Below are 110,248 nucleotides of genomic sequence, written 5' to 3' on the forward strand. Positions count from 1 at the left end.
ACGGCAACGGCCGCGGACCACCACGCCGGGAAAGTCCTGCGGCAGCACTTCCTGCGCTTCTATTGAACCGTCGGCCAGCAGCTTGACGACCACCGAACCCTCATATGCCGTCCGGTGCCATACCGAGCGGCTGCCCGTGTTCTCGGGGTCGTTGGACGGCCCCGGCTTGTAGCGCGCCCAGGAGCAGTGGACCCGCAGCTCCTCCACGGCCCCGTGCACCCGCACGGTGAGGCCCAGGGAGGAGGGCTGGAGGCTGGGGACATTGGGTGACTCCGGGTCGGGATCCCCCTCCTCCGCATCGGGGATCGCGGCGAGGCCCGCCCCGTCGAAGTCGGAGGGCTCCACCGGGAGTCCGGTGAGCTTGGGTCGCCCGTCCACCACGCCGCCACCCGGTGCGAGACGGCCGATGATGTAGTGCTCGGCCGGATTGCCCCGCAGCTCCTCCTCCGGGCCTCCGATCGGGCCGAGGAGGTCCGTCACGACGAGCTGCGCCAGCTCGTCCCGGAGCTTCTGAGGAGTGGGCGCGTCGAGCACGCTCCCGGTGCTGTCGGCGCCGGACTGCGGCGAGAGGTCATGTGGCTGGCTCACGTTGCTCACGATAGGCCCGACCACGGACAACGGGCAGGCGGGTCGGGCCGAAACCTGATCTGCCGCTTCCTCCGCTGTCCGGGGGCATGGGTACTGTGTGCAACCGGTCGGAGCCGAGCGCGTTACGGGGTGTGCATGAATGAACGTCCGGCGAAACACGGTTTCTACGGAGTGCCGCTTCGGAGTGGCGACGGCGGGCAACCGACCCCACTGGGTCTCGGTGTCCCGCCGGGACCGGGTGCGGGCGCTATTCTGCCGCCGACGGTGCCGCCGAGCTCCGCGGGTCTTCCCACCACCCCCACGCTGGAGCCTCTGGAGCTTGGGGACAACAACCACAAAGGCGACTTCGGGGAGCAGTTCGTGCGGGCTCTCGCGACGGCGGCGAACCTCAACGTGTCGAACTCCCGCGACCGCCTGGGCATCGACTGGGAGCTGACCTATCCCGGCCGCGGCGGGACGAGGAAGTTCCCGCAGATCCAGGCCCAGGTGAAGTGCTGGAACCGGCCGGAGTAGGCTGGCGAGGAGTGGCGTTACCAACTGTCGGTTCGCAACTACAATCTGCTGTCCGGCCGGGACTACCCCCCGGTTCTTGTTCCTCGTTGTCGTCCCGCGGAACGCCGACGAGTGGATCGAGGCCTCCCACGAGGGCCTGCTCCTGCGTTACGCCGCGTACTGGACGTGCTTCCACGAACACGATCCGGTCGACCGGCCCGACAGCGACCGGTTGACCGTGTCCGTGCCGAAGGCCAATCTGCTCACCACGCAGACCTTGCACGATCTCTTCGGTGCCGAGTTCCGAGCGATGCTGGGGGTGTCATGATCGCTGTCTCCGACCCGGAGTTCAGCCGGGTCAACGATCTGAGCACTGCGTCCTTGCTGCGCTATCTGCGCGGCCGGGGCTGGTCCCCGTCGCGTGACTACGGCCGGGGTCAGCTGTGGGTGCTCACCTCCTCGGACGAACCCGGTGACCCCTACGAGGTGATGGTGCCGCTGGACCGTGGCCCCCTGGACTACGCGGACCGCGTCGCCGATCTGCTGGAGACACTGTCCGCGGTGGAGGCTCGCCGACCTGCCGACGTGCTCCGGGAGATGTCCCTGCCGTCCGCCGACTGGCAGTTCCTCCGCCTCACCCCGCCGGGACCGTCCGGAACCGCGCCGTTGGTCGAGCTGGTGCCCGCGCTGGCCGGGCTGCGCGACCTGATGACCGCTGCGGCGGCCGCCGAGGCCGCCCCCGAGCCCCAGCCCGTCCAGCCCGCGAACAAGCCTCAGGTGGTCAAGGACCACGTGTCCTCCGTACGGCTGGATCAGACACGGGTGGGCAGCTACGTCGTCGCCGTGCACACTCCGCTGCCCGGAGAGCCGGCCCAGGGCTCCCTGTTCGAACACGACTCCCGTGAGGAGCCGTTCGCGAGGCGAGTCACCCGGAAGCTGTACGCGGCTCTCATCTGTGCCCGTGAGGCGGCCGACCTCAGCATCAGGGACGACGAGTTGGCCGATTTCACCCGCTTCGCTCTGGGCGGGCTTTCGGCCAATCTCTGCGAGGCGCTCGTCAAGATCGGAGGGGAGGACGGGCCGGGGTTCTCCTTCGACTTCACCTGGTCCCCCGACCTGCCGGTGGAGCAGCCGACCCGCCGCATCGAGCTGGCCCCGCCCCAGCTCGCAGCCCTGGACGCGGGAGCCAAGGACCTGCGGGCGCGCCTGGGCCGCATGGACATGACGCTGCTGGGATCCGTGGTGCGCCTGCATCGCGAGCTTCCCTACGGGGCGGGTGCGGTAACTGTCGCGGGGTACTTCGAGGACCGGGACGACAGTCGGCCGCGCCGCGTCAGGATGACCTTGAACCAGCACGACTACGGGAAGGCCGCCGAGGCCCACCGTCGGGGTGACGAGGTGCTGGTGCGGGGCGACCTCGTCGCTCTGGGCAATGCACCACGTTTGGACAATGTTCGGTCGTTCATCGTGCGACACATGTCCGAGTGAGGAGACTCGGAGGCGGCGTATGAGTGTGCCGTGCCCTTGAGGAATTCGGGGCCGCGATGGGTTCAGGGGGTACGGGGATGGCATGGGACGAGTGGGAACAGCTCAAGGCCGAGGCGGCTGAGCGGCAGGCGGTCCAGGTGCGGCTCAACCAGGTGGGTGAGGACCCTGGTGGCGGTCTCGGGGGAATCCGGTCGAGCAAGGCTTCCTGGACACACGCGGGCGAGAGTGTCGGCAAACTGGCAGGGGACGCCCGAAAGGCCCTGTCGGCGTTGAAGCAGGAACAGTCCGGTGCCGCGATCAGCGCTGATGTACTGAGCGGGGCAGCGCAGAAGGACGTCTATCAGTCCTGGAGCAAGTACATCGCCCGGGTGCGTGACAGGTGCGTCGCTCTGCAGGGCCTGCTGGAGAAGACGGGAAACGACCAGTTCAAGAACGACGACGCGATTCGTGCTGCGTTCGATGGGTTGGCCAAAAAGTACGAGGATACAGACGGCGGCGGTCACGACACTCGGGCGCGGTGATCCGGACTGTGGACTACGCAACGCTCAAGTCTCTCAGGATCTCTGATTTCGAGAACGCGGCAGATGGTTACCGCAAGGCCGGCAGCATGGCCAGTCAGGCCAAGGATGATCTCTACAACCAGGTGATTCCTGGGATGCAGAAATCCCTCCGTGGTGAAGCGCTGAATGCGGCAGTGACGCAACTTCGCGAGCTGTCCAAGAACTTCCAGTACACCCAGGTCGAGTGCGGCTTGATCAGTGCCGCGCTCAACGCGTTCGCTCTGGAGTTACGACTGGCGAAAGTCAAGCTCGACCTCGCCGTCGGCGATGCGACAGGCGCCCGCCTCCGGGTCCGGGAGGACGGTTCGGTCAGCTACGGGGCCTGGAGCGGGGCGGGCAGCGAGAACATCCCTGGCGGCACCGTGTCGGGCGGGGCCGCGTTGGTGCAGGGGCCGGGTATCAACCCGAACCACAACGCAGCTCAAACCTACGCCAACCGCATCGCCGAGGCCATAAAAGAGGCCACCGAGGTGGATGTGAAATGGTCGGCGAAGCTCAAGAATCTCGAAGCGGATGACGATCTCACGGTTTCCGGCCGCGACTGGATTAATACCCGCCACGACGTAAGAGGCACTCTCAAGGGTGCCGAGGATTATCTGAACCTCATTCTTGAGCCACCCAAGAACGGAACGCCTGAAGAGAACGCGGCGTGGTGGGACGGACTTACTGAGGAGCAGAGGAGCGACTATGTCTCTCTCAATATTGCCACGGTCGGAACCCTGGACGGGCTGCCCTCGGAGATTCGCGACGAAGGGAACAGGTATACCTTGCGAGCCACCTCTGCCAGATGGGAGATGGAGCGTGAGAGATTGATTTTGATGCGGGACCTTCTCTCACAGGACGGGCGGTATGTGAACCGTTCCATCGAGAACAGAGTGAAAGATATAGATAAGAAATTGGCTGGTCTGAATCAGGTGCAGCACCACCTCGACTCCACGGGTGAGAAGGATATTCCGGAGCTATATCTCCTCGGTATCGATACCGAAAAAAATGGGCACGCCATAGTTTCGGTCGGAAACCCCGACGAGGCAGACAACGTGATGACGTACGTGCCTGGGATGAACACCAAGCTCGAAACAGTCGGAGGTGATATCGAAAGAGCGGAAAGCCTTTACAGTCAGGCGGTTGCGCTGGGTGATCCGGAAAAGAAATACGCCTCATTGATGTGGCTGGGATATGATGCCCCTCAGAACCCTGTGGCGGTAGCCAAGGAGGGTTTGGCCAGTGATGGAGCGCCGGTCCTCAACGATTTTCTGGACGGATTGCAGGCTTCACATCAGGGTGAACCTGCCAACGACACTCTGTTGGGGCACAGTTACGGGTCGCTGGTTTCTGGAAAGATGCTCTCCGGGGACGATACCCCGCCCGTTGATGCCGCTATTTTCGTCGGTAGCCCGGGAGTCGGCGTGGATCATGCGGCTGACTTGAATATTCCACCGGAGAACGTGTGGGCCGGGAAATCGCGAAACGATGTTGTGGCGAGCCTGCCGACGCGATCCATCTACAATCCCTGGAGTTGGGGCGAGCGACCCTTCGGGGTCGACCCCACGGACCCGGGCTTTGGTGGGCAGCAGTTCGGAGTGCAAGACGGAAGCAAGTGGCCTCCGTTCGCTGCACACAGCCTCTACTGGGACGAGAACTCTGAATCCCTGAAAAATATGGCGCTGATCGTGAACGGTGAGTATCCGATGAGTGGGGCGGAACCGCAGTGAAATCTGGGCGTCTGCTCTGCCTGATCGTAAGTATTTCTTTCCTCGCGGCCGGGTGTGGCGCAGGCGGCGACGAATCGGCAGGGCGCAGTGAATCGAGTGGTTCCGCTGCTCGGAATGGAGGTACGGGAATGGACATGAATCAGGCGGAGCGAACTGCTGAGTCGCTGATTCGCGAAGCCATTCACGGGGTGACTCCCGAGCCGACCCTTGAATCGTTCGGGGGAGGTGTGAAGTCCTGCAAGGAACCCAGCGATGGCGGATCCGAGGAGCGTGTCACCCTGACGCGGAACTTCTGGCTGAAAGGCATTCCGCGGGATTCAGCAGAAGATGTCGTCCGCAAGGTCTTCGGGAACTGGAAGGAAGCTGGTCACGTCGTTGACGCCGAGCCGGATTACGGGCGCCGTGTGGTAGCAGCCAACCTGAGGAGCAAGCCCGACGACTTCCTCATGCAGGTAGCGATGGGTATGGGTGGCCAGCTCAGTGTCGGCGTCACCTCTCCCTGCTTCTGGGACAGGGAACCGGTGCCATCATCCCTTGGCCACCCGGCTCCCCGGACCGATGCCGAGCTGCAGGAACGCCAGGAAGCGATGAACGGAGTGCGAGCCGTCTCCAGCCAGATTCTGGACAGCCTTGTCGACGGACGTCCTTCCGACGAGGAACCGGCCGTTCTCGTGCGTCCGCAGGACGGTTCGTGCTACGCCGATCACCAGTGGACGTACACCTGCGAGGACGCTCCGTCCGCGGAGCGCGCCTTCCACCACATGGTGCGTTCGCTGCGGGAGCACGGTTGGCAGACACGGGAGCCGAGCGCGGAGGAGGCGGCACAGGCCGGAAACGCAGTGGTTGCTCTGACACCGGACGATCACGAGGCGGGAGCCGGCGTGACCCGGACCCACGGAGACTCCGTCATCCGCGTCTCCGCCGCCTGGGAACGCGAGTGGCCGCCTCCCTATATGCGCCGGGACGAGGACCGCTCGGTGTAGGACCGCTTGATCACCGAGAGGACGAGCCCACGAACCAGGCATGAGGCGCTGATGCAGTACGTCGATGTCCTCGCGGGCCGGGCCGCACTTGAGGGCCGGGCCCGGTGAGTGGTCGATTGCCCGAGCCCGTGCTCACGGACAGGTCAGGCGGCGGCCTGCTCGTGGTCGGTTCGGCAGTCGCGGCAACGTCCGGGCGTGGAGGAGCGGAAGGCTCGTTCGCAGCCGTCGCAAGTCTGGAAGGGCGTGATGGTGACGCGGCGGACGTGCACGGTGAGGTCATGGGCGCCGGGGAGCGGTGGGGGCAGCAGGGCCGTGAGCCGGTGCCTCAGAAGCTTCGCGGGGTGTCGGAGCGGATGAGGTGGGTCGTTGGTGAGGGCGTGGCGGATGGCGTCGGGACGGGCCTCGCGTTCGAGCCAGGCCGCGACTGCCGGGGCGAGTTGCTGGAGGTCGTACTCGGAGAGCGTGAACTCCGGTGTGTGGCGTCGGAGGTCGGCCAGAAGCGCGGTGGCGGCACGGTGCAGCTCCGGGGTGAGTTCGCGTGGCTGCGGGAGGGGCCGGGGCGGCGGCTTGGGCGCGGTCGGGGTCGGGACCAGCGGGACGAAGAGCGGGGCGGCCGACTGCTGGGGCGGTGGTGCGGGAGCGCACGGGGGCGGGGTCGCGAGGGGCGCTTCGGGCTCGGGAGCGGCTGCTGGGACGTGTACGGGCTGAGGCGCAGCGGCCAGAACCTGTACCGGCTGAAGCGTGGGTTCCGGCTCCGGTACGGGCTGGGGCTGGGGCGGCAGGGCCGGTCCGGGCTGGGGCGTGGGTGCGGGGGCTGGGGCCTGCGGGGTGGCGGGCTGATGCGGGGCCGTCTTCCGGGGCCATAACAGCGCTGCGGGCTGGTTGCAGAAGACCGTGCGGGTGACGATCCGGCCGTCCGGCAGGCGGGTACGGGCTCGTTGCAGGTAGCCGATGGCTTCCAGTTCACGCAGGGCGGCGGCGATGAGCTTCTCGCCCTCGGGGAAGCGGGCGGCGAGGGCCTTTACGCCGATCTCGGTGCCTTGGGGCAGCGACTGGATGCGGACGGCGAAGCCCACGGCTGCGGTGCTGAGGCCGGGGTGCTGGGCGAGGTGGTTGCCGACGACGGTGAAGCGGTCGGTGTGCGGGATGACGATGTGGATCACGCCACGGGCCGGGAGAGGTCCGGGAACTTCTGCCAGGGCGCGGGTGAGCGCAGTATTCTGCTGGGTATCCATCGGGAAGGTTGCTGCTTCCTTGGTGGTCAGGCCCTCGGTTGGGATGTGGAGTCCCGGTCGGGGGCCGACGTATGTCGGGTGGGGTGTTGCTGGCGTGAGCATATGCCGGACAACCGGCACCAAATCCAGTTCAGTTGGCAAACCTCACCCATGTGGGTGACGAGCCCCTGGGACGCGTCAGGTGGTCGCCGGGGTGGGTCGGGTGGGGTTATTTCTCTTGGTTCTTTGAGTAGTTGATGTCGCGGGTCACCGCGTCGCGGTCGGGCGCGATCCGGTGGCGGCGTTTTGCGGGGCACCGGGTCGTGCTGTGGCGCGATCCGGTGGGGGCCGTGTCGTGCGGGGGGCGAGTGCGGTCCATCCGGACCTGGGCGGGGCGCTGTCCGGTGTGGTGAAGGCCCGGCACGCAGTGGCGTGTTGAGGGTGGGGGATCTCTCGGGCATGGCGTGTCGCCGGCATCCCTGCTGCCTACCGTGCGCGGTCGGAATCCAGGCGTACGGAGACTGTCCGGGGCTTGTCCGGCGTTGTCCCGGCTGTCCCGAGTGACTTCCCGGGAACGGACGCGGTTGTGAAGTGAACGGCACGCACGTCGGAAGTGGGGCTCGCATGAGCGTGGTTGGCGACGGTACGGAGCACGGGGACGGCGGGGCCGACGAGCCCGGCTGGGAGGTCGACCCGGACGACGAGTCGGGGGTGGCGGTGGTTACCGCCGTGGGCCGCCAGATCAAGGCCTGGCGCGAGGCTGCGGGCATGCGGGCGGGAGAGTTCGGGGCGGCGATGGGGTACGGGGAGGACCTCGTCTACAAGGTGGAGGGCGGGCGGCGCATCCCTCGCCCGGAGTTCATGGACGGCGCGGACGCGGTGCTGGGGGCGGAAGGCAAGCTCGCGGCGATGAAGGCGGACATCGCGGAGGTGCGGTACCCGAAGAAGATCCGGGAGCTGGCGAAGCTGGAGGCCGCGGCGGTGGAGCTCTCGGCGTACGGAAGTCACAACATCCACGGGCTCTTGCAGACCGAAGAGTATGCGCGGGCGTTGTTCGGGATGCGCAGGCCCGCGTACTCGCAGGACGAGGTGGAGAGGCTGGTGGCCGCTCGCGTGGCCCGGCAGTCCATCTTCAGCCGCTCGCCGGCTCCGGAGCTCAGTTTTGTCCAGGAAGAGGTGAGCCTGCGGCGCCACCTCGGGGGCAGAATGGTGTGGCGTCGGCAGCTTGAACGTCTGCTGGAAGTGGGCGAGTTGCGCAATGTCGAGATTCAGGTGATGCCGACCAGTCGGGACGAGCATGCCGGAATGGGCGGCGAGATCCAGGTGCTGAAGTTCAAGGACGGCTCGGCGGTGGGACGTTCTCAAGGGGACTTCGGCAGCCGGCCGGTCTCCGACCCGAAGCAACTCCGGATCATCGAGCTACAGTGTGGCCTCATCCGGGCGCAGGCTCTCAACCCTAGGGAGTCGCGGACCTTCATCGAGCAAGTGCTGGGAGAGACATGATGAGCGAGACCTCTGCCGGGGACGCTTCTGAGCTGGCCTGGTTCAAGAGCAGCTACAGCGACAGCAGCAACAGCAACGAATGCGTCGAGGTCGCGACGGCCCGGTACGCCGTCCACGTCAGAGACTCCAAGAACCTCCAGGGCCCCCGTCTCGCCCTTGCCCCCGCCGCGTGGGCGGGCTTCGTCTCGTACGCGGCCGGGCGCTGACCTCGCACGACTCACGCCCCCACCCTTGGCCGAAGCCGGGAGGGGGCGCGCTGCTGTCTTCCTCAGAAGAACCCGTCCTGGACGCCGTCCTCCGGCTTGGGCTCCACCTTTGGCTTCGCTTTCCGCTTCGGGGCGGCCTTCTTCGTGGCCCCGGGGGCGTGCAGTCCGGCCGCTAGTTCTTCCTTGTAGCGGGCGTGGTTGAGCTCCAGGAGACGGTCCAAGATCTCGGTCTGGACGATGGGATCGATGGTGAAGCGCGGGCCTTGCCGCATTTCGTGGAACCCGTGTTTCGGATCGAGGTCCGTCCAGCCGTATGCCTCGACGACGGCGTTGTCCACCGCAGTGTGGGCTTTTCGGAGGGCTTCGATGTCGGTAGACTGCTCGGTCTCAGCGTGGACAAGTTTGTAGAGCTTAGTTAGTCCGATATTGCGACTGATCATCGCAGCCTGGCGGGCAAAATGCAGTTTGCATCCAGCTTTGGTCATCGTAGGGGAATCGGTTGGGCGGGGGAAGGTCTCGTAGCAGTCTGACGGGGTGTATTGCAGGTCTGTTTTGAGTGTGGCTGAGTATTTCCACGCCCAGCTGATATGGACGTTAGAGTTCAGCAAGGCGAGTAGTGCGGGTGAGTCGGATGGGAAGACGATCAACTTCTCGTGCAGAACTTGTCCGGTAGGAACGAAGGTTGCAGCTGCTGTGCTGCTCACGCGGGCGATCGCGATCACCTGATCAAAGCCAGCGATCGCCTCGTGCAATTCTGGGCGGCGACGCCAGTGGTGCCAGAATTTGATTGCCGATCCTGGCGCCACTTTATCCCGGACTGGCTTGACCTGGGATTCTATAATATTCCAGACATCTGGATAGGAGCGAGCTTTTTCTTCCGGCCAGTCACGAAAGTCGATTGCCCAGCGGCTGGCTGAACAGTCAGGTTGCGAGTTAAGGTCTTCGCCGCTTAGGTACGGGAGCAGAACCTCCTTGTTTCGGCGATTCCCGGTGATTAGCGCTTGCGCCTCGCTAGGTTGGAGTACGAACCCCATTCCTCGGAGAAGGACGCCCTGAAATGACTCGTCGGAGTTTGCGGCCAGCCTGAGTGCCCGTCCGCTCACGCGCGACTCCGAGTCCAGACTTGGAGTAATTCCCCGAACCCGGTGCTCGTCAAGCGTTCTTGGCTCGCCCTCACTGGGGCACCCCAACCAGATCAACGACACTTCCAGCGCTGCAGTCCCCGGCCAAGGCTGCGACTTGATGGCCCGATAAACCGTCCACCCCGCGTCAGTAGCCTGATCCAGCCCAACCTCCCGGGTGTCCCCTTGCGCGATCGTATTCGTCGCGATGATCCCGGCCCGGCGCCCCGGCGCTAGCGCCAGGTTCCGCAGCAGGAAGTACGCGCACAGGTCCGCGTGCCCCCGCGTGCCCCCCGCCAGCCGGTTGACCAGGTACTCCCGGTAGTCCGTCCCCAACGCCCCAGTGAGCTTCTTCCCCCCGATGAACGGCGGGTTCCCGATCACCGCGTCGAACCCCGACGCACCCCCCACCCCCATGATCTCCGGGAACTCCAGCGGCCAGTGCAACGGCCGTACAGCGGCTGCCCGCTCGCCCGTCAGCCACCGGTCCACCACTCCCCGCGCCTGCTCACCCGCGTACGACCAACCACCCTCCGGGCCCGCCTCCGTGCCGCTGTCCTCCAGCGCCGAGGCGACCAGCCCCACCACCGACTCCAGCCGGTCGCTGTAGGCCCGCTCCTTCGCGGTCTCCTTCGCGTCCCGGAACTGGGCGGCACCCCGCTTGCCGCCCTGCTTCTCCTCGCCCGTACGGTCGGATGCCTCCTCGTCGGAGATGCCCTCCGCCGCCAGGGCCGCCCCCACCACCGCGTCGGCGGCCAGCCGCAGCCGGTCCGTCAGGGACTCTGCCTCGCGCAGCTTCGCCGTCTTCGCGTCGATGCTCCGGATGTCGTGGACGGGGGTCGCCTCGATCTCGCGGCGCAGCTCCGCCGCCTTCGAGAGCAGCGTCTCCGTCACGTCCAGCGCACGCGACGCCTCAGGGCTCAACTGCCTTGCGCCCGAGTCCAGATGGAACGACTTGATCTGTTCCACGTCGATGACGCCGACCAGCGAGTCCCCGAACCGCAAAGCGTGGTCCAGGAACGAGAACGGCCGTCCCTTCGCCAGCGTCACCAGCCACAGCGATAGCTTCGCCAGCTCCACCGCCATCGGGTCCCGGTCCACGCCGAACAGGCAACGGTCGGCGACCAGCCGGCGTGCCACCCGCAGCAGCTCGTCGCGGTCTTCCTCGCCCACGTCCTTGCGGATCTCGTCCGGCAGGCCGTCCCGGAGCCAGGCGTCGACCACCCGGTCCGAGAGGTAGCGGCAGGCGGAGACCAGGAACGCACCCGAGCCCATCGCCGGGTCCAGCACCCGCAGCTTCAGCAGTTCCTCGGCCGGCTTGGCCTTCCACGCGCCGGCCGCCGCGCCGTCCGCCGGGCCGGGGGAGTAGCAGAGGGGAGCCAGGGTGTGCTCGACGACCTCCTCTGCCAGCTTCTTCGGGGTGTAGTGCGTGCCCGTGTTGCGGCGGTTGCCTGACCGGACCATCACCATCGAGCCGGCCGGGAACACCCGTGGTTCACCCCGCAGGTCGTCGTCGACCAGGCCCGCGAAGGGGGCGATCCGGGCCGCCAGCTCGTCGTCGTTGCCCGCCGAAGCGTGCAGCTCGGCGGTGACCGCGCCCGCCCCGTCCAGGGCCTTCCGGATCTGGGCGACCGAGGTGACCCCGGTCGCGTCCTTCAGCTCGCGCTCGATCGAACCGGCCGCCTGCCACGCCTCCAGTTCCGCCAGCGGCAGCACCGCCTCGTACTGGCCGTCTCGGCCGAGGGCGATTCCCAGGTACGGCTCCTCGGCGCGCTCGCAGCCGTACTCCAGCAGGCCCTCGTAGACATGGCCGATCTGCTCGACGTCCAGGCCCTTGTACGACATGGCCTCGCGCCCCTTGCCCTTGCGGCGCAGGACGAGGAGGGCGTCGAGGATCTCGAACACCACCCGGTCGGTGACCTTGGCCCCCACGAGCCACGGGTAGCGGGCCGGGTCGAAGAGAGAGCCGCCGTACGCGGGAATCCACAGCTCGTCGTGGGTCGACCCGCCGTGGATCGCGGCGAACACGGCGAGGAGCCGCGGCCAGGCGGCGGCGCGGCGGTCGCCCAGTTCGCCGCCGTGCAGGGAGCGTTCGGCGTCCAGCGCGTCGTGCAGCGGGGCGACGGCGTAGGACTCGGCGTACAGGCGGTCGTCCGAGGGGAGGAGCCGCTGCTCCTCGGCGTACAGGAGGAAGACGAGCCGCATCATGACGGTCAGGGCACTGTCGTACAGCGGCTTGCCGTCGACACGGGCGAGCAGCTCGCCGTCCGACTCGCGGTCGAGGCGTGACAGCTCGGCGACGAGCAGGGCGACCGCCGCGCGTACCTGCTTGCCGAGGGTGTCGGTGACCTCCGCCTGCTGGTCGGCAGTACGGGCGAACAGCGCGGTGAGCGAGGAGGTGTGCGCCCCCGCGGGGTCCAGGGCGGGGAGGACGGCGCGGCGGGCGTGCAGCAGGCTTGCGAAGGCGCGCAGCAGCAGCGGCTCCTCCAGCCACAGATCCGCGTCGAAGACGGCGACGGTGGTGGCCTCCTTCGGGCGGGCGTGGACCAGGGCCCACTCCCGGCCGTTGGTCAGCAGGGCCAGCGGCACCTCGCGCCAGCGGGTCAGGTCGGCGGCCCGGTCCACCGGCGACGGGGTGTCGCCCGTCGCCCGGGTCAGGGAGTCCCCCCACCCGGGCGTACGGAAGAAGAGGACACGCGAGGAAGGGCCGTGCGGGCCGGGGCCCAGCAGCACCGCGTCCGGAGTGTTCGCCCCGGCCCGTACCGACTCCGGGACAGCGGCCCCTTCGCGCAGCCCGGGGGTCCAGCCCAGCAGCTCGTCGAGGATCAGCCGTTCCCAGCCGTGGCGCAGGAGCGCCGGATCCTCCTGGACCTCCTCCCAGGCCTGGCGCAGCCGCTGCCAGGTCTCCGTGGGGACGGTGTCCAGCCCTTGAGGGAAGACTTCGGTGAGGACGGGCAGGGCGATGAACGGGCCGTCGGGGCGGAGCAGCCGCAGCCACTCCGCGTGCTGCTCGGCGGGGGTCGGGATGTGCCCCAGGACGGGTGCGCGGCGGGCGGCGGGGGGCATCAGCGACGGTCTCCACGGGCGAGGGCGGACGGGACGAGGAAAGTGACGGCGACGGGGAACCAGCGGGGCGTCGGGTCGGCCCAGCGAGCGCGCAGCGCGTCGGACTCGGACTCGATCAGGGCGGGAATCGTGTCCAGGCGCTCGCGCAGGGCCTCACGGTCCGCGCGCAGCTGGCGCCGCTCGTCGTCGACGTCGAAGAGGGAGCCCTGCTCCCAGTATCCGTGGTCGTCGAGACGGTCCCGGATGCTGCGCTCCAGCTCGGCGAGGACCTTGCGTACGCCTTGTACCTCCTCCTCGCAGCGGGTTGCCAGAAGTTTCTCAACCGACCGGAAGCGGGTGTGCGCCCGGTTGCGCAGCGCGCGGGAGAGCCGGTCCTCCAGCTGGGGCCAGAGGGCGGTGAGGCGGTCCGTGACCTCCGCGGCCGGCAGCTCCTCGCCCGCCGCCGCGAGCCAGGCGTCCAGCTCCTCCTGGCGGGCGGTGTCCAGCTTCCCGCCGGCCAGCGCGCCTCCGGCGGTGATGATCTCCTCGTGGAGCCTGGCGCCCCCGCGGCCCGAGATCACGACACGGCCGTGGGCGATGACCGCGGGCGTACGCAGCAGGTCGCCGGGGACCACCCGCGCGGTGACCCGGGACAGCTTCGCCTCCCTGCCGCCCGACCACAGTTCGGCGCGCAGCAGCCGCAGGCACATCTGGACGAGCCGGTGCCCCAGGTGCATCAGGACCACGTCGGTGCGCCGCCGGGCGTCGCGCTCGTCGAACACCACCGGCCGCTCCCGGCCGGTGAGCGGGTGGCGCAGGCCGTCGTTGCGGGCATGCGCCCAGGCGCCGGGAAGCTCGGGGAGGCGGAAGCAGCGGGCCGGGGAGTCGCCGCCCGCCGGGTCGGCGGTCTCGGCCAGGTCCTTGCGGTGGGCGAGCTGGAGCCCGGTCCGGACGACCCGCTCGACGGTCTCGGGCGTGAGGTGAAGGGTGTCGCGGCTGCCCGCGAGCTCGGCGACCAGCTTCTCCAGCTCCCTGGCGAGATCCCGGTCGACCTTGAGGACGGCCTGCCCCGACCGCTTGCTGATCTCGGCGTCGGCGGCGGTCCAGTCGGAACGGCGGCCGAGCATCTTCTGTTCGACCTGTGCCGCGATGACCTCACCGGCGCTGCCCAGGTCCTCACGGATGCGCTCCGTCTTGCGGGCGGCCACGGCGAGGAAGTGGAGCTCGTCCTCCAGCGTGCCGTCCTCGTGCTGGGAGTCCGGGTCGTCGTCGGCCGCCGTGAATCCCTGCCAGCCCTCGGGAACGAAGTGGAAGACATCCACCTGATCCGCTCGCTGGCCGTGCCGGTCGATGCGGCCGTTGCGCTGCTCCAGCCGGTTCGGGTTCCACGGGATCTCCCAGTGCAGGAGACGGTGGCAGTGGGCCTGGAGGTTGATGCCCTCGCTCGCGGCGTCGGTGGCGAGCAGGATGCGGACGGGGGCCAGGGACGGGTCCTCCTGGAAGACCGTCTTGATGTGCTCGCGCTCCTCCGGCTGCTGGCCCCCGTACAGCTGGGCGATGCGGTCCTGCGGATAGCCGGCGGCGATGAGCCGGTCGTGGAGCCAGCGCTGGGTGTCGCGGTACTCGGTGAAGACGATCACGCGGTCGGGCTCCCAGTCCCCGGCCGGACCGTTCTTGCACACGATGCCGTCGAGCCAGTCGCGCAGGGCGGCGAACTTCGCGTCGGGCCGCTTGGTGGCCGTGCGTGCCCAGACGGAGAGCTCCTTGAGCTGGGTGTGCTCGTCCGCGGTGAGCGAGCGCGACGCGTTGCGCACCGCGTTCAGCGCCCGCTCCGCGGCCTCCGCATGCTTCTCATCGCTCTCCGCGGTGTCTTCCACCCGCTCGATCAGAGGTCGCAGTACTTTCTCGCTGGGTGCCTGCTCCGTGGCGGGCCCCTTCGTCATCGTCGCGATATGGACGTCGATCGTTTCCGCGAAGGCCTTGGGAGAGGACAGGAACCGCTTCTTGAGCAGGGTGGTGACGAAGTCCGACGCGGAGCGGGCGGCACGGGTGCCGCCGCCCGCCTCACGGCGGGAGCGGGCGTACGCGGACAGCTTCCGGTACGCGGCACGGGCGTCGTCCGCGTAGCGCACCTCCAGGGCGTGCGGTACCCGCTCGGGGAAGCGCGCCTTGCCGTCCCACGTCTTCGGCAGCTCGGACTTCAGGCGTCGCACCATCACACGGCGCAGCTGTTCGTCCGAGGGTTTCACTCCCCGGGCGAACCGATGGTCGTCCAACAGCTCCAGAAGGGCGGTGAAGGAGTTCAGGAAACCGTTGTGCGGGGTGGCGGAGAGGAAGAGGCGGTGCTCGCAGTGCGGTGCGAGAGTGCGGATCGCCTTCGTCCGCTGGGAGTCGACGCCGTACTCGCCCGTCCCGGACGGTGCACAGGTGTGGACCTCGTCGACCACCAGCAGGTCGAAGGCGCGGGGGTACTCGGGGATCTGCGGCAGGACCTCGCGCAGCATGCGCATCGGCCGCTCCCGCTTCAGCCAGTCGACCGAGACGATCAGCCGCGGGTAGTGCGTCCACGGATTGGTGTGCAGCCCCCGCGAGCGGCGCAGCTCCTTGAGCGTCGCCGTGTTCAGGATCCTGAAGTCCAGGCCGAACTTGTCCCGCATCTCGTCCTGCCACTGGAGCGTGAGCCCGGCCGGGCAGACGATCAGCATCGTCCGGGCCCGGTGGCGGAGCATGAGCTCCTGCATGACCAGGCCCGCCTCGATGGTCTTGCCGAGACCGACGTCGTCGGCGATGAGCAGATTCGTCCGGGGCATGGACAGAGCGCGGACCACCGGGGCGAGCTGGTAGTCCTGGATCTCCGCGCCGGAACGGAAAGGCGCCTGGAGAGACGTCTTGTCGGCGGACGCGATGGCACCCCACCGGACCGCGTCCAGAAAGGCGTCCAGCCGCTCGGGGGCGTCGATGCCGTCGGAGGGTGAGGGCAGCGCGTACTGCTGGTGGACGAGCGTGCCCTGCTCCAGCTCCCACACCACCCGCAGCTCCTCGTCGCGGGCGTCGTCCTCGACCGATACCAGGGTCACCAGATGAGGGGCGGACGCCGCGGCCGCGCGCGCCGGGTCCTCGGCGGAGACCGCGGATCGAGTGACCTCCGTGACCACCCACGGGCGGTTGCGCACGGTGACCAGCTGGCCGTGCGCCGGAACTCCGGTGACCTCGTCCGTCTCGCTCTCGGTCCGGTCGGTTCTTACCGCCATGTCCGTCATCGATCCAGCTCCCCGCTCTTGTCCCCTATACCCCTGCGAGAAGCTTAGGCGGGTGACAGGTGGCCCAGAGGCCGCCCGTGGGGACCGCGGCCGCGGTCAGCGGCGAGCAGCACGCAGGAGGGGGGCCTGGGCACGCGGTCGATTCTCGGCCTCCTCAAAAACTGCCGGTGTCAGGCGCGGGTCCGCGCACCAGGAAAACGTCGACGGGGTCCTCCCGCTCCAGAGCGAATCCGTGCGCCTCATACAGTCGCCGGGCGGGGCTTCCCTGGAGCACGTTCAGACGTACGGGCGCCCGCTCCGCGTCCGCGCGGTCCAGCAGTGTGCGCAGGACGGCCGAGCCGATGCCCTGTCTTTGGAGGGTGGGGGAGAGGTAGAAGTGCTCCAGCCACCAGCAGTCCGCCGCCGGCCGCAGTGCCACGCATCCCGCGAATGCGTCGGCGGCCTCGACGATCGAGGTGTGCTCGGGGGAGTAGGAGTCCCGCAGCCGTCGGCGAACCCGGTCTGCGTCGTAGCGGCCGAGGCGCTCCAGGTCCGGGCGCATGACCACGGCCCGCAGCTCGGCGATGGCTGCGACGTCCTCGGGTGCGGCCGGGCGCAGGGCCCAGTCGGGCAGGCTGGTGGTCGGCATGGCGGGATTCTGCCAGGGGGCCGTACGGGGAGTTCCGGCAGGTCCGTGAGGGTCCCGACGCCGCCGGATGCGCGCCCGCGTTTGAGTACTCGCTCGCTCGGGGTAGGATTCCCGACTCGATTGGCCAGGCCCGCGCCCCGTATGGCACACTGACCAGGTTGCTCGGTTGAGTGTCAATGCTGCGCGCCTCCCGCCGGGAGGACCGGAAGCGAGTCCCACAGTACTCGTCGGCCCCCAGGGCCGGACGTACGGGAATCTTTCGGGAAGCAACGCAGGGCGCCGGCCAGGCACCCGGTGGGTGTTCCGCCCCCGGTTCCGCGGTCTCAGGGTCCGCACCCCCTTGGTTGGGATCTCCTTCGGGAGATTTTCGTAGAGGGGATGCGACACGCCCGACCGCGTGGGTCGGAGGAGGAGTCCAGAGAACCCCCGGGTTCCAGAGCGTTACGAGAGACAGGACTACTAGTAGCCATGGCGGGACAGAAGATCCGCATCCGGCTCAAGGCCTACGACCACGAGGTCATCGACTCCTCGGCGAAGAAGATCGTCGAGACGGTGACCCGCACTGGTGCGTCGGTCGCGGGCCCGGTGCCGCTGCCCACTGAGAAGAACGTGTACTGCGTCATCAAGTCGCCGCACAAGTACAAGGACTCTCGCGAGCACTTCGAGATGCGCACCCACAAGCGCCTCATCGACATCCTCGACCCCACGCCGAAGACGGTTGACTCGCTGATGCGCCTCGACCTGCCGGCGGGCGTCGACATCGAGATCAAGCTCTGAGGGGACGGGCCGAGATGAGCAAGAACATCAAGGGCGTCCTGGGCGAGAAGCTCGGCATGACCCAGGTCTGGGACGAGAACAACCGGGTTGTCCCGGTGACCGTCGTCAAGGCCGGGCCGTGCGTCGTGACGCAGGTTCGCACCAACGACAGCGACGGCTACGAAGCGGTCCAGATCGCCTTCGGCGAGATCGACCCGCGCAAGGTGAACAAGCCCCTCAAGGGTCACTTCGCCAAGGCCGACGTCACCCCGCGCCGCCACCTGGTGGAGCTCCGCACCCCTGACGCCAGCGAGTACACGCTGGGCCAGGAGGTCACTGCCGAGGTGTTCGAGTCCGGCGTCAAGGTCGACGTCACGGGCAAGAGCAAGGGCAAGGGCTTCGCCGGTGTCATGAAGCGTCACAACTTCAAGGGCCTCGGCGCCGGGCACGGCACCCAGCGCAAGCACCGTTCCCCCGGTTCCATCGGTGGCTGCGCCACCCCTGGGCGTGTCTTCAAGGGCATGCGCATGGCGGGCCGTATGGGTAACGAGCGCGTCACCACCCAGAACCTGACCATCCACGCGGTTGACGCGGAGAAGGGTCTGCTCCTCATCAAGGGCGCGGTCCCCGGTCCGAACGGCGGCCTCGTCCTGGTCCGTACCGCGGCCAAGGGGGCTTGAGGTAATGAGCACCATTGACATCCTTTCGCCGGCAGGCGACAAGGCCGGTACCGTCGACCTCCCCGCGGAGATCTTCGACGCCAAGACCAGCGTTCCGCTGATCCACCAGGTCGTTGTCGCTCAGCTGGCGGCTGCCCGTCAGGGCACGCACAAGACCAAGCGCCGCGGCGAAGTCCGCGGTGGTGGCAAGAAGCCTTACCGCCAGAAGGGCACCGGCCGCGCCCGTCAGGGTTCGACCCGCGCCCCGCAGTTCGCCGGTGGTGGCGTCGTCCACGGCCCGCAGCCGCGTGACTACTCGCAGCGGACCCCGAAGAAGATGAAGGCCGCCGCCCTGCGCGGTGCCCTCTCGGACCGGGCCCGTCACTCCCGTATCCACGTCGTCACCGGCGTGGTCGAGGGTGCCGCCTCCACGAAGGCCGCCAAGACGCTGCTCGGCAAGATCTCGGAGCGCCAGAACCTGCTCCTGGTCGTCGACCGCGCCGACGAGGCCGCGTGGCTGTCCGCGCGCAACCTGCCCCAGGTGCACATCCTGGAGCCGGGCCAGCTCAACACGTACGACGTGATCGTCTCTGACGACGTGGTCTTCACCCAGGCCGCTTTCGAGTCCTTCGTGTCTGGCCCCCAGACCGCTGAGACCGAAGGGAGCGACGCCTGATGAGCGAGGCGACCGTAACCAGCAAGACGTACTCGGACCCGCGTGACGTTCTCGTCAAGCCCGTGGTCTCCGAGAAGAGCTATGCGCTGCTCGACGAGAACAAGTACACGTTCATCGTCGCGCCCGGCTCCAACAAGACCCAGATCAAGCAGGCCGTGGAAGCGGTCTTCTCGGTCAAGGTCACCGGGGTCAACACGATCAACCGGCAGGGTAAGCGCAAGCGCACCAAGACCGGCTTCGGCAAGCGCTCCGACACGAAGCGCGCCATCGTGACCCTCGCCGAGGGCGACCGTATCGACATCTTCGGCGGCCCGACCTCCTGACGGAGGTCGAGTCGTCCGGAATCGGACGAGGACTGAGAAATGGGTATCCGCAAGTACAAGCCGACGACCCCGGGCCGTCGTGGCTCCAGCGTCGCCGACTTTGTCGAGATCACGCGGTCCACGCCGGAGAAGTCGCTGGTCCGCCCTCTGCACAGCAAGGGCGGCCGTAACAACGCCGGTCGTGTGACCGTTCGCCACCAGGGTGGTGGCCACAAGCGCGCCTACCGCGTGATCGACTTCCGTCGTCACGACAAGGACGGCGTGCCGGCCAAGGTCGCGCACATCGAGTACGACCCGAACCGCACCGCGCGCATCGCGCTGCTGCACTACGCGGACGGCGAGAAGCGTTACATCGTCGCTCCCCGTGGCCTGTCGCAGGGTGACCGTGTCGAGAACGGTCCGGGCGCCGACATCAAGCCCGGCAACAACCTGGCGCTGCGCAACATCCCGGTCGGTACGACCATCCACGCCATCGAGCTGCGGCCCGGCGGCGGCGCGAAGTTCGCCCGTTCCGCGGGTGCCTCCGTGCAGCTGCTGGCGAAGGAGGGCACCATGGCCCACCTTCGTATGCCGTCGGGTGAGATCCGCCTGGTCGACGCGCGCTGCCGCGCGACGATCGGTGAGGTCGGCAACGCCGAGCAGTCGAACATCAACTGGGGCAAGGCCGGCCGCATGCGCTGGAAGGGCGTTCGCCCGACCGTCCGCGGTGTCGCGATGAACCCGGTTGACCACCCGCACGGTGGTGGTGAAGGCAAGACCTCCGGTGGTCGTCACCCGGTCTCGCCGTGGGGTCAGAAGGAGGGTCGTACTCGTTCTCCCAAGAAGGCGAGCAACAAGTACATCGTCCGCCGCCGCAAGACGAACAAGAAGCGCTAGGAGCGGGTTTAGATGCCGCGCAGTCTCAAGAAGGGGCCCTTCGTCGACGGCCACCTCATCAAGAAGGTGGACGTACAGAACGACGCGGGGACCAAGAACGTCATCAAGACCTGGTCCCGTCGCTCGATGATCGTCCCGGCCATGCTGGGTCACACCATCGCGGTGCACAACGGCAAGATCCACGTCCCGGTGTTCGTCACCGAGTCGATGGTCGGCCACAAGCTCGGCGAGTTCTCGCCGACTCGCACCTTCCGCGGCCACGTCAAGGACGACCGGAAGTCGAAGCGCCGCTAGCGCGGGGTGGAAACGACTATGACTCACACCGAAGGGACAACCATGGAAGCCAGGGCCCAGGCGCGGTACATCCGCGTCACGCCCATGAAGGCCCGCCGAGTGGTGGACCTCATCCGTGGCATGGATGCCACGGAGGCTCAGGCGGTCCTGCGTTTCGCCCCGCAGGCCGCGAGCGTGCCGGTTGGCAAGGTGCTGGACAGCGCCATCGCCAACGCTGCACACAACTACGACCACCCTGACGCCTCTTCGCTGGTCATCAGCGAGGCGTACGTGGACGAGGGCCCGACCCTGAAGCGGTTCCGTCCGCGTGCTCAGGGCCGTGCCTACCGGATCCGTAAGCGGACCAGCCACATCACCGTGGTCGTCAGCAGCAAGGAAGGAACCCGGTAATGGGCCAGAAGGTAAACCCGCACGGGTTCCGGCTCGGCATCACCACGGACTTCAAGTCCCGCTGGTACGCCGACAAGCTGTACAAGGACTACGTCAAGGAAGACGTCGCCATTCGTCGCATGATGACGAAGGGCATGGAGCGGGCCGGCATCTCGAAGGTCGAGATCGAGCGCACCCGCGACCGCGTCCGCGTTGACATCCACACCGCCCGTCCGGGCATCGTCATCGGTCGCCGCGGCGCCGAGGCCGATCGCATCCGCGGCGAGCTGGAGAAGCTGACCGGCAAGCAGGTCCAGCTGAACATCCTCGAGGTCAAGAACCCCGAGGTGGACGCTCAGCTGGTGGCCCAGGCCGTCGCCGAGCAGCTCTCCTCCCGCGTCTCCTTCCGTCGTGCCATGCGTAAGAGCATGCAGAGCTCGATGAAGGCCGGCGCCAAGGGCATCAAGATCCAGTGCGGCGGTCGCCTCGGCGGCGCCGAGATGTCCCGCTCGGAGTTCTACCGCGAGGGCCGTGTGCCCCTGCACACGCTTCGCGCGAACGTGGACTACGGCTTCTTCGAGGCCAAGACGACCTTCGGCCGCATCGGCGTGAAGGTCTGGATCTACAAGGGCGACGTCAAGAACATCGCCGAGGTTCGCGCCGAGAACGCCGCGGCCCGCGCCGGCAACCGTCCGGCTCGTGGCGGCACCGACCGCCCGGCCGGCCGTGGTGGCGGCCGTGGTGGCGAGCGTGGCGGTCGCGGCCGTAAGCCGCAGCAGTCGCCGGCAGCCGAGGCCCCCAAGGCCGACGCCCCCGCCGCCGCTGCTCCGGCTGCTGAGAGCACCGGAACGGAGGCCTGACCGAAATGCTGATCCCCCGTAGGGTCAAGCACCGCAAGCAGCACCACCCGAAGCGCAGCGGTATGTCCAAGGGTGGCACGCAGGTTGCGTTCGGCGAGTACGGCATCCAGGCGCTGACCCCGGCGTACGTGACGAACCGTCAGATCGAGTCCGCTCGTATCGCGATGACCCGTCACATCAAGCGTGGCGGCAAGGTCTGGATCAACATCTACCCGGACCGTCCCCTGACGAAGAAGCCTGCCGAGACCCGCATGGGTTCCGGTAAGGGTTCTCCCGAGTGGTGGATCGCGAACGTCAAGCCGGGTCGGGTGATGTTCGAGCTGTCCTACCCGAACGAGAAGATTGCTCGTGAGGCGCTCACCCGCGCTGCTCACAAGCTTCCGATGAAGTGCCGGATCGTTCGGCGCGAGGCAGGTGAGTCGTGATGTCGGCCGGTACCAAGGCGTCCGAGCTGCGCGAGCTGGGCGACGAGGAGCTCCTCAACAAGCTCCGCGAAGCCAAGGAAGAGCTGTTCAACCTCCGCTTCCAGGCGGCGACGGGCCAGCTCGAGAACCACGGCCGGCTCAAGTCCGTCCGTAAGGACATCGCCCGGATCTACACCCTGATGCGTGAGCGCGAGCTGGGCATCGAGACGGTGGAGAGCGCCTGATGAGCGAGAAGACTGTGACTGAGACCAACACCGACCGCGGTTTCCGCAAGACCCGTGAGGGTCTGGTCGTCAGCGACAAGATGGACAAGACCGTCGTCGTCGCTGTCGAGGACCGCGTCAAGCACGCGCTGTACGGCAAGGTCATCCGCCGTACGAACAAGCTCAAGGCCCACGACGAGCAGAACAGTGCCGGCGTCGGCGACCGCGTCATCATCATGGAGACGCGTCCGCTGTCCGCCTCGAAGCGCTGGCGCATCGTCGAGATCCTCGAGAAGGCCAAGTAATTCCTGAGGGATTCTCCCCTCAGGTCAGTTCCGCCAGGCTCGGTGGGGTGCCTCCCCGGTAACGGAGAGGCACCCGCCGGGAACCGGCAGACGATCAGGAGATAGACGTGATCCAGCAGGAGTCGCGACTGCGCGTCGCCGACAACACGGGTGCGAAGGAAATTCTCACCATTCGTGTTCTCGGTGGCTCGGGTCGCCGCTACGCGGGTATCGGTGACGTCATCGTCGCCACCGTCAAGGACGCGATCCCCGGTGGCAACGTGAAGAAGGGTGACGTCGTCAAGGCCGTCATCGTTCGCACCGTCAAGGAGCGTCGTCGTCAGGATGGCTCGTACATCCGCTTCGACGAGAACGCCGCCGTCATTCTGAAGAACGACGGCGACCCCCGCGGCACCCGCATCTTCGGCCCGGTGGGCCGGGAGCTGCGCGAGAAGAAGTTCATGAAGATCATCTCGCTCGCGCCGGAGGTGCTGTAAGCATGAAGATCAAGAAGGGCGACCTGGTTCAGGTCATCACCGGTAAGGACAAGGGCAAGCAGGGCAAGGTCATCGTGGCCTATCCCACGCAGGACCGCGTCCTCGTCGAGGGTGTCAACCGGGTCAAGAAGCACACCAAGGCCGGTCAGACGGCTCGCGGTTCGCAGACGGGTGGCATTGTCACCACCGAGGCCCCGATCCACATCAGCAACGTGCAGCTGGTCGTGGAGAAGGACGGCAACAAGGTTGTCACCCGCGTCGGCTACCGCTTTGACGACGAGGGCAACAAGATCCGCGTTGCCAAGCGGACCGGTGAGGACATCTGATGACTGCCACCACTGCGCCGCGTCTCAAGACGCGCTACCGCGAGGAAATCGCCGGCAAGCTGCGTGAGGAGTTCTCCTACGAGAACGTCATGCAGGTTCCCGGTCTGGTCAAGATCGTGGTCAACATGGGTGTGGGCGACGCCGCCCGCGACTCCAAGCTGATCGACGGTGCCGTCAAGGACCTCACCACGATCACCGGCCAGAAGCCGGCCGTCACGAAGGCCCGCAAGTCCATCGCGCAGTTCAAGCTGCGCGAGGGCCAGCCGATCGGCTGCCACGTCACCCTCCGTGGTGACCGGATGTGGGAGTTCCTGGACCGTACGCTGTCGCTCGCGCTTCCGCGTATCCGTGACTTCCGTGGCCTGTCGCCGAAGCAGTTCGACGGCCGTGGCAACTACACCTTCGGTCTCACGGAGCAGGTCATGTTCCACGAGATCGACCAGGACAAGATCGACCGGGTCCGGGGCATGGACATCACCGTGGTCACCACGGCGACCAACGACGACGAGGGTCGTGCCCTCCTTCGTCACCTCGGCTTCCCGTTCAAGGAGAACTGACCGTGGCGAAGAAGGCTCTGATCGCTAAGGCCGCCCGTAAGCCGAAGTTCGGCGTGCGCGGGTACACCCGCTGCCAGCGCTGCGGCCGGCCCCACTCCGTCTACCGCAAGTTCGGCCTGTGCCGCGTGTGCCTTCGTGAGATGGCTCACCGTGGCGAGCTGCCGGGCGTGACCAAGAGCTCCTGGTAACTCCCCTCTGCCCTCGGGCACAGGGAAGTTCCGGAGACTCTCGGTAAGCATCTGGGTCGGCAGGAGCCCGTCCTTTCATGCCGTAGGCTTGAAGGGTTGGGCGCCTGCCGCCCAAGACCGACTTACTACGCCGTAGGTCCCCGCACCGCACCCGTCCCGCCACTGAGTGGGGAGAGGGATGGCGCATACAGGAAACCCCGGCGAGAGAGGCCGAAGGCCAACTCATGACCATGACTGATCCCATCGCAGACATGCTCACGCGTCTGCGTAACGCGAACTCGGCATATCACGACGATGTCTCGATGCCGCACAGCAAGATCAAGTCGCACATCGCGGAGATCCTCCAGCAGGAGGGCTTCATCACCGGCTGGAAGGTCGAGGACGCCGAGGTCGGCAAGAACCTCGTCCTCGAGCTGAAGTTCGGCCCGAACCGCGAGCGCTCGATCGCCGGCATCAAGCGGATTTCGAAGCCGGGTCTGCGTGTATACGCAAAGTCCACCAACCTGCCGAAGGTTCTCGGCGGCCTGGGCGTGGCGATCATCTCCACGTCCCACGGCCTCCTGACCGGCCAGCAGGCAGGCAAGAAGGGCGTAGGTGGGGAAGTCCTCGCCTACGTCTGGTAGTCGGGAAAGGAAGGAAAGCTCATGTCGCGAATCGGCAAGCTCCCCATCCAGGTTCCCGCCGGTGTGGACGTCACCATCGATGGCCGTACGGTCGCCGTGAAGGGCCCCAAGGGTTCCCTCACGCACACCGTTGCCGCGCCGATCGAGGTCTCCAAGGGCGAGGACGGCGTGCTCAACGTCTCCCGCCCGAACGACGAGCGTCAGAACAAGGCCCTCCACGGCCTGTCCCGCACGCTGGTGGCGAACATGATCACCGGCGTGACCACGGGTTACACCAAGGCGCTCGAGATCAGCGGTGTCGGTTACCGCGTCCAGGCGAAGGGCTCCAACCTGGAGTTCGCCCTGGGCTACAGCCACCCGATCCTCATCGAGGCTCCGGATGGCATCACCTTCAAGGTCGAGTCGCCCACGAAGCTCAGCGTCGAGGGCATCGACAAGCAGAAGGTCGGCGAGGTAGCCGCCAACATCCGCAAGCTGCGGAAGCCCGACCCGTACAAGGCCAAGGGCGTCAAGTACGCGGGCGAGGTCATCCGCCGCAAGGTCGGAAAGGCTGGTAAGTAGCCATGGCATACGGTGTGAAGATCGCCAAGGGCGACGCGTACAAGCGTGCCGCTCTCAAGCGCCGCCACATCCGCGTCCGCAAGCACATCTCCGGTTCGCCGGAGCGTCCTCGCTTGGTCGTGACGCGTTCCAACCGCCACATCGTGGCCCAGGTCATCGACGACATCGCGGGCCACACGCTCGCGTCGGCGTCGACCCTGGACACCTCGATCCGTGGTGGCGAGGGTGACAAGAGCGCCCAGGCCCAGCAGGTCGGCGCCCTGGTCGCCGAGCGTGCCAAGGCCGCAGGCGTCGAGGCCGTCGTGTTCGACCGCGGTGGTAACCAGTACGCCGGGCGGATTGCCGCTCTGGCTGACGCCGCCCGTGAAGCCGGGCTGAAGTTCTAAGCCCCGGTTCCTACGCACAGCGTCCGTAACAGAGAGAGGTAATTCCAATGGCTGGACCCCAGCGCCGCGGAAGCGGTGCCGGTGGCGGCGAGCGGCGGGACCGGAAGGGCCGTGACGGTGGCGCCAGCGCCGCCGAGAAGACCGCGTACGTCGAGCGCGTCGTCGCGATCAACCGCGTCGCCAAGGTTGTGAAGGGTGGTCGTCGCTTCAGCTTCACCGCGCTGGTCGTGGTGGGCGATGGTGACGGCACCGTCGGTGTCGGATACGGCAAGGCCAAGGAAGTTCCCGCGGCCATCGCCAAGGGTGTCGAAGAGGCCAAGAAGAACTTCTTCAAGGTCCCGCGCATCCAGGGCACCATCCCTCACCCGATCACGGGCGAGAAGGCCGCGGGCGTCGTCCTGCTCAAGCCGGCGTCCCCCGGTACCGGCGTTATCGCCGGTGGCCCGGTGCGTGCCGTGCTCGAGTGCGCCGGCGTTCACGACATCCTGTCGAAGTCGCTTGGTTCGTCCAACGCGATCAACATCGTGCACGCGACCGTGGCGGCCCTCCAGGGCCTGCAGCGTCCCGAGGAGATCGCGGCCCGCCGCGGTCTGCCCCTCGAGGACGTCGCCCCCGCGGCTCTGCTTCGTGCACGTGCGGGAGCGGGTGCGTAATGGCTCGCCTCAAGATCACGCAGACGAAGTCGTACATCGGCAGCAAGCAGAACCACCGCGACACCCTGCGTTCGCTCGGGCTCAAGCGCCTGAACGACTCGGTTGTCAAGGAGGACCGCCCCGAGTTCCGCGGAATGGTTCACACCGTCCGCCACCTCGTGACGGTTGAGGAGGTTGACTGACATGGCGGAGAACAGCCCGCTGAAGGCCCACAACCTCCGGCCTGCCCCGGGCGCCAAGACCGCCAAGACCCGTGTGGGTCGTGGTGAGGCGTCCAAGGGTAAGACCGCAGGCCGTGGTACCAAGGGTACGAAGGCTCGTTACCAGGTTCCGGAGCGCTTCGAGGGTGGCCAGATGCCCCTCCACATGCGTCTCCCGAAGCTCAAGGGCTTCAAGAACCCGTTCCGCACGGAGTACCAGGTCGTGAACCTGGACAAGCTCGCGACGCTCTACCCCGAGGGTGGAGAGGTCACGGTGGCCGACCTGGTCGCCAAGGGCGCTGTGCGCAACAACCACCTCGTCAAGGTCCTCGGACAGGGCGAGATCTCCGTGGCACTGCAGGTTTCGGTTGACGCCGTCTCCGGCTCCGCCAAGGAGAAGATCACCGCCGCCGGCGGTACGGTCACCGAGCTCGTCTGAGCCGCGGGACAGAACTGAGCCTGGCCGGCTGCCTCTTCGGAGGTGGCCGGCCAGGCTTTTCTGTGTTTGTGCCGCTGTACGGGAACCGTAAAGGCTCGGGAAAGGTTGAACGGGTGTCCACCGCACCGGCGGTGGGGGAGCGGAGGGGCGTTCACGTCCCAAATGGTGCGGCTTGGCCGGTCTTTCGCGGCGCGGGCCGGGAAGCGGACCGTGCACCGGTGTGCGGCGCGTGTTTCCTGCTCAGTCCCGGGCCGGGTAGGGTGGCGCCGTTAATCTTTTGTGGCCTCCTTACGATGTAGGGCTGCCTTGTATCCGATCCCATCCAGTCCCATCCAGACCCGTCGCCTCTGACGCATAGCGCGGGGGTCGCAGGAGGCACCGTGTTCACCGCGTTCGCCCGAGCGTTCAAGACGCCCGACCTGCGCAAGAAGCTGCTCTTCACGCTCGGCATCATCGTGATCTATCGGCTCGGGGCGCATGTCCCGGCCCCTGGCGTCGACTACGCGAAGGTGCAGCAGTGCATCGACCAGGCCGACTCGGGTGGCCTCCTCGGTCTGATGCAGATGTTCAGCGGTGGCGCCCTGCTGCAGATCACCATCTTCGCGCTCGGCATCATGCCGTACATCACGGCGAGCATCATTCTCCAGCTGCTGACCGTCGTGATCCCGCGCCTGGAGGCCCTGAAGAAGGAGGGGCAGTCCGGTACCGCGAAGATCACGCAGTACACGCGTTATCTGACGGTCGCGCTGGCCATCCTCCAGGGCACCGGCCTGGTCGCCACTGCCCGTAGCGGGGCGCTGTTCCAGAACTGCTCCGTGGGCAGCCAGATCGTCCCGGACAAGTCGATCTTCACCACGATCATCATGGTCCTCACGATGACCGCCGGTACGGCCGCCGTCATGTGGCTCGGTGAGCTGATCACCGACCGCGGCATCGGCAACGGCATGTCGATCCTCATGTTCATCTCGATCGCGGCCACGTTCCCCGGCGCCCTGTGGGCCATCAAGGAGAGCGGCAAGCTGGCCGACGGCTGGATCGAGTTCGGCACCGTCATCCTCATCGGCTTCGTGATGGTCGGCCTCGTCGTCTTCGTCGAGCAGGCCCAGCGGCGCATCCCGGTGCAGTACGCGAAGCGCATGATCGGGCGCCGGTCCTACGGCGGTACGTCCACGTACATCCCGCTGAAGGTGAACCAGGCGGGTGTGATTCCGGTCATCTTCGCCTCGTCGCTGCTCTACATCCCGGCGCTGATCGTCCAGTTCTCCGGCTCGAACGCGGGCTGGGCAACGTGGATCCAGGACTACTTCGTGGACGGTACGCACCCGTACTACATCGCCACGTACTTTGTCCTCATCGTCTTCTTCGCCTTCTTCTATGTGGCCATTTCGTTCAACCCCGACGAAGTCGCGGACAACATGAAGAAGTATGGTGGCTTCATCCCGGGTATCCGGGCAGGTCGACCTACTGCCGAGTATCTGAGCTACGTGCTCAACAGGATCACTTGGCCGGGCTCGCTGTATCTGGGCCTGATCGCTCTGGTGCCGACGATGGCGTTGGCAGGCTTCGGCGGCGCTAACCAGAACTTCCCCTTCGGCGGGACGAGCATCCTCATCATCGTGGGTGTGGGTCTGGAGACCGTGAAGCAGATCGAGAGTCAGCTCCAGCAGCGCAATTACGAAGGGTTCCTCCGCTGATGCGAATCGTCCTCGTCGGGCCTCCGGGTGCCGGCAAGGGAACGCAGGCTGCGTACCTTGCTCAGAACCTCTCGATTCCGCACATCGCCACGGGCGACCTCTTCCGCGCCAACATCAGCCAGGGAACCGACCTTGGCAAGCAGGCCCGCGCCTACATGGACGCGGGACAGTTGGTGCCGGACGAGGTCACCATCGGGATGGCCAAGGACCGCATGGCCCAGTCGGACGCCGCCGGCGGCTTCCTGCTGGACGGCTTCCCGCGGAACGTCGGACAGGCCGAAGCCCTTGACGTGATGCTCAAGGACGAGGGCGTAAAGCTGGACGCGGTCCTCGACCTCGAGGTCCCCGAGGACGAGGTCGTGAAGCGGATCGCGGGTCGCCGCGTCTGCCGCAACAACAGCGCGCACGTCTTCCACCTGACGTACAACCCGCCGAAGACCGAGGGCGTCTGCGACGCCTGCGGCGGCGAGCTGTACCAGCGGGACGACGACAGCGAGGAGACGGTCCGTACCCGGCTGGAGGTCTACCACACGCAGACCGAGCCGATCATCGACTACTACCGGGCCCAGGGCCTCGTGGTGACCATCTCCGCGCTGGGCAAGGTCGCGGACGTGACCGCCCGCGCCATGGAGGCGCTGAAGGCCTCCGACGAGGGCTGAGCGTCCACCACCGCACCACCCCGTAGTGCAAGCCGGCCGCGGCGCCCCAGGGCGCCGCGGCCGACTGCTTGCGCCCGTATCGTTGAACACGCCGAGCCCAACCCGTCACCGTCGATGCAGAGAGGCGCCGAGCAATGGTGCAGATCAAGACCCCCGAGCAGATCGCGAAGATGCGCGAGGCGGGCCTGGTGGTCGCTGCCATTCACGCCGCCACCCGTGAGGCGGCCGTGCCCGGGGCCACCACGCACGACCTGGACCAGGTCGCCCGCAAGGTGATCGCCGACCACGGCGCCAAGTCGAACTTCCTCGGGTACGGCGGCTTCCCCGCGACCATCTGCACCTCGGTCAACGAGGTCGTCGTCCACGGCATCCCGGACGAGAAGACGGTCCTGAAGGACGGCGACATCATCTCGATCGACGCCGGCGCGATCATCGACGGCTGGCACGGCGACGCGGCCTACACCGCCTTCGTGGGCACCGGTCACGCTCCGGAGCTGATCGAGCTCTCCCGGGTGACCGAGGAGTCCATGTGGGCCGGGATCGCCGCGATGAAGGTGAACAACCGCCTCGTCGACATCTCCCGGGCGATCGAGTCCTACATCCGCCGCCAGCCCCGCCCGTCGACCGGCAAGTACGGGATCATCGAGGACTTCGGCGGCCACGGCATCGGCACCGAGATGCACATGGACCCGCACCTGCTGAACTACGTCTCCCGTAAGCGCGGCAAGGGCATCAAGCTGGTCCCGGGCGTCTGCCTGGCGATCGAGCCCATGGTCTCGCTCGGCACGGCGCGGACGGAGACCCTGAGCGACGACTGGACGGTCATCACGACGGACGGCACCTGGTCCTCGCACTGGGAGCACTCCATCGCGCTGACCGAGCAGGGCCCGCTGGTCCTGACCGCCCCGGACTGCGGCAGGGCGAAGCTCGCGGAGTACGGCGTGGAAGCGGCGCCCGACCCTCTGGGCTGACGGCGCCCGACCCCCCTCGGGTGATGTGTCCCTTCCGGGAGGTCTAAGGATCACCCCGGCTGGGCAAACTTGACGGATTCGTCTTTTGGAGTCCGCTGACGTAGACTGACTCGTCGGCTCTCGTGCATCAGTGTGCCCGCATATCAGCACACCGATGAGCAAGAGCCGATCAAGGTAGCCGATTCGAAAGGCGAAGCGTGGCCAAGAAGCAAGGTGCCATCGAGATTGAGGGCACCGTGATCGAGTCCCTCCCGAACGCAATGTTCAAGGTGGAGCTCCAGAACGGTCACAAGGTCCTGGCGCACATCAGCGGCAAGATGCGGATGCACTACATCCGCATCCTCCCGGATGACCGGGTCGTGGTGGAGCTCTCTCCGTACGACCTGACGCGTGGCCGGATCGTCTACCGCTACAAGTAGATCTTGCCCGCATCCCGTTTCGGCGGGTGATGGCACTGACCCGGAGAACCTGACATCCCATGAAGGTCAAGCCGAGCGTCAAGAAGATCTGCGACAAGTGCAAGGTGATCCGCCGTCACGGTCGGGTCATGGTCATCTGCGACAACCTGCGCCACAAGCAGCGCCAGGGCTGACGCACGACCGCCTGCATCTCGCAGTTCTTCGCGCGACGCACGTAATACGTACATACGCAGAGCCCGTCCAAGCCACGGCTGACGACACCTCCGGCGGGGGCCGGGGACCCGGACGTACCACTGCTCCTCGGGAGCGGTCGGCGGCCGGGAGTGGCACTGCGGAAGACCCCCGATCTAACAACTGGAGCCATTGAATGGCACGCGTTTCAGGTGTTGACATCCCGCGCGAAAAGCGCGTGGAGGTTGCCCTCACCTACGTCTTCGGTATCGGGCGCACCCGGTCCAAGGAGATCCTCGCCTCCACCGGCGTGAACCCGGACGCCCGCGTCCGCGACCTTGCTGAGGAAGACCTCGTCAAGATCCGCGAGTACGTGGACGCCAACCTCCGCACCGAGGGTGACCTCCGCCGTGAGGTCCAGGGCGACATTCGCCGCAAGATCGAGATCGGCTGCTACCAGGGCATTCGTCACCGCCGTGGTCTGCCGGTCCACGGTCAGCGCACCAGCACGAACGCGCGTACCCGCAAGGGCCCGCGTCGCGCCATCGCCGGTAAGAAGAAGCCGGGCAAGAAGTAGTCCTCAGCGGACGCACTGCGGACCTCCGGTTCTCCGGAACCCGCAGCAACCAGCGGTCTTCGCTGTAGGACCGATCACCTCCCCTCTCCATCTGGAGTCAAGACATGCCCCCCAAGGGTCGTCAGGGCGCAGCCAAGAAGGTGCGTCGCAAGGAAAAGAAGAACGTCGCTCACGGCCACGCGCACATCAAGAGCACGTTCAACAACACCATCGTCTCGATCACGGACCCCTCGGGCAACGTGATCTCCTGGGCCTCCGCCGGCCACGTCGGCTTCAAGGGCTCGCGCAAGTCCACCCCCTTCGCCGCGCAGATGGCCGCCGAGTCGGCCGCCCGCCGCGCGCAGGAGCACGGCATGCGCAAGGTCGACGTCTTCGTCAAGGGTCCCGGCTCCGGCCGTGAGACCGCGATCCGCTCCCTCCAGGCCACGGGCCTCGAGGTCGGTTCGATCCAGGACGTCACCCCGACGCCGCACAACGGCTGCCGTCCGCCGAAGCGTCGCCGCGTCTGATGCGTCGCGGCCGGTGACGGCCGTGCGTCAGTAGCGTCAGGTCCGGGCGGTACACCTCTTACGGGGCGTACCGCCCGTACCCTTGTCACATCTGTCGGGCATCAAATAGTGGGTGCCCACGACTGAAGGATCACCGCATGCTTATCGCTCAGCGTCCGTCGCTGACCGAAGAGGTCGTCGACGAGTTCCGCTCCCGGTTCGTGATCGAGCCGCTGGAGCCGGGCTTCGGCTACACCCTCGGCAACTCCCTCCGCCGCACCCTCCTCTCCTCGATCCCCGGTGCCGCTGTCACCAGCATCCGGATCGACGGGGTCCTGCACGAGTTCACCACCGTGCCGGGCGTCAAGGAGGACGTGACCGACCTCATCCTCAACATCAAGCAGCTGGTCGTCTCCTCGGAGCACGACGAGCCCGTCGTGATGTACCTGCGCAAGCAGGGCCCGGGTCTGGTCACCGCCGCCGACATCGCGCCCCCGGCCGGTGTCGAGGTGCACAACCCCGACCTCGTTCTCGCCACGCTCAACGGCAAGGGCAAGCTGGAGATGGAGCTGACCGTCGAGCGCGGTCGCGGCTACGTCTCCGCCGTCCAGAACAAGCAGGTCGGCCAGGAGATCGGCCGGATCCCGGTCGACTCCATCTACTCGCCGGTGCTCAAGGTCACGTACAAGGTCGAGGCGACCCGTGTCGAGCAGCGCACCGACTTCGACAAGCTGATCGTCGACGTCGAGACCAAGCAGGCCATGCGTCCCCGTGACGCCATGGCGTCGGCCGGTAAGACCCTGGTCGAGCTGTTCGGTCTGGCGCGCGAGCTCAACATCGACGCCGAGGGCATCGACATGGGCCCGTCCCCGACGGACGCCGCGCTCGCCGCCGATCTCGCCCTGCCGATCGAGGAGCTGGAGCTCACCGTTCGGTCGTACAACTGCCTCAAGCGTGAGGGCATCCACTCCGTGGGTGAGCTCGTGGCCCGTTCCGAGGCGGACCTGCTCGACATCCGCAACTTCGGCGCCAAGTCGATCGACGAGGTCAAGGCGAAGCTGGCCGGTATGGGCCTCGCGCTCAAGGACTCGCCTCCCGGCTTCGACCCGACCGCCGCCGCCGACGCCTTCGGCGCCGACGACGACGCGGACGCCGGTTTCGTGGAGACCGAGCAGTACTGATCGCCTTCCGGCGGGGGTGCCCGGTTTCGAGGGTGCCCCCCGGCCGGGGCTGAGGCTTTGTCCCCAATCGCCGGGCGGGCTTGATTTTGGCTGATGTCCGGAACGTCGGACGGGCCTGATCTTGGCCGATGTCCGGCGAACGTCGGGCGGGCTTGGGTGTGGCTGATGCCGGACTCCGAGCCCGAACGGCAGATATGACTTCCGGGAGGCGTCCGCCTCGCGGGAACTGACACCGGTACCTGATACGGCCGGTGCAGCACACAAGGAGAATCACCATGCCGCGTCCCGCAAAGGGTGCCCGTCTGGGCGGCAGCGCCGCGCACGAGCGTCTGCTTCTCGCCAACCTGGCGAAGTCGCTGTTCGAGCACGGCCGCATCACGACGACCGAGGCGAAGGCCCGTCGCCTGCGTCCGGTCGCCGAGCGCCTCGTCACCAAGGCGAAGAAGGGCGACATCCACAACCGTCGCCTGGTGCTCCAGACGATCACGGACAAGAGCATCGTCCACACGCTCTTCACCGAGATCGCTCCCCGGTACGAGAACCGCCCCGGTGGTTACACCCGTATCACCAAGATCGGCAACCGTCGTGGCGACAACGCCCCGATGGCGGTCATCGAGCTGGTCGAGGCGCTGACCGTGGCCCAGCAGGCCACCGGTGAGGCCGAGGCCGCGACAAAGCGTGCGGTCAAGGAAGACGCCCTCAAGAAGGACGAGGCCCCCGCGGCCGAGTCCGTCGAGGACGCCAAGCCGGCCGACGACGCGGAGTCCAAGGACGCCTGAGCGTTCTGAGACGGACCACGGGACGGGCCCGCATCACCCTTCGGGGCGGTGCGGGCCCGTTCTGCTGACCAGGGGAGTGGAGAGGATGACGCGGTGAGTGACGAGGCGGAGCCCGGTTTCGTACGGGTGCGGCTGGACCTGGCCTACGACGGCAAGGACTTCTCCGGCTGGGCGAAGCAGACCAGCCGGCGCACGGTGCAGGGTGAGATCGAGGACGCGCTGCGGACCGTGACCCGCTCCGCCGTGACGTACGACCTGACGGTGGCGGGCCGGACGGACGCCGGGGTGCACGCGCGCGGCCAAGTGGCCCACGTGGACCTGCCGGAGGCGGTCTGGGCCGAGCACGCGGAGAAGCTGCTGCGGCGGCTGGCGGGCCGGCTGCCGCTGGACGTACGGATCTGGCGCGCGGCCCCCGCCCCCGCCGGGTTCAACGCCCGGTTCTCCGCCCTGTGGCGGCGGTACGCGTACCGGGTGGGGGACCGTCCCGGCGGCGTCGACCCGCTGACCCGGGGTCATGTGCTGTGGCATGACCGGCCGTTGGACGTAGACGCGATGAACGAGGCGGCCGCGCCGATGGTGGGGGAGCACGACTTCGCCGCGTACTGCAAGAAGCGCGAGGGCGCGACGACCATCCGTACGCTCCAGAAGCTGAGTTGGGTACGGGACCCGGCGTCCGGGGTGCTGACCGCGACCGTGCAGGCGGACGCGTTCTGCCACAACATGGTGCGGGCGCTGATCGGGGCGGCGCTGTTCGTCGGCGACGGGCGGCGGCCGGCCGGCTGGCCCGCCGAGGTGCTCGCCGCGAAGGTGCGCGACCCGGGGGTGCACGTGGTGCGCCCGCACGGGTTGACGCTGGAGGAAGTGGCCTACCCGGCCGATGAGTTGCTGGCGGCCCGCGCCGTGGAGGCGCGGAACGTCAGGACGTTGCCGGGGGCGGGGTGCTGCTGAGGGCGTACGCGCTCAGCAACTGCGGCTGCGGTGGGTCTCGTTCCGGAAGTGGCGTACGAGAGCGATGACGCCCCACACGATCAGGACGTTGACCAGCGCCCCGGCCCCCTGGAACAAGGGCGTGAGGAAGCTGAACCCGGCCTCCTCCGTGCCGGAGCCGTCACCGAGCAGCAGCACCAGCGGATAGACCACGACGACCAGCAGCAGGATGGCGCCCGGGAAGGACATCAGGGCCGTCGTCGCGTCGAGGGCCGACGGACGACCGGCGATCTCGTTGGCCAGGGCGACGGCCAGGACCAGGCCGATGTAGCCGACGGCGAAGCGGCGGGCCTTCCTCCGGGGCCCGGGTGTGCTCCAGGCGTCGGCTTCGGTCGGGGCTGCCGGCCTGCTCATGGGAGTCGTCCTTCGCACGTGTCTCGGCGTGCGGAGGGCCCGCGCCCTCCGGCGGGGCGCGGGCCCTCGCGTGTCCATTATTGAACACGTTCAGCTTTCTGTGGGGCGTGCCGCCCTGGAACGTGGAGTTCTGGCCGTCCGCCCCGCGTGCGTGATCCTGCTCGGGCGGCACGTTCCGTGGGGAAGGGCTGACTCCCCTGTCGTACGAGACCGCTCGGCTACGAACCGGCCTGTGCCGCCTGGGAGGCCTGGAGCCGGCCCCTGCTGTGGATCTGGCGGAAGGTGAAGTTCGTCAGGTCCTTGTTGACCGCGTAGACGTCCTTGTCGGCGGTGGTGACACGCTTGCCGTTCAGGAAGCCGCCGACGGTGAAGTAGGCGTAGCGGCCGTAGGAGTTGGCGGTGCGCAGGCAGACCGTGCCGCCCCGGCAGAAGGTGTCGACGCCGCCGCCGTTGAGGGAGGCGAGGCCGCCCGAGCTCTGGTCGACGGCCTTCTTGGCGCGGGCCTCCGTCGCGAAGACGGCGATGCCGACGGTGACCGCCACACCGTCCTTGCGGTAGGTGGCCCGGATGAGCTGACCACAGCCGTTGTTCGCGAGGACCGAACCGAGGGCGCCCTGGGTGCCCGACGTGCACTGTGCGGAGTTGCTCGTCGCGCCCTTGAGGTGGACACGGTCGCCCATGGTGAGCTTCTTGCCGGGGAAGAACCCCTCCACGGTGATCGGCGCCTTGTCCTTGTCGGCGCTGGAGATGTAGTCCTTGGGGTCCGGCGGGGGCGGCGGTGCGACCGAGGAGAACGAGGGCGCGGGCGCCGAGGTGTCCTCGGGGAGTTCGGCGGGTGCGGGCAACTGGCTCGCGTTCTTGTCCGCCTTGCCCGTGCCGCCGCCGTTCGACGTGACCACGGCGGTGGTCACGATCGCGCCTGTCGCCACGGTGGCCAGTGCGCCACCGCCGATCATCATCAGCCTCTTCCGGCGGGCGCGCGCCGCGGATTCCTCCGCCAGCGCCGCCCAGTCCGGAGTCCCGTCGCCCCCGGGCCCCCAGGAGGCCCCCCCTTGCCCAAAGCTCATGCGCGCAGTTTAGACCGACCGGCAATTGGGGGGCGGGAGAAGGAGCGGGGCTGGGTGCGGGCAGGTGGGTGGAGGATCGAGGCAGATGGGGTCTCCCCTGCGCGAGCGGAGCCGGGGACGTGGGGAAGGAGCCATGACCAAGGTCGCTATGGCAGCAGCCGCGCTGTCCCCGCGGTGACCATTCCCCGCATCCCTCCTTGCCCCCACGGACGATCCCGCCTGTGACCGCAGGCCCTACGGGCCCGCGATCACCTGGCCCGAGCTACTTCGTGGTCCGATTCATCAAACAGACCCACCAGGACGGAACGCCCTGTGAAGGGGGGTGGCGTAAACCGGTTGGGCCAGGAGTTCGCGGACCGTGACAATGCTCTGTATGGGACATCTCGAAGCAGGCCACCTGGAGTACTACCTACCGGACGGGCGGGTGCTGCTCGGCGACGCCTCGTTCCGGGTGGCCGACGGAGCCGTCGTCGCGCTCGTCGGGGCGAACGGGGCGGGCAAGACGACCTTGCTGCGGCTGCTCGCCGGTGAGCTCCAGCCGCACGGCGGCACCGTGTCGGTGAGCGGTGGGCTGGGCGTGATGCCGCAGTTCGTGGGCTCGGTGCGGGACGAGCGGACGGTGCGGGACCTGTTGGTCTCCGTGGCCCAGCCTCGGATCAGGGAGGCAGCCAAGGCCGTCGACGCGGCCGAGGAACGCATTCTCACCGTCGACGACGAGGCCGCGCAGATGGCGTACGCGCAGGCGCTGAGCGACTGGGCGGAGGCGCGGGGTTACGAGGCCGAGACGGTCTGGGACATGTGCACCATGGCCGCGCTGGGCGTCCCGTACGAGAAGGCGCAGTGGCGCGAGGTCCGCACGCTCAGCGGTGGTGAGCAGAAGCGGCTGGTGCTGGAGGCGCTGCTGCGCGGGCCCGACGAGGTCCTGCTGCTCGACGAGCCGGACAACTATCTGGACGTGCCGGGCAAGCGGTGGCTGGAGGGGAAGCTGAAGGAGACCCGTAAGACGGTTCTCTTCGTCTCCCACGACCGGGAACTGCTGTCCCGTGCCGCCGAGAAGATCGTCAGCGTCGAGCCGAGTCCTGCGGGCAGCGACGTATGGGTGCACGGAGGCGGCTTCGCCACGTACCACGACGCGCGCAAGGAGCGCTTCGCCCGGTTCGAGGAGCTGCTGCGGCGCTGGCAGGAGGAGCACGCCCGGCTGAAGGCGCTCGTCCTGCGGATGCGGCAGCAGGCGGCGAACAGCCCCGACATGGCGAACCGCTACCACGCGATGCAGACGCGCTTCAAGAAGTTCGAGGAGGCCGGTCCACCGCCGGAGCCGCCGCGCGAGCAGGACATCAGGATGCGGCTGCGCGGCGGGCGGACCGGGGTGCGGGCGGTGACCTGCGAGGGCCTGGAGCTGACCGGACTGATGAAGCCGTTCGACCTGGAGATCTATTACGGGGAGCGGGTCGCGGTCCTCGGCTCCAACGGGTCGGGCAAGTCGCACTTCCTTCGGCTGCTGGCGGGTGAGCCGGTGGCGCACACGGGGCAGTGGAAGCTCGGGGCGCGGGTCGTGCCCGGGCACTTCGCCCAGACGCACGCGCATCCGGAGCTGCTCGGCAAGACGCTGGTGGAGATCCTCTGGTCCGAGCACGCCAAGGACCGGGGCGGGGCGATGTCGGTGCTGCGGCGCTATGAGCTGGAGCGGCAGGGGGACCAGCCGTTCGAGAAGCTGTCCGGCGGGCAGCAGGCGCGGTTCCAGATCCTGCTCCTGGAGCTGGCCGGCACGACGGCGTTGCTGCTGGACGAGCCCACGGACAACCTGGACCTGGAGTCGGCGGAGGCGTTGCAGGACGGGTTGGAGGTGTACGACGGCACGGTGATGGCCGTCACGCACGACCGGTGGTTCGCGAAGTCCTTCGACCGGTTCCTGGTCTTCGGGTCGGACGGGGTCGTGCGGGAGACGGCGGAGCCGGTGTGGGACGAGCGGAGGGTTCAGCGAGTGCGGTGACCTTGGGCGGTCGGCGGCGGGGTGGGGTGAGCCGGGGGTGTCGCGGGGTGCGGGGTGCGGGGTGCGGTGCGTGGGCCGTGCGGCGCCGTTGCGGGGGCGCTGCCCCCGGGCCCCCGCGCCTCGAACGTCGGCGGGGCTGGGAAGGGGCGCCTCGAACGTCGGCGGGGCTGGGAAGGGGCGCCTCGAACGTCGGCGGGGCTGGGAAGGGGCGCCTCGAACGTCGGCGGGGCTGGGGTGGTGCGGCGGGGCTGGGAAGTCGCTTCGCGCGGCGGTGAGTGCGTGAAGGCGGGAGGGGGCGTTTTGACCCGTGCGGGGGGTCCCCGGTAGGCTCTCGGTTTGTTATACGTATTGGCTTCGTCGTTCTCACGCGAAGGGCCTTACGTAGGTTCCCTGGAGCAGTTACCAGTGGCTCGCATACGGGCAGCGTCCCCGGCGATTGTGAGCCCCAGCTGCATGATCGCTTCAGAGGTGCCGTGTGTCTGGATCCCATCCACTGAAGAAGCGAAGGCTGCGAAGTGCGTACGTACAGCCCCAAGCCCGGCGATGTCACGCGCCAGTGGCACATCATTGACGCTCAGGACATCGTCCTGGGCCGTCTGGCCACCACGGCTGCGAACCTCCTCCGAGGCAAGCACAAGGCGATCTACGCCCCCCACATGGACATGGGCGACTTCGTCATCATCATCAACGCCGACAAGGTTCACCTGTCCGGCAACAAGAAGACCCAGAAGATGGCGTACCGCCACTCCGGCTTCCCGGGCGGTCTCCGTTCGGTGCGCTACGACGAGCTTCTCGCGAAGAACCCCGAGAAGGCCGTCGAGAAGGCCATCAAGGGCATGATCCCCAAGAACACCCTGGGCCGCCAGATGCTCTCGAAGCTCAAGGTCTACGCGGGCGACCAGCACCCGCACGCTGCTCAGCAGCCGGTCCCGTTCGAGATCACCCAGGTCGCGCAGTAGTACCGGCCACCCCCTAAGACATACAGAAAGATCTGAGGAGAATCGTGGCCGAGACCACTGTTGAGACGACCGCCGACGACACGGCGGGCACCGAGGGCGAGGAGACCTTCGCCGAGGTGACCACCTTCGAGTCGGAGGTCCCCGTCGAGGGTGAGTACACCTCCGAGTCGCTCGCGGGCCGCTTCGGCGACCCGCAGCCCGCGGCCGGCCTTGGCCGTCGCAAGAACGCCATCGCCCGCGTCCGGATCATCCCGGGCACCGGCAAGTGGAAGATCAACGGTCGCACCCTTGAGGACTACTTCCCCAACAAGGTGCACCAGCAGGAAGTCAACGAGCCCTTCAAGGTTCTCGAGCTCGACGGTCGCTACGACGTCGTGGCCCGCATCTCGGGTGGCGGTGTCTCCGGTCAGGCCGGCGCCCTGCGCCTCGGTGTGGCCCGCTCGCTGAACGAGGCGGACGTGGACAACAACCGCGCCATCCTGAAGAAGAACGGCTTCCTCTCCCGCGACGACCGTGCGGTCGAGCGCAAGAAGGCCGGTCTCAAGAAGGCCCGTAAGGCCCCGCAGTACAGCAAGCGCTAAATATCGCCTGCTCGACTGTCACGTTCGCCCCGGCGGCACACTCTGTGCTGCTGGGGCGTTCGTTTATCGACGCTCGCGGGCGTATAACGGCATAAGACGTTCATCGGACCGGGCGGGAGTGCGGCCCGGTGAGCGCCGCGTCGCGCATCCGGCAGGTCGGTCGCGCCATGCCGCCCGGCGTGCTTTTTTCGCGCTTCTTCTTGCTTTCGTTGTTTGGTTGCTCAGTTCGTTTCGTTTGCTGTGCAGTGGTTGTTTGTGGTTTCGGAGCACTTCGGAGGACACCAGTGGGACGACTCTTCGGTACGGACGGAGTACGCGGTGTCGCCAACGCCGATCTGACGGCCGAGCTCGCGCTCGGCCTCTCGGTCGCGGCGGCGCACGTACTCGCCGAGGCCGGCACCTTCGCGGGCCATCGCCCGACCGCCGTGGTCGGACGTGATCCGCGAGCCTCCGGAGAGTTCCTGGAGGCCGCCGTCGTGGCGGGCCTGGCCAGCGCCGGTGTCGACGTGCTGCGCGTCGGTGTCCTTCCGACGCCCGCCGTGGCGTATCTGACCGGCTCGCTCGGCGCGGACATCGGCGTGATGCTCTCCGCCAGTCACAACGCGATGCCCGACAACGGCGTCAAGTTCTTCGCGCGCGGTGGCCACAAGCTCGCCGACGAGCTGGAGGACCGGATCGAGACGGTCTACGAGCAGCACCGCACCGGTGAGCCGTGGAGCCGCCCGACCGGTGCCGGCGTCGGCCGGGTCACCGACTACACGGAGGGCTTCGACCGGTACGTCGCCCACCTCATCGGTGTCCTGCCCAACCGGCTCGACGGTCTCAAGGTCGTCCTGGACGAGGCGCACGGCGCCGCCGCCCGGGTCTCGCCCGAGGCGTTCGCGCGGGCCGGGGCCGAGGTCGTCACCATCGGGGCGGACCCGGACGGCCTGAACATCAACGACGGCTGCGGCTCCACCCATCTGGAGCTGCTGCGCGCCGCCGTCGTCGAGCACGGGGCCGACCTCGGCATCGCGCACGACGGCGACGCCGACCGCTGCCTCGCCGTGGACGCGGCGGGCGAGGAGGTCGACGGCGACCAGATCCTCGCCGTGCTGGCCCTCGCGATGCGGGACGCCGGTCAGCTGCGCAAGGACACCGTCGTCGGCACCGTGATGTCGAACCTCGGCTTCAAGCTGGCCATGGAGCGCGAGGGCATCCGGCTCGTCCAGACGGCGGTCGGTGACCGGTACGTCCTGGAGTCGATGAAGGCCGAGGGGTTCGCGCTCGGCGGTGAGCAGTCCGGGCACGTCATCGTCCTGGACCACGCCACGACCGGCGACGGCACGCTGACCGGCCTGATGCTGGCGGCCCGCGTCGCCGCCACGGGCCGGGGCCTCGCGGAGCTGGCCGGGGTCATGCAGCGCCTGCCGCAGGTCCTGATCAACGTCCCCGACGTCGACAAGACCCGGGTCAACACCTCGTCCGAGCTGGCCACCGCGGTCGTCGAGGCGGAGCGCGAGCTGGGCGAGACCGGACGCGTACTGCTGCGCCAGTCGGGCACGGAGCCGCTGGTGCGGGTCATGGTCGAGGCCGCCGACATCGAGCAGGCCCGGGCCGTCGCGGGCCGGCTGGCCGATGTGGTGAAGTCCGCGCTGGGCTGAGCCGCCGCTCCACGACCCGGCGCGCGGGCCGTCCGCGTAATCCGCGTAATCCGCGACATGCGTGTCGTCCGCGTCATGCGTGTCATCCGCGTACGGAGGCCTCCGGCGAGCGCGCCGGGGGCCTCCGTACGCGCCGGGCCTTCCGCGCCGCTCCGTAGCTCGACTGCCGGTCGGCCGGGACCCGCTTGCGGAGCGGCCGGCCACCGGTGTCGTCCCGTGGTCTCCCCCGGAGTCCGCCGCACGGGCGAGCGTCGGTCAACCCGGCGCCCGATGCCGAGCACCCACTCCGCGCGCGAGGATCGACGACGTCGGATCTCGTCAGGGAGGGCGCACATGACCACGCGGGCCAGGGTCGCAGCAGCAGCAACGGCAGCCGAGGTACCAGCCGGCGGGCCTGACCGTCGCGTACTGCCGACGCCGCCGGGCGAACGACGCACCGCCGGCCGCTTGACCCGAAGCCGGACAGCCGGTCCGGAGCGGTCAGAGCTTGCGCAGGGACAGCCTCTGGACCTTGTGGTCCGGCCCCTTGCGGAGCACCAGGGTGGCACGGCCGCGCGTCGGAGCCACGTTCTCCAGCAGATTCGGCTTGTTGATGGTCCGCCACATGGTGCGCGCGTAGTCCAGCGCCTCCTCCTCGGAGACCTGGGTGTACTTGCGGAAGTACGAGGACGGGTCCTGGAACGCGGTGGCGCGCAGCTTGCGGAAACGGTTCAGGTACCAGGTCTCGATGTCCTCGGCGCGTGCGTCCACGTAGACGCTGAAGTCGAAGTAGTCGGCGAGCCCGACCCGGGTGCGGCCGTCGCTGCCGGGCAGCGCGGGCTGGAGGACGTTGAGGCCCTCGACGATGAGGATGTCGGGGCGGCGCACGGTGAGCCGTTCGCCGGGGACGATGTCGTAGATCAGGTGCGAGTAGACGGGCGCGGTCACCTCGTCCTTGCCCGCCTTGATGTCGGCGACGAAGCGGGTCAGGGCGCGCCGGTCGTAGGACTCCGGGAATCCTTTGCGGGAGGTCAGCCCGCGCGCCTTGAGCTCCTTCATCGGCAGCAGGAACCCGTCCGTGGTCACCAGCTCGACGCGCGGGTGCTCGGGCCAGCGGGCCAGCAGCGCCTGGAGGATACGGGCGCTGGTGGACTTCCCGACGGCGACGCTGCCCGCGACCCCTATGACGAACGGGGTGCCGCGCTGCGCCCCGTGCCCGTTCCCGGCGTCCCCGAGGAAAGTGTTCAGCGCGCCGCGCAGCCCGGAGGTGGCCTGGACGTACAGGTTGAGCAGCCGGGAGAGCGGCAGATACACGTCCCGCACCTCGTCCAGGTCGATGACGTCCCCGAGCCCCCGCAGCCGCTCCACCTCGTCGGCCGTCAGTGGCAGCGGCGTCTTGTCCCGCAGCGCGCTCCACTCGTCGCGCGAGAGGTCGACGTAGGGGGTCGGCGCGTGCTCGGTGCGACGGTGGGGGCTCCGTGCGGGTGAGGTGATCACCTGTTCATTGTTGCGGGAGTTCGAACGGAGTGGGGGGTGGGGTCGGTCACGTGGGTGGCGACAGTGGGGCGGCGGCCGCTTCCCGCCGGGCGTGGTGGATGCCGGGGACCTCGGTGTCCGTGGGGCGGGCGCTCCAGGCCGCCAGGGCGACCGGGTCCATGGTCTGTCCGAGTTCGGCCGTGAGGGCCGTGTGCATCGCCCGGATGAGTTCGGGCGGTGGGAGAGGGCGCGGGCCGCGGCGACGTCGGGGGGCGTCTCGCGGCCCGCCCGGCGCAGGGCCAGACCGAGGCCGACCCACGCCTCGGGGTCCTGCGGGTCATCGGCGATCCGGTCCGTGCAGAGACGGCGTGCCAGGGGTCAGTCAGGGCTTCTGGCCCCGGGCGTCGACCACCGCCGCGGCGGTGCGTGCGCGATCGAGGGTGATATCGCCCGCCGTCATACGGGTGACGAAGCCGAGCTCGTTCAGGTCGTGGTCCTCGGTCACCACGTGACGGGTGCCGGCGTAGGAGTAGTCGGACGGGGACAGCAGGAGCTCCTGGCGTTCGTGGCTGCCCGGTTCCTCATAGGTGACGGCTATGGCCTTGCGGTCCGCGGCGTCCCGTACGAGGTGATCGGTGACGCCCACCCCCGGTACCGTGCCGAGGGCCCGGTAGATGCGGGCGCGGGCGGCGGGGGACAGCGGGTAGGACTCGATGAGGGTGCTCAGTCCGCGAAAGGTGCGGGCGGTGCCGCTCTCCTCACGACCCCGCTCGGTGTCGAAGGCCGGGTAGAGGGCGCGGACCTCTGCCAGCAGGGCCGCGGGGTCGTCCGGAAGGCTCTCGGCCGCTCGGTAGGTCTCGCGGGACGACCAGGAGTCGTCCGCCGGGTCCTTCTCCATCTCCGGGTCCGCGTACGGGGTCCAGGACGTATCGGGGCCGTTGTCGGGCTCGGCGATGTTCTCCGTCGACGCCAGTTCCGGCCTCCCGGTCACGTTCACGGTGTAGATCCACTGGCCGGTCCGTGGCTCCGGCGGGGCCTTCTTCTCCTCCAGGAAGTCGGCTGCCCGGTTCAGTGTCACCGTGGGGCCGGACAGGTCCAGATTGTGGGCCACCGTGTCCGGGTTCGACGAGGTGTCGACGACCTGGGTGATGATCAGGGCCGCCGCGGTGATCGCGGCCGCCGCGCCGAGCGAGGCGACCCGCCAGTCGGCCCACAGCCTGCGGGCCCGGCGGTTCCGGCCGGCGATGGCGTCGGTGAGGCGTTGGCGGCCGGGGGCGAGGGCGGCGCGGTCGGGGACGGGGGCGTCGGCGCGCAGTTCCCGCAGCTGGGTCATTTCGTCCATGACGGATTCAGCTCCTGCTCTGCGAGGGCGACGGGCCGGGCGGGGGTGGGGATGACGTGTCGAGTGCCGAGGTGAACGCGGGATCGGTGTTCAGGGACTCGCGGACCTTGCGGCGGGCCCGGTTCAGGCGGGATCTGACCGTGCCCAGCGGTATCCGCAGTGCGTCGGCCACCTCCTGGTAGCCGAGGTCCGCCCAGGCGACGAGCAGCAGGACGTGCCGGTCGCCGGGGGAGAGCGAGGCCAGCGCCCCCGCCAGCGGGGCCTGGACGGTGAGCCGGTCGTCCGAGCGGTCGCTCCAGGACGCGGCCACCGGGTCGTGGCCGGTCCGGGCCAGCGCCTTCAGCGCGCGGACTTCGGTACGGCGGTGCTTGCCGATCAGGTTGGCGGCGATGCCGTACAGCCAGGGCCGGGCCAGCCGGTGGGCGGTGTCGTAGCGGCCCCGCGTGCGGAACGCGATGAGGAACGTCTCCGCCGTGATGTCGTCCGCCGCGCCCTCCCCGAGGCGGCGGGCGGCGTAGCGGTGGATGTCGGGGGCGTGCCGGTCGTACAGCCCGGCGAACAGCTCGGGTTCGTCGAGGGACTGCGTGATGACGTCCGCGTCGTCTCCCGCCCGGCCCTCGTCCTCGCCCGCGCCTTCGTCCTCGCCCGCGCCTTCGGGCTCGGCGCCGCCCTCGTGCTCGGTGTCGGGGCGGACCGGAGGTGGTCCAGTCACTGCGCCTCCAGGGGTGCGTCGGTCGGTGTGGCTGTCACCCCTGTTGCCCGCAGCGGCCGGAAAGGTTCACGGGCCGGAAGGGCGGTGCGGAAGCGCGGTGCGGAAGGGCGGTGCGGAAGGGCGGTGCGTCGGGTCGGGGCGGACCGCCGACCGGGCCGCCCACCGCTCCGTCCGGCCGGTCAGCCGCGACCCGGTCGCAGGGAGCGCAGCATCCCCAGCGCCCGGCCCTTCAGCCCGCCGCGTCGCGGAGCGGCGGGCTGCGGGATCTCGTCCGGGTCGCGCTCCGGCATGGGGACGACGGCCCCGGCCGGGATCCCCGCGTCGATGACCGCGATCCGGTCCGGGGTGAGCTTGGCGTACAACGTCGGCTCCACCTCCACGACGAACGCGTCGAAGCCGATGAGGTGCCTGGCCCCGTCCGGGAAGAGGCGCATCGCGGCGCACCCGTCGTACCGCACGGTGATCTGCCCGTCGGGCGTGACCAGGGTGACGGCCTCCGGCCCGACGGCCAGGCTCACGGCGTCATGGGACCGGGACCGGTGCACGGTGCCCGCCGGGGCGGGGGCCGGGGCCGGGGCCGACCACTGGGGGGCCTTCGTGAAGCCCGCCCAGTCCACGCCCCGCCCCGGCACCTGGATCAGGGCGGAGGCGTGCAGTTCGCGGGCCACGTCGCGCAGGTCCGCCACGGTGACGGCGGCCAGTTCGGCGCGGTGTTCGTCGGGGGTGAGGTTGGCGTGACCCGTCAGCACGTTCAGCGCGTGCGAGGGCAGTGCGGCCGCGCCGAGGTCCGGGGTCTCGTACTGCTTGAGCCGTTTGGCTCGGGCCGAGTCGAGCTCGGCCTGCCCGATGGTTCCGGCACACAGCCGTGCCAGTACGTCGACGAAGCCGCCCACCACCGCGTCCTGCTTCTGCGGGAGCGCGTCCGCGAAGGCGGTGACGGTGGCGTGGTCGTTGTCGCGCGGGTGGTAGCCGCAGTCGGCGGTGTAGGAGTAGCCGCCCTTCTGCCGCAGGTCCGTGAAGAGCGCCCGGCCCAGTACGTCCGCGAAGAGGGACGCCGCCGAGCTGCGCCGCACGATGCCGTCGAGGACCACTCCGCCACTGCTGCCCGTGATGTAGGCGGGGGTGACGGGCAGTGCCGAGGACGGTGCGGGCAGCGGCTGCCTCCGGCCTGCCGGCAGTGTCAGGTCCAGCCCCTCGGGCACGGCGTCGCTGGTGATCCACAGGACCGCGTTGTCCCGGGTGAACCAGGTCCTGACCCAGTCGCGCACCGCGTCGGCCGTCAGATGCAGCGTGCCGTACTCCGGGTAGCTGACCAGTCCGTAGCCCTGGGCTCCGTAACGCCACAGCGGCAGCTGGTGGTTGGGGCCGCTGCTGCGGCCCGCCTGCTCGGTCCGCAGGATCTCCCGTTCGACGGCGAGGCGTTCGACCGGCAGGTCCCGCAGGGAGGCGCAGACACCGTTGAGGTAGGTGACGACCTCCTCGGTGGTGCCGGAGACCACGAAGTGGGTGTGGGTGGCGGCGGTGGAGCCGTTGTAGTGGAGGTCCGAGACGCCGTGCCGGTGCAGCGCCAGGTGCTCCACGAGGTGGGTGAGACCGGCCGTGGCCAGCGTCTCGTCCGCGGCCCCGACCCGGAAGTACAGCCCGGCGGTGACCGGGCCGCCGGACGTGGGAGCCAGCAGGGTCGGTACGTGGTCGACCTCGGTGGCGGTGATGAGCCCGGGTTCCGCGGGAGCGGGGACGCTCGCGGGATGCGCGGTGGCGGTGGGCCCGTCGGTCTGCTGTGTCATCGTGGGTCAGCCCTTCGCCATGGCGCGTCTGCGGTGCTTGAGGAACTGCACTTCCCGGTCGCCCCAGTAACCCCACGGGGTTTCGGTCGCCTTGTCCCCGAGCGTGCGGAAGTACGGGGCCGCCTCCCGGTAGTGACCGCCCAGGCTCAGGGCCCCGGCGAAGTCGTTGTGGTCGCCCACCCAGTGGAAGCCCGGCCGGTAGTCCGGGTGCCGTACGGACCGGTCGGCGGCCGCCAGGATGTCGTCGCGCACCTCGGCCGGGCGCAGGTAGTCGCCGGGCCCGTCGTCACTGGAGTCCAGCCAGCGTTCCAGGTGCGCCTGCGCCACCAGCCGTCCCGCGTGGCTGCCGGCGGGAGCGGCGTCCATGCACGCCCGCGCGAATCCGAACGCGTCCTCCCAGCGGCCGCCCCACTTGGGGCACAGCTGCTGGAGCAGCAGAATCTGACCCTGGATGTGGTGCGGGTGGTGCTCCGCCAGCCGGTCGTACCGCCGTCGGGCCTCGCTCGCTCCGAGCTCCAGTCCCCGTGCGGTCGTCAGCCGGGACATCCAGGCGAGGGCGTACGCGGGCTCTTCGGCGCACACGCCGATCAGCAGCTGCTCGGCACGCCGCAGCCACGCGTGGAAACTCTGGAACTGATCCCGCGACACGTGCTCCGCCGTGGACGAGCTGCGGATGTCCCAGCCGACGACGATGTAACGCGCGGCGAGCAGCGTCCGGGCCAGCGGCGACCCGTGGTCGGCGACGGCGCGTTCGAGGAAGCGCTCGGAGGAGCTGAGGTCGGCGACGAGGTTCGCGGCGACGGCACGCTCGTCCTCGTCGCCGTCCAGGAAGTCGAAGTACGCCTCCACGGTGTCCCAGTCGTTGCCGCGTACGGCGGTGCGGAGGTCCACGAGGGAGGGGATCTGGCGGCAGAGGTCGAACTCCGCGCGTATGAGGTCGGGGGCGGGGGTCGGAGACACGTCGGTCCTCGGGATCTGGCAGCGGACGCGACCGGTGGGGGGCCGGGCGCACGAAGCGCGCGGCGTGTCGGCGAGCGGGCGGGTGACGGCGGTCGGGGCGGTGGGTGCGATCGAGGGGGGAGGTGATCGAGGCGGCGGGGGAGGGGGATCGGAACGGGAGGCTAGCACCCGGCGCGCTGGGCGCGCCGGGGAGTTTCCAGCGTCCTGATCACGCGTCCTGCGGGTACCAGCGCAGCTCGACCGTGTTGCCGTCCGGGTCGAGTACGTAGACCGAGGTGGCCGAGCCCCGGGCCCCGAAGCGGGGGACCGGGCCCTCCTTCACCGTGAACACCCCGGAGTCGATGACCTCCTGCCAGTCGAGCGGGTCGACGACGAGGCAGATGTGGTCCACGTTCGACTCGCCGCGCGGACGGTCCAGCAGGTCGATGATCGTGGTCGGGCTGACCCGGACCGAGGGGAACGGCACCTCGCCCGCCCGCCACTCCTCGACCCGTACGGGTTCCAGGCCCAGCGGCCCGCAGTAGAACGCGATGGCCCGCTCGACGTCCCCGACGTTGAGGACGAGGTGGTCGAAGTCCTTGACCCGCACGGTCGGCGGTACGGGCATGGCTCAGACCTCCGACGCGTACGTGACGAAGTCGGCCCAGGCGGCCGGTGTGAAGCCGAGGTGCGGGCCGCCGGTGGGGAGCTGCTTGGAGTCGCGTACGTGGATGGTGGCGGGTGCGGCGGCGACCTCGACGCAGGACGGGCCGTCGTTGGTGCTGTAGCTGCTCTTGAACCAGATCAGCTCCGTGGTGCTCATGTCTCTCCCAGTAGTTTCTCGATGAATTCCCGTGACAGACGGGGCGTGAGGGCTTGCGATCGGATCAGGTTGTACCGCATCTCCAGGATCTGCACCTCGCGCGGGTTGGTGATCAGCCCGCTGATGAGCTGGACCTCGTTGTGCCCGACCGTCTTTCCGTCCTTGAGCTTAAGGATCCGGTGTGAACCGCCGAGACCCGCGTGCTCCTCCGCCTCCATCGGCATGACCTGGATCTCGACATGCCGCAACTGACTCAGCTCAAGCAGGTGTTCGAGCTGGCGGCGTAGGACCATTCTGCCTCCGGTCCGCCTGCGCAGGGTCGACTCCTCCTGGACAAAGGTGAGCAGTGGCGCGGGCCGTCGGTCGAAGACCACCTGTCGGGCCATCCGGGCTGCCACCAAGCGCTCGATGTTGTCCTCCGTGTACGCGGGCCGTCGCTCGCGGTACAGAGCGCGCGCGTACTCCTCGGTCTGGAGCAGCCCGTCGATCACTCCGTTCGCGTACGAGCCGATCTCGACGGACTCCGCCTCCAGTTTCGTCAGGTCGCGGACCTTCTTCGGATACCGCGCCTCCTCCACGTCCTTCTTCATCGCCGCGATCTTGCCGCCCGCGCCCACGGCGTCATCGGTCCGGTCCAGGAACTCCGGCTTCGGGATGCGCCGGCCGCCCTCCACCTTGAAGACCAGGTTCTCGCTGTACCCGATGGCCGTGCCCAGCTCGGCGGCGCGCAGTCCGGCCGACTCGCGCCAGAGCTTGATCTGCCGGCCGACCGCCGCGATGACCGCGCCGGAGTCGTCCTCCAGGCCGAAATCCTGGTCCTCGTCGTCCCCGTCGAGCGCCGTGCGGTCCTCGCGGTCCTGGTTGTTCACGTCAGTCATGCGGCAGAAGCCTCCACCCGTGTCCGTGTGCCGGACGTGTACGGCGGGGACGGGGCCCGGTACACCGGGGACAGTCACTGTCCGTACGCGCGTCAGTGCTTCTCAGAGTAGATACGTCCGGACACTCTGAGTGACATGAACCAGAGAATCACCCAACCGAGGGCTCGTACCGGACAGTTCGCCGTCCAGCTCTCCGCCACCCGCCGGGGTGCCCGGCTCGCCCGGCTGCTGGCCACCGAGCAACTGCGCTCCTGGGGGCTGCCGCTGGAGGACGCGGGGCTCGTCATCGGCGAGCTGGCGACCAACGCGGCGCTGCACGGGTACGTCCCGGGGCGGGACTTCCGGATCCTGCTCAGCGTGTACGACGACGTTCTGCGGATCGAGGTCGTCGACACCCGGGGTGACCGGGACCCGGTGAAGCGGGACCCCGCTGCCGATTCCGAAGGCGGGCGCGGGCTGTTGCTCGTCGAGGCGTTGTCGGTGCGGTGGGGCACGGAACACGGGCCGTTCCCGCGCAAGACGGTGTGGGCGGAGGTGGCTCTCACCGGATCGTGACTACCGCGACCCGGTGTACCGCGACCCGGTGGACCGCGACCCGGTGAGCCGGGAGGTGGGTGGCCGCGACGTGGTGGACCGGGTCGCGGCCACCCGCGACGTAAAAGCTCTTAAGTACGTGTCTTTGAGTACCGGGGAAATTACCCAACCCAACCCTGACCGGGCCAGTGGCTCCCCTGGGCGCGCGGGCGTGTGAGCGCGCGTACGCGCCGTCACTCACATGGGTGAAGTGTGCCAACCGGGCTGGATCTATGACCTGTTGGCGGGCATATGCTCACGCTGACCACCACCCCAGACATGAGACGGCCCCCGGCCGGGACTGGCATCCCGATCGAGGACCTGACCACCGAGGAAGTAGGAGCTTCCCGATGGATACCCAGCAGGTTAGCGCGCCCTCGCGCGCCCCGTCCTCCGGTGTCGTACACATCAACATCCGGCTCACCGACGGCTACTCGATCATCTCCAACCGGCTCTCCCAGCACCGGGGCATGTCCCTGCTGGCCATCGGCCTCGGCACCCACATCCAGTCGCTGCCCGCCGGGAGGCGCATCGGCGTCAAGACCCTCGCCGCGATCTTCCCGGAGAGTGAGGCGCGCATCGCCGCCGCGCTGCGGGAGTTGGAGCACCACGGGTTCCTGCGCCGCATCCGGGAACGCGTCCAGGGCGGACGCATGACCACGCGTACGGAGTCGTACAACCACCCGGAGGCCGCAGCCCGGCTGGCGGGAGCCGAGGCTGGGGCGACTTCAGCCTCGGCTCCTGCTGCCCCCGCTCCCGCTCCCGCTCCTGCCCCTGCCCCGGCTGCCCCCGCTCCCGCGCCTGCCCCGGCTGCCCCCGCTTCCCTGCCGGAGCCGCCTGCACGGGAGGCAGTGCCCGCGCCCGCACCGACACCGGAGCGTGAACCCGCACCCGCGCCCGCGCCCCGGCTCGTGCCGGTGCCCGCCGCGCCCAAGCCGCCGCCCCCGCCGTTGCCCTTCCCCGACAGGCCCACCGCCGCGTTGTTCGCCGAGGCCGCCCGCCTGCTCGCCGGGCTCCAGGACGCCGCGCCCCGGTTCGTCCTCACCGAGGCGGACGTGGAGGCGCTCGCCCCCGGGGCCGCCGCCTGGCTGGAGCGGGGCATGCGGCCGGACGCCGTGCGGGTCGCGCTCACCGATGACCCGCCCGTACCCCTCCGGCACCCGGCGAAGCTGGTACGGCACCGGCTCATCGCGCTCCTTCCACCGCGCCTGCCCGCCGCCGCGCCCGTCGTCCCCCTCCAGAACTGCGACGACTGCGACCGGGCCTTCCGGTCGCCCGTGCCCGGACCCTGCGGGGAATGCCGCGATGTCCGGGCGTACGCGGACGACGAGCCGTGCCTGCTCGGCGCGTGATCAGTCGATGTGCGCGCAGATGCTGTCCGTGGCGACCACCGGGCCCGTAACGGTCTTGCTGCCCGTCGGGCTGATGCCGATCGTGTAGACGCCGTCGACGACGTACATCCCCCGCGCGAGGTTGCCGTCCCCGACGCCCACCAGCACCGGGCCCGCCATCCGCCAGAACTGGGCCCCGGAGGCGTACACGTCGACCACGGCGGAGCCGCTCACGTCGGCGTCGTAGTGGGCTCCGGTCTCCTTGTTCGTCACCCGGACCACGAGGTCGCCCTTGTACGCGCTCCGCGTGACGCCCTCGGCGGGCGGGGGCAGTTCGTGCCGGACGACCTCGTCCACGATCGGCTCGCCGTGGATGGCGAACGCGCACCGCTCGCCCGCCGCGACGTCCCACGGGGCCGAGGGGGCCGGCTTCCAGCCGGAGCCCTGCGGAGGGATGGTGGCCGGGGCCGCCGCCGCAGGGGCCGTGCCGAGTGTCACCACGGCCACGCAGGCCGTGCCGAGAGCGCCGAGAGTGCCGAGAGTGCCGAGAGTGCCGAGAGCGGTGCTGCGCATGAGAACTCCCCATGAGTCGGAGGGCGGGATCGCCTGAAGCCGAAGTGTGGGCCGCGTGGCTCACCAAAGGCTGTGCGTTCAGCCGTGGTCGCCGCGGTGATGATCCACGAGGCGGGTGAGCAGGTCGATCAGGTTCCGACGGTCGGCCGCGGGCAGCGGCGCGAGGAACTCGTCCTGGGCGGCGGCGAGCAGCCCGTCGAGATGGGTGAGTTCCCTCCGGCCCGCCGGAGTGAGGGTGATGACGTTGCGCCGGCGGTCCTCCGGGTCGGTCGCCCGCTCCAGGAGCCGCCTGTCGGCGAGGTCGTTGACCGTCGCCACCATGTCGCTGCGGTCGATGCCGGTGCGGCGGCCGAGGTCGGCCTGACTGGACGGGCCGTACTCCTCCGCCGCCGCCAGCAGGGCGTAGTGGTAGCGCCGGGCGCCGGCCCGGCTCAGTTCCTGGTCCACGATCCGGTTGGCGGCCAGTGCGGCCTGGTTGACCAGCCTGCTCGACAGCGCGCGCAGCCGCTGCGGCGTCCCCTGTTCCGTGTCCACGGAAGCAATGTAACAAGTCGTTGGCCGAACCCACGGTCAGGCGTACGGTGGGTCGGGCCAACGTTGGTTCTGCCAACGATAGTTTGGAGGCGTCATGATGATCAAGCCGTTCCGCATCGACATTCCCCAGGGCGACCTCGACGACCTGAACGACCGGCTCTCCCGCACCCGCTGGCCCAACGAGATCGCCGACGCCGGGTGGGACTACGGATTCCCGCTGGCACGGCTCAAGGAGCTGGCCGACCTCTGGCGCACCGGGTACGACTGGCGGGAACACGAGGCCGCGCTCAACGAACTCCCGCACTTCACCACCGAGATCGACGACCAGAACATCCATTTCGTCCACGTCCGGTCCCCGAGGCCGGACGCGCTCGCACTGCTGCTCACCCATGGCTGGCCAGGGTCCTTCCTGGAGTTCCGCGACGTGATCGAGCCGCTGACGCGCGACTTCCACCTGGTGATCCCGTCCATCCCGGGCTACGGCTTCTCCGGGCCGACCCACGAGCGCGGCTGGGACATGGTCCGGATCGCACGGGCCTGGGCGGAGCTCATGCGCCGGCTCGGGTACGAGCGCTACGGCGCACAGGGGGGCGACTTCGGCTCGGGCATCTCCATGGCGCTCGGCGCGGTGGCGCCCGAACAGGTGGTCGGCGTGCACGTCAACTACCTGCCGACCCGGCCGGACCCGGACGCCGGCGTCGACCTGTCCGAGGCGGACGAGGCCCGGCTGGACACGGTGCGGCGGATGATGGCGAACCGTCCGCCGTACCAGGCCCTCCAGGCCGCCACCCCGCAGACCGTCGGCTATGCGCTGACCGACTCGCCGGTCGGCCAACTCGCCTGGATCGCCGAGCGCTTCGCCCAGTGGACCGACCCCCGTACGCCGATCAGCGACGAGCGGATGCTCACCGACGTGTCGCTGTACTGGCTGACCGCCACCGCGGCTTCCTCGGCGCGGCTGCACCGCGAGGCGGCGCGGCGGGCCGAGCCGTGCCCGGTGCCGGTCGGCGTGGCGGTGTTCGCTTACGACATCACGCAGTCGGTGCGGCCGCTGGCCGAGCGGCTGTACGACATCAGGCACTGGTCGGAATTCGACCGCGGCGGTCACTTCGCGGCGATGGAGGTGCCGGAACCGTTCGCCGAGGATGTCCGGGACTTCTTCCTCAACCGTCTCGCGTAGCGACAGGACTTCTTCCTCGTTCGCCCCGCGCAGGGATCGTCGGGGTGTCGGAGTGCCGGAGGGGTGACCCGTGGTCGCGGATGACGGGCTGGCGCGCTCCAGGGTCACAGCAACGCTTGACCTCAAGCGAAGTTGAGCTTCTAGGTTCCTCTCCGGGGGCCTCAGGAACCGGCCTGCGGTGCCTATCCAAGGAGGTTCGCCATGACCGAGCGCACAGCCCACAGCGAGATCGAGATCCCCGACCGCTACCGCTATGCCGTGATTCCGCACGTCATGGTCGACGACGCCGCTGCGGCGATTGATTTCTACCAACGGGCGTTCGGCGCACGTGTGGACTTCGTCATCGACGCTCCGGGCGGCGGGGTCCACCACGCCGAGATCACCATCGGACGGTCGGCGCTGATGTTGGGCGACTCCGGCGCGGACGAGGCGGAGACCGCCTCCTTCGCCGCGCCGACCTCGCTCGGCGGAGGCACGTCCGTCATGCTGCATGTGTTCGTGTCGGACGTCGACGCCCTGGCGGAGCGGGCCCGGGCCGCCGGCGCCGAGGTCCTCCAGCCGCCGACGGACATGTTCCATGGTGACCGGACGGTCATTCTCAAGGACCCATCGGGTCACCTGTGGGTGTTTCTGACTCATAAGGAAGACGTCTCGGAAGAGGAACTTCGCCGCCGCCTGGCCGCCGCCGGGTGACCCGGTGGCCTTGAGTCGCCGGAGGTCGCCGGAGGTCGCCGGAGGTCGCCGGAGGGAGCGGGAGAAGTCGCGCGAGAATGCGTGAAAAAAGATCAGGGAGGCGTGTCGATCCGGCCCGGTCCCGTTCGTCGTCATCGTGCAGGGCGACCCGCACGGCGGGCGCGACACGCAGGCGAGAAGGAGCCGACCATGAAGTACATGCTGCTGATCCACAGCGGGGCCGTCGACGAGCAGGGCGGCGCGCCCCAGTGCACCGTCGAGGACTGGATGGCCTACGACAAGGACGTACGCGACGCGGGGATCCACGTGTCCGGGGAGTCGCTGGCCGATCTGGTGACCGCGACCACCGTGCGGGTCTCGCCGACCGGTGAGCGGACCGTGACGGACGGGCCGTTCGCCGAGACGCGGGAGCTGCTGGGCGGGTTCCTCGTGATCGACGTACCCGACCTCGACGCCGCCCTCGACTGGGCCGCACGCTGTCCCGGCTCGCGGGACGGCGGCTCGGTCGTCGTCCGGCCGGTCGCGGACTTCGGGGCCTGAGAGCCGTGCCGGGCGAGGGCGTGTCCCCGGGGGAGGAGACCCAGGGAAAGGGCGTGTCCCCGGGGGAGGAGACCCAGGGAAAGGGCGTGTCCCCGGGGGAGGGCGTGCTCCTGGAAGAGGGCCGTGTGGCCGCCGAGGCCGTCGAGGCGGTGTTCCGGGAGGAGCGCGGACTGCTGCTCGCCTCCCTCGTCCGGCGGTTCGGGGACCTCGACCTGGCCGAGGAGGTGACGTCCGAGGCGATCGAGGCCGCGCTGCGGCACTGGCCCGCCGAGGGCGTCCCCGCCCGGCCCGGGGCCTGGCTGCTGACGACCGCCCGGCGCCGGGCCGTGGACCGGCTGCGGCGCGACCAGGCGTACGCCGCCCGGCTCGCCGTCCTCGCCGCCGACGCGGAGCGCGCCGAGCCCGCCCCCGCCCCGGACGTCTCCGGGGCAGGGTCGGGGTCCGGCTCCGGGGCGGGATTCGCATTCGGTGAACTTCCGGACGAGCGACTCCAGTTGTTCTTCACCTGCACCCACCCCGCCCTCGCCGCCGAGGACCGCACCGCACTGACCCTGCGGTGCCTCGCCGGGCTCACCACACCGGAGGTGGCGCGGGCGTTCCTCCTGCCGACGGTGACCATGGCCCAGCGCATCGTGCGGGCCAAGAAGAAGATCCGCGAGGCCCGGATCCCGTTCCGGGTACCCGGCCCCGACGAACTGCCGGAGCGGCTGCCCGGGGTGCTCCAGGTCGTCTACTCGGTCTTCACGGAGGGGTACGCGGCCAGCTCGGGCCCCCGTCTCCAGCGGCTCGACCTGGCCGAGGAGGCGATCCGGCTGGCCCGGATACTGCACCGCCTGCTGCCCGCCGAGCGGGAGAGCGCCGGGCTCCTCGCGCTGCTGCTCCTCGTCCACGCCCGGCGCGACGCGCGGACCGGGCCGCAGGGCGAGCCGGTGCTCCTGGAGGACCAGGACCGGGGGCGCTGGGACCGGCCGATGATCGAGGAGGGCCGCGCCCTGGTCGTCCGGGCCCTGACCGGCGGGCCGGCCGGGCCGTACGGGGTGCAGGCCGCCATCGCCGCCCTGCACGACGAGGCGGCGGACGTGGCGGCCACGGACTGGCCGCAGATCGTGGCCCTGTACGACGTGCTCCTCCCGCTCACCCCGTCCCCCGTGGTGGCGTTGAACCGCGCCGTGGCGGTGGCGATGCGGGACGGGCCCGGGGCCGGTCTCGCGCTGCTCGACGCGTTGGCGGGGGAGCCCCGGCTGCGGGCGTACCCGCCGTACGTCGTGGCGCGGGGGGATCTGCTCGGCCGGCTGGGGCGCGACGGGGAGGCGGCTGCCGCGTACCGGGAGGCGCTGGAGCTCGCGGGCACCGAGCCGGAGCGGGCCGCGCTGCGGCGGAAGCTGGGGGAGTAGGGGCTTCCGCTTCTCCGACGGAGCCTCCCGCTCTTCCACGGCAGCAGCAAGGCCTCCCGCTCTTCCACGGCAGCAGCAGGGCCTCCCGCTCTTCCACGGCAGCAGCAGGGCCTCCTGCCTCTACAGCAGCAGGAACACGACGACCACGGCGAACGCCACTACCACCACCCCGTAGAGGTTGATCTTCCACTTCGGGACCTCGTACGTCTCGCCGATCAGGGCCTTCGCCCTGATCTTCTCCATGTCCGGCCTCATGGCCACGATCAGGAGAGCCAAGGAGAGCAGGGAGACCGAGAAGATGACCAGCGCCTCCACCTCCGAGTGGTCGTGTGCGCCGCGGAACCCCAGGACGGCGACAGCCCCGAGGGCGGGCGCGATCAGTGAGTAGGCCGTCGCCCTGCGATTCCTGAAGCAGAAGTGGACCGCTGCCAGGAGCGACGCGGACGCGACCACCGCCACGATCCACCACTGACCCGTCGTCAGGCTCTCCGCCGACACTCTCTGTCCTCCCCGCTGTTCGTGATCCGCCTCGCGTCGAAGCGGATGCGGACCCATTCTCCTGCCGATCTCGGGTCGCCCGAACAGGAGGGGATGGCCGGAACCATTGCCTTGACCTGCTCATGACATAAGTCCATTCTGTGTCCGTCGCACAGCTCCACCCCCCCCACCCGACGGACCCAGGAGATGCCAGCATGCGACTCGTCACCGCACGGAGACCCCGTCCGACGAAGGCCCGGCGCAACGCCGCCCTGACCATCCTGCTCGCCCTCGCCCTCGCGGCCCCCGCCACCGCCATGGCGACCGCCGAGACCTCGGCCCCGAACGCGGCCGTCGCCGCGGACGAGCGGACACTCCAGTACGAGATCACCGGACGCACCACCCCCGCCTCCCGCACGGACATCGCCCGCGCGGGCGTCTCGATCGACGAGGTCCACGACCACGGCGTCGTGATCACCGCGGACGCCGCCCAGGCCCGGAAGCTCCGGGCGCGCGGCCACGTACTGGAGGCCCTGCCCGCCCCGGTCGCCGAGCCGCGCGCGGCGGACGGCGTGAGCGCCCTCGACTTCCCGCCCGCCGACTCCCGCTACCACAACTACGCCGAGATGAACGCGGCGATCGACGCGCGCATCGCCGCGAACCCCTCGATCATGAGCAAGCGCGTCATCGGCAAGACCTACCAGGGCCGCGACGTCATCGCGGTCAAGGTCAGCGACAACGTCGCCGCCGACGAGGCCGAACCCGAGGTCCTGTTCACCGCCCACCAGCACGCGCGCGAGCACCTGACCGTCGAGATGGCGCTCTACCTGCTCCGCGAACTGGGCCAGGGCTACGGCTCCGACTCCCGGATCAAGCAGGCGGTCGACGGCCGGGAGCTGTGGATCGTGCCCGACATGAACCCGGACGGCGGCGAGTACGACATCGCCTCCGGCTCGTACCGCAGCTGGCGCAAGAACCGGCAGCCCAACTCCGGCTCCAGCGCGGTCGGCACCGACCTCAACCGCAACTGGGCCTACAAGTGGGGCTGCTGCGGCGGCTCCTCCTCCAGCCCGTCGTCGGACACCTACCGCGGGGCCGCGGCCGAGTCCGCTCCCGAGACGAGGGTCGTCGCGGACTTCGTGCGCAGCCGGGTGATCGGCGGGAAGCAGCAGATCACGGCGGCCATCGACTTCCACACGTACAGCGAACTGGTGCTGTGGCCCTTCGGCTACACCTACAACGACACCGCCCCCGGCATGACCGCCGACGACCGCAACGCGTTCGCCGCGGTGGGCCGGAAGATGGCGGCGAGCAACGGATACACCGCCGAGCAGTCCAGCGACCTGTACATCACCGACGGGTCCATCGACGACTGGCTGTGGGGCTCGCAGAGGATCTTCGGCTACACCTTCGAGATGTACCCGCGTTCGTCCTCCGGCGGCGGCTTCTACCCGCCCGACGAGGTCATCGAGCGCGAGACGTCCCGCAACCGGGACGCGGTGCTCCAGCTGATCGAGAACGCGGACTGCATGTACCGGTCGATCGGCAAGGAGGCGCAGTACTGCTCCTGACGGGGCGCCGGCACGAAGCTCCGCGCCGGCCGCGAACGGTGGTGGTCAGTCCGTGAATGGTGAACACCCCGGCCCGGGCGGCTCGTACATGGACGAAAGGGGAGGACCACCCGGCCACCGGCCTCGGTGCCAGCCCCGGCGCCCGTCTTGCGGTAGGACGCCGACTCGTATGTCGGCTTCGACCTCCGCGGGCTCCCGACGGGGGCGCACTGCGGCCCGCCGGGGCACGAGCTCACGACGGTGATCAGCCGGTCAGATCCTTCGGGAGTGGCGGCGGGTGTTCACGACGGGTCGCCGGTCACGCGGTTCGGCAGCGTGGCCGGCGAGCTGAGGCGCCGGTCCTTCCACCGGGCCTATTCGGCGTCGTGACGTAGGCGTGTGCGTTCGAACTCGGCCGCGTCCGATATCCAGGGGCCGTGCTCTTCGAGTGCGGCGCAGCCGCCCCGGACGAAGGCGCTCACCAGCTTCCGGTACCCGCTGATCCCGTCGGCCCGGCCGTACTCGACCCGGTACTCCGGGTCGGATCCGTCCTCGGCCTCGCGCGCGGTCGTTATCCGGGCGATGGAGTCCGTGCGGAACTGGAGCTGGATCCCCTCGCCCATCTCCTCGTCCTCGATGGTGAACACCTGGTTGTTCCCGGTGGAGCGGTCGCCGACGAACTCCCAGAACTCCGCGGTGGCAGTGCGGGGATGGTCGCGGAGCCACTTCTTCTCGGCCCCCTCGTCGTCGGTGAACGACAGGGCTGTCTTCCTCGCACTCCCATCGAAACCGGCGTGGCTGCCGACAGTCTCCTCGTCGTCCTGCACGGGGCTGTTCCTGGCGCGGTCCGCGGCCTCCGAGCACATCAGAAAGCTCACGGTACGCACCGCGTCGTCGACGAGCTCGGGGTGTGCACGGCGCACGGCCGTCTCCACCGCCGCCGCCATCCTCTTCCAGTCGCGCTTGTCCGTGGCGCGCTTTCCCCCTCGCGGGTCACGGCTGATCCGCATCCCGGCGCACGCCCGCTCCGCGGTGGCGACCACACCCATGACCTTCCCCAGCAGTGCGGGATCGACGGCTTCGGGTATCCGCTGGGGAACCGTCGCGCCGTACAGGTACTGGCCCGTGTAGGTGAGTATCGCGGCGTCGAGTGGAGCCAGCACTGTTCCGCGCTCGGCGCGACGGCGGTCCGCGTGGTACTTCTCGGCCCGCTTCCCGTCGGACGTCTCCGTCGCCGCGCGCACCGCCGCACAGACCTCACCGCGTTCGAGCAGGGCGATGTCGGCCCCATGGGAGATGAGCCGGCCTCTGTCCCACGGGATGCGCTGGAAGAGCGCCTCCACATCCGTCGGCGCGCCGAGGAGGACCGGGTCCAGGAGCGCGACCGCGGCGTCCTCGTCGAGCCGGCCCCCGGTCCCCGCGGCGTCGCACAGCGGTAGGACCGCACTCCACAACAGCAGGTGTCTGCCCAGGTCCTCCCGGATCACGGCGAGATGGGCCTCACCGACCGGGAACGTGAACGTACGTGGGCCATGGTTGGCATCGGCCCCGGCGCCGAGCATGAGTTTCAGCTCGCCGCCCTCGCGGATCACCTTCGGGATCCAGCCGCTCCCGCGCGTGAAAACGGTGTCTGTCATGGGCTCAGTCTTCCCCACCGGCCAGCCCCGGTGCGGCGGCCGGCCTCCGGCGTTCGGCACGGACGACGACGAACAACGCAGTCATCGGAGCGGGACGGCCTCCCGGACTCGGTGCACATGGATGAGGATGTCGTAGGCCTTGGCGATGGCCAGGGTAGGGAGCGGGTCGTCCTTGAAAGACGAGCCGGCGTCGTAGACAGGACGCGCGGTGGAGAGCCAGTCGCGGGCTGGGGTGGGGAGTGTACGCAGGTCGAGGTAGTAGTCGCGGTGGCTTACTCGATCAAGGACGTACTCCTGCATGTCCGAGGTGGCCGGGGGCACAGTGACTTTGCTCCACGCGCTGCCCAGCGTGGTGGCCGTGAGAAAGGAACCTCGGTTGAAGGTGAACCCGATGGCGGTGTAACGCCGCCCCATGGCCTCGCGGAGGTGGACGCCCTGTGTCTTGGGGTACATCACGGGATCGGTGGACAGATAGCCCACATGCCCGTTGTGCGCCGACAGCAACATCTTGTGACCCGTACGGCGATACCACCAAGTAATGTTCGCGGCCATCGCTTCGTCGCGGAGGCGCTCCGCATCGGAGACAGAGCGGGGATCGGACAGGTCGAGGGAAGTGAACGCGAAGGTCTGGGCGATGTTTCGGGCGTGCTGCGCCGCCCACGCGTACGCGTCACCACCGGCGCCCTTGGTCGCAACGACCAGGTCGAGTGCCTCCTGCGCGGCGGTGGCGTCGCGGAGTCGTTCAGTGCGGGGCCTGGCGAGGTAGGCGAAGACGTTGTCCATGGGGCGCAGGTTCGCGTACAGCGCTTCGAGTCGCGAGGAGTCCTGGGGGCGGGTCGTGCGGATGTAGGAGATGACCCGCGCGAAGATCGCGTCGCCCAGCCCGGGTGCTCCGATGTCGTTGCCCATGAAGTGAACGCGTCGGCCAGGCTGCCGTTCATTGTGTCTGCGCATCCAGGTGAGAAGGCTGACGAACTCCTCGCGTTCCCAGGGCGATCCGGCCAATGCCTCTTCGGCGACGGACCGGGCGTCGCCAGGACCGCCCTGAAGGTACTCGTTGATTTGCAGGCCCGCTGTCCAGCTCATTTCCAGCGAGAAGGCGAGGAACCCCTTCTTCTCGACGAGGTAACGGAAAACGCGTTCCTTCATGGCGAAGAACTCGTGCGAGCCGTGGGTGGCCTCTCCAAGGCCGACCACCTCGGCGTCGCCGATCATCCTCCCCAGCTTTCGGAGGTCATGGCAACCCCCGTGGGGCTCCGTGGACCTCAGTGAGTGCGAGGCCCTTTCCAGGGCCGTCCGGACAGCCGCCGGCGAGCTGCCCGGCCACCTGACGGCGGACGCGGACGGTGCGGGTGGTACCGCGGAGTGGGCGAATGCCGCAGGAACGACTACCGCCGAAGCGGCGAGTGCGCCCGTGGCGGTGAGCAGCCTGCGGCGGCTGATCATCTGCTCATTCGTGGTCATCCTGATCACTCCTCGGTGCGTGTGGCCCGCCTGGGCACTGGAATGATCATGTCGCGGGTCACCAAGGTTCTCGCTGGGGCTGACCCCCAGCTTTTCGCGGGGGATACCCCGACAACCCGCTCGACGAGCCGGTGCCCTGACGCCTGCGCCTTCAGGGCGCGTCAGACCTTGGGAGCGCCGGTGGTTCGCCCGATCCCGGGGCGGGGTGTCATTGCCGTGGCAGCGAGGGGATGGCACCGACTGATTGCAGTGCCTAGGGTTCCCGCATGAACGACGAGATCATGATCAGGGTCGGAGGCACCAGGTTCTACTCGTTCGACGGCCGGATTCTGGAGATCTTCGGCGGTGACCCAATCCGCTTCCACGTACGGAACATGTACGTACACGTCACCGGCCCCGACCGGAAGGGAAAGCGGGTCGTGGAGATCGGGCACGGCCGGCCGGAGCTCCGGGGCGGGTGCCACATCTGGAAGTACACGGCCGCAGAATGGGAGGAGGCGGAGGCCCATGGGCTGGCCGCGCTACTGGAAGCGGTGCAGACAGCCATCGACTCCACCTCGGGACACAGGCCCGTGTAATCCGAGCTGCCTGCCGGAACGCCCCCCGGACATCTCCGGCCGGGCCGCCCACCGCGCCTCCGAGAGCTACCGCGGCGAAGGCAGGACGGACGCCGGACCTGGCCGCGCCCACGAGGCGCCGGCCGTCACCACAGCCTGCACCGCCCGCCGCGACCTCGACCCCGGAAGCTCGCCGAGCGCGTGGCGCCGCCGGCCCGGCACGAGACGGCCCACCCGCGGCGAGCCAGGTCGGCGTACCCACCGCCTCGTGACCGGGCGTCTGCCGGAACGGCGAAGACCGCGCTACTGAGCGGAACTGTTCTCGAAGCCCAGCCTCGTCCGCTTCAAGACGGGTGAAGGTCTCCGCCGGCGCGCGGCCGGCCGTATCGTTCGACGAGGGCGCTGCCGATCGAGGCCAGGCGGTCTCGGACACTCGGAGGGCCGGTCACCTCGACCCATTCGACCAGCCCGGAGAGCTCGCCGGCGAGGATGTACTCATTGGGTCCGCGGATCACGACCTCGATGCGGCCGTCGGTAGTGGAACCTCCCACGTCGAGCCGGTCGCCGAGCGCCATCCGGAGGATGTCTGTCCCGTCGGGTGCGCATACCGCCCGGACCTCCAGCGGCGTTCGTCTGCGATCGACCTCTTCGGCGATCTCGTTCCAGCTCTCGGCAAGGTCGAAGTCCCCGGGCCGGTGCACAGGGTCGCCGGTGGCGTCGGCGGACGACACGCGGTCGATCCGGAAGACCCGTCGGCCGGTCCCGGTGTTGGAGACGAGGTACCACACAGGACCTTTGGCGACGATGCCCAGCGGATGGACAGTTCTCCGGGTTTCGACGCCTCTGCTGTCGACGTAGCCGAGCGACACCTGGACGCCGCGGATCACCGCGTCCTGGAGTTCGTCGAGGAAGCGAGGCGGCCGGTGCTCGATCCGGCTCGCCCCCCATCGCTGCGGGTCGACGACCAGCGACGACGCCGCTGCCTCGGCCTGCATCTGGAAGGGCTTCGGTAGAGCATGGACGAGCTTGCGCAGAGCTGCCCTCATCGCCGGCGTCGCATCCGAGGCCGGACCGAGAGCCAGGAACAGGGCGCGTGCCTCACTGGCGGTCAACCCGGACAGATCGGTACGAGCACCGCCCACGAGGCGCCAGCCGCCGCCTCGGCCCTGCACGGAGTAAACGGGCACTCCGGCCATGGCCAGGGCGTCGAGGTCACGGCGGGCGGTGCGCTCCGAGACGTCCAGCTCCCGGGAGACCTCCGCGGCTGTCACCTGCTCGCGCCGTTGCAGCAAGAGGAGTAGGGCCACCAGCCGATCGGATCGCATACAGACAAAACTCTCATAAAAACCGGTCACAAGGTGACCGGTTTGGCCAGCAAGCTGGCCACGCGGCCTCATCGAGGAGGTCGACCACCGGCGAGCGCCCTCAGAGAGGAAACGCAGTGTCCAACCCAGCGGAATTTCCCGAGCCCACCCTCATCCAGGTCAACGGTGTGGAGCTGGAAGTCTTCGAAGCAGGCCGGGAGAACAAGGGCAAGCCCGTCCTGCTCTGCCACGGCTGGCCGGAGCACGCCATCACCTGGCGTCGCCAGATGCCCGTCCTCGCCGCGGCCGGCTACCACGTCATCGCGCCGAACCAGCGGGGATACGGCAACTCCTCCCGCCCGACCGAGGTGACCGCATACGACATCGAACACCTGACGGGCGACCTCGTCGCGCTCCTGGACCACTATGGCTACGAGGACGCCACCTTCGTCGGCCACGACTGGGGTGCGTTCGTCGTCTGGAGCCTGGCCCAGTTGCACCCCGACCGGGTGAACAAGCTGATCAACCTGAGCCTGCCGTACATGGAACGCGGAGAGGCACCGTGGATCGAGGTCATGGAAACCTTCCTCGGCGGCGACTTCTACTTCGTCCACTTCAACCGGCAGCCGGGCGTCGCGGACGCCGTGCTCGATGCCAACACCTCCCGGTTCATCCGCAACCTCTACCGCAAGAACGTGCCCCCCGCGCCCCCTGAGCCGGGCATGGCATTCATCAATCTCGCCAAGGCGGAAGCACCGCTCGGTGAGCCCGCCATGGCCGAGAGTGACCTGGCCGTCATCATCTCCGCGTTCGAGACGTCGGGATTCACCGGCGGCATCAACTGGTACAGGAACCTCGACCGTAACTGGCACCGGCTGGCGGACGCCGACCCGATCATCAAGCAGCCCACCCTCATGATCTACGGCGACCAGGACGTGGCGGTCCCGAGGTTCGACAGGCTGGCGGAGTTCGTGCCCAACGTGGAAGTGGTCGGCCTGGACTGCGGTCACTGGATCCAGGGGGAAATGCCCGACGAGACCAACCGCGTGATCTCGGAGTGGCTGGACCGGCAGGGCTAGTGTCCCGTGGTCCGGTGCGTATCACCTGAAGGCCCCGAGCACTGCACACCGGAGAACGAGCCAGGCCGCGATGGGGTTCGGGGGCGCACTGTTCATGCTCCCGGTAGGGACTTTGATGGTCTCCTCCTTCGTCCGGGCCCTGGACCGGGTGACGGTCCTGTCCAGGGCCGCGTCGTCAACGTCGATCCGGGTCATGGGCATGCTCGGCCGCCCTTCCTGTGGGTCATGTACGGGAAATGGCATGTGACCGACATTCCTCTCAGGAGGCGCTTCCGGCCTTAGGCTGCCGCTATGTGCGGAATCGTGGGTTATGTCGGGATGCAGTCGGCGCAGGACGTCGTCGTAGCAGGACTCAAGCGCCTCGAATACCGGGGCTACGACTCGGCGGGCGTCGCCGTTCTCGCGGACGGCGGGCTCGCCGCCGCGAAGAAGGCGGGCAAGCTCGTCAATCTGGAGAAGGAGCTCGCCGCCCGGCCGCTGCCGGCCGGGCGGACCGGTATCGGGCACACCCGCTGGGCGACGCACGGAGCGCCCACCGACACCAACGCCCACCCGCATCTGGACAACGCGGGCCGGGTCGCCGTCGTGCACAACGGGATCATCGAGAACTTCGCGGCCCTCCGCCGCGAGCTGACCGGCCGCGGCCACGCCCTGGAGTCGGAGACGGACACCGAGGTCGTCTCGCATCTGCTGGCCGAGGCGTTCTCGGCCGGGGGAGACCTCGCGGAGGCGATGCGCCAGGTGTGCCGGCGACTGGAGGGCGCGTTCACCCTGGTCGCCGTGCACGCGGACCAGCCGGACGTGGTGGTGGGCGCCCGGCGCAACTCACCGCTCGTCGTGGGCGTGGGGCAGGACGAGTGGTTCCTCGCCTCGGACGTCGCCGCCTTCATCGCGCACACCCGGTCCGCCGTCGAGCTGGGCCAGGACCAGGTCGTCGAGCTGAGCCGCGAGGGCGTCGTCGTCACCGGGTTCGACGGGGAGCTCGCCGAGGTGCGCGCGTACCACGTCGACTGGGACGCGTCCGCCGCCGAGAAGGGCGGCTACGCCTCCTTCATGCTCAAGGAGATCGCCGACCAGCCCCGGGCCGTCGCCGACACCCTCCTCGGCCGGGTCGACGGGGAGGGCGCGCTCCACCTCGACGAGGTGCGCATCCCGGCCGCCGATCTGCGCGAGGTCGACAAGGTCGTCATCGTCGCCTGCGGAACCGCCTTCCACGCCGGGATGATCGCCAAGTACGCCATCGAGCACTGGACCCGGCTGCCCTGCGAGACCGAACTCGCCAGCGAGTTCCGCTACCGGGACCCGATCCTGGACCAGCGCACCCTCGTCGTCGCCATCTCCCAGTCCGGCGAGACCATGGACACCCTGATGGCGCTGCGGCACGCCCGCGAACAGGGCGCGAAAGTGCTCGCCATCTGCAACACCAACGGCTCGACGATCCCGCGCGAGTCCGACGCCGTCCTCTACACGCACGCCGGGCCCGAGGTCGCCGTCGCCTCCACCAAGGCCTTCCTCACCCAGCTCGTCGCCTGCTACCTCGTGGCGCTCTACCTCGGCCAGGTGCGCGGCACCAAATGGGGCGACGAGATCCGTACGGTGGTGCGCCAGCTCTCCGCGATCTCCGGCGAGGTCGACCGGGTCCTGGGGACGATGGAGCCCGTGCGCGAGCTGGCCCGGTCCCTGGCCCACCACGACACCGTGCTGTTCGTCGGCCGGCACGTGGGTTACCCGGTCGCCCTCGAAGGGGCGCTCAAGCTCAAGGAACTCGCCTACATGCACGCCGAGGGCTTCGCGGCCGGCGAGCTGAAGCACGGGCCGATCGCCCTCATCGAGGAGGGCCTCCCGGTCGTCGTCATCGTGCCGTCACCGCGCGGCCGTTCGGTCCTCCACGACAAGATCGTGTCCAACATCCAGGAGATCCGGGCCCGGGGCGCGCGCACCATCGTCGTCGCCGAGGAGGGCGACGAGGCCGTCGTCCCGTACGCCGACCACCTCATCACGGTCCCCGCAACGCCTACGCTGCTTCAGCCGCTGGTCGCCACCGTGCCGCTCCAGGTCTTCGCCTGCGAGCTCGCGACGGCCCGCGGCAACGAAGTGGACCAGCCGCGCAACCTGGCGAAGTCCGTGACCGTGGAGTGACCCGGGGCGCGCCCGGGCGACGAGGTGACAGGGGTGGGTTCGTGATCATCGGGGTCGGCATCGACGTGGCCGAGATCGAGCGCTTCGGCGCGGCGCTGGAGCGTACGCCCCAGCTGGCCGACCGGCTCTTCGTCGGAAACGAGTTGACGCTGCCCAGCGGCGAGCGGCGCGGAATCGCCTCGCTCGCCGCCCGGTTCGCCGCGAAGGAGGCCCTGGCCAAGGCGCTCGGCGCACCCGGCGGGCTGCTCTGGAGCGACGCGGAGATCTGGGTCGAGGAGAGCGGACAGCCCCGGCTGCGGGTACGCGGCACGGTCGCCGCCCGCGCCGCCGAACTGGGCGTACGGGGCTGGCACGTCTCGCTCAGCCACGACGCGGGGGTGGCGTCGGCGGTGGTCATCGCCGAGGGGTGAGCCCCGTGGTGCCACGCGGTGGCGGTCGCGCACGAGCAGCTCCCGCGCGGTGGGCGTACGGCGTGCGGGGGTGGCGTCGGCCTCCGTGATCGCGGAGGGTGGGACCCATGCGACGTGCCTACAGCGTGGAGACCGTACGGGCCGCCGAGGCCGCCCTCATGCAGCGGCTGCCGGAGGGCGCCCTCATGCGGCGCGCCGCCGCCGGGCTCGCCGTGGCCTGCGGCGACCTGCTGCGGCGCAACGGCCGCGTGTACGGGTCCCGGGTCCTGCTCCTGGTCGGCAGCGGCGACAACGGCGGCGACGCGCTGTACGCGGGCGCCCGCCTGGCCCGCCGGGGCGCGGGCGTCCGGGCCCTGCTGCTCGCCCCCGACCGGGCCCACCCCGGCGGCCTCGCCGCGCTGCTGGCGGCCGGGGGACAGGTCGTCGACGGGCCGGACGGGCTGGGCGTGCTCGACCTCGTCGTGGACGGCATCACCGGCATCGGCGGGCGGGGCGGGCTGCGCGAGGACGCCACCGGGCTGCTGCACACGGTGACCCGGGACCGTACCCCGGTCCTGGCCGTCGACCTGCCGAGCGGGGTGGAGGCCGACACCGGGGAGGTGCACGGGGACGCGGTCCGCGCGGACGCGACGGTCACCTTCGGCACCTACAAGCCCGGCCTCCTGATCGACCCGGCCGCCGAACACGCCGGGGCCCTGCGGCTGGTGGACATCGGGCTCGGCCCGGAACTGCCCGAGCCGCCGGACCTGGAGGCCCTCCAGTACGCGGACGTCGCCGCGCTGCTGCCGGCGCCGGGTCCGGAGAGCGACAAGTACCGGCGCGGGGTCGTCGGCGTCGTCGCCGGCTCCGAGCGCTACCCAGGCGCAGCGGTCCTCGCGGTCGCGGGCGCGCTGCGCGGCGGGGCCGGGGCCGTGCGGTACGTCGGACCGGGCGCGGACGCGGTGATCGCCCGCTATCCCGAGGCGCTGGTGCACGCCGGGCCGCCGTCGGAGGCCGGACGCGTGCAGGCCTGGGTGGTCGGGCCCGGGCTCGGCGACGGGCGGAGCGCGGAGGCGGCCGTCGCCGAGGTGCTGGCCGCCGACGTCCCCGTGCTCGTCGACGCGGACGGGCTGCGGCTGCTGGACGCGGAGACCGTGCGGACCCGGACCGCCCCGACCGTCCTCACCCCGCACGCGGGGGAGGCCGCGGCCCTGCTCTCCACGGCCCGCGAGGAGGTCGAGGCAGGGCGGCTCGCCGCGGTGCGCGAACTGGCCGCCCGCTACCGCGCCACCGTGCTCCTCAAGGGCTCCACGACCCTGATCGCGGAGGCTCGCGACACCCCCGTACGGGTCAACCCGACCGGCACGTCCTGGCTCGCCACGGCGGGCAGCGGCGACGTGCTCTCCGGGCTGACGGGGTCCCTGCTCGCGGCCGGACTCGCCCCGCGTGACGCCGCGTCCGTGGGCGCGTATCTGCACGGGCTCGCCGCCCGCCACGGCTCCGACGGGGCCCCGGTCTCCGCGCAGGACGTCGCGGACGGCATCCAGGCCGCCTGGCGCGACGTGCGGGCGGGGTGAGGAGGGGGCCATGCTGGAACCCCGACGGAAGGGCGGTCCAGGCGGTGAGCGAACCCGTACCCGTACGCAGGGTCTACGACCCGCCGGAGGACGGCGACGGCACCCGCGTCCTCGTCGACCGGCTCTGGCCCCGGGGCGTCTCCAAGGAGCGGGCCGCGATCGACGTGTGGCTGAAGGACGTCACCCCCTCGGACGAACTGCGCTCCTGGTACCACCAGGACCGCTCCGGCGCGCGCCACGACGCCTTCGTCGAGCGCTACCGCGCCGAACTGGACGACCCGGCGCACACGGAGGCCGTCGAGCGGCTCGTCGGCCTGGTGCGCGAGGGCGGTCCCGTCACGCTGATCACCGCCGTCAAGGACGTGGCCGACAGCCATGTCCCGGTCCTGGTCGACCACGTCAAGCATGTGATGAAACGTACATAGGGTCATATATCGGCGTGCACCGCCGGGGAGGCGGCCGACGCCTCTGAGAGACTGGGCGCGATGAACGAGACAGCGTCCCTGAGAGCCCGTGCCGAGATCGACCTCGCCGCGCTGCGCGCCAACGTGCGCGTCCTGCGCGAGCGTGCGGCCGGGGCGCAGCTCATGGCCGTGGTGAAGTCCGACGGTTACGGGCACGGGGCCGTGCCCTGCGCGCGGGCCGCCCGCGAGGCCGGGGCGACCTGGCTGGGAACCGCGACCCCGCAGGAGGCCCTCGCCCTGCGCGCGGCCGGACTCGACGGCCGGATCATGTGCTGGCTGTGGACGCCCGGGGGCCCCTGGCGCGAGGCGATCGAGGCCGACATCGACGTGTCGGTCAGCGGCATGTGGGCGCTGCGCGAGGTCGTCGCGGCCGCCGACGGGGCCGGCCGCCCGGCCAGGATCCAGCTCAAGGCCGACACCGGCCTCGGCCGGAGCGGCTGTCAGCCCGCCGACTGGCCCGAGCTGGTCACCGAGGCGCTGGCCGCCGAGCGGGCCGGGCGGGTGAGGGTCACCGGCCTCTGGTCGCACTTCGCCTGCGCCGACGAGCCCGGCCACCCCTCGATCGCCGCCCAGCTCGGCGTCTACCGCGACATGGTGGCGTACGCCGAGAAGGAGGGCGTGGAGCCCGAGGTGCGGCACCTGGCCAACTCCCCGGCCACGCTCACGATCCCCGAGGCGCACTTCGACCTCGTGCGGACCGGCATCGCGATGTACGGCATCTCGCCCGCCCCCGAGCTGGGCACGCCCGCCGACTGCGGGCTGCGGCCCGTGATGACGCTCGCCGCCTCCGTCGCCCTGGTCAAGGACGCCCCGGCCGGACACGGCGTCAGCTACGGCCACCACTACACGACGACCGCCGGGACGACCCTCGGCCTGATCCCCGTCGGCTACGCGGACGGCGTCCCGCGCCACGCGTCGGGCACCGGCCCCGTCCTGGTCGGCGGGAAGGTGCGTACGGTCGCGGGCCGGGTCGCCATGGACCAGTTCGTCGTCGACCTCGGCGGCGACCGGCCGGAGGCGGGCGCGGAGGCGGTGCTGTTCGGGCCGGGCGACCGGGGTGAGCCGACCGCGCAGGACTGGGCGGAGGCCGCCGGCACCATCGCGTACGAGATCGTCACCCGCATCGGCTCCCGGGTGCCCCGGGTGTACGTGAACGGGACGGCCGATGAACCGACCGGGGGCGTGCCGCGGTGAGCGAGAGCGACGCGGGGGCCGTGGTGGCCGCGACCGCCGCCGGCGCGGCCGGCTGGCGCCGGGCCGGGATCGCCGGAGCCGCCATAGGGGTGCTCGCCGCCGGTGCGGCCGCCGGGGTCGCCGTCGAGCGGCTCACCGTCGGGCGCGGCATGCGCAAGAAGGCCCGCCTCGCGCTGGACGCCACCGGGCCCTACGGCTCGCTGCGCGGCACGCCGGGCCGGGCCGTCGCCGACGACGGCACCGAGCTGTACTTCGAGATCGACGAGGTGGAGGACGCCACGGCGGCGGACGACGAGGGCCCCGGCGCGTCCGGTACCCGCCGTCGTCGGCTCTTCGGGCGCAAGGCCCCCGCCCCGGTCACCGTCGTCTTCAGCCACGGCTACTGCCTCGGCCAGGACTCCTGGCACTTCCAGCGGGCCGCCCTGCGCGGCCTCGTACGCGCCGTCTACTGGGACCAGCGCAGCCACGGCCGCTCCGGGCGCGGCCGGGCCCAGGCGGACGGGGTGCCGGTCGGCATCGACCAGCTCGGCCGCGATCTGAGGGCGGTCATCGACGCGGCGGCCCCCGAGGGCCCGCTGGTGCTGGTCGGGCACTCCATGGGCGGCATGACGATGATGGCGCTGGCCGACCAGTACCCGGCCCTGGTCCGCGACCGGGTCGCCGCCGTCGCCCTGGTCGGCACCTCCAGCGGCAAGCTCGGCGAGGTCAACTTCGGGCTGCCGGTGGCGGGCGTGAACGCGGTGCGCCGGGTGCTGCCCGGGGTGCTGAAGGCGCTCGGCTCGCAGACGGAGCTGGTGGAGAAGGGGCGGCGGGCCACCGCGGACCTCTTCGCCGGGCTGATCAAGCGGTACTCGTTCGGCTCGCGGGACGTGGACCCGGCGGTCGCCCGGTTCGCGGAACGGCTGATCGAGTCCACCCCGATCGACGTGGTCGCCGAGTTCTACCCGGCCTTCACCGAGCACGACAAGAGCGGTGCGCTGCCCGCGTTCGGGGACGTGCCCGTGCTGATCCTGGCCGGGGAGAAGGACCTCGTCACCCCCAGCTCGCACAGCGAGGCCATCGCCGACGTCCTGCCCGACGCCGAGCTGGTGATCGTGCCGGACGCCGGGCACCTGGTGATGCTGGAGCACCCGGAGACGGTCACCGACCGGCTGGCCGACCTGCTCGTACGCAGCGGCACCGTGCCGGGCGCTAACGTTGGCGGACATGGAAGCACCGCACAGCGGCCCGGCCGCTGAGACCGTTCCGGAGACAGCGGGGACGACCGTTCCCGAGCCCGCCGGGGCCGTACCCGAGGCCGTGACGGTGACGCTCACCGTCACCTCGCCCGAACAGATGCAGGACCTGGGGCGCAGGCTCGCCCGGGTGCTGGCCCCCGGCGACCTGGTCATGCTCACCGGGGAGCTGGGCGCCGGCAAGACGACGCTGACCCGGGGCCTCGGCGAGGGCCTGGGCGTGCGTGGCGCGGTCACCTCGCCCACGTTCGTCATCGCCCGTGTCCACCCCTCGCTGACCGGGGGCCCCGCCCTGGTCCACGTCGACGCGTACCGCCTGGGCGGCGGGCTCGACGAGATGGAGGACCTGGACCTCGACGTGTCGCTGCCGGAGTCCGTGGTGGTCGTGGAGTGGGGCGACGGCAAGGTCGAGGAGCTGGCCGACGACCGGCTGCGGGTCCTCATCGACCGTGCGACGGGCGACACCGACGACGAGCGGCGCGAGGTGACCCTGGTCGGCATCGGGGCGCGCTGGGCGGGGCTGCGGGCGGATCTGCCGTAACGCGGCCGGCCCTCCGCAGCGGCCCGTCCTCCGGCGCCGCCCGCCCCCTCCGACACCACCCGCTCCGCCGCCGTCCTTCACGAGACCTTCCCGACAGTGCGTCGGTAAACTGTTGCGCGGGGGGCCGTGGCCGTGGTCACATGGGTACGAGACGTGGTTAGGTCAGCCTAACCACGCCCTCCATCGGAGCACCAAGGAGGCAATCCATGCCGACGCCCGACCGCGCGGCGCAGCCGCGACCGACTCCGTCCGCCCTGTCGATGAAGGACCTGCTGGCCTCGTGCGCCGCGGCCACCGCGGTCTCCACCCCGCCGAGCGACGTGCCGGATCCATCCGAGGCGGCGGACCGGGAACGGGACGAGGAGAGCGCCCACGGGAAAGCCGTCCGGGAGCGGGCGGCGTAAGCCTCCTGAGCCGCCCTACGGGACGACGACGACCTTCGCGCCGACCGTCGCGAACGTCCACATGGCGTTGCCGTCCGCGCGCTTCATCCGGACGCCGCCGGTCTTCGACGTCGGGTCCGGGCTGGCCATCGAGCCGTCCTGCGCCGCGCTGAAGCCGACCACCACCCCGTCCACGTCCGCGAAGCGGACCACGTGCTCGATCGGGACGCCGTCCGAACCCTGGACCTCGCCCGAACGCGAGGTGACCTTGTGGACCCCGGGGGGCGGGCTGACGGGGCTCGGCATCACGGTGAAGGTGCGGATCGCCTCGTCTGACTCGTCGACCAGCCACACCCGGCGGTCCTTCAGCGCGTACACGACGCGCTCGCCCTCGCCGGACGCGGCCGGTACCGCCAGCGGGTCGGCCTCGGGTTTCGGCTTGGCGGAGGGCTGGGCCGAGGCCGAGGCGGCGGGCTTCTTCCCAGGCGTGGACGCCACCGAGGCGGGGGCGTTCGCCGAGGCCTGGTAGGCGAGGAAGGCGACCGCGGCGACCGCCGCCGCAGTGAGCCCGGCCACGATTCCCGAGCTTCCCCTAGCCACCGTGAAATCCCCTTTCGACTGCCGTTGCCGCATGTCGTACAAGCGTTTACGTCGTACCCGCGGATACCCGGTGACGGTAGCAGCAGGGACGGGGCGGGCCGGGACGCCGTACGGACGCCGTAACGCCGTCGGCGGAGCCGTAGGCTGTTTGCGTGCTCTTGCTCGCCATGGATACCGCCACGCCCGCCGTCACCGTCGCCCTGCACGACGGCACGTCCGTCATCGCCTCCTCCGGACAGGTCGACGCCCGCCGGCACGGGGAGCTGCTGCTCCCCGCCGTCGACCGGGTCCTCGCCGAGGCCGGGACGGGGCTCGACGCCGTGACGGCCGTGGTCGTGGGCGTCGGCCCAGGCCCGTACACCGGCCTGCGGGTCGGCCTGGTCACCGCCGCCACCTTCGGATCCGCCCTCTCCGTGCCGGTCCACGGACTGTGCACCCTGGACGGCCTCGCGTACGCCGCCGGCCTGGAGGGCCTGGAAGGGCCGTTCGCCGTGGCGACCGACGCGCGCCGCAAGGAGGTCTACTGGGCGCGGTACGAGGACGCGCGCACCCGTACGGGCGAACCCGCCGTCGACCGGCCCGCCGACATCGCCGGGGCGCTGGCCGGGCTCCCCGTGGTCGGCGCGGGCGCGGTGCTCTACCCGGACGCCTTCCCGGACGCGCGCGGCCCCGAGCACGTCGCCGCCGGGGCGCTCGCCGGACTCGCCGCCGAACGCCTCGCCGCCGGACAGGAGCTCCTGGAGCCCCGGCCCCTCTATCTGCGCAGGCCCGACGCGCAGGTCCCGAAGAACTACAAGGTGGTCACCCCCACGTGAGCACCGCCACCGCCGCCGTACTGCGCGAGATGCGCTGGTGGGACATCGCGCCGGTGCTCGACCTCGAACACGCGCTGTTCCCGGACGACGCCTGGTCACCCGGGATGTTCTGGTCCGAGCTGGCCCACGCCCGCGGCCCCGGCGCCACCCGCCACTACGTCGTCGCCGAGGACCCCGCCACCGGGCGGATCGTCGGCTACGCCGGGCTCGCCGCCCTCGGCGACCTGGCCGACGTCCAGACGATCGCGGTCAGCCGCGAGGCGTGGGGCACCGGCCTCGGCTCCGAACTCCTCGCCGACCTGCTGAAGGGCGCCACCGACTTCGAGTGCGCCACGGTCCTCCTGGAGGTCCGGGTCGACAACACCCGGGCGCAGAAGCTGTACGAGCGCTTCGGCTTCGAACCGATCGGCTTCCGGCGCGGCTACTACCAGCCGGGGAACATCGACGCCCTGGTCATGCGCCTGACCATGCAAGAGCAAGCAGTGCACGAGCACGCACCAGAGACCGGGACTGAATGATGGCTGTCGACGAACCCCTCGTACTCGGCATCGAGACCTCCTGCGACGAGACCGGCGTGGGCATCGTGCGCGGTACGACCCTGCTCGCGGACGCCGTCGCCTCCAGCGTCGACACCCACGCCCGCTTCGGCGGCGTCGTCCCGGAGATCGCCTCCCGCGCCCACCTGGAGGCGATGGTCCCCACCATCGAGCGGGCCCTGAAGGAGGCCGGGGTCAGCGCCCGGGACCTCGACGGGATCGCCGTCACCTCGGGCCCCGGGCTCGCCGGAGCGCTGCTCGTCGGCGTCTCGGCCGCGAAGGCGTACGCGTACGCGCTCGGCAAGCCGCTCTACGGGGTCAACCACCTCGCCTCGCACATCTGCGTCGACCAGCTGGAGCACGGCCCGCTGCCCGAACCGACGATGGCCCTGCTGGTCAGCGGAGGACACTCCTCGCTGCTCCTGGCCCCCGACATCACCAGCGACGTCCGGCCGCTCGGCGCGACGATCGACGACGCGGCGGGCGAGGCGTTCGACAAGATCGCCCGGGTGCTGAACCTCGGCTTCCCCGGCGGCCCGGTCATCGACCGGCTCGCGAAGGAGGGCGACCCGGCCTCGATCGCGTTCCCGCGCGGCCTGACCGGCCCGCGCGACGCCCCGTACGACTTCTCCTTCTCCGGGCTCAAGACCTCCGTCGCCCGCTGGATCGAGGCGAAGCGCGCGGCGGGCGAGGAGGTGCCGGTGCGGGACGTGGCGGCGTCCTTCCAGGAGGCCGTGGTGGACGTGCTCACCCGCAAGGCGGTCCGGGCCTGCAAGGACGAGGGCGTCGACCACCTGATGATCGGCGGCGGCGTCGCGGCCAACTCCCGGCTGCGCGCCCTGGCCCAGGAACGCTGCGAGCGGGCCGGTATCCGGCTGCGGGTGCCGCGCCCCGGGCTCTGCACCGACAACGGGGCGATGGTCGCGGCGCTCGGCGCGGAGATGGTCGCCCGCAACCGCCGTCCCTCCGACCTGGAGCTGTCGGCCGACTCCTCGCTGCCGGTCACGGAGCCGCATGTGCCGGGGGCCCACCATGAGCACACGCACGAGCACACGCATGACCACGTGCACGAGATCAGCAAGGACAACCTGTACTCATGAGCGCCGCGACCATCGTCCTGATGTGGGAGGCCCGAGCCGCCGAGGGACGCGGCGGCGAACTCCTGGAATGGGCGCGGGCACGGGCCGCCGAGCTGGCCCGCGAACCCCACCGCAGCGAACTGCTGCGCGCCCCGCAGGACCGGGTGCTGGTGATGACGTGGTGGCAGGGCGCCTCGTACGGCGACGACCTCCCCGAACTTCCCGAGCCCGACGCCGCCCTGATCACCCGCCCGGTGCACCGCTGGCGCTTCGAGGCGGTGGGCTGAGCCGCACCTCCGCCGGAGTCCTCAGGCCTTCGCGCCCCGCGTCCCGCGCCCGAGCAGGCCGTCCACGATCGCGTCGAGCTCCTCGACGGTCCCGTAGTCGGCGGCGTACTCCCGCCAACGGTCCTTGACCTCGGTGAGCCGGGGCAGCTCCGCCGCGTCCTGCTCGGTGACCATCTCCGGGAAGAACTCGCGGCGCGACGGGTTCTCCGCCCGGCGGGCCGCCGCCCTGCGGAAGACCAGGTCCCCGTAGACGTAACTCCAGATCGTCCGGTACGCCCGCACCGAGCGGGCCGGGGAGAGGCCGCAGGCGAGCGCGCAGTCGATGATCTCCTCCACCATCCACAGCGCGTCGCGGTCGGTCAGCTCGCCCAGCGCCAGGATGTCCAGCACCCAGGGGATCCGGCCGATGACCTCGTGCATGTGCGCGGCCACCGCCACCAGCCGCTCGCGCGGGTCCTCGGGCAGCTCCGGGCGCGGGAACGCCGCCGCCGTGCCGGACAGGGTGAGCATGAGCAGCTCGTCCTTGTCCTGCACGTAGTGGTAGAGCGCCATGGGCGTGCTGCCCAGCTCTTTCGCCACCCGCCGCATGGACAGCGCGGCCAGGCCCTCCTCCTCGACGATGCGACGCGCGGTGGCGACCATCACCTCCGGGTCCAGCCGGCGGGGCCGCCCCACGGGCCGTCCCTTGGGCTGCCCGGACGCGCCCGGTCTGCCGCCCGCCGCCGGATTTTTCATCTTCTTCGTCTTCTCGGTCTTCCCGGTGCCTGACACCTGGGCATTCTCTCCTTCCGGGGCCGTGCTCCGGTCCGCCGCGGGACCCTCCCGATGCTGCGGCGCCTATTTTTTATACGTGTATGGTAATTCCTGGTCGAGGGAAGCGCGAAGGATGAGGGGGCGTCATGGGCGGCGCGGGGAAGAGCGGGACGGGAAGAGGTCCCGGGGGCGGGGCGGCGGGCGCGCCGGGCGTGGAGGCCGCCGGGGGCACGGGGGAGCGGCACGCGCGGTGGCTGCTGGTGGTGGCGCTCACGGTGCAGTTCCTGGTGTCGCTGGACATGTCCGTGGTGAACGTCGCGCTGCCCGACATCCGCGGCGACCTCGGATTCGGCGGGGAGGGGCTGCTGTGGGTCGTCAACGCGTACGCCCTCGCCTTCGGCGGGCTCCTCATGCTCGGCGGGCGGCTCGCCGATCTGGCCGGTCCGCGCCGGGTCCTGACGGCGGGCCTGGTGCTCTTCGGCCTCGCCGGCCTGGCCGGCGGGCTCGCCTGGTCGCCCGGGTCGCTGGTGGCGGCGCGCGCCGTCCAGGGCGTCGGCGCGGCGGCCCTCGCTCCGGTGGCGTTCGCCCTGATCACCCTCGCCTTCCCGGCCGGGCCCGCCCGGTCCCGGGCGCTCGGTCTGTGGGGCATGGCGGGTGCGGCGGGCGGCGCGGTCGGGGTGCTGGCGGGCGGGGTGCTCACCGACGCGACCGGCTGGCGGTCCGTGATGCTGGTCAACGTGCCGATCGTCGCCTTCGCGCTGGCCGCCGCCGCGCGCACCGGACCCGTCGGCGGGGGGCGTCGGGCCGGGGCGCGGCTGGACGTGGCCGGGGCGCTGCTGGTCACGGCCGGGACGACGCTGCTGGTCCTCGGCCTGGTGCGGACCTCGGACCACGGCTGGGGCTCGGCGACCACGCTCGCCTCCCTCGGCGCGGCGGTGATCCTGCTGGCCGCCTTCGTCGCCGTCGAACTGCGGACCGCCTCCCCGCTGCTCCGGCCCGGCCTGCTGAAGGGGCGGCCGGTGCTGACCGCGAACCTGTTCTGCCTGCTGCTGGCCTCGGCCCAGTTCGGCGCTTTCTACTTCGTCTCGCTCTCCATGCAGCTGGTCCTCGGGTTCGGGCCGACCGCCGCCGGGTTCGCGTTCCTGCCGTTCTGCGTGGGCATCGTCGCGGGCTCGATCCTCGCCACCCGCGCGGTCGCCGCGCTCGGCCTCCGGCGGCTGATGGCGGTGGGCGCGACGCTGGCGGCGCTCGGCATGGCCTGGTTCGCGACGACCGCCACGGTCGACGGCGGCTTCCTCGTCTCCATCCTCGGCCCGTCGCTGCTCTGCTCCTTCGGCATAGGGCTCTGCTTCGTCCCGCTCGGCACGGCCGCGACGACCGACGTGGCCCCCGGCGAGACCGGCATGGCCTCGGGGCTCCTCAACAGCTCGCGGCAGGTCGGCGGCTCGCTCGGCCTCGCGGTCCTGGTCACCGTCGCCGCGCACGTCACCGGCGGCTCCACCGAGCTCACCGAGCTGTCCTCGGGGTACGCGGCCGCGTTCTGGGCCGCGGCGGGTCTCCTGGCGGCGGCCGCGCTGGCCGCGTACGTCCTGCTGCCGGCGGAGCGGAAGGCCCCCGGCGGGCCGGCGGCCGCGGAGCGGGGCCGGGGCGCCGAGCGGGAGGACGACGCCGCCTCCCGCTGAGGCCGTGCGGACGCAGCCTCCCGCTGAGCCCGCGTGGGTGGGGGGCGGCGGGTCCGGGCGTGTCCGATGAGTCCGGGCGGCGGGCCGGGTCTACCTTCCACGACGTCCGGACCGGCCGGCCCGGACGCGTGGACGGCCCGACGAGGAGAAGACCATGCAGAAGATCACCCCCTGTCTCTGGTACGACGGCAAGGCCAAGGAGGCGGCCGAGCACTACGTCGCGATCTTCGGCGGGGACTCCCGCATCCTGGACGTCACCCACTACGGAGAGTCCGCCCCGGGCGGGACGGGCTCCGTGCTCACCGTGGGATTCCGGCTCGCGGGCCAGGAGTACATCGGTCTCAACGGAGGCCCGCAGTTCTCCTTCACCGAGGCGATCTCGCTCTCCGTGGACTGCGCCGACCAAGCCGAGGTGGACCGGTTCTGGGACGCGCTCTCCGAGGGCGGCGAGGAGGGGCAGTGCGGCTGGCTCAAGGACAGGTTCGGGGTCTCCTGGCAGATCGTGCCGAACGAGCTGCCGCGCCTGCTGGCCGACCCGGACCCGGCGAAGGCGGACCGGACCATGAAGGCGATGCTCGCCATGGGCAAGCTGGACATCCAGGCGCTGCGCGACGCCTGAGCCGCCGGGCTCGCTCCGGACGACGGGACCGTTCCCGATAGTGTCTGGTCCATGTCAGAGCGCCCCTCCCTGCCCCCGCCCCCGCCTCCCGTGGAGATCCGGAGCTGGCCGGACCGCGAGGCGATGCTCGCCGACCGGGCGCTGATCCTGCGCGCGCTGGTGGGGATGCACCTGGGGCCGGGACGGCTCGGTGTGCTGGTGATGTGGGCCGGGATCGCCGCGTTCGGCTGGCTGCTCGTGGGGTCCGGACTCGTCATGTTCGAGCAGGCGTCGGCGGACTTCTTCAGCGGGATCGCCGGAATCCTGTCCCTGCTCCTCGGGGCCGGGGCGCTGATACCGGCGGTCGTCCTCGCCTCCCTCTACGTCGCCCGGGACCGGGAGATCCGCGCGCTGCTCGTGGAGTGGGGCGCGCTGGACCGGGACCCGGAGCGCGACCGGGAGCTGCGGCTGCCCGGGATGAGTCTGGTCTGGCTGCTGCTGTCGTTCGCCCTGGCGGCGGGCGGGCTGGCGCTCTGCGTGATCGGCCCGGCGAGCGCCCGGCCCGGCGACGACTCGTACGGCATGGTCGCCCTGATCATGGGCCTCGGCATGGTCGCCTGGCTCACCGGACTCATCGGCGCCGTCAAGGCGTCGACGCACCGTCGCTGGGTGCTGCGCGTCCTGACGGCGCCCGCCCCGCTGGACGCCCCGGCCCGCCGCTGACGCCCCGGTTCAGTCCAGCGGATGCCCGATCAGCATCGTCGGAGCCCCCGCCACCCGGGTCAGGAACACCGTCGCCGCGTGCGGGCCGCTCAGCTTCATCCGGCGACGCAGCTCCTCCGGCTCGACCGCCGAGCCGCGCTTCTTGACGGTCAGTACGCCGATCTCCCGCTCCCGCAGCAGTGCCTTCAGCTTCTTCATGTTGAACGGCAGCCGGTCGGTGATCTCGTACCCGGAGACGTACGGGGCGGAGTACCGCGTGTCGCTCGTGACGTACGCGATCGTCTCGTCCACCAGCCGCCCGCCGCACCGCTCCACGATGTCGGCGACCAGATGCGCCCGGATCACCGCGCCGTCCGGCTCGTACAGATAGCGCCCGACCGGGCCCACGGGCGGGGCGGGCAGCGGCGCCGGGGCGGTCAGGGTCGCCCCGGAGGGCAGCAGCGTGGCCCGGAACGCGCCGGGCTCGAAGCCCTCCCCGTACCAGAGCACCGCCTCCTTCACATCGCCGCCGTCCGAGATCCACTCGGCCTCCGCCTCCGGGCCGATCGCGTCGTGGGGGACGCCCGGGGCGATCTTCAGCGCCGCCCTCGGGGCCTTCAGCGCGGCCGCCGCCGCCCAGGACAGCGGCGGCGAATACGCCTCCGGATCGAAGATCCTGCCGCGTCCGCCGCGCCGTGCCGGGTCGACGAAGACCGCGTCGTACGGGGAGGTGTCGATCTCCGTGACGTCGGCGCACCGCACCTCGATCAGATTCTCCAGGCCGAGCGCCTCGGCGTTGGCGCGGGCCACCTCGGCGGTCAGCGGGTCGCGGTCCACGGCCAGGACGGAGATTCCCGCGCGGGCCAGGGCGAGGGCGTCGCCGCCGATGCCGCAGCACAGGTCGGCCACGCTCCGCACGCCGAGCCCGGCGAACCGCGCGGCGCGGTGGGCGGCGACGGAGGTGCGGGTGGCCTGCTCGACCCCGTTGGGAGTGAAGTACATCCGGTAGGCGTCCTCGGCCCCGAACTTGGCCACCGCCCGCTGCCGCAGCCGGGCCTGGCCCAGGGCCGCCGAGACCAGCTCCGCCGGGTGCGTGCGGCGCAGCCGGGTCGCGGCGGCCAGCTCGTCGGCGGGATCGTGGTCGCGCAGCTCGGCCAGCAGCTGCTCGCCCTCGGGGGTGCGCAGCGCCGCGAAGGCGGCGCGGGCGGGGTCGTCGTCCGGGGCGGAGGGGGTCGTCGCGTTCACCCGGTCCATTGTGGCCGCTGCGCCGGGTGCCGTTTCCCGCACCGCTGAAGGCCGCTGTGGGCCGGCCGGGGGACGGCGCCGGTCCGCTCGCGGTGTCGGGGCGGGCGGCGGGCCGACGGCTGGCAGGATGCGGCGCCATGCAGCTAGTACGACAAAACGAAAAAGTAGCCAAGAAGTGGTACAGGACGGGCACCGTCGTGCTGGCGGCCCTGCTGGCCGCCGCAGTCGCCTCCGGGTGCGCGGCGGAGACGGGTGGCAGCGGCACGGGAGCTCCCGGCGGGCCCGCGAACCCCGCCGCCGGCCGGCCGGGCGAGGCCGCTCCGAAGGCCGGGCCCGCCCGCGCCCTGGACACCTACGCCGAGGCGCTCGGGAAGAAGCAGGCGGCGCGGGCCGTCGCCGCGAAGAAGTGGGGACTGGCCAGGACTCCGCTCGCGGCCCCCGAGCCGCCGAAGGTGAAGCCGCGCATCACCACCCGCAAGGGCTTCGAGGTGCGGGACGACGCCGGGCTGCCGCCCGTCTTCACCACCGTCCCGACCAAGGAGAAGATCGTCTTCCTGACGATGGACGACGGGGCGGAGAAGGACCCCGAGCTGCTGCGGATGATGACCGAACTGGACATCCCGTACAGCGCGTTCCTCAGTGACTACGTCATCAACGACGACTACGGCTACTTCGAGGAGATGCAGAAGCGCGGGGTGACGATCAGCAACCACACGCTCAACCACCGCTATCTGCCCGGTCTCTCCGCCGGCGAGCAGAAGCGGGAGATCTGCGGTCAGCAGGAGAAGATCCTCAAGCACTACGGGAAGCGGCCCACCCTCTTCCGCCCGCCCTACGGCAACTACAACCGCGACACCCTCGTCGCCGCCAAGTCCTGCGGGATCACCGCCGTGCCCCTGTGGTCCTCGGAGGCCTTCCCCGACCACATGGAGTGGCGTGAGTGGGACCGGGACCTGCACCCCGGCGACATCGTCCTCACCCACTTCCGGGGCAAGGACGACTGGAAGGGCTCGATGCCCGACATGATCCGCCAGGTCATGAAGACCATCACCGACAAGGGGTACGCGGTGGCGAAGCTGGAGGACTACGTCTGAGCCGCGTCCTCGTCTCCGGCGGGTGACGTCGTCCGGCGGCGATCCGGCAGGGAGCCCCGACGGGGGCGGCGCGAGGGTGGTGAATTGGCACTCCGCTTGACCGAGTGCTAATCGCGGTCATAGTCTCAGGTCTGGCACTCCCCCCTGGAGAGTGCCAGCAGCACTCTGCGCGACAGGGCAGGTCCGGCACCCGCGACGACGGGCCGGTCAGGTCGCCGACCACAGACTGTTAAACCCCGTGAGATCTCCGAAGGGGGAGACCGGATCGTGTCGACCACCAGCTCCAAGGTTGCGATCAAGCCGCTCGAGGACCGCATTGTGGTCCAGCCGCTCGACGCCGAGCAGACCACGGCTTCCGGCCTGGTCATTCCGGACACCGCGAAGGAGAAGCCCCAGGAGGGCGTCGTCCTCGCTGTGGGCCCGGGCCGCTTCGAGAACGGCGAGCGACTTCCGCTCGACGTCAAGACCGGCGACGTCGTCCTGTACAGCAAGTACGGCGGCACCGAGGTGAAGTACAACGGCGAGGAGTACCTCGTCCTCTCGGCCCGCGACGTTCTCGCGATCGTCGAGAAGTAACTCACCCACGTTTGCTTGTGTTCTGCGCCCCTGGCCCCCTGCGAGATAACTAGCCGGGCGGCGAGGGGCGCAGTTCATTTTGAGAGGGAACACAGCCCATGGCGAAGATTCTTAAGTTCGACGAGGACGCCCGTCGCGCCCTTGAGCGCGGCGTCAACAAGCTTGCCGACACGGTCAAGGTGACGATCGGCCCCAAGGGCCGCAACGTCGTCATCGACAAGAAGTTCGGCGCTCCCACCATCACCAACGACGGTGTCACCATCGCGCGCGAGGTCGAGCTCGACGACCCGTACGAGAACCTCGGTGCCCAGCTCGTCAAGGAGGTGGCGACCAAGACCAACGACGTAGCGGGCGACGGCACCACCACCGCGACCGTCCTGGCCCAGGCGCTCGTCCGCGAGGGCCTGCGCAACGTCGCCGCCGGCGCCTCCCCGGCCGCCCTGAAGAAGGGCATCGACGCCGCGGTCAAGGCCGTGTCCGAGGAGCTCCTCGCGACCGCCCGTCCGATCGACGACAAGTCCGACATCGCCGCCGTGGCCGCGCTCTCCGCGCAGGACACCCAGGTCGGCGAGCTCATCGCGGACGCGATGGACAAGGTCGGCAAGGACGGTGTCATCACCGTCGAGGAGTCCAACACCTTCGGTCTGGACCTGGAGTTCACCGAGGGCATGGCCTTCGACAAGGGCTACCTGTCCCCGTACATGGTGTCCGACCAGGAGCGTATGGAGGCCGTCCTCGACGACCCGTACATCCTGATCCACCAGGGCAAGATCGGCTCCATCCAGGAGCTGCTCCCGCTCCTGGAGAAGGTCATCCAGGCCGGCGCGTCCAAGCCGCTCCTGATCATCGCCGAGGACGTCGAGGGCGAGGCGCTCTCCACCCTCGTCGTCAACAAGATCCGTGGCACCTTCAACGCCGTCGCGGTGAAGGCCCCGGGCTTCGGCGACCGCCGCAAGGCCATGCTCGGTGACATCGCCACCCTCACCGGCGCGACCGTCATCGCCGAGGAGGTCGGCCTCAAGCTCGACGGCGCCGGCCTCGACGTGCTGGGCACCGCCCGCCGCGTCACCGTCTCCAAGGACGACACGACCATCGTCGACGGCGGGGGCAACTCCGACGACGTCAAGGGCCGTGTCAACCAGATCAAGGCCGAGATCGAGTCCACGGACTCCGACTGGGACCGCGAGAAGCTCCAGGAGCGCCTCGCGAAGCTGGCCGGCGGCGTGTGCGTCATCCGTGTCGGCGCCGCCACCGAGGTGGAGCTCAAGGAGAAGAAGCACCGCCTCGAGGACGCCATCTCCGCGACCCGCGCCGCAGTCGAGGAGGGCATCGTCTCCGGCGGTGGCTCCTCCCTCGTCCACGCCGTGAAGGTCCTGGAGGGCAACCTCGGCAAGACCGGCGACGAGGCCACCGGTGTCGCGGTCGTCCGCCGCGCCGCCGTCGAGCCGCTGCGCTGGATCGCCGAGAACGCCGGCCTGGAGGGTTACGTCATCACCTCCAAGGTCTCCGAGCTCGACAAGGGCCAGGGCTTCAACGCCGCCACCGGCGAGTACGGCGACCTGGTCAAGGCCGGCGTCATCGACCCGGTCAAGGTCACCCGCTCCGCCCTGGAGAACGCCGCGTCCATCGCGTCGCTGCTGCTCACGACCGAGACCCTGGTCGTCGAGAAGCCGGCCGAGGACGAGGGCGACGCCGGTCACGGCGGCCACGGCCACTCCCACTAGTACGGCCCGCACCGCTCGGTACGCCGTTCGGTACGCCCGAGGCCCGGCGCCCCCACCCGTCACGGGGGCGCCGGGCCTCGGTGCGTTCCGGCCGGTCACGCCATGCGCCGGACGCTCGTGGAGCCGCTCCCGTACGGCCACCCGTACCGCATCCGTACGCCGCACAGCGGCCGGGTGCGGCGCTACCGCGGACCGTACTTGCGCCCCGTCCGCGACGTGACCCCACCGAGCAGCCCGCGCGGAGCGACCTTCACCAGCCCCATCAACGCCTTGTAGCGCGGATCCGGGATCGACACCGTCTTCCCCCGGGCCAGATCCGTCAGCGCGGACGCCACCAGCTTGTCCGCGTCGAGCCACATCCAGCCGGGGATGTTGTCCGTGCCCATCCCGGCCCGCTCGTGGAACTCCGTCCGCACGAATCCGGGGCACAGCACCATCAGCCGCACCCCCGACCCGGCCAGATCCCGCGCCGCGCCCTGGGTGAACTGCACGACCCACGCCTTGGACGCCCCGTACGTACCGCGCGGCACGAACGCCGCGACCGACGCCACGTTGACGACCCCGCCCCGGCCCCGCTCCTTCATCCCGGTGACGGCCGCCGAGGTCAGCCGCAGCACCGCCTCGCAGTGCACCTTCAGCATCGTCAGCTCATCGGCCATGGACACCTCCAGGAAGCGTCCCTTGTTGCCGAACCCGGCGTTGTTGACCAGCAGGTCGACCGGGTGCGTGCGGTCCGCGAGCCGCTTCTCCACCGCTTCGAGCCCGCCCTCCGTGGACAGGTCGGCGCTCAGCACCTCGGCCTCGATGCCGTGCCGGTCGTGCAGTTCGGTGGCCTGCTCGCGCAGCCGCGCGGTGTCCCGCGCCACCAGCACCAGGTTGTGCCCCTGGGCCGCGAGCCGCCGCGCGAACGCGGCCCCGATGCCCGCCGTCGCGCCCGTGATCAGTGCAGTCGTCATACGCCGCACGTTAGTGCCCCGCATGACCGGGCGGCGCACCCGCCCGCTGCCCCTTGTCCACCACCACGAACTGGCCCATCATCCCCTCGTCCTCATGGGACAGCAGATGACAGTGGTACATGTACGGGGTGTCCGGATCGGACGGCCCGTCGAACCGCAGGGCGATCCGCACCGTCGAGCCCACCGGCACCGCCACCGTGTCCTTACGGCCCCGCAGCGCCGGCTCCGGCCGCCTCCCGTCCACGGTCAGGACCCGGAACTGCACGTCGTGCACATGGAAGTTGTGGGTCATGTCGCCGCCGTTGCGCAGCGTCCAGAGCTCCGTCGTCCCCCGGACGACGGTCTCGTCGATCCGGTCCATCGCCATCGGCCGCCCGTTGATGCCCGACCTGCGGAGCTCGAAGTGACGGCCGCGCACGGCGTCGCCGGCCTCCGGCAGCTCCAGCCCCTCGTCCCCGGCCAGCCGGGCGGGGACGGCGGGGGAGGGGCGCAGCCGCTCGGCCGCCCGCAACTGGAGCACGTCGAAGGAGTCGTCGCCCCCGTTGAACCGCCGCTCCCAGCCGTCCCCGTCCCGCCACGGGTAGCTGCGCAGCACCGTCCGCTCGCCCGGCCGCACCGTCACGACGACCTCCGCCCGCTCACCCGGCGAGAGCTGTATCCGGTTCATCGGGGCCGGCGCGTCCAGCAGCCCGCCGTCCGTCCCCACCAGGGCGAAGGAGCGGTCGTCGTCGAAGCCGAAGGTGTAGACGCGGGCGGTCGACGCGTTCAGCAGGCGCAGCCGTACGCGCTCGTCGCCGACCTCGGCGTACGGGTCGAGCGTGCCGTTGACCATGGTCCGCTCCCCGAGGAAGCCGGTGTTGGCCAGGAACCCGTGCCCGTGGTCGAGGTCCGCGCCGTCGAACGTGACGTCCTGCACCATCACCGGCAGGTCGTCCACCCCGTACGTCTTCGGCAGGGCGAGCCGTCCGGAGCGCTCGTCGTCGAGCAGGAACATCCCCGCGAGACCCTTCCGCACGTGCCGTTCCGTCGCGCCGTGCGGATGCGGGTGATACCAGAGCGTCGACGCCGGCTGGTCGACCTTCCAGCGCGAAGTCCAGGTGCCGCCCGCCGCGACCGCCTGGTGCGGTCCGCCGTCCATCGCGGCGGGCAGGTGCATCCCGTGCCAGTGCACGCTGGACGCCTCGTCGAGCGTGTTGCGCACCCGGACCTTCACCCGCTCGCCGCGCTCCGCCCGCAGCGTCGGCCCCAGATGGCCGCCGTTGAACCCCCAGGTCGGGGTCGCCGTGCCCTTCCGGAACTCCGTGTTCCCCGCCCGCATCCGCAGGTCGAAGACGCGTGTACCGTCCTCGTCCACCGTCGAGGGCGCGAGCGGCGGCACCGCCAGCGCGTTGTCGAAGCGGACCTTGCCCACCGTGCTGATGTCCGAGCTCGTCCACAGCCACGCGAACGAGCCGCCGACGGCCGCCACGAACACGCTCACCACCACGGCCAGCGAGATGAGCACCCGCTTCAACCGCCGTCGTGCCCTGGTCTTCTCCATGCTCACGAGCATTCCGGGCCGACCGCCCACCGGGCATGGGGCAGACCCCTGAGCGGCCCCCGAGCGGGCCCCTACGACCCGGCCGGGGGCGACCCCTTACTTCCCGTCGGGGTGGAGCGGTGCGGTCAGGGCGCGGCGGGGACGAAGGACAGCATGCGGGCCTCCCGCACGGGCTTGTGGTTCTCGTCGCCGCTCACGTGCGTCGACGTCAGGACGAGCCGCCCGTCGACGTAGGCCGTGTGCCCCATGGACATCTCGTACTCCCACGGCGCGGTCGCCACCGGGTGCTTCACGACGTTCGTCTCCGTGCCGGCGCCGCGCGGGCCCATGAGGAAGGTCCGGCCGGGGCGTCTCGACGTGGCGGCCTCGTAGATGAGCATCGACTTGCCGTCCTCCGCGCGCAGCGGATACAGCCTGCGCAGCTCGTCGGACTTGATGCCCCACAGGAACTTGCCGGTCTTCACGTCGTACGCGCCGACCTGTTCGGTGCCGCCCAGCATGATGAGGCCCTTGCCGACCCCGGCGCCCCGGCAGGGCTGGATGTCCCCGCCCGACCCGTCTCCGCCGCACTCCTCGAAACCCTTCTTCCGGGCGTCGAAGGTGACGCGGTGCTTGCCTCCGGGGTCCAGAACCGTGATCCGCCAGTCGGTCGCGCTGTCCTCGTTGTTGAAGGAGGTGAAGACGACCGGGTCCATGGAGATCAGACTGCCGAAGCTCCAGCCGGTCTTCAGCCGGTAGCGCCACAGGACCTTGCCGGTACGCGGGTCGAGCTCGCGGAGCTGGCCGTAGTTCTTGCTCCGGTCGATGGCGATCATGCAGTCGGAGCTGACCAGCAGCCGGGCGGCGCCGCCCGCCACGGCCTGGGGGACGCACTTCTCGTTCTCCCGGGGGATCTCGTAGAGCTTGCTCCCGTCGACCATCCGGTAAGTGATGGCCTGCATGTTCCGCGCGACGGACAGGACGTCCCCGCTGATGGCGCTGTAGACGAGAAACGTGTTGCCCCGGTCACCGGGCTCGTCGAGCTCCTTGTGCCAGCCCTGCTTCCCGGTCTTCAGATCGATCATCCGCATCTGGTTGCACTGGTTGCCCCGCTCGTTGTCGGGCCGCTCGTGATGGAAGACCACGACCTTGCCGTCGGGCGTGGGGTTGGCCGGTGTCTCGCAGACGGAGGAGGGCAGGTCGACGTTCCAGACCTCGGCGCCGTCCGAGAGCCGGTAGGCCGTGACCTTCCGGTGCAGGGCCTGGACGGCGGTGTCACCGACGATCCACAGGTCGTGAACGATGTTGATCTGCTTGGGGATGTCGGTCCTGTCGTCGACGATCCACGCCGCCGACTCGCCCGGCTTCCGGGCGGCGGCGACCTCCTTCGTCGTCGGGACGTGGCTCAGCTCCGGGCCGCCCGCCGCCGGAGTACCGGACGGGGACGCCGACCCCGAGGGGCCGGGCGACTCCTTCGCCACGGGCTTCGCGGGCTCATCCCGCCACTGGTCGGAGAACGCGTACGCCCCTCCCGCCACGACCACGAGCACCAGCGCGACGACCGCGGCGACGACGGGCCCGCGGCCGAACCGGCGACGCGGCGGCGGTGTCGGCACGGTCGGCGGCCCGAAACCCTGGGGCGTGCCGCCCTCCGAGGCGTACGGGTTGCCGGGAACGGGCTGCTGCGGCGGGCCCGGGGAGTACCAGGGCTGCTGCGGGTCGGGCATGGTCTTCCCCCTGAGACGCCACTCGGCTCGAAGACTTCTCCTCGGGCACAGGTCACTGGTGGTGGACGCGCACCACACCGATCCAGTTCCCGCCGCAACGTCTTCGGACTACGCGGCGGATGACGCCTCGTCACCGGACCGGACGGCCGTTTCCCCCGTACCGGGCGGCCGTTTCCCGGTACCGGGCGGCCGATCCCTCCGCGTACGAGACCGTCCGCCCGGCCTCAGCCCTGCCGCGCGGTGTACTCCCGCGCCTTGCGCAACGCTTCCGGGTGCAGCGCCTTCCCGGCGGCCAGCAGCGCGGGCAGCAGGGTGCGTTCGGTCGTCACGGCCCGGAACTGCAGGGCGGCGGTGACCTCGTGGGCCGGCCGATGCACGATCTCGATGGGGTCCCCGGCGCGGACGGCCCCCGGTTCGATCACCCGCAGATACGCGCCGGTGGCGGCCTGGCGGGTGAACCGCCGGACCCATCCCTTCTCCCCGAGGTGGTGGGCGAAGGTCCGGCACGGGATGCGGCCCGAGGTCACCTCCAGCACCAGGTCCGTGCCCACCCGCCAGCGCTCGCCGATCCGCGCGCCGCTGACGTCGAGGCCCAGGGTCGTGAAGTTCTCGCCGAACACCCCGTTGGCCAGCTTCCGGCCGCCCAGCTCCCGCTCCCAGGCGTCCAGCTCCTCACGGGCGAAGGCGTACACCGCCTGGTCGCTGCCGCCGTGATGACGCAGGTCGCACACCGCGTCCCCGGCCACTCCACTGCCGCCGGCGCCCCTGGGCCCGGGGTCGAGGACCTCGACCGGACCCTCCACCGGTCGCTTGTCGATCCCGGTGAGACCACCCGGGCCGTCGGTCTGCGCGGAGGGGCGAGGTTGCCCGATGTTCACGGTCAGCAGCTTCATGGGGTCACGCTAACCGCCCTGATCCCAAAGTCTCCTCTCGTGAATTCGCCCAGCCTCCAAGAATTTCTTATGATGGCTGGGTGATCGAAGCTCGCCACCTCCGTGTCCTGCGCGCCGTGTCCACCACCGGCTCGTTCTCCGCCGCAGCCCGCGAACTCGGCTGCACCCAGCCCGCCGTCAGCCAGCAGATGAAGGCCCTGGAGTCCTCCGCGGGCACCACCCTGCTGATCCGTACCGGACGCGAGATGCGTCTCACCCAGGCCGGCGAGGCGCTGGTACGGCATGCCTCCGGCATCCTCGCGGGGCTGACCGCCGCCGAGGAGGAGGTCGCCGCCATCGCCGGACTGCGCGCCGGCCGGGTCCGGCTGGTCTCCTTTCCCAGCGGCAGCTCCACCCTGGTCCCGGGGGCGCTGGCCGCCCTGCGCGCCGCACACCCCGGCACCCGGGTGTCGCTCGTCGAGGCCGAGCCGCCGCGCTCGGTGGACCTGCTGCGCGAGGGCGACTGCGACATCGCGCTGGCGTTCCGCTACGGGAGCACCGGCGGCGAATGGGACGACCTGGTGGTCCGGCCGCTGCTCACCGACCGGCTGATCGGTCTCGTCCCGGAGGGGCACCGGCTGGCGGAGGCGTCGAGCGTGTCCATCGGCGAACTGGCCGACGAGTCGTGGATCGCGGGCTGTCCGCGCTGCCGCCGACAGCTGGTCGAGGTCTGCGAGGAGTCCGGCTTCACCCCGCGCATCGACTTCGCCACGGACGACTACCCGGCGGTGATGGGGCTCGTCGGGGCCGGGCTCGGGGTGGCGGTGCTGCCGGAGCTGGCCGTCGAGTCGGTACGCCCCAAGGGGGCCAGGGCCGTGCCGGTCGAGCCCGCGATCGAGCGCGAGATCGTCGCGCTGACCCTGCCGGACCTGGCCCGGGTCCCGGCGGTGGCGGCCACCCTGGACCAGCTGGCGCGCACGGCCGCCCGCTGAGACCGCGCAAGGGCCGCGGCACCCGCCGGGCCCCGAGACCCACGGGCGGTGAGGGGCCGGACCCGCTGCGGCCGGTCGCGGGCCGGCTGGCCGGGGGTGTCGAAGAAACGTTTCTGCGTTCGGTTGCCGCGTACGGGTGTCAGGGAGTGCCGGGAGCCGGTCCGGCGGCGGGCGCCGCGGTGATCAGCCGGGTTCTGGCCCGGCCCATCAGCTCTTCGCGCTCGTCCTCCGTCAGGCCGCCCCACACTCCGTAGGGCTCCCGCACGGCCAGGGCGTGGGCCGCGCACTCGGCGCGTACCGGACAGCGCATGCAGACCTCCTTCGCGGAGGTCTCGCGGGCACTCCGGGCCGCACCGCGCTCACCCTCGGGGTGGAAGAACAGGGAGCTGTCCACGCCTCGGCAGGCGGCGAGCAGCTGCCAGTCCCACAGGTCGGCGTTGGGTCCGGGAAGGCGGGAGAAATCTGCCATTGCTTGTCCCCTCGGAGCTGTGCTGCGTCGGAAGCGGCATCCTCGACCGTCTGTGATCGACGGCCTCCGATGCTCGGACCGTCGGTGATCGGTGTGACCGAAGTCTCGACCGTACATCTGCGGTGCTAGTAGATGTAAATATGACTGATTGCGAATCTAGCCACAGACACCCTCAAAAGGGAAGAAATAGTGCCGAATAGGGCATGCCGACGAGTGAAGATTCGGTTGACGGGTGAATCACCCGCGCCGTTCTCCTCCGTATGCGGCCCTTCACGTAGAGTGCCGAACCCGGCCGCCCGACCCGTAACTCTTTCGAGTGACCGTCGTTAAGGGAACGGATGCGGTTGACGAATATCCGGCTCGGGCACATGTCCGAGGGGGTCAACCGCACAGGTGACGACTTGTATCAGCCTGGAGGCTCAAGGTGACGCGCATCAGCTGCGGAGGACGGTCATGACATCCGTCCTCGTCTGCGACGACTCCCCGCTTGCCCGAGAAGCGCTCCGTCGCGCGGTGGCCACCGTGCCCGGCGTCGAGCGCGTGACGACGGCGGCCAACGGCGAGGAAGTCCTCCGCCGCTGGGGTGCCGATCGTTCGGATCTGATTCTGATGGACGTACGCATGCCCGGTCTGGGAGGTGTGGAGACCGTCCGGCGACTGCTCTCCGCCGACCCCGGGGCCCGGATCATCATGCTGACCGTGGCCGAGGACCTGGACGGCGTCGCGCTCGCGGTCGCCGCCGGGGCCCGCGGGTATCTGCACAAGGACGCCTCGCGCGCCGAGCTGCGGGCCACCGTCACCCAGGCGCTGGCCGATCCGACGTGGCGGCTCGCCCCGCGCCGACTGCGGTCCGCCGAGATGGGGGCGGCCCCCACCCTCACCGCGCGGGAGATCCAGGTCCTCGAAGGGATGAGCCACGGCCGCTCCAACGCGGAGATCGGCCGTGAGCTGTTTCTCTCCGAGGACACGGTCAAGACCCACGCCCGGCGCCTGTTCAAGAAGCTCGGGGCCTCGGACCGTGCCCATGCGGTGGCCCTCGGATTCCGCTGGGGCCTGGTCCGCTGACGACCGGCCCGGCCGCGACCCGTCCGCAGACCGGCGGACGGGGTCACGGAGCGGGCCATCGGCTCCACACCCCCGTGTCCGGGCCCGCTCGGCGGCGCCATGTGACGCTTCCCGGCCGATGACGCATCCTTGAGTCGTGGAGTTCCTCAGGAACGATTCGGTCGAGCGGAAGGGGAGGGCGCAGGGCATGACATCCGGCGCACCCGCTCATAACGCTTCGGTGCACAACTCAGGACGCGGTGGAGCGGACCGGGCGGCCTCAGGGCACCATGGTCCGATGCGCGATGACGAAACCACGGTGATCGGTGCCCTCGTGCACCAAGCCGTCGACGGTGACGCGCAGGCCACCCATGATCTGCTGGCCCATGTACACCCCCTCGCCCTGCGCTACTGCCGCTCCCGGCTGAACCGCCTTCCCGGTGATGCTCGCCACTTCGTGGAGGACCTGGCGCAGGAGGTCTGCGTAGCCGTGCTGATGGCGCTGCCGCGCTACAAGGACACCGGAAGGCCCTTCGAGGCCTTCGTCTTCGCGATCGCCGGGCACAAGGTCGCCGACCTCCAGCGCGCCGCGATGCGCCACCCGGGGTCGACCGCCGTCCCCTCCGACGAGATGCCGGAGCGGCCCGACGACTCCCTCGGCCCGGAGGAGCGCGCCCTGCTCAGCAGCGACGCCGCCTGGGCCAAGAAGCTCCTCGCCAACCTCCCGGAGAACCAGCGCGAGCTGCTGGTCCTGCGCGTCGCGGTCGGGCTGACCGCGGAGGAGACCGGCCAGATGCTCGGAATGTCCCCGGGCGCGGTCCGGGTCGCCCAGCACCGCGCGCTCAGCCGGCTCCGGGCGCTCGCCGAGCAGTAGGCACTCCGGCCGGCCCCCGCCGGAGGTGCTGTAGGAAGCTACAGATCAGTCAAGTGATCTTGATCGTGGAATGAGACGCCCGTGGAGCCCGTTAGCATGGACATCCGCACCGATCAAGGCCATTTGGGGAAGGTGTCATGACTGCAAACGTCGACGGAGTGCCCGAGAAGTTCGCGACGCTCGGGCTGACCTACGACGACGTGCTGCTGTTGCCCGGCGCGTCCGAGGTCCTGCCCAACGCGGTCGACACCTCGTCGCTCATCTCGCGCAACGTACGGGTGAACATCCCCCTGCTGTCGGCCGCCATGGACAAGGTGACCGAGGCACGGATGGCCATCGCCATGGCCCGTCAGGGCGGCGTCGGCGTGCTGCACCGCAATCTCTCGGTCGAGGACCAGGTCAACCAGGTGGACCTGGTCAAGCGCTCCGAGTCGGGCATGGTCACCGACCCGATCACCGTGCACCCCGACGCCACGCTCGGCGAGGCGGACGCGCTCTGCGCGAAGTTCCGCATCAGCGGCGTGCCGGTTACCGACCCGGCGGGCAAGCTCCTCGGCATCGTCACCAACCGCGACATGGCGTTCGAGTCGGACCGGTCGCGCCAGGTGCGCGAGGTCATGACGCCGATGCCGCTCGTCACCGGGCGGGTCGGGATCTCCGGCGTGGAGGCCATGGAGCTGCTGCGCCGCCACAAGATCGAGAAGCTGCCGCTGGTCGACGAGGCGGGCATCCTCAAGGGCCTCATCACGGTCAAGGACTTCAAGAAGGCCGAGCAGTACCCGAACGCCGCCAAGGACGCCGAAGGCCGTCTGCTGGTCGGCGCGGCCGTCGGCGCCAGCCCCGAGGCGCTGGAGCGCGCGCAGGCGCTCGCGTCCGCCGGGGTCGACTTCCTGATCGTCGACACCTCGCACGGGCACAACAGCAACGCCCTCGCCTGGATGGCGAAGATCAAGTCGAGCGTCGGCGTCGACGTCATCGGCGGCAACGTCGCCACCCGCGACGGCGCGCAGGCGCTGATCGACGCCGGTGTCGACGGCGTGAAGGTCGGGGTCGGCCCCGGCTCGATCTGTACCACCCGCGTGGTCGCCGGAATCGGTGTCCCGCAGGTCACCGCGATCTACGAGGCCGCTCTCGCCGCCCGCGCCGCGGGCGTCCCGGTGATCGGCGACGGTGGCCTCCAGTACAGCGGCGACATCGGCAAGGCGCTGGCCGCCGGCGCGGACAGCGTGATGCTGGGCAGCCTTCTCGCGGGCTGCGAGGAGTCCCCGGGCGAGCTCATGTTCATCAACGGCAAGCAGTTCAAGTCGTACCGCGGCATGGGCTCCCTGGGCGCGATGCAGTCCCGCGGACAGGGCCGGTCCTACTCCAAGGACCGCTACTTCCAGGCCGAGGTGTCCTCGGACGACAAGCTCGTCCCCGAGGGCATCGAGGGCCAGGTGCCCTACCGCGGCCCGCTGGCCAACGTCCTCCACCAGCTCGTCGGCGGCCTCCGCCAGACCATGGGCTACGTCGGCGCCGCGTCCGTCGACCAGATGGAGAGCAAGGGCCGCTTCGTCCGGATCACCTCGGCGGGTCTCAAGGAGAGCCACCCGCACGACATCCAGATGACGGTGGAAGCACCGAACTACAGCAGGAAGTAACGCGTCAGCGCAGGTGAGGGGCGGTACCGGGAACTCCGGTCCGCCCCTCACCTGCGTGTCGGGGATACTGGTCAGCGCAGACGTAGAGGGAAAGGCCACACATCGTGACTGAGATCGAGATCGGGCGCGGCAAGCGCGGCCGCCGGGCTTACGCATTCGACGACATCGCTGTCGTTCCGAGCCGTCGCACCCGGGACCCGAAGGAGGTCTCGATCGCCTGGCAGATCGATGCCTACCGCTTCGAGCTGCCGTTCCTGGCCGCTCCCATGGACTCCGTGGTCTCCCCGCAGCACGCCATCCGGATCGGTGAGCTCGGCGGTCTGGGCGTGCTGAACCTGGAAGGCCTGTGGACCCGGCACGCCGACCCGCAGCCGCTGCTGGACGAGATCGCCGGGATGCCGGTCGAGTCCGCGACCCGCCGGCTCCAGGAGATCTACTCCGCCCCCATCCAGGAGGAGCTGATCGGGCAGCGCATCAAGGAGGTGCGCGACTCCGGCGTCGTCACCGCCGCCGCGCTCTCCCCGCAGCGCACCGCCCAGTTCTCCAAGGCGGTCGTCGACGCGGGCGTCGACATCTTCGTCATCCGCGGTACGACGGTCTCCGCCGAGCACGTCTCGGGCGCGGCCGAGCCGCTGAACCTGAAGCAGTTCATCTACGAGCTGGACGTCCCGGTCATCGTCGGCGGCTGCGCCACGTACACCGCCGCCCTGCACCTGATGCGGACCGGCGCGGCCGGTGTCCTCGTCGGCTTCGGCGGCGGCGCGGCGCACACCACGCGCAACGTCTTCGGCATCCAGGTCCCGATGGCGACCGCCGTCGCGGACGTCGCCGGGGCCCGCCGCGACTACATGGACGAGTCCGGCGGCCGGTACGTGCACGTCATCGCCGACGGCGGCGTCGGCTGGTCCGGCGACCTGCCGAAGGCCATCGCCTGCGGTGCGGACGCCGTGATGATGGGCTCCCCGCTGGCCCGCGCGACGGACGCGCCCGGCCGCGGCCGCCACTGGGGCATGGAGGCCGTCCACGAGGACGTGCCGCGCGGCAAGCTGGTCGACCTCGGCTCGGTCGGGACGACGGAGGAGGTCCTCACCGGTCCTTCGCACACGCCGGACGGTTCGATGAACATCTTCGGCGCGCTGCGCCGCGCGATGGCCACCACCGGCTACAGCGACCTCAAGGAGTTCCAGCGCGTCGAGGTGACGGTGGCGGACTCGCAGCACCGCCGCTGACCTCCCGTACGTACGCGGAAGGGCCCGGATCGTGGAGACGATCCGGGCCCTTCCGTATGGTCCCGCGAGGTGTCAGCCGGCCTTCTTGGCGCCACCGACGGCGGCGGCCGCGCCGAGGGCGAGGAAGAGGTAGGTCATGAAGTCGGCCTCCTGCGACCAGGCGTCCGTCACGGTGCCGAAGTGGTCCCCGATGACCTCGGAGAAGGGGATCTGCGCCAGGTCGGAGAGGACCATCGAGATGCCGACGAGCTGCCCGAGGTAGACGGCGCCGATCGAGAAGACGGCCGCGGCGCCGATGACCGCCGGGTTGGAGCCGCCGACCTTGCTCGACGCGAAGCCCACCAGGAAGCCGACGCCGACCGCCGCGTAGCCGACCTCGCGCTCGATCGAGCCCGCGATCACGCCGTACAGGATGCCCGCGACGACGGCCGCGCCCAGGGCGACCAGCACGCCGAGCAGAATGTTGTTGTTGCGGGCCGGGGGCGCCGGGGCGAAGGGCGCGCCGCCGCCGAACGGGGCGCTCTGGCCGGGCTGCTGACCCGCGAACGGGTTGCCGGTCGGGGCGGGGGGCTGCTGCCCGTAGGGGTTGCCCGTCGGTGCGGCGGGGGCGGGCTGGCCGTAGGGGTTGCCGGTGGGTGCGGCGGGGGCGGGCTGGCCCGGCTGGCCGGCGTACGGGTTGCCGTCGACGGGCTGACCGCCGTAGGGCTGCTGGGGCTGGTTCGGCGGCTGCACGGGCTGACTCACGGTGGGGCTCCCCCTGGGATGGCTGCGCACGCGTGTGCGGTTGCGCACGTGTGTGCGCGCTGTGACGCCGCAGGGTAGCAGGACGCACCGGAATCGGTCACCGGCGATCCTTTTCGGCCTCCCGTACGTCCTCAGAGCCGGTGCGCCGCCCCCGCCGGGGTGGCTCCCCGGGTGTCCAGGAGCAGTTGGGCCTTGACCGCGAGGCCCTGGAGGTCGTAGGTGCGGTGCTGCTGGAGCAGTACGGTCAGGTCGGCCGCGGCCGCCGCCTCGTACAGCGAGTCGGCGCGCGGGACGGGGCGTTCGCGCACCCGCCAGTCCAGGACGTGCGGGTCGTGATAGCCGATCTGGGCGCCCATGTCCATCAGCCGGGTGGCGATCTCGCGGGCGGGGGCGGCCTCCTGGTCGGCGCTGTCCGGCTTGTAGGTGACGCCGAGCAGCAGGACACGCGCCCCCCGGACGGACTTGCCGTGCTCGTTGAGGAGGGTGGCGCAGCGCTGGATGACGTAACTGGGCATCCGGTCGTTGATCTCCTGCGCCAGCGAGACCATCCGCAGCGGGTGCCCGGGGGTGCGGGTGCTGTAGGGCAGGAAGCCCGGGTCCACCGGGACGCCGTGTCCGCCGACGCCGGGTCCCGGCCGGAAGGGCTGGAAGCCGAACGGCTTGGTCTCGGCGCACCGGATGACGTCCCAGAGGTCGACGCCGAGGTCGTGGCAGAGCACCGCCATCTCGTTGACCAGCGCGATGTTGACGTGCCGGAAGTTGGTCTCCAGCACCTTCGTCATCTCCGCCTCGCGTGGTCCGCGGGCCCGGACGACCTTGTCGGTGAGGCGTCCGTAGAAGGCGGCCGCCGACTCGGTGCAGGCGGGGGTGAGGCCGCCGATGACCTTGGGGGTGTTGGCCAGGACGTGGGTGCGGTTGCCGGGGTCGAGCCGGCTCGGCGAGCAGGCGAGGTGGAAGTCGCGTCCGGCGACGAGCCCCGAGCCCTCTTCGAGCAGGGGGCGCAGGACGTTCTCGGTGGTGCCGGGCGGCACGGCGGACTCCAGCAGCACGGTGGTGTGCGGGCGCAGCCGGGCCGCGAGCGCGCGGGCGGCGTCGCCGAGCGCGGTGAGGTCGATCGTCCGGTCGGGGCCGAGCGGGGTGGGGGAGCAGATCACGGCGGTACGGACCCGGCCCAGCTCGGCGGCGTTGGTGGTGGGCCGGAAGCCGCCGGAGACCATGCGGCGGATCTCGGACGCGGTGAGGGTGCCCTCGACCGGGCTGCGGCCCGCTCCGAGTTCCGCGTAGGGGCGTGGGTCGGGGTCGTAACCGACGGTGTCGATCCCGGCGGTCACGGCGGCCTGGGCGAGGGGCAGGCCGAGGTGACCGAGTCCGATGACGGCGAGGTCTGCGGGCATACAGGAAGACCCCCTAAATGCGGAGAGCGAAGATCGCAACTGCTGTGGACAGTGCAATGTCAGACTAGGCGTAAATATGACCTATATGTCGCATTGTGTGGCTCCGGTCGCCCGGGTGTTGTCCACAGGCGGTGGCTGAACTCGGGGAGCGCGGACAGAATCGAGGAGTGGACACGGGCGGCCGGCCTCTCGGCCGGGTGGCACTCCCGTGTCCGACCACCCCGATCCACCGGGAGGCAGCAGTGAGGACAGCGACACTGGGACCCGCCGAGCGCACCGTCGCGCTCGCCGCCATGGCCGAGCGCGAACTGGACGTGCTGGTCGTGGGGGCGGGCGTGGTCGGTGCGGGCACGGCGCTGGACGCCGTCACCAGAGGCCTCTCGACCGGCCTGGTCGAGGCGCGCGACTGGGCGTCCGGCACATCGAGCAGGTCGAGCAAGCTGATCCACGGCGGTCTGCGCTATCTGGAGATGCTCGACTTCGCCCTGGTCCGGGAGGCGCTCAAGGAGCGCGGGCTGCTCCTGGAGCGGCTGGCCCCGCACCTGGTGAAGCCCGTGCCCTTCCTCTACCCCTTGCAGCACAAGGGCTGGGAGCGGCTCTACGCCGGCTCCGGCGTCGCGCTGTACGACGCGATGTCGGTCTCCTCCGGCCATGGCCGCGGCCTCCCCGTCCACCGCCACCTCTCCCGCAAGCACGCCCTGCGGGTCGCCCCCGCGCTGAAGAAGGACGCCCTGGTCGGCGCCCTCCAGTACTACGACGCCCAGATGGACGACGCCCGCTTCGTCACCGAGCTGGTGCGCACCGCCGCGTCCTACGGGGCCCAGGTGGCGAACGCGGCCCGGGTGATCGGCTTCCTCCGCGAGGGGGAGCGGGTCGTGGGCGCGCTCGTGCGGGACGTCGAGGGCGGCGCGGAGTACGAGATCCGGGCCAAGCAGGTGGTCAACGCGACCGGCGTGTGGACCGACGACACCCAGGGGCTCATCGGCGAGCGCGGACAGTTCCACGTCCGGGCCTCCAAGGGCATCCACCTGGTCGTCCCCAAGGACCGCATCCACTCCTCCACCGGCCTCATCCTGCGCACCGAGAAGTCCGTCCTCTTCGTCATCCCCTGGGGCCGACACTGGATCATCGGCACCACGGACACCGACTGGGACCTGGACAAGGCCCACCCGGCCGCCTCCAGCGCCGATATCGACTACCTCCTCCAGCACGTCAACTCCGTCCTCAACACCCCGCTGACCAGGGACGACGTCCAGGGCGTCTACGCCGGACTGCGACCGCTGCTGGCCGGCGAGTCGGACGCCACCAGCAAGCTGTCGCGCGAACACACGGTGGCCCACCCCGCTCCCGGCCTCGTCGTCGTGGCGGGCGGCAAGTACACGACGTACCGGGTCATGGCCAAGGACGCGGTGGACGAGGCGGTGCACGGACTCGACCAGCGGGTCGCCGCCTGCGTCACGGAGGACACCCCGCTCCTGGGAGCCGAGGGATACAAGGCCCTGTGGAACGCGCGCGCCCGGATCGCGGCCCGGACCGGACTCCATGTCGCCCGGGTGGAGCATCTGCTCAACCGGTACGGCTCAATGACCGAGGAGATTCTGGAACTGATCCTCGCCGACCCCACTCTGGGCGAACCCCTGCCCGCCGCCGACGACTATCTGCGCGCCGAGATCGTGTACGCGGCCTCCCACGAGGGTGCCCGCCATCTGGACGACGTGCTGACCCGGCGCACCCGGATCTCCATCGAGACCTTCGACCGGGGCACCCGCAGCGCCCGGCTCTGCGCGGAGCTGGTGGCGCCCGTGCTGGGCTGGGACGAGGGGCGGATCGACCGGGAGGTCGAGCACTACGAGAAGCGGGTGGAGGCCGAACGCGAATCGCAGCGGCAGCCCGACGACCTCACGGCGGACGCGGCCCGGCTCGGCGCACCGGACATTGTGCCGATCTAGGACACGCCCTCCAGGGGCCCGCGAGCTTCCCTGCAGTGGTCACCGCCCGCCTTCACCGGGCCAGTTGGGCTCCGCCGGCCCGGTGGAGCCGCGTCGGCGGGCCGGTCCGGCCTGGACGGGGAGGCCGGGTTGGTAGGAGGCTGTGGGGGCTTCCCTCTTCGGACCGCGGTGCGGCGGACCCCGGACCCGGCACCAGGACCGGCCCCGGGGTGAGGGACAATGAACGCTCTGCCAGGGCGGGTTGATCGCAGAGGGGACGCATGTCGGAGGCGGAGCAGGCACGGGAGCCCCAACGGGACAAGAACGGTCGTCTCCTCGCGGGGCGCTACCGGCTCGGTGAGGTGCTCGGCCGAGGCGGCATGGGTACGGTCTGGCGCGCCGACGACGAGACGCTCGGCCGCACGGTCGCGGTCAAGGAACTGCGGTTCCCCGGGGCGATCGACGAGGACGAGAAGCGCCGGCTGATCACGCGCACCCTGCGTGAGGCCAAGGCGATCGCACGGATCCGCAACAACAGCGCGGTGACCGTCTACGACGTGGTCGACGAGGACGACCGCCCGTGGATCGTCATGGAGCTGATCGAGGGCAAGTCGCTCGCCGAGGCGATCCGCGAGGACGGCACGCTGACGCCGCGGCGGGCCGCCGAGGTCGGGCTCGCCATCCTCGACGTGCTGCGCTCGGCGCACCGCGAGGGCATCCTGCACCGCGACGTGAAGCCGTCCAACGTGCTGATCGCCGAGGACGGGCGCGTCGTGCTCACCGACTTCGGCATCGCCCAGGTCGAGGGGGACCCGTCGGTCACCTCCACCGGCATGCTCGTCGGCGCACCCTCGTACATCTCGCCGGAGCGCGCCCGCGGTCACAAGCCGGGTCCACCCGCGGACCTGTGGTCCCTCGGCGGACTGCTGTACGCGAGCGTCGAAGGCTGCCCGCCGTACGACAAGGGCTCGGCCATCGCCACCCTGACGGCCGTGATGACCGAACCGCTCGACCCGCCGAAGAACGCCGGTCCGCTCACCGAGGTCATCTACGGGCTGCTCGCCCGGGACCCCGACCAGCGCCTCGACGACGCCGGGGCGCGGGCGTTGCTCAACGACGTCATCAACGCCCCCGACGTTCCCGCCCCGGCCCCCGCGGACTCCACCCAGATCATGGCGCTGCCGCCGGCGCCCGCCGCCGACCCCCTCGTCAAGAGGACGCCGAAGCAGCCCAAGCCCCCGAAGCCGCCGAAGCAGCCCACCGGGTCGGGCGAGTCCGGCGGAGGCTCCCGCGACCGGCTGCGCGGAGCCCTGCGCTCCGTGCGCAACGCGAAGACCCCCGCGGCGGCGGCGGGTTCGGCCGCCGCGTCGGCGGGCTCTCCGGCCGCGGCGGCCGGCGGCCCGCCCGTCGCCCCGCCCAAGCCTCCGTCGCCGCCCGGGGCTTCCGCCCCGGGTGCGAAGCCCGCCGCGTCCGCCCCGGCGACCGCGAAGGGAGCCGTAGCGGCGCCCGCCGGCGCCCCGAAGTCCGCGGCGGCGAGCGGGTCCGTACCCGGGCAGCGCCCGCCGTCCTCGGTCGCGTCCACGCGAGCCTCGATCACCGACGTGGTGCCCCGCCGCACCCTCGCGATCATCGCGGCCGTCGTCGCCCTGGCCATTCTCGGCACCGTGCTCGCGCTCACGCTCGGCGACGACGACGCGGACAGGGGCGGCGACAAGGCCGCCTCGGCCGGAGCCTCGGCCGGCGGCGCCGACGACAAGGGCGCCGACGCCGGCGGCGGTTCGGCCGGCGAGAAGGGCGGCGGTCAGAAGGAGGGCCAGGGCGCGGACGACGGCCGGGCCTCCGCCGACCCGTCCGCCGATTCGTCCGCCGACGACTCCGCCGACGCCGAGGACTCCGGTTCCGACGACGCCGAGGAGGACGGGGCGGACCCGGGCGACGCCCTGCCCGCCGGGTACGAGAAGGTCACCGACTCCCGGTTCAACTTCACCATGGCGATGCCCGAGGGCTTCAAGCGCACCGACATCGCGGGCAGCAACTCCGGCGGCATCTACAACGACAAGCGGGGCAGCTTCCCCCGCGTCCAGGTCGACTTCAACAGCTCGCCCAAGGACGACGCGGCGGCCGCCTGGCGCGGGGCCGTCGGGAGCGTCAAGGTCCTCAGCGACGGCTACGAGCACGGCGGAATAAAGAAGGTCGAGTACAACGGCTACCCGACCGTCGCCGACTGGACGTTCGAGCGCAACCACAGCGGCGTCCGGGTCAAGGTGCTCAACCGGGGGTTCAAGGTGGACGCCAAGCGCGGTTACTCGATCATGATCAGCTGCAAGGTGGACGAGTGGGAGGGCGACGCGTGCCGGACGCTGCGGGAGACGGCGTTCGCCACGTTCACGCCCACCGGCTGACCGCTGGGCACGCCCGTCGACCGGCCGGAAAGGTCCCGGACCGGTCGATGGGAAACGTTTGTGCGGACCGGTTGGCGCGACCCGGCCCGGCGGCCCGTGTTGCCACGTATCGTAAGAGGCCGGGGACCGTACGCAGCCGGAACAGCGGGTCAGTTGTCCGCCGAATGACCGTGACCGACGGATAAGTGCGCCTCCGGTGACCGGGGGAAGAGCGCGCTCTGGGGAGGCGTCGTGGACGACTACGCGGGTCGGGTGCTTGCCGACCGCTACCGCCTTCCGCTGCCCCCGTCCGATGGGTACGAACTGGCCGAGACCCGGGCGTTCGACACCTACAGCGGACAGGAAGTCCTGGTCCGCCAGGTGCCGTTGCCGGAGGTCGTGGACGCGGAGGTGCTCGACGCCGACGGCCGGCCCTCCGCATCCGGACGCGCCCCAGGGCGAGCGGTCCGCCGCAGCACGGACCCGGCGGTCCGAAGGGCGATCGAGGCCGCGCAGGCCGCTGCCCAGGTACCCGATCACCCCCGGCTCGACCAGGTCTTCGACGTGTTCGCCGAAGCGGGCTCGTTGTGGATAGTGAGCGAGCTCGTCGTGGCCCGTCCGCTCGCCGCCCTCCTCGCCGAACACCCCCTCAACCCCTACCGGGCGGCCGAGATCGGCTCCGACGTGCTCACCGCCCTGCGAGTGCTGCACGCCCACGGCTGGACCCACCGCAACATCACCGTGCGCACGGTCCTGGTGTGCGACGACGGCCGCGTGGTGCTCACAGGTCTCGCGGCGGGCGCCGCCGAGGAGGCGCTCTGCGGATACGCCCCCGGACCGACGCCCGACACCGACCCGGTGGCCGGCCCCTCGACGTACGGCATCCCGGCCGTCGAAGCCGCCCCGCCGAGAGAGCTCGACGGGGCCCACGCGCTCCCGCCGGCCAGGGGCGGAACGGAGTACGCGCCGGTCGAGGGCTACGGCTCCGTCGACGACGGCCAGGGCTACGCGGCCGTCGAGGAGCGCGCGGAGCACGCGGAGTACGCGGACGCGGACGTTCAGGAGTACGCGGAGTACGCGGAGTACGCGGAGTACGCGGACGTCCAGGAGTACGCGGACGCCGACGCGGACGTCCAGGAGTACGCCGATGAAGACGGCGACGGCGGCGGCGGCCGGGTGGACCGTTCGTACCGGGCGGACCGGTCGTACCGGGCGGACCAGGGGCTTCCCCTTCCGTCGCTGCCGCAGGGTTACGCCCCGCGCCGGGACGACGAGAAGGACGGCGACAGGGACGACGACCGACCCGAGGACCGGTATGGCAACCGACCCGAGGACCGGTCCGGCGACCGGTACGACCTGCCGCCGGGCGGCCCGGTAGCCGAGCCCCTGGCGTCGCACGCCGGGCAGGAGATCGTCCCGCGCCCCGCCGCCCCCGCCGTCCCGTACACCGCCGTGCCGCCCCCCGCCGAGCCGGGCGCCGCGAGCGCCGCCCAGTTGCGGGCCGCGCGCGCCGGAGCCATCGCCGCCTACCGGGCGGGCGCACGGGCCGCCGCCCGGGTCACCGAGGACCGGCAGCAGACCGGCCGCACCCCGGCCGACCTCACGAAGTCGCCGCCGGAAGGGCGCACACCCGCCCCGGGCAGCAGCGGCACCAGCGGCGTGACCGGAGCCGGAGCCGACGCGGACGCCGACACGGGCATCCTCCCGCCGCAGCGCCCGGCGCCCGGCGCCCCGGCCCCTGGCGCCCCCGTGGCTCCCGGACCGACCTCCCCCTGGGGCATCCCCGCCGAGGACCCCTACGACGACGAGGACGACGAGGACGACGAGGACGGCCCCCGGCCGCCGGGCCGCCGCGTGCATCTCGCCGGTACCTGGGACGACGGGCCCGGTGCGCGGCCCGTCTCCGCGGGCGGCTCCGGCGAGGACGCGCTGCGCGCCGACTCCCGGCGGCCCGGCCCGGCGGCCCCGGCCCCCCAGCAGCTCGCCCGCGCCACCCCGCCCCGGGGCGGGCGGACCGCCCCCGGGGCCTGGGAGGAGGCCGTCGCGGGCGGCGACGAGCCCGCCGTCTACCGGGGCCCCGCCACCCCGCTCGCCGCCGAACGCGCCCGCCAGGCACGGATCGCCGTCGTCGGAGCCGTCACCGAGCGCTGGGCCCCCGAGCAGGCGGGCCCCGTCCACGAGAACTGGCAGCTCGCGCCCCCCATCGGCCCCTCCACCGACCTGTGGGCGCTCGGCGCACTGCTCTACCGCGCCGTCCAGGGCCACGCCCCCTACCCCGAGGAGAACGCGGCCGAGCTCGTCCAGATGGTGTGCGGGGAGCCGCCCGCCTTCGCGGAGGAGTGCGGCCCGCTGCGGCCCGTCGTCGAGTCGCTGCTGCGCCAGGACCCCACGGAGCGGCCGGACTTCGAGGAGCTGCGCGGCTGGCTGCGTTCGCTGGTGCGCTCCGCGCCGGAGCCGGAGGCGGGCGCCGACGTCGTGCCGCTGCCCGCGCCCGACGCCGCCCGGCTCCCCATCGTGCGCCGCCGGGGCGAGTTGGTCCGCCGGCGCCGGGGCCGTTTCGGCGGCGGCGCGACGCACGGCAGGCACCGCCAGGGGAAGCGTCAGCAGCCTCCGAAGCTGCGCGGTGGCGGCAAGCGGCGGGACCGGCAGGAGTCGCTGCTGCCGCCCGACCGGTCCGAGCGGATGCCCGTGGAGGCCTGGGAGGAGGAGCGCCCGGCCCGCGCACCCCGAACGCCCAAGGGACCCCGGGTGCTGCGGGAACCGCCGCGCCGGGGCGAGTCCTCATCCCCGCGCAGTCTGGGCCGGCTGCTGCTCGTCCTCATCCTGCTGCTGATGGCCGCCGCCGTCGCGTACGCGGTGATGTTCCTGCCGAAGCAGGAGCCGGGCAAGGACAGTGGAGCGCCGACGTCGCCCGCCGGCTCCGCCGCACCGCCCCCCGCCTCGGGGGAGCCCGAGCCGTCCGCCTCGGCGGGCGGGTCCGCCGATCCCGGCTCGCAGCAGCCGCAGACCAGCCGGTCGGCCGTGGCGCTCGCCCCCGGCTACGCGCTCCGCGAGGACGCGGAGGGGTTCGAGGTCGGCGTACCGAAGGACTGGCAGCGCAGCCCCGCCAACGCGGACCGACAGATCCGCTACGGCAGCGACGGGTTCACCCTCCTCGTGGTGCCCGGCCGGGACACGGTGAAGGCGGGGGGAGGCGATCCGCTGGACTACCAGCGGGACAAGGAGCCCGAGCTCCAGCCGTTCCGCGACTCCACCTGGTCCTCCTCGTCCGGTCTGCGCCGGGTCGACGTCGGTCGGCAGGCCATGGCCGAGGGGCAGTTCACCTGGCAGGAGAGCGGCGGGCGCGAGGTCTACGTCCGTAATCTCGCCATGATCGTCGACGGCAGGTACCACGTCATCCAGGTCATCGGGCCCGAGAGCGACCGGGACAGGGTCACCGAGATCTACGAGCAGGCCATCGCCTCGTACCGGGTCACCTGACCGCCGGTCGCACCCGACCGCGCGCACGCGACCGTCCGCACCCGGGCCTGATCACGCGTCATCGCCGTTGCTCCGTCACGGGCGTTGTGCGGTGCCGACAACCATCACAGTGCGGTCTCGTGGGCGATCCCCGGTTCCGCCGCACCGCCGCGCCTCCGTAATCTGGCCATTCGAGGAACGGGGCGGGGACTTCACGTGGATCGATCACAGAACACGGACGCGGGACTGGTGCTGGCGGGGCGCTACCGGCTGGGCGACGTCCTCGGCCGGGGCGGCATGGGCAAGGTCTGGCGCGCCCACGACGAGGTGCTGCACCGCACGGTCGCCGTCAAGGAGTTGACCGCCGGGCTGTACGTCGCCGAGGCCGACCGGCTCGTCCTGCACGCCAGGACGCAGAAGGAGGCGCGGGCGGCGGCGCGCATCACGCACCCCGGCGTCGTCACCGTCCACGACGTGATCGAGTACGACAACCGCCCCTGGATCGTCATGCAGTACGTCGACGGGCCCTCGCTCGCCGACTCCGCCAAGGAGAGCGGCGAGGTCGCCCCGCGCGAGGCGGCCCGCATCGGGCTGCACGTGCTGAGCGCCCTGCGCGCCGCGCACGCGGCCGGCGTGCTGCACCGCGACGTCAAGCCCGGCAACGTGCTGCTGGCGCGCGACGGGCAGGTGCTGCTGACCGACTTCGGGATCGCCGCGATCGAGGGCGACTCGACCATCACCCGTACCGGCGAACTGGTCGGCTCCATCGACTACCTGGCCCCGGAACGGGTACGCGGCGGCGACCCCGGACCGGCCTCCGACCTCTGGTCCCTGGGCGCGACGCTGTACACGGCGGTCGAGGGGACCTCCCCGTTCCGCCGTACGTCCCCGATCTCCACCATGCAGGCGGTCGTCACCGAGGAGCCGCCCGCCCCGGTCAACGCCGGCCCGCTCGGTGCCGTGATCACCGCGCTGCTCCGCAAGGACCCGGACGACCGGCCCACGGCCGCCCAGACCGAGCAGATGCTGCTGGACGCGATGGACGGCCGCGAGCCCCGTGCCGCGCAGGCGCACGTGCCGACCCAGCGCTTCCCCGAGGACGCCCGGTACGCCTACCGGGACGCGAACGGCCCCGGCGGCCCGAACGGTTCCGGCAGCCCGAACGGCCCCGACGGTTCCGACGGCGCCACCGCCCGGCTGCCCGCAGCGACCCCCGCCGCGACGACGCCCGTCCCCGGCCCGGACGCCGCCGCCCCGGTCACCGGCCCCGCCTCCGCCCCGGTGACCCGGCGCGCCGGGTCCCGGTGGCGCACGGTGCTCGTCGTGGTCGTCGCCGCCGCCGTCCTGGGGGGCGTGGCCGGTCTGTTCGCGATGAAGTACGGGGAGGAGCCGGACGCACCCGGCGGCACGAGCGGCGGCACGGCCGCCGGCGGCACACCGTCCCCGGAGCGGACCTCCACGGAGCGGACCTCCTCGGAGCCGGCCGCCTCGTCGAAGGGGGCACCGGAGATACCCGACGGCTGGCACCGGGTCGACGACCCGGCGGGGTTCAGCCTGGTGGTGCCGGTGGACTGGACCCGGCAGGAACAGGACGGGCAGATCGACTACACGCCGGACGGCGGGGCCCACCGGATCCGCATCAGCGTCGACCCCGACCCGGATTTCGACCATCCGTATCTGCACATGGAGAACATGGAGGAGCAGCTCTCCGAGCGGCTGCCGGGGTATCAGCGGATCGGTATGGAGAAGAACACCTTCCGCGACCGGCCGGGCGCCCTCTGGGAGTTCACCTGGAACGAGACCAAGGACCACCCGGGACCCCGGCACGGGATCGACCAGATGTACTACGGGGGTTCCGGCGGCCCCGAGTACGCGCTGTACCTGACGGCTCCGCAGGAGGGCTGGGAGGCCAGCCGCGAGAAGTTCGACATCATGCTGCGCAGTTGGAGCGCCCCGAAACCCCGGCAGTGAGCACGGCGCCCGGCGGACGCCCGATGCTCCGGCCGGGTCGCGAGACGGTCACGGCTGCGCATCCGGTGTCCACCCCCGGTGGTGCCCGGCCCGACCCGTGATCCAGGATGGGGAACATGACAGATCACGGGGGATGGGCGAACCAGCCCACCAGCTACGGAATCCAGCCGCCCCAGACACCGGGCGGCTTCGGCGCGCCGCATCCCCCGCCCCACCCCACGCCGCATCCCTCACCTCCGGCGCACGTTCCGTCCCCGACCGTCCGCGCGAGCGTCCCGGACAGTGCGGTGAACCGGCTGATCGGCGGGCGCTACCGGCTGCTCGCCCGGCTCGGGCACGGCGGTATGGGGACGGTGTGGCGGGCCCACGACGAGGTCGTCGACCGGGAGGTGGCCGTCAAGGAACCGCGCGTACCGGAACACCTCGGCGAGCGCGAGCACAGCATGGTGCACCAGCGCATGCAGCGTGAGGCGCGGGCCGCCGCCCGGATCGACCACCCCTCCGTCGTGACCGTCCACGACGTGGCCGTCGAGGACGGCAAGCCGTGGATCGTCATGGAGCTGGTACGCGGCCCGTCGCTCGGCGACCGCCTCCAGGAAGGCACCCTGGACCCCCGCGAGGCGGCCAGGATCGGCCTCGCGGTCCTCGACGCGCTGATGGCCGCTCACGCGATCGGCATCCTGCACCGGGACGTCAAGCCGGACAACGTCATGCTCGGCACCGGCGACCGGGTCGTCCTCACCGACTTCGGGATCGCCCAGGTCGAGGGCGAGCAGCAGCTCACCGAGACCGGAGCGTTCGTCGGTTCGCCCGAGTACATCTCACCGGAGCGGGTCCTCGGGCAGCGCCCCGGACCGGAGTCGGACCTGTGGTCGCTGGGCGTCGTGCTGTACGCGGCGGTCGAGGGGATGTCCCCGTACCGCCGCTCGCACACCCCGGCCACCCTCCAGGCCGTGCTGTCCGCCGAGCCGCAGGTGCCCGCCCGTGGCACGGGCGCGTTCGGCGCGCTCGTCATGCAACTGCTCCGCAAGGACCCCGCGGCGCGCCCGCCGGCCGCCGAGGTCCGCCGGGCTCTCCAGCAGCTGGCGTCCCCGGCCCCGGCGCAGGCGGCCTCCGCGTACGGGACGGCCCCCGCGGGCGGAAGCGGAAGCGGTGGCAGCAAGTGGGTGCCGCCCGTGCTGCACCGCAACCGCGTCGCCCAGTTCGCGCTCGGCGGCGGGGCGCTGGCGGTGGCGGTCGCGCTCGTCCTGCTCCTGCTGAACCCGTTCGCGGGCGACGGACCGCCCGAGGGCTGGCAGGTCCGGCCGGAGAACGAGGTGCTGTCGGCGGACGTCGCCGTTCCGGAGGAGTACAAGCGGGTCCAGGAGGACGGCGAGGACGAACTGGTCTGGTACGCGGATCCCAGCGGCGTCTTCGAGATCTCCTTCTGGCACCGCGACCCGAAGAGCGAGGACGCCATGGACGACAACCCGGGCGTCGACCCGAAGGTCCGCAAGGAGTACTACGAGAAGGGCTCGTCGAGCTCCACGGACATGGAGGAGGCGTCCGCCACCTACAAGGACGCCACGCACGGGGGGCGCAAGGCGTTCGAGATGACCACCGAGTTCGTTCCCTACCCCTCGTCCGGCGACGATCCGGTGCGCTACCGCTTCCGGGAGCTGCTGATCCCGGGCGAGAAGGAGAACGACCCCTACTGGCACGTGCGGGTGCGAATGCCCGCCAAGGGGGAGGCGGCGAAGGACGGCGACGCGATCTTCACCGAGGTCACCGAGGGGCTGAAGATTCACGCTTCCTGAGTACCGCGGGCCGACCGCCGCGGGTCGGTCGGCCGCATAGCCACTGATCAGCAGTTATGTCGCCAGCGATCACTGGCTCGTTCGGAGAGGGTGTCCGGCAGCGGTGGCGGGTCCTGTGAAAAACTGTTACCCACGGGTACCCAAAGGCTGCGGCTGGACATACTCTCGGCCTCATGACGGACTCGCAGGCCCCTGACGCCCCTCTCGGCACGAACCCCGTGGCGGTCGCCCCCGCCGGGGTGCGCACCGCCGCCGACGTGGTCACCCCCGAGGTGATCGCCCAGCTGACCCGTGGCGTCGTCGGGTCGGGCCGCACGGCCAACCACACCCCCTTCACCGGGGAGAAGCTGGCCGACCTGCCCGAGTCCACCCCCGAGGACGTCGCCACCGCCTTCGACCGGGCCCGCGCCGCCCAGCCCGTCTGGGCCGCCGTCCCCGTACGGCAGCGGGCCGCCGTCCTGCTGCGCTTCCACGACCTCGTCCTCAGCCGCCAGTCCGAGGTCCTCGACCTCATCCAGCTGGAGACCGGCAAGGCCCGCCTGCACGCCCACGAGGAGGTGCAGGCCGTCGCCGTCGCGGCCCGCCACTACGGGCGCAAGGCCGCCGCCTACCTCAAGCCCCGCCGCCACACCGGCGTCGTCCCGGTCCTCACCAAGGTCACCGAACTGCGCCAGCCGCGCGGCGTCGTCGGCCAGATCGCCCCCTGGAACTACCCGCTCGAACTCTCCGTGGGCGACGCGCTGCCCGCGTTCGTCTCCGGCAACGCCGTCGTGATGAAGCCCGACACGGAGACCGCGCTCACCGCCCTGTGGGCCCGCGACCTGCTGATCGAGGCCGGACTGCCCGCCGAGGTCTTCCAGGTCGTCCTCGGCGAGGGGCCCGTCGTGGGACCCGAGGTCGTCAGCCGCGCCGACTACGTCTCCTTCACCGGCTCCACCCGCACCGGCCGCGAGGTCGCCGTCGGCGCCGCGTCCCGGCTGGTCGGCGTCTCCCTGGAGCTCGGCGGCAAGAACGCCATGCTCGTGCTGAAGGACGCCGACGTCGAGAAGGCCGCCGCCGGAGCCGTCCGCGCCTGCTTCTCCTCCGCCGGACAGCTCTGCATCTCCATCGAGCGGCTGTACGTCCACGAGTCCGTCGCCGACGACTTCGTGGAGCGCTTCGCCACCCGGACGCAGGCCATGCGGCTCGGCAGCGCCCTCGCCTACGGGGCCGACATGGGCTCCCTCGTCGGCGAACGCCAGCTGGAGGCCGTCACGCGCCACGTCGACGAGGCCGTCGAGAAGGGTGCGAAGCTCGTCGCCGGCGGCGTCGCCCGCCCCGACATCGGCCCGCTGTTCTAC

Annotated in this window: 113 protein-coding genes and 1 pseudogene (2 of these 114 running past the window's edge); 82 read left to right on the forward strand and 32 right to left on the reverse strand. The window is 70.6% G+C overall.

What is annotated here, in order from left to right; all coding sequences use genetic code 11:
- On the reverse strand, window positions 1–588 hold the beginning of the coding sequence (gene drmA / locus ACH4RG_RS05530; RefSeq protein WP_398539148.1) for a DISARM system helicase DrmA. It extends 3,024 nt beyond the left edge of the window; the window shows 588 of its 3,612 coding nt (coding positions 1–588); it begins with the start codon at window positions 586–588; its stop codon lies off the left edge, out of view.
- Window positions 589–852: 264 nt separating this feature from the next.
- Between drmA and ACH4RG_RS05535 the strand changes: the two genes are divergently transcribed.
- The 6 genes from ACH4RG_RS05535 (at window position 853) to ACH4RG_RS05560 (ending at window position 5,823) form a co-directional block, all read left to right on the forward strand.
- Window positions 853–1,101, forward strand: a complete 249-nt coding sequence (locus tag ACH4RG_RS05535) for a hypothetical protein (RefSeq protein ID WP_398539149.1) — start codon at window positions 853–855, stop codon at window positions 1,099–1,101.
- 76 nt (window positions 1,102–1,177) lie between these two features.
- Window positions 1,178–1,408: a hypothetical protein gene (locus ACH4RG_RS05540; RefSeq protein WP_398539150.1), complete on the forward strand. Its 231-nt coding sequence runs from the start codon at window positions 1,178–1,180 to the stop codon at window positions 1,406–1,408.
- On the forward strand, window positions 1,405–2,568 hold the full coding sequence (locus ACH4RG_RS05545; protein WP_398539151.1) for a hypothetical protein: 1,164 nt from the start codon (window positions 1,405–1,407) through the stop codon (window positions 2,566–2,568). Before ACH4RG_RS05540 ends, ACH4RG_RS05545 begins: the two co-directional genes overlap by 4 nt.
- Window positions 2,569–2,645: 77 nt before the next feature.
- Entirely contained in the window at window positions 2,646–3,089 is a 444-nt protein-coding gene (locus tag ACH4RG_RS05550) for a hypothetical protein (RefSeq protein WP_398539152.1), read from the forward strand.
- A gap of 8 nt (window positions 3,090–3,097) precedes the next feature.
- On the forward strand, window positions 3,098–4,840 hold the full coding sequence (locus ACH4RG_RS05555) for an alpha/beta hydrolase (protein ID WP_398539153.1): 1,743 nt from the start codon (window positions 3,098–3,100) through the stop codon (window positions 4,838–4,840).
- Window positions 4,841–4,968: 128 nt separating this feature from the next.
- On the forward strand, window positions 4,969–5,823 hold the full coding sequence (locus tag ACH4RG_RS05560) for a hypothetical protein (protein WP_398539154.1): 855 nt from the start codon (window positions 4,969–4,971) through the stop codon (window positions 5,821–5,823).
- Window positions 5,824–5,966: 143 nt separating this feature from the next.
- Here ACH4RG_RS05560 and ACH4RG_RS05565 read toward each other — a convergent pair whose 3' ends face one another.
- Entirely contained in the window at window positions 5,967–7,058 is a 1,092-nt protein-coding gene (locus ACH4RG_RS05565) for a hypothetical protein (protein ID WP_398539155.1), read from the reverse strand.
- A 603-nt stretch (window positions 7,059–7,661) separates the two neighbouring features.
- Between ACH4RG_RS05565 and ACH4RG_RS05570 the strand changes: the two genes are divergently transcribed.
- Both ACH4RG_RS05570 and ACH4RG_RS05575 read left to right on the forward strand, forming a co-directional pair.
- A complete protein-coding gene (locus tag ACH4RG_RS05570; protein WP_398539394.1) occupies window positions 7,662–8,540 on the forward strand; it encodes a helix-turn-helix domain-containing protein in 879 nt (292 codons plus the stop codon).
- Complete coding sequence (locus ACH4RG_RS05575; protein ID WP_397919896.1) at window positions 8,537–8,746, forward strand: DUF397 domain-containing protein; 210 nt, start codon at window positions 8,537–8,539, stop codon at window positions 8,744–8,746. The genes ACH4RG_RS05570 and ACH4RG_RS05575 overlap by 4 nt, the downstream gene beginning before the upstream one ends.
- Before the next feature lie 62 nt (window positions 8,747–8,808).
- On the opposite strand, the gene ACH4RG_RS05580 is transcribed toward ACH4RG_RS05575, so the two are convergent.
- The 3 genes from ACH4RG_RS05580 to ACH4RG_RS05590 form a co-directional block, all read right to left on the reverse strand.
- On the reverse strand, window positions 8,809–12,933 hold the full coding sequence (locus tag ACH4RG_RS05580; protein WP_398539156.1) for an Eco57I restriction-modification methylase domain-containing protein: 4,125 nt from the start codon (window positions 12,931–12,933) through the stop codon (window positions 8,809–8,811).
- Window positions 12,933–16,172: a DISARM system SNF2-like helicase DrmD gene (gene drmD / locus ACH4RG_RS05585; protein WP_397919900.1), complete on the reverse strand. Its 3,240-nt coding sequence runs from the start codon at window positions 16,170–16,172 to the stop codon at window positions 12,933–12,935. Before drmD ends, ACH4RG_RS05580 begins: the two co-directional genes overlap by 1 nt.
- Before the next feature lie 154 nt (window positions 16,173–16,326).
- Window positions 16,327–16,800, reverse strand: a complete 474-nt coding sequence (locus tag ACH4RG_RS05590; RefSeq protein ID WP_398539157.1) for a GNAT family N-acetyltransferase — start codon at window positions 16,798–16,800, stop codon at window positions 16,327–16,329.
- A 468-nt stretch (window positions 16,801–17,268) separates the two neighbouring features.
- Between ACH4RG_RS05590 and rpsJ the strand changes: the two genes are divergently transcribed.
- The 31 genes from rpsJ (at window position 17,269) to truA (ending at window position 34,842) form a co-directional block, all read left to right on the forward strand.
- A complete protein-coding gene (rpsJ, locus tag ACH4RG_RS05595) occupies window positions 17,269–17,577 on the forward strand; it encodes a 30S ribosomal protein S10 (RefSeq protein WP_003948644.1) in 309 nt (102 codons plus the stop codon).
- Window positions 17,578–17,591: 14 nt separating this feature from the next.
- Complete coding sequence (gene rplC, locus ACH4RG_RS05600) at window positions 17,592–18,236, forward strand: 50S ribosomal protein L3 (protein ID WP_003966960.1); 645 nt, start codon at window positions 17,592–17,594, stop codon at window positions 18,234–18,236.
- Window positions 18,237–18,240: 4 nt separating this feature from the next.
- Window positions 18,241–18,891 carry a 50S ribosomal protein L4 gene (rplD, locus tag ACH4RG_RS05605; RefSeq protein ID WP_003966959.1) on the forward strand — a complete coding sequence of 217 codons (651 nt, stop codon included), beginning with the start codon at window positions 18,241–18,243 and terminating at the stop codon, window positions 18,889–18,891.
- Window positions 18,891–19,214 carry a 50S ribosomal protein L23 gene (gene rplW / locus ACH4RG_RS05610; RefSeq protein ID WP_007446738.1) on the forward strand — a complete coding sequence of 108 codons (324 nt, stop codon included), beginning with the start codon at window positions 18,891–18,893 and terminating at the stop codon, window positions 19,212–19,214. Before rplD ends, rplW begins: the two co-directional genes overlap by 1 nt.
- Window positions 19,215–19,253: 39 nt before the next feature.
- A complete protein-coding gene (gene rplB / locus ACH4RG_RS05615) occupies window positions 19,254–20,090 on the forward strand; it encodes a 50S ribosomal protein L2 (protein WP_018510594.1) in 837 nt (278 codons plus the stop codon).
- 12 nt (window positions 20,091–20,102) lie between these two features.
- On the forward strand, window positions 20,103–20,384 hold the full coding sequence (rpsS, locus tag ACH4RG_RS05620; protein WP_103509564.1) for a 30S ribosomal protein S19: 282 nt from the start codon (window positions 20,103–20,105) through the stop codon (window positions 20,382–20,384).
- Between the two features lie 42 nt (window positions 20,385–20,426).
- The gene (rplV, locus tag ACH4RG_RS05625) at window positions 20,427–20,774 is read left to right on the forward strand and encodes a 50S ribosomal protein L22 (protein WP_026290933.1); all 348 of its coding nucleotides are present in this window, start codon (window positions 20,427–20,429) and stop codon (window positions 20,772–20,774) included.
- Complete coding sequence (gene rpsC, locus ACH4RG_RS05630) at window positions 20,774–21,613, forward strand: 30S ribosomal protein S3 (RefSeq protein ID WP_018510593.1); 840 nt, start codon at window positions 20,774–20,776, stop codon at window positions 21,611–21,613. Before rplV ends, rpsC begins: the two co-directional genes overlap by 1 nt.
- 5 nt (window positions 21,614–21,618) lie before the next feature.
- Window positions 21,619–22,038 (forward strand): 50S ribosomal protein L16, encoded by a 420-nt coding sequence (gene rplP, locus ACH4RG_RS05635; RefSeq protein ID WP_003966953.1) that lies wholly within the window; start codon window positions 21,619–21,621, stop codon window positions 22,036–22,038.
- Entirely contained in the window at window positions 22,038–22,262 is a 225-nt protein-coding gene (gene rpmC / locus ACH4RG_RS05640) for a 50S ribosomal protein L29 (RefSeq protein ID WP_003966952.1), read from the forward strand. The genes rplP and rpmC overlap by 1 nt, the downstream gene beginning before the upstream one ends.
- Window positions 22,262–22,546: a 30S ribosomal protein S17 gene (gene rpsQ, locus ACH4RG_RS05645; protein WP_018960204.1), complete on the forward strand. Its 285-nt coding sequence runs from the start codon at window positions 22,262–22,264 to the stop codon at window positions 22,544–22,546. Before rpmC ends, rpsQ begins: the two co-directional genes overlap by 1 nt.
- A gap of 107 nt (window positions 22,547–22,653) precedes the next feature.
- Complete coding sequence (rplN, locus tag ACH4RG_RS05650) at window positions 22,654–23,022, forward strand: 50S ribosomal protein L14 (protein WP_003966950.1); 369 nt, start codon at window positions 22,654–22,656, stop codon at window positions 23,020–23,022.
- Between the two features lie 2 nt (window positions 23,023–23,024).
- Window positions 23,025–23,348 (forward strand): 50S ribosomal protein L24, encoded by a 324-nt coding sequence (gene rplX, locus ACH4RG_RS05655; RefSeq protein ID WP_018960205.1) that lies wholly within the window; start codon window positions 23,025–23,027, stop codon window positions 23,346–23,348.
- On the forward strand, window positions 23,348–23,905 hold the full coding sequence (rplE, locus tag ACH4RG_RS05660; RefSeq protein ID WP_003966948.1) for a 50S ribosomal protein L5: 558 nt from the start codon (window positions 23,348–23,350) through the stop codon (window positions 23,903–23,905). Before rplX ends, rplE begins: the two co-directional genes overlap by 1 nt.
- Before the next feature lie 2 nt (window positions 23,906–23,907).
- The gene (locus ACH4RG_RS05665) at window positions 23,908–24,093 is read left to right on the forward strand and encodes a type Z 30S ribosomal protein S14 (protein WP_003948630.1); all 186 of its coding nucleotides are present in this window, start codon (window positions 23,908–23,910) and stop codon (window positions 24,091–24,093) included.
- 224 nt (window positions 24,094–24,317) lie between these two features.
- On the forward strand, window positions 24,318–24,716 hold the full coding sequence (gene rpsH / locus ACH4RG_RS05670; protein WP_007446728.1) for a 30S ribosomal protein S8: 399 nt from the start codon (window positions 24,318–24,320) through the stop codon (window positions 24,714–24,716).
- 21 nt (window positions 24,717–24,737) lie between these two features.
- A complete protein-coding gene (gene rplF, locus ACH4RG_RS05675) occupies window positions 24,738–25,277 on the forward strand; it encodes a 50S ribosomal protein L6 (RefSeq protein ID WP_397919902.1) in 540 nt (179 codons plus the stop codon).
- Window positions 25,278–25,279: 2 nt separating this feature from the next.
- A complete protein-coding gene (gene rplR / locus ACH4RG_RS05680) occupies window positions 25,280–25,663 on the forward strand; it encodes a 50S ribosomal protein L18 (protein ID WP_015610732.1) in 384 nt (127 codons plus the stop codon).
- A 47-nt stretch (window positions 25,664–25,710) separates the two neighbouring features.
- Window positions 25,711–26,316, forward strand: coding sequence for a 30S ribosomal protein S5 (gene rpsE / locus ACH4RG_RS05685; protein ID WP_003966944.1), 606 nt, complete (start codon window positions 25,711–25,713; stop codon window positions 26,314–26,316).
- Window positions 26,316–26,498, forward strand: coding sequence for a 50S ribosomal protein L30 (gene rpmD / locus ACH4RG_RS05690; RefSeq protein WP_003966943.1), 183 nt, complete (start codon window positions 26,316–26,318; stop codon window positions 26,496–26,498). The genes rpsE and rpmD overlap by 1 nt, the downstream gene beginning before the upstream one ends.
- Before the next feature lies 1 nt (window position 26,499).
- Window positions 26,500–26,955: a 50S ribosomal protein L15 gene (gene rplO, locus ACH4RG_RS05695; RefSeq protein ID WP_003966942.1), complete on the forward strand. Its 456-nt coding sequence runs from the start codon at window positions 26,500–26,502 to the stop codon at window positions 26,953–26,955.
- Between the two features lie 380 nt (window positions 26,956–27,335).
- On the forward strand, window positions 27,336–28,649 hold the full coding sequence (secY, locus tag ACH4RG_RS05700) for a preprotein translocase subunit SecY (RefSeq protein WP_397919904.1): 1,314 nt from the start codon (window positions 27,336–27,338) through the stop codon (window positions 28,647–28,649).
- The gene (locus ACH4RG_RS05705) at window positions 28,649–29,308 is read left to right on the forward strand and encodes an adenylate kinase (RefSeq protein WP_359652225.1); all 660 of its coding nucleotides are present in this window, start codon (window positions 28,649–28,651) and stop codon (window positions 29,306–29,308) included. Before secY ends, ACH4RG_RS05705 begins: the two co-directional genes overlap by 1 nt.
- 134 nt (window positions 29,309–29,442) lie before the next feature.
- On the forward strand, window positions 29,443–30,279 hold the full coding sequence (map, locus tag ACH4RG_RS05710; protein WP_397919906.1) for a type I methionyl aminopeptidase: 837 nt from the start codon (window positions 29,443–29,445) through the stop codon (window positions 30,277–30,279).
- 197 nt (window positions 30,280–30,476) lie between these two features.
- Complete coding sequence (infA, locus tag ACH4RG_RS05715; protein WP_003956442.1) at window positions 30,477–30,698, forward strand: translation initiation factor IF-1; 222 nt, start codon at window positions 30,477–30,479, stop codon at window positions 30,696–30,698.
- Between the two features lie 59 nt (window positions 30,699–30,757).
- Complete coding sequence (gene rpmJ, locus ACH4RG_RS05720; protein WP_003956441.1) at window positions 30,758–30,871, forward strand: 50S ribosomal protein L36; 114 nt, start codon at window positions 30,758–30,760, stop codon at window positions 30,869–30,871.
- A gap of 194 nt (window positions 30,872–31,065) precedes the next feature.
- Window positions 31,066–31,446 carry a 30S ribosomal protein S13 gene (gene rpsM / locus ACH4RG_RS05725; protein WP_007446719.1) on the forward strand — a complete coding sequence of 127 codons (381 nt, stop codon included), beginning with the start codon at window positions 31,066–31,068 and terminating at the stop codon, window positions 31,444–31,446.
- A gap of 104 nt (window positions 31,447–31,550) precedes the next feature.
- Entirely contained in the window at window positions 31,551–31,955 is a 405-nt protein-coding gene (gene rpsK, locus ACH4RG_RS05730) for a 30S ribosomal protein S11 (RefSeq protein ID WP_003956432.1), read from the forward strand.
- Window positions 31,956–32,092: 137 nt separating this feature from the next.
- A complete protein-coding gene (locus ACH4RG_RS05735; RefSeq protein WP_003966937.1) occupies window positions 32,093–33,115 on the forward strand; it encodes a DNA-directed RNA polymerase subunit alpha in 1,023 nt (340 codons plus the stop codon).
- A gap of 275 nt (window positions 33,116–33,390) precedes the next feature.
- On the forward strand, window positions 33,391–33,894 hold the full coding sequence (gene rplQ / locus ACH4RG_RS05740; RefSeq protein ID WP_018960210.1) for a 50S ribosomal protein L17: 504 nt from the start codon (window positions 33,391–33,393) through the stop codon (window positions 33,892–33,894).
- Between the two features lie 93 nt (window positions 33,895–33,987).
- Window positions 33,988–34,842, forward strand: coding sequence for a tRNA pseudouridine(38-40) synthase TruA (gene truA / locus ACH4RG_RS05745; RefSeq protein WP_397919908.1), 855 nt, complete (start codon window positions 33,988–33,990; stop codon window positions 34,840–34,842).
- Window positions 34,843–34,854: 12 nt separating this feature from the next.
- Here truA and ACH4RG_RS05750 read toward each other — a convergent pair whose 3' ends face one another.
- Complete coding sequence (locus ACH4RG_RS05750; RefSeq protein WP_397919910.1) at window positions 34,855–35,235, reverse strand: hypothetical protein; 381 nt, start codon at window positions 35,233–35,235, stop codon at window positions 34,855–34,857.
- A 218-nt stretch (window positions 35,236–35,453) separates the two neighbouring features.
- The gene (locus ACH4RG_RS05755) at window positions 35,454–36,302 is read right to left on the reverse strand and encodes a hypothetical protein (RefSeq protein ID WP_397919912.1); all 849 of its coding nucleotides are present in this window, start codon (window positions 36,300–36,302) and stop codon (window positions 35,454–35,456) included.
- A gap of 373 nt (window positions 36,303–36,675) precedes the next feature.
- Here ACH4RG_RS05755 and ACH4RG_RS05760 point away from each other — a divergent pair, with 373 nt between their 5' ends.
- The 4 genes from ACH4RG_RS05760 to glmM all read left to right on the forward strand — a co-directional run bounded on the left by ACH4RG_RS05760 (window position 36,676) and on the right by glmM (window position 41,478).
- Window positions 36,676–38,295 (forward strand): ABC-F family ATP-binding cassette domain-containing protein, encoded by a 1,620-nt coding sequence (locus ACH4RG_RS05760; RefSeq protein WP_397919914.1) that lies wholly within the window; start codon window positions 36,676–36,678, stop codon window positions 38,293–38,295.
- Window positions 38,296–38,810: 515 nt separating this feature from the next.
- On the forward strand, window positions 38,811–39,254 hold the full coding sequence (rplM, locus tag ACH4RG_RS05765; protein ID WP_003966932.1) for a 50S ribosomal protein L13: 444 nt from the start codon (window positions 38,811–38,813) through the stop codon (window positions 39,252–39,254).
- Window positions 39,255–39,298: 44 nt separating this feature from the next.
- Entirely contained in the window at window positions 39,299–39,835 is a 537-nt protein-coding gene (gene rpsI / locus ACH4RG_RS05770; protein WP_397919916.1) for a 30S ribosomal protein S9, read from the forward strand.
- 284 nt (window positions 39,836–40,119) lie between these two features.
- Window positions 40,120–41,478 carry a phosphoglucosamine mutase gene (gene glmM / locus ACH4RG_RS05775; protein WP_365551135.1) on the forward strand — a complete coding sequence of 453 codons (1,359 nt, stop codon included), beginning with the start codon at window positions 40,120–40,122 and terminating at the stop codon, window positions 41,476–41,478.
- Window positions 41,479–41,958: 480 nt separating this feature from the next.
- On the opposite strand, the gene coaA is transcribed toward glmM, so the two are convergent.
- From coaA to ACH4RG_RS05820, 9 genes are all read right to left on the reverse strand, one after another.
- A complete protein-coding gene (coaA, locus tag ACH4RG_RS05780; protein ID WP_329158575.1) occupies window positions 41,959–42,954 on the reverse strand; it encodes a type I pantothenate kinase in 996 nt (331 codons plus the stop codon).
- A 46-nt stretch (window positions 42,955–43,000) separates the two neighbouring features.
- A complete protein-coding gene (locus ACH4RG_RS05785; protein ID WP_397919918.1) occupies window positions 43,001–43,150 on the reverse strand; it encodes a hypothetical protein in 150 nt (49 codons plus the stop codon).
- A gap of 165 nt (window positions 43,151–43,315) precedes the next feature.
- Window positions 43,316–44,275, reverse strand: coding sequence for a CU044_5270 family protein (locus tag ACH4RG_RS05790; protein WP_398539158.1), 960 nt, complete (start codon window positions 44,273–44,275; stop codon window positions 43,316–43,318).
- A gap of 7 nt (window positions 44,276–44,282) precedes the next feature.
- A complete protein-coding gene (locus tag ACH4RG_RS05795; RefSeq protein WP_397919922.1) occupies window positions 44,283–44,987 on the reverse strand; it encodes an RNA polymerase sigma factor in 705 nt (234 codons plus the stop codon).
- A 179-nt stretch (window positions 44,988–45,166) separates the two neighbouring features.
- Entirely contained in the window at window positions 45,167–46,774 is a 1,608-nt protein-coding gene (locus ACH4RG_RS05800; RefSeq protein WP_397919924.1) for a M16 family metallopeptidase, read from the reverse strand.
- A gap of 6 nt (window positions 46,775–46,780) precedes the next feature.
- A complete protein-coding gene (locus ACH4RG_RS05805; protein WP_397919926.1) occupies window positions 46,781–47,734 on the reverse strand; it encodes a hypothetical protein in 954 nt (317 codons plus the stop codon).
- A 208-nt stretch (window positions 47,735–47,942) separates the two neighbouring features.
- Window positions 47,943–48,341 (reverse strand): VOC family protein, encoded by a 399-nt coding sequence (locus tag ACH4RG_RS05810; RefSeq protein WP_397919928.1) that lies wholly within the window; start codon window positions 48,339–48,341, stop codon window positions 47,943–47,945.
- 3 nt (window positions 48,342–48,344) lie between these two features.
- Window positions 48,345–48,536 carry a DUF397 domain-containing protein gene (locus ACH4RG_RS05815; RefSeq protein WP_397919929.1) on the reverse strand — a complete coding sequence of 64 codons (192 nt, stop codon included), beginning with the start codon at window positions 48,534–48,536 and terminating at the stop codon, window positions 48,345–48,347.
- The gene (locus ACH4RG_RS05820) at window positions 48,533–49,414 is read right to left on the reverse strand and encodes a helix-turn-helix domain-containing protein (RefSeq protein ID WP_397919931.1); all 882 of its coding nucleotides are present in this window, start codon (window positions 49,412–49,414) and stop codon (window positions 48,533–48,535) included. The genes ACH4RG_RS05815 and ACH4RG_RS05820 overlap by 4 nt, the downstream gene beginning before the upstream one ends.
- Before the next feature lie 135 nt (window positions 49,415–49,549).
- On the opposite strand from ACH4RG_RS05820, the gene ACH4RG_RS05825 reads away from it, so the two are divergent.
- Both ACH4RG_RS05825 and ACH4RG_RS05830 read left to right on the forward strand, forming a co-directional pair.
- Window positions 49,550–49,969 carry an ATP-binding protein gene (locus ACH4RG_RS05825; protein WP_397919933.1) on the forward strand — a complete coding sequence of 140 codons (420 nt, stop codon included), beginning with the start codon at window positions 49,550–49,552 and terminating at the stop codon, window positions 49,967–49,969.
- 368 nt (window positions 49,970–50,337) lie between these two features.
- Window positions 50,338–51,339, forward strand: coding sequence for a hypothetical protein (locus ACH4RG_RS05830; RefSeq protein ID WP_398539159.1), 1,002 nt, complete (start codon window positions 50,338–50,340; stop codon window positions 51,337–51,339).
- Here ACH4RG_RS05830 and ACH4RG_RS05835 read toward each other — a convergent pair whose 3' ends face one another.
- Window positions 51,340–51,891, reverse strand: coding sequence for a hypothetical protein (locus ACH4RG_RS05835; protein WP_398539160.1), 552 nt, complete (start codon window positions 51,889–51,891; stop codon window positions 51,340–51,342).
- Window positions 51,892–51,969: 78 nt separating this feature from the next.
- A complete protein-coding gene (locus ACH4RG_RS05840; protein WP_397919939.1) occupies window positions 51,970–52,425 on the reverse strand; it encodes a MarR family winged helix-turn-helix transcriptional regulator in 456 nt (151 codons plus the stop codon).
- 97 nt (window positions 52,426–52,522) lie between these two features.
- On the opposite strand from ACH4RG_RS05840, the gene ACH4RG_RS05845 reads away from it, so the two are divergent.
- The 4 genes from ACH4RG_RS05845 to ACH4RG_RS05860 all read left to right on the forward strand — a co-directional run bounded on the left by ACH4RG_RS05845 (window position 52,523) and on the right by ACH4RG_RS05860 (window position 56,232).
- Window positions 52,523–53,605: an epoxide hydrolase family protein gene (locus ACH4RG_RS05845; RefSeq protein WP_398539395.1), complete on the forward strand. Its 1,083-nt coding sequence runs from the start codon at window positions 52,523–52,525 to the stop codon at window positions 53,603–53,605.
- Between the two features lie 201 nt (window positions 53,606–53,806).
- A complete protein-coding gene (locus tag ACH4RG_RS05850) occupies window positions 53,807–54,298 on the forward strand; it encodes a VOC family protein (RefSeq protein WP_398161493.1) in 492 nt (163 codons plus the stop codon).
- A gap of 189 nt (window positions 54,299–54,487) precedes the next feature.
- Complete coding sequence (locus ACH4RG_RS05855) at window positions 54,488–54,838, forward strand: YciI family protein (RefSeq protein WP_032792637.1); 351 nt, start codon at window positions 54,488–54,490, stop codon at window positions 54,836–54,838.
- Window positions 54,839–54,924: 86 nt separating this feature from the next.
- Complete coding sequence (locus ACH4RG_RS05860; RefSeq protein WP_398539396.1) at window positions 54,925–56,232, forward strand: RNA polymerase sigma factor; 1,308 nt, start codon at window positions 54,925–54,927, stop codon at window positions 56,230–56,232.
- Between the two features lie 120 nt (window positions 56,233–56,352).
- On the opposite strand, the gene ACH4RG_RS05865 is transcribed toward ACH4RG_RS05860, so the two are convergent.
- Window positions 56,353–56,730, reverse strand: coding sequence for a hypothetical protein (locus ACH4RG_RS05865; protein WP_397919945.1), 378 nt, complete (start codon window positions 56,728–56,730; stop codon window positions 56,353–56,355).
- 194 nt (window positions 56,731–56,924) lie between these two features.
- Here ACH4RG_RS05865 and ACH4RG_RS05870 point away from each other — a divergent pair, with 194 nt between their 5' ends.
- Window positions 56,925–58,280, forward strand: a complete 1,356-nt coding sequence (locus ACH4RG_RS05870; protein WP_398539161.1) for a M14 family metallopeptidase — start codon at window positions 56,925–56,927, stop codon at window positions 58,278–58,280.
- A 56-nt stretch (window positions 58,281–58,336) separates the two neighbouring features.
- Window positions 58,337–58,622 (forward strand): annotated as a pseudogene (locus ACH4RG_RS05875) (AraC family transcriptional regulator); the annotation flags it as partial.
- A gap of 11 nt (window positions 58,623–58,633) precedes the next feature.
- Here the strand turns inward: ACH4RG_RS05875 and ACH4RG_RS05880 are convergent.
- Both ACH4RG_RS05880 and ACH4RG_RS05885 read right to left on the reverse strand, forming a co-directional pair.
- On the reverse strand, window positions 58,634–59,896 hold the full coding sequence (locus ACH4RG_RS05880; RefSeq protein WP_398539162.1) for a DUF6357 family protein: 1,263 nt from the start codon (window positions 59,894–59,896) through the stop codon (window positions 58,634–58,636).
- 81 nt (window positions 59,897–59,977) lie between these two features.
- Window positions 59,978–61,111: an erythromycin esterase family protein gene (locus ACH4RG_RS05885; RefSeq protein ID WP_398161487.1), complete on the reverse strand. Its 1,134-nt coding sequence runs from the start codon at window positions 61,109–61,111 to the stop codon at window positions 59,978–59,980.
- A 515-nt stretch (window positions 61,112–61,626) separates the two neighbouring features.
- Between ACH4RG_RS05885 and ACH4RG_RS05890 the strand changes: the two genes are divergently transcribed.
- Window positions 61,627–61,938 (forward strand): hypothetical protein, encoded by a 312-nt coding sequence (locus tag ACH4RG_RS05890; protein ID WP_397919953.1) that lies wholly within the window; start codon window positions 61,627–61,629, stop codon window positions 61,936–61,938.
- A 323-nt stretch (window positions 61,939–62,261) separates the two neighbouring features.
- On the opposite strand, the gene ACH4RG_RS05895 is transcribed toward ACH4RG_RS05890, so the two are convergent.
- Window positions 62,262–63,242, reverse strand: coding sequence for a helix-turn-helix transcriptional regulator (locus ACH4RG_RS05895; RefSeq protein WP_398539163.1), 981 nt, complete (start codon window positions 63,240–63,242; stop codon window positions 62,262–62,264).
- 116 nt (window positions 63,243–63,358) lie between these two features.
- Here ACH4RG_RS05895 and ACH4RG_RS05900 point away from each other — a divergent pair, with 116 nt between their 5' ends.
- From ACH4RG_RS05900 to ACH4RG_RS05940, 9 genes are all read left to right on the forward strand, one after another.
- On the forward strand, window positions 63,359–64,300 hold the full coding sequence (locus ACH4RG_RS05900) for an alpha/beta fold hydrolase (RefSeq protein WP_398539164.1): 942 nt from the start codon (window positions 63,359–63,361) through the stop codon (window positions 64,298–64,300).
- A gap of 291 nt (window positions 64,301–64,591) precedes the next feature.
- On the forward strand, window positions 64,592–66,439 hold the full coding sequence (gene glmS / locus ACH4RG_RS05905; RefSeq protein WP_397919957.1) for a glutamine--fructose-6-phosphate transaminase (isomerizing): 1,848 nt from the start codon (window positions 64,592–64,594) through the stop codon (window positions 66,437–66,439).
- 41 nt (window positions 66,440–66,480) lie between these two features.
- A complete protein-coding gene (locus tag ACH4RG_RS05910) occupies window positions 66,481–66,849 on the forward strand; it encodes a holo-ACP synthase (protein WP_397919959.1) in 369 nt (122 codons plus the stop codon).
- Window positions 66,850–66,956: 107 nt separating this feature from the next.
- On the forward strand, window positions 66,957–68,405 hold the full coding sequence (locus ACH4RG_RS05915; RefSeq protein WP_397919961.1) for an NAD(P)H-hydrate dehydratase: 1,449 nt from the start codon (window positions 66,957–66,959) through the stop codon (window positions 68,403–68,405).
- A gap of 44 nt (window positions 68,406–68,449) precedes the next feature.
- On the forward strand, window positions 68,450–68,830 hold the full coding sequence (locus tag ACH4RG_RS05920; RefSeq protein WP_397919963.1) for a DUF488 domain-containing protein: 381 nt from the start codon (window positions 68,450–68,452) through the stop codon (window positions 68,828–68,830).
- A 60-nt stretch (window positions 68,831–68,890) separates the two neighbouring features.
- Window positions 68,891–70,063 carry an alanine racemase gene (gene alr / locus ACH4RG_RS05925; RefSeq protein WP_398539165.1) on the forward strand — a complete coding sequence of 391 codons (1,173 nt, stop codon included), beginning with the start codon at window positions 68,891–68,893 and terminating at the stop codon, window positions 70,061–70,063.
- A complete protein-coding gene (locus ACH4RG_RS05930; protein ID WP_397919967.1) occupies window positions 70,060–71,301 on the forward strand; it encodes an alpha/beta fold hydrolase in 1,242 nt (413 codons plus the stop codon). Before alr ends, ACH4RG_RS05930 begins: the two co-directional genes overlap by 4 nt.
- Window positions 71,270–71,839 carry a tRNA (adenosine(37)-N6)-threonylcarbamoyltransferase complex ATPase subunit type 1 TsaE gene (gene tsaE, locus ACH4RG_RS05935; protein ID WP_397919969.1) on the forward strand — a complete coding sequence of 190 codons (570 nt, stop codon included), beginning with the start codon at window positions 71,270–71,272 and terminating at the stop codon, window positions 71,837–71,839. Before ACH4RG_RS05930 ends, tsaE begins: the two co-directional genes overlap by 32 nt.
- A 206-nt stretch (window positions 71,840–72,045) precedes the next feature.
- Window positions 72,046–72,243, forward strand: a complete 198-nt coding sequence (locus tag ACH4RG_RS05940; RefSeq protein ID WP_397919971.1) for a hypothetical protein — start codon at window positions 72,046–72,048, stop codon at window positions 72,241–72,243.
- A 15-nt stretch (window positions 72,244–72,258) separates the two neighbouring features.
- On the opposite strand, the gene ACH4RG_RS05945 is transcribed toward ACH4RG_RS05940, so the two are convergent.
- Entirely contained in the window at window positions 72,259–72,855 is a 597-nt protein-coding gene (locus tag ACH4RG_RS05945) for a hypothetical protein (RefSeq protein WP_397927784.1), read from the reverse strand.
- Window positions 72,856–72,989: 134 nt separating this feature from the next.
- Here ACH4RG_RS05945 and tsaB point away from each other — a divergent pair, with 134 nt between their 5' ends.
- The 4 genes from tsaB to ACH4RG_RS05965 are packed head-to-tail and all read left to right on the forward strand — an operon-like array spanning window position 72,990 to window position 75,539.
- Window positions 72,990–73,637 (forward strand): tRNA (adenosine(37)-N6)-threonylcarbamoyltransferase complex dimerization subunit type 1 TsaB, encoded by a 648-nt coding sequence (gene tsaB / locus ACH4RG_RS05950; protein WP_397920564.1) that lies wholly within the window; start codon window positions 72,990–72,992, stop codon window positions 73,635–73,637.
- Window positions 73,638–73,666: 29 nt separating this feature from the next.
- Window positions 73,667–74,155, forward strand: a complete 489-nt coding sequence (gene rimI, locus ACH4RG_RS05955; protein ID WP_397920566.1) for a ribosomal protein S18-alanine N-acetyltransferase — start codon at window positions 73,667–73,669, stop codon at window positions 74,153–74,155.
- Window positions 74,155–75,273, forward strand: a complete 1,119-nt coding sequence (gene tsaD, locus ACH4RG_RS05960) for a tRNA (adenosine(37)-N6)-threonylcarbamoyltransferase complex transferase subunit TsaD (RefSeq protein WP_397927785.1) — start codon at window positions 74,155–74,157, stop codon at window positions 75,271–75,273. Before rimI ends, tsaD begins: the two co-directional genes overlap by 1 nt.
- Window positions 75,270–75,539, forward strand: a complete 270-nt coding sequence (locus ACH4RG_RS05965) for a hypothetical protein (RefSeq protein WP_018960254.1) — start codon at window positions 75,270–75,272, stop codon at window positions 75,537–75,539. The genes tsaD and ACH4RG_RS05965 overlap by 4 nt, the downstream gene beginning before the upstream one ends.
- Window positions 75,540–75,560: 21 nt before the next feature.
- Here ACH4RG_RS05965 and ACH4RG_RS05970 read toward each other — a convergent pair whose 3' ends face one another.
- Window positions 75,561–76,310: a TetR/AcrR family transcriptional regulator gene (locus tag ACH4RG_RS05970; protein WP_398539166.1), complete on the reverse strand. Its 750-nt coding sequence runs from the start codon at window positions 76,308–76,310 to the stop codon at window positions 75,561–75,563.
- A 128-nt stretch (window positions 76,311–76,438) separates the two neighbouring features.
- Here ACH4RG_RS05970 and ACH4RG_RS05975 point away from each other — a divergent pair, with 128 nt between their 5' ends.
- From ACH4RG_RS05975 to ACH4RG_RS05985, 3 genes are all read left to right on the forward strand, one after another.
- A complete protein-coding gene (locus tag ACH4RG_RS05975; RefSeq protein ID WP_397919979.1) occupies window positions 76,439–77,974 on the forward strand; it encodes an MFS transporter in 1,536 nt (511 codons plus the stop codon).
- 154 nt (window positions 77,975–78,128) lie between these two features.
- Window positions 78,129–78,593: a VOC family protein gene (locus tag ACH4RG_RS05980; RefSeq protein WP_397919981.1), complete on the forward strand. Its 465-nt coding sequence runs from the start codon at window positions 78,129–78,131 to the stop codon at window positions 78,591–78,593.
- Window positions 78,594–78,644: 51 nt separating this feature from the next.
- A complete protein-coding gene (locus ACH4RG_RS05985) occupies window positions 78,645–79,295 on the forward strand; it encodes a hypothetical protein (protein WP_397919983.1) in 651 nt (216 codons plus the stop codon).
- Window positions 79,296–79,304: 9 nt separating this feature from the next.
- On the opposite strand, the gene ACH4RG_RS05990 is transcribed toward ACH4RG_RS05985, so the two are convergent.
- A complete protein-coding gene (locus ACH4RG_RS05990; protein WP_397919985.1) occupies window positions 79,305–80,528 on the reverse strand; it encodes a methyltransferase domain-containing protein in 1,224 nt (407 codons plus the stop codon).
- 128 nt (window positions 80,529–80,656) lie between these two features.
- On the opposite strand from ACH4RG_RS05990, the gene ACH4RG_RS05995 reads away from it, so the two are divergent.
- The 3 genes from ACH4RG_RS05995 (at window position 80,657) to groL (ending at window position 83,913) form a co-directional block, all read left to right on the forward strand.
- The gene (locus tag ACH4RG_RS05995; RefSeq protein WP_398161475.1) at window positions 80,657–81,613 is read left to right on the forward strand and encodes a polysaccharide deacetylase family protein; all 957 of its coding nucleotides are present in this window, start codon (window positions 80,657–80,659) and stop codon (window positions 81,611–81,613) included.
- Between the two features lie 267 nt (window positions 81,614–81,880).
- Complete coding sequence (groES, locus tag ACH4RG_RS06000) at window positions 81,881–82,189, forward strand: co-chaperone GroES (RefSeq protein ID WP_003966899.1); 309 nt, start codon at window positions 81,881–81,883, stop codon at window positions 82,187–82,189.
- Window positions 82,190–82,287: 98 nt separating this feature from the next.
- Window positions 82,288–83,913, forward strand: coding sequence for a chaperonin GroEL (gene groL / locus ACH4RG_RS06005; protein WP_397919989.1), 1,626 nt, complete (start codon window positions 82,288–82,290; stop codon window positions 83,911–83,913).
- 182 nt (window positions 83,914–84,095) lie between these two features.
- Here the strand turns inward: groL and ACH4RG_RS06010 are convergent, their stop codons facing one another.
- The 4 genes from ACH4RG_RS06010 to ACH4RG_RS06025 all read right to left on the reverse strand — a co-directional run bounded on the left by ACH4RG_RS06010 (window position 84,096) and on the right by ACH4RG_RS06025 (window position 89,008).
- On the reverse strand, window positions 84,096–84,869 hold the full coding sequence (locus ACH4RG_RS06010; protein ID WP_397927788.1) for an SDR family NAD(P)-dependent oxidoreductase: 774 nt from the start codon (window positions 84,867–84,869) through the stop codon (window positions 84,096–84,098).
- Window positions 84,870–84,879: 10 nt separating this feature from the next.
- A complete protein-coding gene (locus tag ACH4RG_RS06015) occupies window positions 84,880–86,409 on the reverse strand; it encodes a multicopper oxidase family protein (RefSeq protein WP_397919993.1) in 1,530 nt (509 codons plus the stop codon).
- A 125-nt stretch (window positions 86,410–86,534) separates the two neighbouring features.
- Window positions 86,535–88,115 (reverse strand): PQQ-binding-like beta-propeller repeat protein, encoded by a 1,581-nt coding sequence (locus ACH4RG_RS06020; protein WP_397927789.1) that lies wholly within the window; start codon window positions 88,113–88,115, stop codon window positions 86,535–86,537.
- 224 nt (window positions 88,116–88,339) lie between these two features.
- The gene (locus ACH4RG_RS06025; protein ID WP_397919997.1) at window positions 88,340–89,008 is read right to left on the reverse strand and encodes an MOSC domain-containing protein; all 669 of its coding nucleotides are present in this window, start codon (window positions 89,006–89,008) and stop codon (window positions 88,340–88,342) included.
- An 80-nt stretch (window positions 89,009–89,088) separates the two neighbouring features.
- Between ACH4RG_RS06025 and ACH4RG_RS06030 the strand changes: the two genes are divergently transcribed.
- Window positions 89,089–89,979, forward strand: a complete 891-nt coding sequence (locus ACH4RG_RS06030; RefSeq protein WP_397919999.1) for a LysR family transcriptional regulator — start codon at window positions 89,089–89,091, stop codon at window positions 89,977–89,979.
- 139 nt (window positions 89,980–90,118) lie between these two features.
- Here ACH4RG_RS06030 and ACH4RG_RS06035 read toward each other — a convergent pair whose 3' ends face one another.
- The gene (locus tag ACH4RG_RS06035; protein ID WP_397920001.1) at window positions 90,119–90,448 is read right to left on the reverse strand and encodes a WhiB family transcriptional regulator; all 330 of its coding nucleotides are present in this window, start codon (window positions 90,446–90,448) and stop codon (window positions 90,119–90,121) included.
- Window positions 90,449–90,901: 453 nt separating this feature from the next.
- On the opposite strand from ACH4RG_RS06035, the gene ACH4RG_RS06040 reads away from it, so the two are divergent.
- The 4 genes from ACH4RG_RS06040 to ACH4RG_RS06055 all read left to right on the forward strand — a co-directional run bounded on the left by ACH4RG_RS06040 (window position 90,902) and on the right by ACH4RG_RS06055 (window position 95,235).
- Window positions 90,902–91,513, forward strand: coding sequence for a response regulator transcription factor (locus tag ACH4RG_RS06040; protein ID WP_003948568.1), 612 nt, complete (start codon window positions 90,902–90,904; stop codon window positions 91,511–91,513).
- 277 nt (window positions 91,514–91,790) lie between these two features.
- Window positions 91,791–92,366: a sigma-70 family RNA polymerase sigma factor gene (locus ACH4RG_RS06045; protein ID WP_397920003.1), complete on the forward strand. Its 576-nt coding sequence runs from the start codon at window positions 91,791–91,793 to the stop codon at window positions 92,364–92,366.
- A gap of 137 nt (window positions 92,367–92,503) precedes the next feature.
- Window positions 92,504–94,006: an IMP dehydrogenase gene (gene guaB / locus ACH4RG_RS06050; RefSeq protein WP_274032272.1), complete on the forward strand. Its 1,503-nt coding sequence runs from the start codon at window positions 92,504–92,506 to the stop codon at window positions 94,004–94,006.
- 104 nt (window positions 94,007–94,110) lie between these two features.
- The gene (locus ACH4RG_RS06055) at window positions 94,111–95,235 is read left to right on the forward strand and encodes a GuaB3 family IMP dehydrogenase-related protein (RefSeq protein WP_097870356.1); all 1,125 of its coding nucleotides are present in this window, start codon (window positions 94,111–94,113) and stop codon (window positions 95,233–95,235) included.
- 72 nt (window positions 95,236–95,307) lie between these two features.
- On the opposite strand, the gene ACH4RG_RS06060 is transcribed toward ACH4RG_RS06055, so the two are convergent.
- Entirely contained in the window at window positions 95,308–95,979 is a 672-nt protein-coding gene (locus ACH4RG_RS06060; RefSeq protein ID WP_397920005.1) for a hypothetical protein, read from the reverse strand.
- Window positions 95,980–96,110: 131 nt separating this feature from the next.
- On the reverse strand, window positions 96,111–97,373 hold the full coding sequence (locus ACH4RG_RS06065) for a nucleotide sugar dehydrogenase (RefSeq protein WP_397920007.1): 1,263 nt from the start codon (window positions 97,371–97,373) through the stop codon (window positions 96,111–96,113).
- A gap of 242 nt (window positions 97,374–97,615) precedes the next feature.
- On the opposite strand from ACH4RG_RS06065, the gene ACH4RG_RS06070 reads away from it, so the two are divergent.
- The 6 genes from ACH4RG_RS06070 to ACH4RG_RS06095 form a co-directional block, all read left to right on the forward strand.
- Complete coding sequence (locus tag ACH4RG_RS06070) at window positions 97,616–99,322, forward strand: glycerol-3-phosphate dehydrogenase/oxidase (RefSeq protein ID WP_397920009.1); 1,707 nt, start codon at window positions 97,616–97,618, stop codon at window positions 99,320–99,322.
- A 260-nt stretch (window positions 99,323–99,582) separates the two neighbouring features.
- Window positions 99,583–101,703 (forward strand): serine/threonine-protein kinase, encoded by a 2,121-nt coding sequence (locus tag ACH4RG_RS06075; RefSeq protein ID WP_398539167.1) that lies wholly within the window; start codon window positions 99,583–99,585, stop codon window positions 101,701–101,703.
- Between the two features lie 231 nt (window positions 101,704–101,934).
- Window positions 101,935–105,162 (forward strand): protein kinase, encoded by a 3,228-nt coding sequence (locus tag ACH4RG_RS06080; RefSeq protein ID WP_398539168.1) that lies wholly within the window; start codon window positions 101,935–101,937, stop codon window positions 105,160–105,162.
- A gap of 195 nt (window positions 105,163–105,357) precedes the next feature.
- Window positions 105,358–107,112, forward strand: coding sequence for a serine/threonine-protein kinase (locus tag ACH4RG_RS06085; RefSeq protein ID WP_397920016.1), 1,755 nt, complete (start codon window positions 105,358–105,360; stop codon window positions 107,110–107,112).
- Window positions 107,113–107,228: 116 nt separating this feature from the next.
- The gene (locus tag ACH4RG_RS06090; protein ID WP_397920018.1) at window positions 107,229–108,908 is read left to right on the forward strand and encodes a serine/threonine-protein kinase; all 1,680 of its coding nucleotides are present in this window, start codon (window positions 107,229–107,231) and stop codon (window positions 108,906–108,908) included.
- Window positions 108,909–109,081: 173 nt separating this feature from the next.
- Window positions 109,082–110,248: the 5' portion of a succinic semialdehyde dehydrogenase gene (locus ACH4RG_RS06095; RefSeq protein ID WP_397920020.1), read on the forward strand. Its footprint extends 450 nt past the window's final position; only the first 1,167 of its 1,617 coding nucleotides appear in the window; the start codon lies at window positions 109,082–109,084; its stop codon lies beyond the right edge, outside the window.

Source organism: Streptomyces sp. NPDC021019, from assembly GCF_044333295.1.
Taxonomy (GTDB): Bacteria; Actinomycetota; Actinomycetes; order Streptomycetales; family Streptomycetaceae; genus Streptomyces.

What these genes read in the sequence shown, in the direction of transcription:
- ACH4RG_RS05545 (WP_398539151.1), top strand. Translation starts at nt 1,405, where the DNA reads ATGATCGCTGTCTCCGACCCGGAGTTCAGCCGGGTCAACGATCTGAGC.
- ACH4RG_RS05550 (WP_398539152.1), top strand. Translation starts at nt 2,646, where the DNA reads ATGGCATGGGACGAGTGGGAACAGCTCAAGGCCGAGGCGGCTGAGCGG.
- ACH4RG_RS05560 (WP_398539154.1), top strand. Translation starts at nt 4,969, where the DNA reads ATGGACATGAATCAGGCGGAGCGAACTGCTGAGTCGCTGATTCGCGAA.
- ACH4RG_RS05565 (WP_398539155.1), bottom strand. Translation starts at nt 7,058, where the DNA reads ATGGATACCCAGCAGAATACTGCGCTCACCCGCGCCCTGGCAGAAGTT.
- ACH4RG_RS05570 (WP_398539394.1), top strand. Translation starts at nt 7,662, where the DNA reads ATGAGCGTGGTTGGCGACGGTACGGAGCACGGGGACGGCGGGGCCGAC.
- ACH4RG_RS05575 (WP_397919896.1), top strand. Translation starts at nt 8,537, where the DNA reads ATGATGAGCGAGACCTCTGCCGGGGACGCTTCTGAGCTGGCCTGGTTC.
- ACH4RG_RS05580 (WP_398539156.1), bottom strand. Translation starts at nt 12,933, where the DNA reads ATGCCCCCCGCCGCCCGCCGCGCACCCGTCCTGGGGCACATCCCGACC.
- drmD (WP_397919900.1), bottom strand. Translation starts at nt 16,172, where the DNA reads ATGACGGACATGGCGGTAAGAACCGACCGGACCGAGAGCGAGACGGAC.
- ACH4RG_RS05590 (WP_398539157.1), bottom strand. Translation starts at nt 16,800, where the DNA reads ATGCCGACCACCAGCCTGCCCGACTGGGCCCTGCGCCCGGCCGCACCC.
- rpsJ (WP_003948644.1), top strand. Translation starts at nt 17,269, where the DNA reads ATGGCGGGACAGAAGATCCGCATCCGGCTCAAGGCCTACGACCACGAG.
- rplC (WP_003966960.1), top strand. Translation starts at nt 17,592, where the DNA reads ATGAGCAAGAACATCAAGGGCGTCCTGGGCGAGAAGCTCGGCATGACC.
- rplD (WP_003966959.1), top strand. Translation starts at nt 18,241, where the DNA reads ATGAGCACCATTGACATCCTTTCGCCGGCAGGCGACAAGGCCGGTACC.
- rplW (WP_007446738.1), top strand. Translation starts at nt 18,891, where the DNA reads ATGAGCGAGGCGACCGTAACCAGCAAGACGTACTCGGACCCGCGTGAC.
- rplB (WP_018510594.1), top strand. Translation starts at nt 19,254, where the DNA reads ATGGGTATCCGCAAGTACAAGCCGACGACCCCGGGCCGTCGTGGCTCC.
- rpsS (WP_103509564.1), top strand. Translation starts at nt 20,103, where the DNA reads ATGCCGCGCAGTCTCAAGAAGGGGCCCTTCGTCGACGGCCACCTCATC.
- rplV (WP_026290933.1), top strand. Translation starts at nt 20,427, where the DNA reads ATGGAAGCCAGGGCCCAGGCGCGGTACATCCGCGTCACGCCCATGAAG.
- rpsC (WP_018510593.1), top strand. Translation starts at nt 20,774, where the DNA reads ATGGGCCAGAAGGTAAACCCGCACGGGTTCCGGCTCGGCATCACCACG.
- rplP (WP_003966953.1), top strand. Translation starts at nt 21,619, where the DNA reads ATGCTGATCCCCCGTAGGGTCAAGCACCGCAAGCAGCACCACCCGAAG.
- rpmC (WP_003966952.1), top strand. Translation starts at nt 22,038, where the DNA reads ATGTCGGCCGGTACCAAGGCGTCCGAGCTGCGCGAGCTGGGCGACGAG.
- rpsQ (WP_018960204.1), top strand. Translation starts at nt 22,262, where the DNA reads ATGAGCGAGAAGACTGTGACTGAGACCAACACCGACCGCGGTTTCCGC.
- rplX (WP_018960205.1), top strand. Translation starts at nt 23,025, where the DNA reads ATGAAGATCAAGAAGGGCGACCTGGTTCAGGTCATCACCGGTAAGGAC.
- rplE (WP_003966948.1), top strand. Translation starts at nt 23,348, where the DNA reads ATGACTGCCACCACTGCGCCGCGTCTCAAGACGCGCTACCGCGAGGAA.
- rpsH (WP_007446728.1), top strand. Translation starts at nt 24,318, where the DNA reads ATGACCATGACTGATCCCATCGCAGACATGCTCACGCGTCTGCGTAAC.
- rplF (WP_397919902.1), top strand. Translation starts at nt 24,738, where the DNA reads ATGTCGCGAATCGGCAAGCTCCCCATCCAGGTTCCCGCCGGTGTGGAC.
- rplR (WP_015610732.1), top strand. Translation starts at nt 25,280, where the DNA reads ATGGCATACGGTGTGAAGATCGCCAAGGGCGACGCGTACAAGCGTGCC.
- rpsE (WP_003966944.1), top strand. Translation starts at nt 25,711, where the DNA reads ATGGCTGGACCCCAGCGCCGCGGAAGCGGTGCCGGTGGCGGCGAGCGG.
- rpmD (WP_003966943.1), top strand. Translation starts at nt 26,316, where the DNA reads ATGGCTCGCCTCAAGATCACGCAGACGAAGTCGTACATCGGCAGCAAG.
- rplO (WP_003966942.1), top strand. Translation starts at nt 26,500, where the DNA reads ATGGCGGAGAACAGCCCGCTGAAGGCCCACAACCTCCGGCCTGCCCCG.
- ACH4RG_RS05705 (WP_359652225.1), top strand. Translation starts at nt 28,649, where the DNA reads ATGCGAATCGTCCTCGTCGGGCCTCCGGGTGCCGGCAAGGGAACGCAG.
- map (WP_397919906.1), top strand. Translation starts at nt 29,443, where the DNA reads ATGGTGCAGATCAAGACCCCCGAGCAGATCGCGAAGATGCGCGAGGCG.
- rpmJ (WP_003956441.1), top strand. Translation starts at nt 30,758, where the DNA reads ATGAAGGTCAAGCCGAGCGTCAAGAAGATCTGCGACAAGTGCAAGGTG.
- rpsM (WP_007446719.1), top strand. Translation starts at nt 31,066, where the DNA reads ATGGCACGCGTTTCAGGTGTTGACATCCCGCGCGAAAAGCGCGTGGAG.
- rpsK (WP_003956432.1), top strand. Translation starts at nt 31,551, where the DNA reads ATGCCCCCCAAGGGTCGTCAGGGCGCAGCCAAGAAGGTGCGTCGCAAG.
- ACH4RG_RS05735 (WP_003966937.1), top strand. Translation starts at nt 32,093, where the DNA reads ATGCTTATCGCTCAGCGTCCGTCGCTGACCGAAGAGGTCGTCGACGAG.
- rplQ (WP_018960210.1), top strand. Translation starts at nt 33,391, where the DNA reads ATGCCGCGTCCCGCAAAGGGTGCCCGTCTGGGCGGCAGCGCCGCGCAC.
- ACH4RG_RS05750 (WP_397919910.1), bottom strand. Translation starts at nt 35,235, where the DNA reads ATGAGCAGGCCGGCAGCCCCGACCGAAGCCGACGCCTGGAGCACACCC.
- ACH4RG_RS05755 (WP_397919912.1), bottom strand. Translation starts at nt 36,302, where the DNA reads ATGAGCTTTGGGCAAGGGGGGGCCTCCTGGGGGCCCGGGGGCGACGGG.
- ACH4RG_RS05760 (WP_397919914.1), top strand. Translation starts at nt 36,676, where the DNA reads ATGGGACATCTCGAAGCAGGCCACCTGGAGTACTACCTACCGGACGGG.
- ACH4RG_RS05785 (WP_397919918.1), bottom strand. Translation starts at nt 43,150, where the DNA reads ATGCACACGGCCCTCACGGCCGAACTCGGACAGACCATGGACCCGGTC.
- ACH4RG_RS05790 (WP_398539158.1), bottom strand. Translation starts at nt 44,275, where the DNA reads ATGGACGAAATGACCCAGCTGCGGGAACTGCGCGCCGACGCCCCCGTC.
- ACH4RG_RS05800 (WP_397919924.1), bottom strand. Translation starts at nt 46,774, where the DNA reads ATGACACAGCAGACCGACGGGCCCACCGCCACCGCGCATCCCGCGAGC.
- ACH4RG_RS05810 (WP_397919928.1), bottom strand. Translation starts at nt 48,341, where the DNA reads ATGCCCGTACCGCCGACCGTGCGGGTCAAGGACTTCGACCACCTCGTC.
- ACH4RG_RS05815 (WP_397919929.1), bottom strand. Translation starts at nt 48,536, where the DNA reads ATGAGCACCACGGAGCTGATCTGGTTCAAGAGCAGCTACAGCACCAAC.
- ACH4RG_RS05820 (WP_397919931.1), bottom strand. Translation starts at nt 49,414, where the DNA reads ATGACTGACGTGAACAACCAGGACCGCGAGGACCGCACGGCGCTCGAC.
- ACH4RG_RS05825 (WP_397919933.1), top strand. Translation starts at nt 49,550, where the DNA reads ATGAACCAGAGAATCACCCAACCGAGGGCTCGTACCGGACAGTTCGCC.
- ACH4RG_RS05830 (WP_398539159.1), top strand. Translation starts at nt 50,338, where the DNA reads ATGGATACCCAGCAGGTTAGCGCGCCCTCGCGCGCCCCGTCCTCCGGT.
- ACH4RG_RS05835 (WP_398539160.1), bottom strand. Translation starts at nt 51,891, where the DNA reads ATGCGCAGCACCGCTCTCGGCACTCTCGGCACTCTCGGCACTCTCGGC.
- ACH4RG_RS05845 (WP_398539395.1), top strand. Translation starts at nt 52,523, where the DNA reads ATGATCAAGCCGTTCCGCATCGACATTCCCCAGGGCGACCTCGACGAC.
- ACH4RG_RS05850 (WP_398161493.1), top strand. Translation starts at nt 53,807, where the DNA reads ATGACCGAGCGCACAGCCCACAGCGAGATCGAGATCCCCGACCGCTAC.
- ACH4RG_RS05855 (WP_032792637.1), top strand. Translation starts at nt 54,488, where the DNA reads ATGAAGTACATGCTGCTGATCCACAGCGGGGCCGTCGACGAGCAGGGC.
- ACH4RG_RS05870 (WP_398539161.1), top strand. Translation starts at nt 56,925, where the DNA reads ATGCGACTCGTCACCGCACGGAGACCCCGTCCGACGAAGGCCCGGCGC.
- ACH4RG_RS05880 (WP_398539162.1), bottom strand. Translation starts at nt 59,896, where the DNA reads ATGACAGACACCGTTTTCACGCGCGGGAGCGGCTGGATCCCGAAGGTG.
- ACH4RG_RS05885 (WP_398161487.1), bottom strand. Translation starts at nt 61,111, where the DNA reads ATGATCGGCGACGCCGAGGTGGTCGGCCTTGGAGAGGCCACCCACGGC.
- ACH4RG_RS05890 (WP_397919953.1), top strand. Translation starts at nt 61,627, where the DNA reads ATGAACGACGAGATCATGATCAGGGTCGGAGGCACCAGGTTCTACTCG.
- ACH4RG_RS05895 (WP_398539163.1), bottom strand. Translation starts at nt 63,242, where the DNA reads ATGCGATCCGATCGGCTGGTGGCCCTACTCCTCTTGCTGCAACGGCGC.
- glmS (WP_397919957.1), top strand. Translation starts at nt 64,592, where the DNA reads ATGTGCGGAATCGTGGGTTATGTCGGGATGCAGTCGGCGCAGGACGTC.
- ACH4RG_RS05915 (WP_397919961.1), top strand. Translation starts at nt 66,957, where the DNA reads ATGCGACGTGCCTACAGCGTGGAGACCGTACGGGCCGCCGAGGCCGCC.
- alr (WP_398539165.1), top strand. Translation starts at nt 68,891, where the DNA reads ATGAACGAGACAGCGTCCCTGAGAGCCCGTGCCGAGATCGACCTCGCC.
- tsaE (WP_397919969.1), top strand. Translation starts at nt 71,270, where the DNA reads ATGGAAGCACCGCACAGCGGCCCGGCCGCTGAGACCGTTCCGGAGACA.
- ACH4RG_RS05940 (WP_397919971.1), top strand. Translation starts at nt 72,046, where the DNA reads ATGCCGACGCCCGACCGCGCGGCGCAGCCGCGACCGACTCCGTCCGCC.
- ACH4RG_RS05945 (WP_397927784.1), bottom strand. Translation starts at nt 72,855, where the DNA reads ATGCGGCAACGGCAGTCGAAAGGGGATTTCACGGTGGCTAGGGGAAGC.
- tsaB (WP_397920564.1), top strand. Translation starts at nt 72,990, where the DNA reads ATGGATACCGCCACGCCCGCCGTCACCGTCGCCCTGCACGACGGCACG.
- rimI (WP_397920566.1), top strand. Translation starts at nt 73,667, where the DNA reads ATGCGCTGGTGGGACATCGCGCCGGTGCTCGACCTCGAACACGCGCTG.
- tsaD (WP_397927785.1), top strand. Translation starts at nt 74,155, where the DNA reads ATGGCTGTCGACGAACCCCTCGTACTCGGCATCGAGACCTCCTGCGAC.
- ACH4RG_RS05965 (WP_018960254.1), top strand. Translation starts at nt 75,270, where the DNA reads ATGAGCGCCGCGACCATCGTCCTGATGTGGGAGGCCCGAGCCGCCGAG.
- ACH4RG_RS05975 (WP_397919979.1), top strand. Translation starts at nt 76,439, where the DNA reads ATGGGCGGCGCGGGGAAGAGCGGGACGGGAAGAGGTCCCGGGGGCGGG.
- ACH4RG_RS05980 (WP_397919981.1), top strand. Translation starts at nt 78,129, where the DNA reads ATGCAGAAGATCACCCCCTGTCTCTGGTACGACGGCAAGGCCAAGGAG.
- ACH4RG_RS05985 (WP_397919983.1), top strand. Translation starts at nt 78,645, where the DNA reads ATGTCAGAGCGCCCCTCCCTGCCCCCGCCCCCGCCTCCCGTGGAGATC.
- ACH4RG_RS05990 (WP_397919985.1), bottom strand. Translation starts at nt 80,528, where the DNA reads ATGGACCGGGTGAACGCGACGACCCCCTCCGCCCCGGACGACGACCCC.
- ACH4RG_RS05995 (WP_398161475.1), top strand. Translation starts at nt 80,657, where the DNA reads ATGCAGCTAGTACGACAAAACGAAAAAGTAGCCAAGAAGTGGTACAGG.
- groL (WP_397919989.1), top strand. Translation starts at nt 82,288, where the DNA reads ATGGCGAAGATTCTTAAGTTCGACGAGGACGCCCGTCGCGCCCTTGAG.
- ACH4RG_RS06010 (WP_397927788.1), bottom strand. Translation starts at nt 84,869, where the DNA reads ATGACGACTGCACTGATCACGGGCGCGACGGCGGGCATCGGGGCCGCG.
- ACH4RG_RS06015 (WP_397919993.1), bottom strand. Translation starts at nt 86,409, where the DNA reads ATGGAGAAGACCAGGGCACGACGGCGGTTGAAGCGGGTGCTCATCTCG.
- ACH4RG_RS06020 (WP_397927789.1), bottom strand. Translation starts at nt 88,115, where the DNA reads ATGCCCGACCCGCAGCAGCCCTGGTACTCCCCGGGCCCGCCGCAGCAG.
- ACH4RG_RS06025 (WP_397919997.1), bottom strand. Translation starts at nt 89,008, where the DNA reads ATGAAGCTGCTGACCGTGAACATCGGGCAACCTCGCCCCTCCGCGCAG.
- ACH4RG_RS06035 (WP_397920001.1), bottom strand. Translation starts at nt 90,448, where the DNA reads ATGGCAGATTTCTCCCGCCTTCCCGGACCCAACGCCGACCTGTGGGAC.
- ACH4RG_RS06040 (WP_003948568.1), top strand. Translation starts at nt 90,902, where the DNA reads ATGACATCCGTCCTCGTCTGCGACGACTCCCCGCTTGCCCGAGAAGCG.
- ACH4RG_RS06045 (WP_397920003.1), top strand. Translation starts at nt 91,791, where the DNA reads ATGCGCGATGACGAAACCACGGTGATCGGTGCCCTCGTGCACCAAGCC.
- guaB (WP_274032272.1), top strand. Translation starts at nt 92,504, where the DNA reads ATGACTGCAAACGTCGACGGAGTGCCCGAGAAGTTCGCGACGCTCGGG.
- ACH4RG_RS06065 (WP_397920007.1), bottom strand. Translation starts at nt 97,373, where the DNA reads ATGCCCGCAGACCTCGCCGTCATCGGACTCGGTCACCTCGGCCTGCCC.
- ACH4RG_RS06075 (WP_398539167.1), top strand. Translation starts at nt 99,583, where the DNA reads ATGTCGGAGGCGGAGCAGGCACGGGAGCCCCAACGGGACAAGAACGGT.
- ACH4RG_RS06090 (WP_397920018.1), top strand. Translation starts at nt 107,229, where the DNA reads ATGACAGATCACGGGGGATGGGCGAACCAGCCCACCAGCTACGGAATC.